The organism is Pseudomonas sp. NFACC42-2, assembly GCF_900116055.1.
Lineage (GTDB): Bacteria > Pseudomonadota > Gammaproteobacteria > Pseudomonadales > Pseudomonadaceae > Aquipseudomonas > Aquipseudomonas marginalis.
In genome coordinates, this window is the sequence record NZ_FOZO01000007.1 from 57,672 (window position 1) to 173,014 (window position 115,343).

The following is a 115,343-nucleotide window of genomic DNA, read 5'->3' on the forward strand; positions in this document are numbered from 1 at the left end:
TTTACCGAGGGCGTCGGCAAACTCTGGAATGTGGCCAAATCCGGCGCGGCCTGGGCGGCGGCCAAGGCCTCGGCGAAATTCGTCGAAAGGTTTGGGATCGAGGAAACAGAAAGCATTGTGCTCCAAGACCTGACTACCACCGGCACCGAGGAGGCGTTCAGCTCCGTGAGCAGAATGCAGGGCGGCCAATATACAAAGCCAATTGGAGAGGCGTTTGTCCCGACTGCGGACATGGCTGATGGCACGGTGAGAAATGGCGATACCTCTGCACTTGTCAAACTCACGGCCATTTTCCAGGACGGCGAGTGGTATGCCTATAACCCCAAGACAATGGCGGCTGATGGGCCTGCGCTAAAAGGGTTCGTGCCTGAAAGTAACCAACGCAACGTCAATGGCCTGTTTGACTTTTTTTCCGATGCCAAACCCGATCCGGATATACCCGCCCGGTTCGAGATCAACCTCATGAACGCGCAGCTAAGAGATGAGCAAGCCTTTAAAGCCGGCTACAACAGCTTGAAACCGGAAACTATACCGGGCTACCGCAACGACATGGGCAAAGACCGAATCAGACAACTGATTGCAGACACCCCGCTAAGCGCCGAACAAGTGGGAAGCCTGGTTCGGCAACGGGAAAGACTCATCATTGCCGATTCCCGCATCAACATTGAGACTTTCAATCGAGAAGTAGAGGGTGCGCGCGGAACCAGTCGTGGAATGTCCCAAGGCTATTATCTTGCCCTGACACAACCAGGCTCCGACGGTGAATGTGCTGCCCTGTCCAATACGATGGCGCTCGCGCTCTCGGAGGGCACCGAAAACACGTTGATCGATAACGTGCATATTGCCATGGCCAACCCGAAGTCCGCTGGTGGTTCAAAATTCATCTCAGAGCTGTCAGCGTTGCAAGCTAACGTAGACAGACAAAGCACCTTTCAAACCGGGACCTCAGGCGTCCTCACGCCCTACAAGGATATTGGCACAACACTGGGTAACGCCGAGACTTCGAAGACCTTGCTGATCGCCACGAAAGATCATGCCATGCTCGCGGGGGTTAGGGTCGACCCCGTCGACGCCAGCAAAAAGAGCTGGTTTTATTACGATCCCAACTATGGGTTGGCGACATTCAATTCAGAAACATCAATGAAAGCCGGGCTGGAAAAAACACTGAACAGTGGCAAAGTCGGCAGAGGACTCAACCATTTTGGCAACGCATTCACCGGACCAAAATATAACGTCGGCGTCTTTGATATCAATGCAATGGCACAGCGCAGATTTGATATTGCCCGGGTTAGAGACCTGACCCGACCGATCAGCCTTGACACAACGCAAGCCGTCACCCAATAACCTGTATAGCCGAATCAGGATGGCGACCCAATGGAAACGGTCAGGCCACTTGATGAAGAAATCCAGAGATTCATCGATACCTGTCTAGTCCTGAAATAGGTTTGCACCTGTTTCATCCTAACGCCCGATGAACAGCATCGGGCGTTTTGTATTTTAAAGACAGGTGCGGTCATTGCTGGTTGTAGATCAAGATTGCCTCCCGCACCGCCTGCTCCGCTTGATGGTTTCAGCTGCTTACCTGACGAGTGCAAAAAAGTATCAGTCCAAGTGCTCCCAAGGATTTGTCACAACCCCATTTGAAGGCTGTAATCAACGCACACTCTTCCTGACTCCCTGTAGGAAGACACAACAACAATAACTGTCCTTCCGTAGCCCCTGGGCGCGGAAATGGAGTGCGCGATGAAGTTCACAGCAAAAGCTCTGCTTGCCTGTACCTGTATGACCCTCAGCGCCGTCAGCCTTGGCGCGCAAACCCTGACCATTGCCACCGTCAACAACAGCGACATGATCCGCATGCAGAAGCTCTCGAAAACCTTCGAGGCCGAGCATCCGGAGATCAAGCTGAACTGGGTGGTGCTGGAAGAAAACGTGCTGCGCCAACGCCTGACCACCGACATCGCCACCCAGGGCGGGCAGTTCGATGTGTTGACCATCGGCATGTACGAAGCCGCACTCTGGGGCGCCAAGGGTTGGCTGGAGCCGATGAAGGACCTGCCGGCGTCCTACGACCTCGACGACGTATTCCCTTCCGTGCGTGACGGTCTTTCCGTCAAGGGTTCGCTGTACGCCCTGCCGTTCTACGCGGAAAGCTCGATCACCTACTACCGCACCGACCTGTTCAAGGACGCCGGGCTGAGCATGCCCGAACATCCGACCTGGAGCCAGATCGGCGAATTCGCGGCCAAACTCACCGACAAGAGCAAAGAGCAATACGGCCTGTGCCTGCGCGGCAAAGCCGGTTGGGGCGAGAACATGGCGCTGATCACCACCCTGGCCAACGGCTACGGTGCGCGCTGGTTCGATGAAAAGTGGCAGCCTGAATTCAACGGCCCCGAGTGGAAGGACGCGCTGAACTTCTACGTCGACAACATGAAGAAATCCGGCCCGCCGGGTGCTTCCAGCAACGGTTTCAACGAAAACCTGGCGCTGTTCAACAGCGGCAAGTGCGCGATCTGGGTCGATGCCAGCGTCGCCGGCTCGTTCGTCACCGACAAGACCCAAAGCAAAGTGGCCGACCATGTGGGCTTCACCTTTGCCCCCCACGAAAAAACCGACAAGGGCACGTCGTGGCTGTACTCCTGGAGCCTGGCGATCCCGACCAGCTCCAAGGCCAAGGATGCCGCCAAGGTGTTCACCAGTTGGGCCACCTCCAAGGAATACGGTGCCTTGGTCGCCAAGACCGACGGCGTTGCCAACGTGCCGCCAGGTACGCGCAAGTCGACCTACAGCGACGAGTACATGAAGGCTGCACCGTTCGCCAAGGTGACCCTGGAATCGCTGAAAGTCGCCGACCCGACCAAGCCGACCCTCAAGCCGGTGCCGTATATCGGTATCCAGCTGGTGACCATTCCCGAGTTCCAGGCGATTGGCACCCAGGTCGGCAAGTTCTTCTCCGGTGCGCTGACCGGTCAGCAGACGGTCGATGCGGCATTGACTGCGGCGCAGACCACCACCGAGCGGGAAATGAAGCGGGCCGGTTACCCCAAGTAACCTGAGCGTCACCACAGTCAAATGTGGGAGGGGGCTTGCCCCCTCCCACACTGACCGCACTCCGATCCTTGCTCCGCACTGGCCTTGATTATCATGAATACATCCGCCAAAAACCGCCTGGCCAACCCCGGCTGGTTCCTCGTCACGCCCTCGGTCGCCCTGCTGCTGCTGTGGATGATCGTGCCGCTGGGCATGACCCTGTACTTTTCACTGATCCGCTACAACCTGCTCTACCCCGGCGAGAACCAATTCGTGGGGCTGGAGAACTTCACCTACTTCATCACTGACTCGGGCTTCCTGCCCGGCGCCACCAATACGTTGTTGCTGGTGGGCAGCGTGCTGCTGATCAGCGTGGTGTTCGGCGTGTTGATCAGTGCGCTGCTGGAGGCCAGTGAGTTCCTCGGGCGTGGCATCGTCCGGGTGCTGTTGATTTCGCCGTTCTTCATCATGCCCACCGTCGGTGCGCTGATCTGGAAGAACCTGATTTTCCACCCGGTGTCGGGGATTCTCGCTGCCGTGTGGAAGTTCTTCGGCGCCGAACCGGTGGACTGGCTGGCGCACTACCCGTTGCTGTCGATCATCATCATTGTGTCGTGGCAATGGCTGCCGTTCGCCATCCTGCTGCTGATGACCGCCATGCAATCCCTCGACCAGGAGCAGAAGGAAGCCGCACGCCTGGACGGTGCCGGCGCCATCGCGATTTTCTGGCACCTGACCCTGCCCCACCTGGCCCGCCCGATTGCCGTGGTGGTGATGATCGAAACCATCTTCCTGCTCTCGGTATTCGCCGAAATCTTCACCACCACCAACGGTGGCCCTGGGTACGCCTCGACCAACCTCGCCTACCTGATCTACAACCAGGCATTGGTGCAGTTCGACGTGGGCATGGCCTCGGCCGGCGGCTTGATCGCCGTGGTCATCGCCAATATCGCGGCGATCATCCTGGTGCGGATGATCGGCAAAAACCTGACTGACAAGCCTTGAGGGCCGCGCCATGACGCTTCAACAATCCCGCCGCCTGCAAAGCCTGTTGCTCGGCACCCTGGCCTGGGCCATCGCGATCCTGATTTTCTTCCCGATCTTCTGGATGGTACTGACCAGCTTCAAGACCGAAATCGACGCGTTCGCCACGCCGCCGCAGTTCATCTTCACGCCGACCCTGGAGAACTACCTGCACATCAACGAGCGCAGCAACTACTTTAGCTATGCCTGGAACTCGGTGCTGATTTCGTTCAGCGCCACCGCCCTGTGCCTGCTGATTTCGGTGCCGGCCGCCTACTCCATGGCGTTCTACGAAACCAAACGCACCAAGAGCACGCTGCTGTGGATGCTCTCCACCAAGATGCTGCCGCCCGTGGGCGTGCTGATGCCGATCTACCTGCTGGCCAAGAGCTTTGGCCTGCTGGACACGCGCATCGCGTTAATCATCATCTACACCCTGATCAACCTGCCGATCGTGGTCTGGATGGTTTACACCTACTTCAAGGACATTCCCAAGGACATCCTCGAAGCCGCGCGCCTGGACGGCGCCACGCTGTGGCAGGAAATGGTCCGGGTGCTGCTGCCGATCGCCAAGGGCGGCCTGGCCTCCACGGTGCTGCTGTCGCTGATCCTGTGCTGGAACGAGGCCTTCTGGTCGCTGAACCTGACCTCGTCCAACGCCGCGCCCTTGACCGCACTGATCGCCTCCTACTCCAGCCCCGAAGGCTTGTTCTGGGCCAAATTGTCTGCCGTCTCGACCCTGGCCTGCGCGCCGATCCTGATCTTTGGCTGGATCAGCCAGAAACAGCTGGTGCGCGGTTTGTCCTTCGGCGCCGTGAAATAACGGTTTCCTATAAAAATTCAAAAGGAGGCCCATCCCATGGCCAACCTGAAAATCAAGAATCTGCAAAAAGGCTTCGAAGGCTTCTCGATCATCAAGGGCATCGACCTGGAAGTGAATGACAAGGAGTTCGTGGTCTTCGTCGGCCCGTCGGGCTGCGGTAAATCCACCCTGCTGCGCCTGATTGCCGGCCTCGAAGAAGTGAGCGAAGGCACCATCGAACTGGATGGCCGCGACATCACCGAAGTCACGCCGGCCAAGCGCGACCTGGCCATGGTGTTCCAGACCTACGCCCTGTACCCCCACATGAGCGTGCGCAAGAACATGTCGTTTGCCCTGGACCTGGCCGGCGTCGACAAGCAGCTGGTGGAGAGCAAGGTCAACGAAGCGGCGCGCATTCTTGAACTGGGCCCGCTGCTGGAGCGCAAGCCCAAGCAACTCTCCGGTGGCCAGCGCCAGCGCGTGGCGATCGGTCGGGCGATTGTGCGCAACCCGAAGATCTTCCTGTTCGACGAACCGCTGTCCAACCTCGACGCCGCCCTGCGCGTACAGATGCGCCTGGAACTGGCGCGCCTGCACAAAGAGCTGCAAGCGACCATGATCTACGTGACCCACGACCAGGTCGAAGCGATGACCCTGGCCGACAAGGTGGTCGTGTTGAACAGCGGGCGTATCGAGCAGGTCGGCTCGCCGCTGGAGCTCTACCACCAGCCGGCCAACCTGTTTGTGGCGGGTTTTCTCGGCACGCCGAAAATGGGCTTCCTCAAGGGCAAGGTCACCCGCGTCGAAGGCCAGGGCTGTGAGGTGCAGCTGGACGCCGGCACCCTGATCAGCCTGCCGCTGAGCGGCGCCAGCTTGAGCGTGGGCAGCGCGGTGACCCTGGGCATTCGTCCGGAGCACCTGGAAATCGCGTCGCCTGGGCAAACCACCCTGACGGTGACGGCCGACGTCGGCGAGCGCCTGGGCAGCGACACCTTCTGCCACGTCATCACCTCGAACGGCGAGCCGCTGACCATGCGGATTCGCGGCGACATGGCCAGCCAGTATGGCGAGACGCTGCACCTGCACCTGGACCCGGCGCACTGCCATCTGTTCGACACCGACGGCGTGGCTGTGGCCCGTCCACTGCGCGCTGCCGCCTGATTTGCGAGATTTGTGATGAAACTGAATAAGCAGAACCTCACCCAGTTGGCGCCGGAAGTCAAACTGCCGGCCTATGCCATTGCGAGTACCTCCCAAGGTATCGCCCATATCGGCGTCGGCGGCTTCCACCGCGCGCACCAGGCGTATTACACCGATGCACTGATGAACACCGGCGAGGGCCTGGACTGGAGCATCTGCGGCGTCGGCCTGCGCAGCGAGGACCGCAAGGCCCGCGATGACCTGGCCGGCCAGGACTACCTGTTCACCCTGTACGAACTGGGCGACACCGACGACACCGAAGTGCGTGTGATCGGCTCGATCAGCGACATGCTGCTGGCCGAAGACGGCGCCCAGGCGTTGATCGACAAACTGGCCAGCCCCGCCATTCGCATCGTCTCGCTGACCATCACCGAAGGCGGCTACTGCATCGACGACAGCAACGGCGAATTCATGGCCCACCTGCCGCAGATCCAGCATGACCTGGCTCATCCGTCGTCGCCAAAAACCGTGTTCGGCTTTATCTGCGCGGCATTGACCCAGCGCCGCGCGGCCGGCATTCCGGCGTTTACCGTGATGTCCTGCGATAACCTGCCCCACAATGGCGCCGTCACGCGCAAGGCACTGCTGGCGTTCGCCGCCCTGCACGATGCCGAGCTGCATGACTGGATCAAGGCCCATGTGAGCTTCCCGAACGCCATGGTCGACCGCATCACGCCGATGACCAGCATCGCCCACCGCCTGCAACTGCACGATGAACACGGCATCGACGATGCCTGGCCGGTGGTCTGCGAACCCTTTGTGCAGTGGGTGCTGGAAGACAGGTTCGTCAACGGCCGCCCGGCGTGGGAAAAGGTCGGCGTGCAGTTCACCGACGATGTGACGCCCTATGAAGAGATGAAGATCGGCCTGCTCAACGGCAGCCACCTGGCCCTGACCTACCTGGGGTTTCTCAAGGGTTATCGGTTTGTGCACGAGACCATGAACGACCCGCTGTTCGTGGCCTACATGCGCGCCTACATGGACCTCGACGTCACGCCAAACCTCGCGCCGGTACCGGGCATCGACCTGACCGACTACAAGCAGACCCTGGTGGACCGCTTCTCCAACCAGGCGATTGCCGACCAGCTGGAGCGGGTGTGTTCGGACGGTTCGTCGAAGTTTCCCAAGTTCACCGTGCCGACCATCAACCGCCTGATAGCCGATGGGCGCGAGACCGAGCGTGCGGCGCTGGTGGTCGCGGCCTGGGCCCTGTATTTGAAGGGCGTGGATGAGAATGGCGTGAGCTACACGATCCCCGATCCGCGCGCCGAGTTCTGCCAGGGTCTGGTGAGTGACGATGCACTGATCAGCCAGCGGTTGCTGGGGGTGGAAGAGATTTTTGGCACGGCTATTCCCAACTCGCCTGAGTTTGTGGCAGCGTTTGAGCGGTGCTATGGGAGCTTGCGTGATAACGGCGTCACCGAAACCCTACAGAACCTCCTGAAGAAACCGGTTTAAATGTGGGAGGGGGCAAGCCCCCTCCCACACTGGACCGGGTTGCCAATCCAAAAAAAATAACACCGCTGAGCACACCCTCATGACCCAGCAAAACCTGTTCCTCGGCATCGACTGCGGCACCCAAGGCACCAAGGCCATCGTCCTCGACGCGTCCAGCGGCAAGGTGCTGGGCCTGGGCGCCGCCGCGCACACCCTGATCAGCGGCGCCAATGGCCGTCGCGAGCAGCACACCCAGGAATGGCTGGACGCCTTTACCGAAGCCACCCACCGCGCCTTGCAACAGGCCGGCGTGGACGGCCAGGACATCCTCGGCATCGGCGTGTCCGGCCAGCAGCACGGCCTGGTGTTGCTGGATGACAGCGGCCAGGTGCTGCGCCCGGCCAAGCTGTGGTGCGACACCGAAACCGCGCCGGAGAACGAGCGCCTGCTGGCCTACCTGGGCGGCGAGAGTGGCTCGCTGGAGCGCCTGGGCGTGGCGATTGCGCCGGGCTACACCGTGTCGAAACTGCTGTGGACCCGCGAGCAGCACCCGGATATGTTCGCGCGCATCGCCCATGTGCTGCTGCCCCACGACTACCTCAACTACTGGCTCACCGGCCGCGCGGTCGCGGAATACGGCGATGCCTCGGGCACCGGCTACTTCAACGTGCGCACCCGCACCTGGGACGTGGCGCTGCTCAAGCACATCGACCCCAGCGGCCGCCTTGAAGCTGCGCTGCCGACATTGATCGAAGCCGATCAAAGCGTAGGCACGATCCTGCCGGCCATCGCCGAACGCCTGGGCATCAACCCCAATGCCAGGGTGTCCAGCGGCGGCGGCGACAACATGATGGGCGCCATCGGTACCGGCAATATCGCCCCCGGCGTGATCACCATGAGCCTGGGCTCATCCGGCACCGTGTATGCCTTCGCCGACCAGCCCAATGTCAGCCCGCAGGCGTCGGTCGCCACCTTCTGCTCGTCCAGCGGCGGCTGGTTGCCGTTGATCTGCACCATGAACCTGACCAACGCCACCGGGGTGATCCGCGAGTTGTTCGAGTTGGACCTCAACGCTTTCACCGCATTGGTCGAGCAAGCCCCGATTGGCGCCGATGGCGTGAGCATGCTGCCGTTCCTCAACGGCGAGCGCGTGCCCGCCCTGCCCCACGCCACCGCCAGTCTGCATGGGCTGACCATGACCAACCTGACCCGTGCCAACCTGTGCCGCGCGGTGGTCGAAGGCACCACCTTCGGCCTGCGCTACGGCCTTGACCTGCTACGCCACACCGGCCTGCAAAGCCAGAGCATCCGCCTGATCGGCGGGGGTTCGAAGAGCCCGGTGTGGCGGCAGATGGTCGCCGATATCATGAATACCGAAGTGATCTGTACCGAACAAAGCGAAGCCGCCGCCCTGGGCGCGGCGATCCAGGCGGCATGGAGCCAGTCCGGCGAGTCCCTGGCCAGCCTGTGCGACAAATGCGTGAGCGTCGACCCCGCCAGCCGTACCCTGCCGGTGGCGGCCAATGTCAGCGCCTACCAACTGGCTTACGAGCGCTATCAACAGCACGTGGCAACCCTTTAAGAGCGAACGACTATGTATCTGGTGTGTGGTGAAGCGCTGTTTGATTTTTTCAGCGAGGAAGATGCCAGCGGGCAGGCCTCCAAGGTCACTTACAAGGCAATTGCCGGTGGTTCACCGTTCAACGTCGCAGTGGGTTTGCGCCGCCTGGGCATCGAGGCCGGGCTGTTCGGCGGCCTGTCCAGCGACTTCCTCGGGCGCCGGCTGTTGCACGTGCTCAGGGATGAAGGCGTCAGCGAGCGGTTCCTGGTGGAGTTCGCCGCGCCGACGACCTTGTCGATGGTTGCCGTGGGCGCCGATGGCTCACCGCAGTACAACTTCCGGGGTGAAGGCTGCGCCGACCGACTGCTGGAAGTGGCCCATTTGCCGGTCCTCGGCGATGAGGTGCGCGGGCTGCATGTCGGCTCGTTCTCCCTGGTGGTGCAGCCGATTGGCGACACCCTGCTGGCACTGGTCAAGCGCGAAAGCGGCAAGCGCCTGATCAGCCTCGACCCCAACGTGCGCCTTAATCCGCAGCCGGATATCCAGCTGTGGCGCGACCGAGTCGCCGAGTTGGCCCGGCATGCCGACCTGATCAAGGTCAGCGACGAAGACCTGCACCTGCTCTACCCCGGCCAGTCACCGGAAAGCGTGCTGCAAGGCTGGCTGCAACACCGTTGCCAACTGGTGTTTCTCACCCGTGGCGGCGATGGCGCCAGTGTGTTCAGCCGTCAGCATGGCACCTGGTCGCAACCGGCACAGCGCGTGGTGATGGCGGATACCGTGGGTGCCGGGGATACCTTCCAGGCCGCGTTGATTGCCTGGCTGACCGAGCACCAGCTGGACTCGGTGCAAGGCCTGCAACAACTCACCCGCGCGCAGATCGACGCCATGCTCGGCTTCGCCATCCGCGCTGCGGCACTGACGTGCGGCAAGACCGGACCGGACTTGCCGTATCGCCAGCAGCTTGGATGAAGGTTTTGTCAGCCAGGGCAAAATTAATCGATGGTTAATCCCGCAAGTCGAGAGTGAAGTTCCACCCACTTGCGGAGCACCACCATGAAACTGCACACCTTAATGCTCGGCGGCGCCCTGGCGCTGGCGGCAGTGTCGGGCCTGGCCCAGGCTGACGATCAACCCCAGGCGGTCAAACCCGTGCCTTACCATTACGGCATGCCGATGAACATTGCCAAGGTCCTGGCCATGAACGAAACCCCGACCAACGACTGCAAAGTCATCAACGCGGATATCAAGTTCCTGGACAAGGCGGGCAAAGTGGAAGACGTGAGCTACCGGAAAATGTCCGAAGCCTGCGACTTCCAGAATTGATGGGCAAATATAAGCAGCATTGGGCCTGGCATTTACCAGGCCCACCGTTCATGACCAACAATCACATGACCAACAATCAGTAGTAACCGCGCCCTCCGGCCCGCTGCTGGACAGGTGCATGGCTGTGCTTGAGGTCTTCACGCAACCCGGTGATCAGGTTGCAAATAGCTCGACTGCTGTCGAGTTTGTCGGCGTTTATACCTTTGACTTCCAAATCCACCCGGTCACGGTCGCGGTCGTCATAGACCTTGATCGTCAGCGAAGCATCTTCGGCTTTGGTGCATTCGCACCGTTTAGGCAGGAAACTTCCTTCAATAATGCTGCGAAGTTCTAATTCCGAAAGCATGGCCAACCTCTCCTTTTTTGAGACTTGCCAATCGATTGTTATAGATCTGCAGGCCCGTGCCTGCCACGTCTCGCCAGCCCTGGAAGACGCTTACCTTTACCAGCCTACTCGGCAAATTCCGTTTTTGTTGTAACTTTTCTTCATAAGCAATGTAGGAATTTATATAGCTTAGATTGTGCCGATTAAATCATCGGCGAACCACTTCGATTAATCGTTTAACCTTACGCTTCGAATTAAACCGCAGCCTGTGCCGCCACTCTTTCAGCAACATATCGCAAACTATCAAAGTTGATATTTGCGCCTGAATTAACCGCGACCAAGGTCTGCCCGCTCACCCCGCGACTGCCCACGTACTTGCGAACCCCCGCCACCGCCAACGCACCGGAAGGTTCGGTAATGGAACGCGTATCGTCATAGATCAACTTCATCGCACTGCACAGTTCGTCATTGCTGACGGTGATCACCTCGTCGACCCAGTCGCGGCAGATCTCAAAGCCATAGGCGCCGATCTGCGCGACCGCGGTGCCATCGGCGAACCCATCGACACTCGGCAACACCACCCGCTCCCCGGCCTGCAGTGCGGCGAGCAGGCAACTGGAGCCTTCGGGTTCGACCCCGATGATACGCACTTCGGGCCGCAGGTATTTGACGTAGGCCGCAATGCCGGCGATCAGGCCGCCGCCGCCCACGGGCACGAAGATCGCGTCCAACGGGCCTTGTTGCTGGCGCAGGATTTCCATGGCCACCGTGCCCTGGCCGGCGATCACCTCCGGGTCATCGAAGGGCGAGACGAAGGTGCAGCCGGACATTTCGGCCAGTTGCAGCGCATGGGCCAGGGCAAACGGGAAGCTCTCGCCGTACAACACCGCTTCGGCGCCCCGGGAACGCACGCCCAGCACCTTCAATTCCGGCGTGCTGCACGGCATCACGATCCGCGCCTGGAGCCCCAGCGTCTTCGCCGCCAGTGCCACCCCTTGCGCATGGTTACCCGCCGACGCCGTCACCACACCGCGCGCTTTCTGCGCGCCGGTAAGCTGCACCAGCTTGTTGTAGGCGCCGCGAATCTTGAAGGAAAAGGTCGGTTGCAGGTCTTCACGCTTGAGCAGCACCTGGTTGCCGAGCATTGCCGAGAGTGCCGGCGCGGCTTGCAGGGGCGTACGCACCGCCAGGTCATAGACCGGCGCGGCAAGGATCTTTTTCACATAGTGTTCAAGCAATGCCGTATCAGCGGTAGGCGGGGCGGGGCACGTGCTCATGGGGTGTCTCCTGGTTTTTAAAGGCCCTGGAGACGGAACAAACAAAACCCGCCTCTAAGGCGGGTTGGGGTGCAGCCGTGTGCTATCCCGCCAAATGAGGAATGGCGGTAATAATGCTTGGCTGGCTGCAAAAGGCTGGGTAGGTCATGCCTGGAAATTAACCGGCCATCCGGATCAAGTCAACATCCTGTTTACCAATAGCATACGAAACATATACGATTCGTATATCAAGCCACTACAGTGAACCTCATGGGCATCGTCAAGATCAGCGACCAACTGCACGAACAACTCCGTCTGGCCAGTGCGGCCATGGACCGTTCCATCAACGCCCAGGCCGAGTTCTGGATCAAGGTCGGCCTGCTCGCCGAACTCAATCCCAGCCTGCCCTACCACGAGCTGATCAACAAACTGTTGCTGGACAAGCCCGACCTGATTCGGGGGCGCAGTTGATGATCAAGACCGCCGCCCAACTGGCTGTAATGCGCGAGTCCGGACGCCTGCTGGCCCAAGTGTTCGACATGCTCGACGGGTTTGTCGCCGCCGGCCGTTCCACCCTGGAACTGGACAGCGCCGTCGAAGCCTTTATCCGCAACGAATTGAAAGCCCGCCCCGCCAGCCTCGGGCAATACGACTACCCCTTCTCCATCAACACCTCGATCAACGAGGTGGTGTGCCATGGCATGCCCAGCGCCAAGGAAATCCTCAAGGACGGCGACATCATCAACATCGACATCACCCTGGAAAAAGGCGGTTTTATCGCCGATTCCAGCAAGATGTACATGATCGGCACCGTCGCGCCCAAGGCGCGGCGCCTGGTGGAGATGACCTTCGAGGCGATGTGGGCCGGGATCCGCCAGGTCAAGCCCGGCGCGCGCCTGGGTGATATCGGCCATGCGATCCAGAGCCATGCACAGGCCAATGGCTACAGCGTGGTGCGTGAATACTGCGGCCACGGCATCGGCAAGCAGATGCATGAAGAACCGCAGGTCCTCCACTTCGGCCGCCCTGGCACCGGGCTGGAACTGCGTGAAGGCATGGTGTTCACCATCGAACCGATGCTCAACCAGGGCGGCGCCAAGGTGCGCAGCCTGAAAGACGGCTGGACGGTGGTGACCAAGGACAACAGCCTGTCGGCGCAGTGGGAGCATACGGTGGCGGTGACGGCGGATGGCTTTGAAGTACTGACCCTGCAAACCCGCCCTTGATTCACCCACCGCCGTAGATACCGCCTTGAACCTCACCAGACCTGGCCCTGGCGTTTCAACTCCAGGCGCCGCACGAACTCTTCCAGCACCAGGCTGTACAGGTCGTCCTGCAAGTAGGCATCTTCGATGCCGGCATCGAGGTTGGGGTTATCGTTGACCTCGATCACCACCACCTTGTCGCCGGACTGCTTGAGGTCCACACCGTAGAGGCCGTCGCCGATCAGGTTGGCGGTCTTCACCGCCAGTTCCACCACCGCCCTGGGCGCTTCATGGACGGCAAGGGTGCGGCATTCGCCGTTGATGGCCTGGCCGATGGCCTTGTGGTTATAGATCTGCCAATGGCCCTTGGACATGAAGTACTGGCAGGCAAAGATCGGTTTGCGGTTGAGTACGCCGATGCGCCAGTCGTACTCGGTGTAGAAGAATTCCTGGGCCAGCAGCAGCACCGAATGCTCGAACAACTCGGCGGTGGCCTTGAGCAAGGCTGCCTGGCTTTCGACCTTGATCACGCCCCGGGAAAAGCATCCATCGGGAATCTTCAACACCAGCGGAAACCCGAGACGCTCGCCGACCCGTTCGAAGTCCTGCGGTCGTTCCTTGTAGAGAATCTCGGTGGCAGGCATACCTAACTGATGGCTGTTGAGCAGGTCGGTAAGGTAGACCTTGTTGGTACAACGCAGGATCGATGCCGGGTCGTCCATCACCACCAGGCCTTCGCTTTCGGCTTTTTTGGCAAAGCGGTAGGTATGGTTGTCGACACTGGTGGTCTCGCGGATCAACAAGGCGTCGTATTCGGCCAGGCGCGCGTAGTCCTTGCGCTCGATCAGTTCCACATCGATGCCCAGACCCTTGCCGACGCGGATGAAATTCTCCAAAGCCTTGGCATTGGACGGCGGCAATTGCTCCTGGGGATCATGGAGGATCGCCAGGTCATAACGGGCCAGGCGCCGTGAACGGGGCTGGCGCCAGATCCTGCGGCTGAAGTTATCGAGGGCGTGGGCGAATTGATCTTCCTGGTCGTCGCGTAACTTGTGCAATACGCCGGACTTGACCCCTACGATATGCCAACCGTTATGTTTTCTGAACTCAACTAACAAGATCGGACATGGGAATGCTTCAAACAACTGGCGGGCTAATTCCTGCAGCGGCTCTATATTGGTCCTGCCGAAGTAAAGTGTCAGGGTAAAGCCTTCGGTATTACTGTAGAGGTGATGACTCAAGGCTTTATCAAGGGTTTTATCCAAGTCATCCAACGCCAGGCCGTAAAGCGACTTTTTAGTCAGCTCACTGATGGTGCGCACCGAAGGAATCACCTTGTGTCCGCGCGCTTCGGCCAGCAACGAGCAGTAGTAGCCGTGCCCCAGGTACTTGTAGCTGCGGCACAGGTTGATCACCTGCACCCGCTTGCCTGACTCGTTCTGCCGGGTTTGCTCCAGGTACTCCTGGGCGGTGACGATGTCTTCGCTGGGAAAGTAGGAGGCCCAATCTTCCTTGCGTTCAACAATGATCACCACTTGACTGTTACTTCGAGGCGGCGCAGAAAAAAAGCCCTTAGATGTTATTGTCGCCGCGACGATTTGCTCGGATACTTCACGCCAATGACCTTGTACCGCCGACATAATATTTGATCCGCTTTAGAGAACTCGACCTTTTCTATTAAGCACGATCTTTTAGGGAAGTCCCGTTTCGTTACGCAACTTTTACGGCGGTTATATGGCTCTTTTCTCTCGCGTTGCAGTACCCGGTGATATATCGGCATTAGTCGCATTGGAACACCAGTGTTTCAGCAGCGACCGGCTCTCATCGCGCAGTTTTCACTGGATGATCAGCCGCGCCCACGGCCAATTGCGGGTGGCGGAACAGGATGGGCAGTTGCTCGGTTATGCGCTGGTGCTGTTTCGTCGTGGCAGCGTGTTCGCGCGCCTGTATTCCATCGCCATTGCCGAGCACGCACGCGGCCTCGGGCTGGGCAAGCAGTTGCTCAGCCATGCCGAGGCCTGCGCGGTGACGCACGGTTGCACCCACCTGCGCCTGGAGGTGCGCACCGACAACCCCGGCGCCCTGGCTCTGTATGAACGCAAGGGCTACCGGCGCTTCGCCGTGGTCAACGGCTACTACGCAGACCACACCCCGGCCCTGCGCCTGGAAAAAACCCTGGTCAGGCCACCTGCCTGATCCCGGCCTTGGCTTCCAGCTCGCGCACCAGCGGCAACACGCGTTTGCCGAAGTACTCCACTTCTTCCTGGAAGTGCAGGAAGCCCGCCAGCACCAGATCCACGCCCACTGCCTTGAGTGCGACGATGCGCTCGGCAATCTGCTGCGGGGTGCCGATCAGGTTGGTCTTGAAGCCATCGTTGTACTGCACCAGGTCTTCAAAGCTGGACTTGGCCCAGTTGCCCTCGCCTTCGGGTGATGCCTTGCCTGCCTGCCTGGCGGCGTCGCCAAAGGCATTCACGGCTTCCGGGTCGGCCTTGTCGATGATCTCCGCGAGCACGGCGCGGGCTTCTTCCTCGGTGTCGCGGGCGATGATGAACGCATTCACACCGACCTTGACCGAATGGTTGTTCGCGGCGGCCTTGGCGCGAATGTCATCGACCTGGGCCTTGATGCCTTCCGGGGTGTTGCCGTTGGTGAAATACCAGTCCGACACACGCGCCGCCATGTCCCGCGCGGCCCGCGAGCTGCCGCCCTGGAACACTTCCGGCTGGCCCAGGGGCTTGGGCTTGAGGGTGTAGTTGTTGAAACGGTAGAAGTCGCCCTTGAAGGTAAAGTCGTCCTGGGTCCAGATGCCTTTGAGGGCGCGGATAAACTCCTCGGAACGGCGATAGCGCTCGTCGTGCTCCAGCCAGTGTTCGCCGATGGCCTGGAACTCGCCCTTGAACCAGCCACTGACGATGTTCACCGCAATGCGGCCATTGGTGAGCTGGTCGATGGTCGCCAGTTGCTTGGCCGCCAGCGCCGGCTGCCACGGGCCGGGCAGGATCGCGGCGATGACCTTGAGTTTGGTGGTCGCGGCCAGCAAGGCATGGCTGAACGCCACGGACTCATGCTGGTTCTCGGCGCCGTAGCCGGCGGTGAAGCGGATCTGGGTCAGGCCGTATTCGAAGCCGGCTTCCTCGGCCAGTTGCGCCAGTTTGCGGTTGTAGTCGATGCCCCAGTGGGTGCGTTGTTCGATCTTGCTGACCACAAGCCCACCGCTGACGTTGGGCACCCAATAGGCAAATTTCACGGCTTGCTGACTCATCGAACGGTACCTCGCACTAAGGAATGTACTGAGGGGTTGAGCAGCAAGCGTGCCAGGCGCGGGCAAACGCCCATGCCACAAGGGTTGCGACACGAATTCGGGGCTGGGAAGCTTGGAATGCCAATGTCAGGGATTGCAACGCTTTGTCGGTTTGCTGTTGCTGGAGCAACAGTAAACAGCGTGCATCCCCCGTAAACATTGGGCCTGGCACCCGGCACGGAGTGTGCAATCACTCCCAGCACCGATCACTGCCCCGGAGCCTTGCTCATGACCGAACACCACGTTATCAACCCGCTGTCTGTCGGCGTCGACTACCCCACGCTGGCGGCGCGCTTTCGTCCGATTTTCCAGCGCATCGCCGCTGGCGCGGTGGAACGCGAACAAACCCGCGCCCTGCCCCATGAGCCGATCCAGTGGCTCAAGGAGGCCGGCTTCGGCGCGGTGCGGGTGCCGGTGGAATATGGCGGTGGCGGTGCTTCGCTGCCGCAGTTGTTCGAACTGCTGATCGAACTGGCCGAGGCCGACTCCAACGTGCCCCAGGCCCTGCGCGGGCATTTCGCCTTTGCCGAAGACCGCCTGAATGCGCCGCCCAGTGCCGGCCGCGACCTGTGGTTCAAGCGCTTTGTCGACGGCGACATCGTCGGCTGCGCCTGGACCGAAATCGGCACCGTGGCCATCGGCGACGTTGTCACCAAGGTCAGCCCGGACGGCGATCGGTGGAAACTCAACGGTGAAAAGTTCTACAGCACCGGCAGTATTTTCTCCGACTGGATCGACGTGTACGCCCAGCGCAGCGACACCGGCGGCGATGTGATCGCCGCCACCCGCGCGCGCCAACCCGGCGTGGAACACAGCGATGACTGGGATGGCTTTGGCCAGCGCACCACCGGCAGCGGCACCTCGCGCTTTACCGATGCGGTGGTGGAGGCGGAAAACGTCATCGACTTTGCGACCCGCTTCAAATACCAGACCGCGTTCTACCAACTTGTCCTGCTGGCCAGCCTCGCCGGTATCGGCCGTGCCGCATTGCGCGATGTGGCCCACCAGGTGCGCAGCCGCAAGCGCATCTACAGCCATGGCAATGCCCAGCACGTCAGCCAGGATGCCCAGATCCAGCAGGTGGTGGGCGAAGTCGCCGCGTTGGTCTACGCCGCCGAAGCCAGCGCGCTTAAAGCCGCCGTGCCGGCGCAGCGGGCGTACCTGGCGCGCTTCGGTGGGGATGAAGTTGCCGAGCGCGAAGCCAACGTCGCGGCCGAAATCGAGTCAGCCACCGCGCAAGTGGTGGTGTCGGAGCTGATCCAGCGCGCCACCAGTGAGTTGTTCAACGCGCTGGGGGCGTCGGATGTGCGCCAGGGCAAGTCCCTCGACCGCCATTGGCGCAATGCGCGGACCGTGTCGTCGCACAACCCGGTGATCTACAAGGCGCGGATCGTGGGGGACTGGGTGATCAATGGCACCGAGCCGCCGTTTGTGTGGCAGATCGGCAATGGCCCGGCGAAAGCCTGAGGCTGGGCGGGTTCAAAAGGCCAATTTGTAGCCGATGGTCATCAACATGATCGCCAGGCACGGGCGCAATACGCCGTCCGGGACTTTGCCGGTCATGTGGCTGCCGAAGTAAATGCCCGGCAGCGACCCCATCAACAGAAAGCCCAGCAGGTGCCAGTCCATATTGCCCATGCCGGCATGGCCCAGGCCCGCCACCAGGGTCAGGGGCACGGCGTGGGCGATCTCGGTGCCGACCAGGCGGCGCGTGGCCAGGAACGGATAGAGGATAAACAACGCGACCGTGCCAAGGGCGCCGGCGCCGATGGAGGTGAGCGCTACCATGGTCCCCAGCACCGCCCCGGTCACCACGGTCAGGGCATTCAGGTTGCGCGGGTTCATATGGTAGTGATCGCCCGCATGGCGCTGGGCGAACGCCAGCAGGCGTTGCTTGAACAGGATCGCCAGGGCGGTGAGCAGCAGCACCACGCCGAGGGCCTGCTTGATCACTGCGTTCATGGCGCTGGGGTCGGTGTGCAGGCTGGCGAGGAACCACAGGGTCAGCAACACCGCAGGCACGCTGCCCAGGGTGAGCCAGCCGGTGATGGTCCAGTCGATGTTCTTGTTCTTGCTGTGGACCAGCACGCCACCGGATTTGGTGATGGCCGCGTACAGCAGGTCAGTGCCTACGGCCGTGGCCGGGTTGATGCCGAACCACAACAGGATTGGGGTCATCAGCGAGCCCCCGCCTACACCGGTCATGCCGACGATAAAACCAACGATCAGGCCAGCAATTACAAAACCAAAGTTACCCACTTCCATCAACGCTACCCGCGGCCTTATAAATTTCTGGCCGCAGGATAGCGATTTTTCTTATAACGACTTATATCAATATGATCTGACTTTATGCCTTTTATGGCAGTCGACGACAGACATACGCCTGGGTCTGATAAGGAAACGCCACCGTGTCGCGGCCCTTCAGGGCCGGATGGCTGGCGATCAAGCCACGCAACTGCTCGCTCACAAGGGCTTTTTCAGCCTCGGGCAACGCAGCAATAAAGCTCACGGAGAGGAAGCGATCCATGATCACTTCCTGGGGGCTGCCGACGTGGCTATAGGGGAAACAGGTCATTTCGGGGTCGGAAAAGTACTTGCCGTCGAAGGCTTCACGCCAGCGTCCGGAGTGAAAACGCGGGGTGTCACCCTCATAGGGCGTAATGATCGCAGTGATCGCCGCCACCCAGTCCACCGACTCATCGCGCACATTCCACACCAGCCCGAGGCGCCCTTCGGGCTTGAGCACGCGGTGGATTTCCGCCAGCGCGGCCTGGGTGGAGAACCAGTGAAAGGCTTGCGCGCAGACCACCGCGTCGGCGCTGGCGGTTTCCAGGGGGATGGCTTCGGCGGTGCCGTTGACCAGGCGCACGTCCGGCAACAGCCGGGTCAACTGCGCGCCCATGGCCTGCACCGGTTCGACGGCGATCAACGTCGGTGCCAGGGTGCTGAGCAGGCGCGTGAACTTGCCGGTGCCGGCGCCCAGGTCGATCACCCGTGAGTGCCCATCGACGCCGAGTACATCCGTGAGCCAGCCCGTGAGTTGCCTGGGATAATTCGGCCGGCCCTGGGCGTAGGTGGCGGCCTGGGTAGAGAAACCTTGTTGAGCAGACGCGTGGACACCAGTCATTGCCAATCTCTCCTCGGGTAAAGCGGGGGCACAGTGTGCGCCTTCCCCGGGAGATTTTCTAATCCGCAGCCGTGGGCAACCACACCCGGAACCGTGCGCCGCCCAACGGCGAGGCCAGTGCGGTCAGGGTGCCGCCTTGGGCCTCGAGGGCTCGCCGGCTGATGGCCAGGCCCAGGCCAAAGCCACCGGTGGAGCGATCGCGGCTGCGGTCGAGACGGTAAAAGGGTTCGAAGATACGCTCGCGCTGGTCCAGCGGAATGCCGATGCCATCGTCATCCACCCAGATCTCACAACCTTTGGCGCAGACCTTGACGCCCACCTGAATGCGCTTGTCGCAGTAACGCGTGGCATTGCGCAGCAGGTTCTGCAAGGCACGGGCGGTGAGGCGCGGGTCGAGGCTGAAGCGTTCCACAGCGCAGTCGAGTGCCACATCGATGACGATCTCGGGGTTTTCCAGCTCGTCATCGACGCTGCCCAACACGCTGTCGATAAATTCATCGAGCACCACCTCCACACGCTCGGGCAATTGCGTCGGGTTTTGCAGGCGACTGTAGGACAGCAACTCCAGCACCAATTCATCCAGCTCGCGAATATGCGCAACCAGGCCATGCAAGCGCTCGCGACTGGCTTCCGGCAAGTCTTCCGACAGCGCCAGGGCCAGGCCGAAATCCAGGCGCGTAAGGGGCGTGCGCAGTTCGTGGGAGACCGCGTTGAGCAGGTCGCGCTGTTGGTTGAGCAGGTGTTCGATGTCGTCGGCCATGGTATCGAACACCGCCGCCAGGCTGCCGATGTTGGAGCTGGCCGGGATGTGTGTGCGCTCGGCCAGGTTGCCCCTGCCCAGTTGCGTGGCGGTGCTTTTCAGGCGTTCGAGATCGCGCCAGTGCGGACGCAGCCAGAACAGCAGGCAGGCCAGCAACGCCGCACCGATCAGCACGTTCATCGACCAGTACAACAGGTTCATGTCCAGCGGGTCTGGCGGAATGGTCAGCTTGACCACGAACTGCTCGTTGAGCGGCGAGCTGATGTCCTCCATCCAGCCAAACTCCCCCAGGTGAATCACGGGGCTGCCCTGCTCCAGCAGTTTGGCTTCCTGCGTGGTGTAGCTGGCGTCCTGGCGCAACAGCAATTGCACTTTGAGGGGCGCGAAGTCACGTCCCAGTTGCTCGGTCACCTGGGACCAGCGCTCCACCGGCGCACGCAGGTACTGCTTGACGATCAGCTTCTGCATGCCCCGGGACTGCTCGACGTTGTAGTCCAGGTAACGGTGCTCGAACAGTTGGATCACCAGCTTGGGAATCAGGAAGATCGCCGCGCTGTAGGTGATGATGGTGATCAGGTAGAGGCGTAGCAGTACACGAAACATCGGTCAGCATTCCCACTCGGAACGGCTGAACAGGTAGCCTTTGCCCCATACGGTCTTGATCTTGCGCGCTTCACCGGCGTGGTCGTCGAACTTGCGCCGCAGCTTGGAAATGGCCACGTCCACCGAGCGGTCGGTGCCGTTGAACTCGATACCGCGCAGGCGTTGCAGGATCTGGTCGCGGCTGAGCACTTCGCCAGCATGCCGGGCCAGCACCACCAGCAGGTTGTATTCGCCGCTGGACAACTCCACCGCCTGTTCGCGCCAGGTCACCGTGCGCTCCGACAGGTCGATGCACAGGTTGCCCATCAGTATCTGGTCATTGGCCACCTGGGGCTCGGACAGGCTGCTGCGCCGCAGCAAGGTGCGCACCCGCGCCAGCAGTACACGCGGCTCGCAGGGTTTGGTCACATAGTCGTCGGCGCCCATTTCCAGGCCCAGCACCTGGTCGTGGCTGTCGTCGCGGGCGGTGAGCATCAGGATCGGCAGGCCCGCCGAGTCGGCGCGCAGCAGGCGGCACACTTGCAGGCCGTCGAGGCCGGGCAGCATCAGGTCGAGGATCACCAGGTCCGGGGGGTTGAGGCGCGCGCGCTCACGGACGTGGTCGCCACGGCTGAGCACACTGACGTGGTAGCCGTTGCGTTCCAGGTAGCTGGCAATCAGCTCGGAGAGTGCGGCGTCGTCTTCCACCAGGAGGATGTTGGGCATGGTGTTTCCAAATAATGCGGTTTGTTGGTGTGTTGCAGGATTGTGCAAGGATATACGCCCTCGGCGCCCCGCGCGCCGCACCTTACATTTCTTCACAGACGACCTACACAGCTTCACAGCACCACGGCGCAGGTGCCTTTAGGATGCGCCAGTCAATATTGGGATAAGAGCATGTCGAAGAATCTGTTTGCGCCATTTTGCCTGTTGGCCCTGACGCTGGCCCTAAGTGCCTGTGACAAATCCGCCGACGAAGCGCCAGAAATGCCCCTGGCCAAAGTGCGCATCGAAACCCTTGAGGCCAAGCCCCTCTCCATCACCAGCGAATTGAGCGGACGCATCGCCGCGCCGCGCATCGCCGAAGTGCGCGCACGGGTCGCTGGTGTGGTGATGCAACGGGTCTTCAAGGAAGGCCATGACGTCAAACAGGGCGACGTGTTGTTTCGCATCGACCCGGCACCGTTCAAGGCTGACCTGGACAGCGCCCAGGCCAACCTGAGCAAGGCCGAGGCCAATGCGTTCCAGGCGCGCCTGCAGGAGCAGCGCTACAGCCAATTGGTGGAAGGCAACGCCATCAGCGGCCAGGACTACGACAACGCCCGCGCCAACCTGCGCCAGACCAACGCCGAAGTCGCCGCCAACAAGGCCGCCGTCGAGCGCGCCAGGTTGAACCTGGGCTACGCCACCGTGACCGCGCCGATTTCCGGCCGCATCGGCCGCGCCCTGGTGACCGAAGGGGCACTGGTAGGCCAGAACGAAGCCACGCCCCTGGCAATCATCCAGCAACTGGACCCGATCCACGCCGACCTCACCCAGTCCACACGCGAGCTCAACGACCTGCGCCGCGCCTTCCGTGCCGGCAGCTTGAAGCAGGTCGGCCAGGACCAGGCCAAGGCCACGTTGATCCAGGACGATGGCAGCCTCTACCCGTTGCCGGGCAAGTTGTTGTTCGCCGAGATCAGCGTCGACCCGGGCACCGGGCAGATCATCCTGCGCAGCGAGTTCCCCAATCCGGACCTCGACCTGCTGCCCGGCAGCTTCGTGCGGGTACGCCTGGAGCAAGCCGTCGACAAACAAGGTATCAGCGTGCCGCAACGCGCCATCACCCGCGACAGCGCCGGCATCCCCATGGTGCTGCTGCTCGACGCCGAGCAGACCGTCAGCCAGCAGCCGGTGGAACTGGGTGCGGTGATCGACGACCGCTGGGTGGTCAGCCATGGCCTCAAGCCCGGCGACCGTATCGTCGTCGAAGGCCTGCAGCACGCGCGCCCCGGTGAAAAAGTCGAGGTCGATGACAGCCCCACACCCGTTGCCCAGGCTTCCGGCCAATAAGGATCTTTGACAATGCCGCAGTTCTTTATTGACCGCCCGATCTTCGCCTGGGTGGTCGCCCTGTTTATCCTGCTGGCCGGCTTGCTGGCCATCCCGCAGTTGCCGGTGGCCCAGTACCCCAACGTCGCGCCGCCGAAGGTGGAAATCTACGCGGTGTACCCAGGCGCCTCGGCCCAAACCCTGGATGAAAGCGTGGTCAGCCTGATCGAGCAGGAGCTCAACGGCGCCGATCACCTGCTGTATTTCGAATCCCAGAGCAGCCTCGGCTCGGCGACGATTACCGCCACGTTCCAGCCCGGCACCAACCCGGAAATGGCCCAGGTCGATGTGCAAAACCGCCTCAAGGCGGTGGAGCCGCGCCTGCCCCAGGCCGTGACCCAGCAGGGTTTGCAGGTGGAGAAAGTTTCCGCCGGCTTCCTGCTGCTGGTGACCCTCACCTCCAACGACGGCAAGCTCGACGACGTGGCGCTCAGCGATTACCTGGCGCGCAACGTGATGAACGAGCTCAAGCGCCTGGACGGGGTCGGCAAAGCCCAGTTGTACGGTGCCGAACGCGCCATGCGCATCTGGATCGACCCGCAGAAACTGATCGGCTTCAACCTCACGCCGGCCGACGTGAATGCGGCGATCAGCGCACAGAACGCCCAGGTTTCGGCCGGCAGTATCGGTGACTTGCCGGGTACCAGGACCCAGGAAATCACCGCCGCGATCCTGGTCAAGGGCCAGCTGTCCACGCCGGCGGAATTCGCCGATATCGTGCTCAAGGCCAACCCGGACGGCTCCACCGTGCGCATCGGCGATGTGGCGCGGGTAGAAGTGGGCAGTCAGGAATACCAGTTCTCCACGCGCCTGAACGGCAAGCCGTCCACCGCCGTCAGCGTGCAACTGGCACCGGGGGCCAATGCACTGAACACCGCGACCCTGGTGCGGGCGAAGATGGACGAACTGTCGCGCTATTTCCCGGCCAACGTGGAATACAAGATCCCGTACGACACCTCGCCGTTCGTCAAGGTCTCGATCACCAAGGTGGTCTATACCCTGCTCGAAGCCATGGCCCTGGTGTTCGCGGTGATGTTCCTGTTCCTGCAGAACGTGCGCTACACCCTGATCCCGACGCTGGTGGTGCCGATCGCGCTGATGGGCACCTTCGCCACCATGCTGTTGCTGGGCTTCTCGATCAACGTGCTGACCATGTTCGGCATGGTGCTGGCCATCGGCATCCTGGTGGACGATGCAATTGTGGTGGTGGAGAACGTCGAGCGGATCATGGTCACCGAGGGGCTGTCGCCCAAGGACGCGACGAAGAAAGCCATGGGGCAGATTACGGGCGCCATCGTCGGCATTACCCTGGTGCTGGTCGCGGTGTTCCTGCCGATGGCGTTCATGGCCGGCTCGGTGGGGGTGATCTACCAACAGTTCTCGCTGTCGATGGCCACCTCGATCCTGTTCTCGGCCTTCCTCGCCCTGACCCTGACCCCAGCCCTGTGCGCCACCCTGCTCAAGCCGATTGCCAAGGGCGAGCACCATGCCAAGGGCGGGTTCTTCGGCTGGTTCAACAAGCGCTTCGAGCAACTCAGCGACCGCTACGAAGGTTGGGTCGCCTATGCGCTCAAGCGCAGCGGCCGTTACCTGCTGATCTACCTGGTGCTGCTGGTGGGCCTGGGGCTGATGTTCAGCCGCCTGCCCTCCTCGTTCCTGCCGGTGGAAGACCAGGGCTACACCATCACCGACATCCAGCTGCCGCCGGGTGCGAGCAAGAACCGCACGGTGCAGGTGGCCGAACAGATCGAGGCGCACAACGCCGGCGAGCCTGGGGTGGGCGACACCACCATGATCATGGGTTTCAGCTTCTCCGGTTCCGGGCAAAACGCGGCGCTGGCATTTACCACGCTCAAGGATTGGTCGCAACGCAGCAGCGATGACTCTGCCGCCTCGATTGCCGACCGCGCCAACATGGCCTTCAGCGAACTCAAGGACGCGATTGCCTATGCGATCCTGCCGCCCCCGGTGGACGGCCTGGGCACCTCCAGCGGTTTCGAGTTCCGCCTGCAGGACCGTGGCGGTGTTGGCCATGCGGCGTTGATGGCGGCACGTACCGAATTGCTCGACGCCGCCGGAAAAAGCCCGATCCTGGCCAACGTGCGCGAAAGCGCCCTGGCCGAGGCGCCGCAAGTGCAGCTGGAAGTCGACCGCAAGCAGGCCAACGCGCTGGGCGTCTCGTTTGCGGATGTGGGCAATGTGCTGTCTTCGGCCATCGGTTCAGCCTATGTCAACGACTTCCCCAACCAGGGCCGCATGCAGCGCGTGGTGGTACAGGCCGAAGGCGACCAGCGCAGCCAGGTGGCGGATTTGATGAAGATCCACGTGCGCAACAAGGCGGGCGCGATGGTGCCGCTGTCGGCGTTTGTCGTCGCCAAATGGACCCAGGGCCCGGCGCAACTGACGCGCTATAACGGCTACCCTGCCATCGCCATTTCCGGCGAGGCCGCACCCGGCCACAGCACCGGCGAGGCGATGGAGGAAATCCAGCGCCTGGTCAGCCAACTGCCGGCAGGCCTGGGCCAGGAGTGGACCGGGTTGTCGCTGCAGGAACGTTTGTCCGGCTCACAGGCGCCCCTACTGTTGGGGCTGTCGCTGCTGATCGTGTTCCTGTGCCTGGCGGCGCTGTATGAAAGCTGGTCGATCCCGACGTCGGTGCTGCTGGTGGTGCCGTTGGGCGTGCTCGGCGCGGTGCTGGCGGTGACTTTGCGGGGCATGCCCAACGATGTGTTTTTCAAGGTCGGCCTGATCACTATCATAGGTTTGTCGGCGAAGAACGCGATCCTGATCATCGAGTTCGCCAAGGACCTGTATGACCAGGGCGAAGACCTGATCGACGCCACCCTGAAAGCCGCGCGGCTCCGGTTGCGCCCGATCATCATGACCTCGCTGGCGTTTATCCTCGGCGTGGTGCCCTTGGCGATTGCAACCGGTGCCAGTTCGGCGAGCCAGCAGGCGATTGGTACCGGGGTAATCGGCGGGATGATCACCGCGACCCTGGCGGTGGTGTTTGTGCCGGTGTTCTTTGTGGTGGTCATGAAGCTGGTACGCAAAAAGCGCTAAGGCTTTTTGGGGGACACTGTAACGGTGGCAAGCCCGCTTGCCACAACAAAAATGCGCTAAGGTGCTCACAGGTAACCATCTGTGAGCTGCCATGCCCTTTCTAGCCCGTACCCACCCTCGCCTCTCCGCCGCCGCTGTGCTGGGCCTTGCCGTCGGCATCCTGGCGCCGGCCGACACCCTCGCCAGCAAAATCCTGATCGGCTGGAACGCCGGGGTCTGGACCTACCTGGTGCTGATGCTGTGGCTGACCAGCCGTGCCAAGGCCGACGATGTAAAGCGCATCGCTGAAATCGAGGACGAAAACGCCGGGCTGGTGCTGTTCACCGTGTGCATCGCCGCCATCGCGAGCCTGGCCACCATCACCTTCGAACTGGTGGGCAGCAAAGACCTGGCCACTTCCGAGCGCCTGTTGCACTACGGGTTTACCGGGCTGACGGTGATCGGTTCATGGCTGTTGATCGGGGTGATTTTCAGCGTGCATTACGCCCGCCTGTATTACACCTGGAATGGCAAGGAACCGGCGTTGCGGTTTGCCGAAGGGCTGTTGACACCGAACTACTGGGACTTCCTGTATTTCTCCTTCACCATCGGCGTGGCGGTGCAAACCTCTGACGTCGGCGTCGCCACCCGCGGCATGCGCAAGGTGGTGCTGGGGCAGTCGCTGATCGGCTTTCTGTTCAATACGGCGATCCTGGGGTTCTCGATCAACATCGCCGCCGGGCTGTTCGGCTAGGCTGCACAAACCTTCTAGACGCCCTGGTGCCGTTGGGCGCTAATACCCCTTACACATTCCGTCCCGGTGTTTCATGGCTGCGCATAATTGGATCGATCTGTCCCAGGACGCCGACACCGGCATCGAGACCCTGCGCGCGCATTTCGAGGGCCACGCCTATGACCCGCACTGGCATGACAGCTACCTGGTCGGCGTCACCGAACAAGGCGTACAGCAGTTCAACTGCCGCCGCGCCCGCCACAACAGCGTGCCCGGCCAGGTGTTCCTGGTGGAGCCCGGTGAATTGCATGACGGCGACGCGCCCACGCCGGACGGCTTTACCTACCACATGCTGTACCTCGACCCGCAGTGGCTGGCGCGAGAAGTGAGTGCGGTGTTCGAAGAGGCGCCCCTCAACAGTCAACTGGGGTTTACCAGCACCTTGACCAGCGACCCGCGCCTGGCCCTGGTCACCAGCCAGGCCTTCCAGACGCTGCACGGCGGCGAACTGCGCATCGTGCGCCAGCGTGCCATGGACCAATTGCTGGAGCGCCTCACCGGCCAACTGTATTGGCGCAACCGTTACCGCGAAGACCCACGCCTGCCGCAGGTGGCGCACAAGGCCCGGGAATACCTGCACGCCCACCTGCATCACGATATCGGCATGGACGAACTGGCCCTGGCCTGTGGCGTCGACCGCTTTCGCCTGACCCGTGCGTTCAAGAGCGCCTTTGGTTTACCGCCCCACGCTTACCTGGTGCAATTGCGCCTGGCCCGCGCCCGGCACGCATTGGCCAGGGGCGAGCAACCGGCCGACGTGGCGATGGCCCTGGGTTTTGCCGATCAAAGTCACCTGGGCCGCTGGTTCGTGCGCGCCTATGGACTGACACCGGCGGCCTACCGCAAGCGCTGCTCAAACCTTCCAGACAGGTAAGCCACAGGCTTGTGAAGATGGACAGCCCTGATCTGTTCATTGGAGTCCGCCTGTATGCCATCCACCTTCCTGCCCTTCCTGTTATTTGCCTTCGTTGCCTCCATCACCCCCGGGCCCACCAATATCCTCGTACTCAGCAACAGCGCGCGGCATGGCCTGCGGGCAGCCGTGCCGATCATCCTCGGGGCGTGCGCCGGTGCGGCGGGGATCGTGCTGGCGGTCGGTTCAGGCATCGGCGAATCACTGGTCCATCTGCCGCAAGTGCAAACCGCCATGCAATGGATCGGTATCGCCTGGTTGAGTTACCTCGCCTGGCAGATATTCAGCGCGCCGGCCCAGGCCATTGACACCGATGCCCCACAGAAACGCCTGGGCCTGCTCGGTGCGGCCAGCCTGCAACTGGTCAATCCGAAGACGTGGATGATGGCGTTGGCGGTGGTCAGTGTGTTTGCCGGGCAGGGAGATGGGCGTGAGGCGCGGGTGTTGGCCTTGTCCCTGGTGTTTTTTGCGGTTTCCCTGCCGTGTCTTGGGATGTGGGCTTTGCTGGGCGCAGGCTCCGCCCGTTTAGTGGGGTCGGCCAAGGCCATGCAACGCTTCAATCGATGCATGGCGATCCTATTGCTGGCGTCTGCCTGGTTGGGGATGTGGCACCCGGCGTAGACAACCGACGAATGGCACGGGGAACCTGTTAGTTCTGACAGTTGTGCGTTCGGCGCAGATGGCGCTGAATTGAGTCGCACACCACAGCAACCCATTTGAAGGGCGCGGGGGTTGATTCATGTCAGAACAACCGATGATCAATAATCTGGTTCTAAATGGCGCCTTCTCCAGGCACGGGACCTCCTGGACCGCCACGGCCACCGCTCCGGGCCGGGTGGATTTTTCACGTCAACACTGCATCATCACTGCCACGGGACGCGCGGAACAGGAAGTGCCTGCTTCCGGCGGCACCTCCTACACCTTCAGTGCCTATACGTTGATTACCTATGAGGGTGCAGGTTCTGCCCGGCTGACATTTCGACCGTCGGATACAAGTGAATCCATCGGGCTGACGGGGAACCACGGCTGGACCCACCGAACGATCACATTCAACACCCCCGCAGGCACGACCGGTATCACCGTACAACTGATCGGTGACGCCGGGGATGTGTGGTTCGATAACGTCAGGCTGGTGGAAGATGAAGGCACCGTCATCCCCATCGAACTGATCCGCAATGGTGATTTCGCCGAAAACCGCACGGGCTGGACAGTCACGGTGCCTGTCGGCTCAAGCGTCACCTTTCATGACAACAGGTGCCAGGCAAACCTGGGTGGATTCATTGAGCAGGTGATTAGCGTCACGCCAGGACAAACCTACGACTTTTCCATTGACGCAATGACCCCCACAGGCGGTCATGGATTCGCGATATTCGAGTTCGCCCCGGACAACGTTCAGCAAATAGAACTTCGCGGCGACGGTGCCTGGGACACTTACACTGACTCGTTGACCATTCCGGAAGGAATACCGGAGTTCACGCTACGGATTCTGGGCCAGACCTTCCTCGTGGTCGACAACCTGTCCCTGAAATTATCCACCGCCTCAGCAAACACACCCAATTAGCGCGCTCATCACACACACGGGTACAACCCATCGCAGGAGAACTCAATCATGACCACTGCAACCGTACGAAAAGCTAAATCCCAAGAAACGACTAAGCAATATTTTCAAGGCGTGATCGGCGATAAGCCTTTCAAGGCAGACTTTATTGAGCATGAATGGAAAAACAGCTTTTGGCTGACTGAAGGCGCCATGAAAATCCCACCGGGTGAAACATCGAGACAAAGGGTGATCTTCAAATACCACAGCGTAGACTTGCCGTCCGGTCGTTATTCAATTCCAGACACCGAATTCCCCTCTCGATACTCGGTGATTCTCTTGACCGTCAACGACACGCCCGTCCCGGCTTATGAGGCACACCAGGGTACCATCGAGTTTTTTCACGACCCAAACGACAGTACTGTCAACGGCGCACTCGACGTTGACCTCCTGGATATCCACGGCAACGAAATAAATATGCAAATCCTGTTCAACACAAAAAATACGTCAGATGAGTCATGACAAAACGCCCCGGATCCGGGGCGTTTTGTTAAACCTGTTTAAAGCGTACCGCCACTGTCGGATTACCAGTTATAGCGCACGCCGACATTCGCCCCCCACGGTTGATCCACATGTTTGCCCTGGCCGTAGTCGAAGTCGGCATGCACCTGCAGGTTCTGGGACAACGAGACCGAGAACCCCGCCCCCACTTCGATGCGGGAACCTGAGAGGTTATTGTCGAATGACTGGTTGTTGACCATGACTTTGTTGTTCTTGACAAATTCATGGGCCACGCCGGCGCGCAAGTACGGCTGAAGCACGCTGCCATCGTCCAGTACGAAGTCACGCCCCACCGTTACGCCCAACTTACCCAGTACCGAGTCGGTGTGATCGTTCTTGGCTTTCAGGCCATTGTCCAGGCGATAACTCTTGCCTTGTACCGTCACCACGGAGGCCTGGGCGAACGGTTCGACAAAGAAGTCATCGTCGAGTTTGATATGACGACCGACCTCCACGGACGCACCCAGCGCATTGGTGCTGTAGTTACCTTTGGTTTGCTTGCCGTCACTCAAACCGACCTTGGCATTGTTGTTCAGGCGGTTGGCCTTGACCACTCCATCCAAGTAATACCCGCTCTCTTCATCCAGCCAGGTGGCATACAGGCCCGCATAGTAACTCTGCACCTTACCCGAGGTGCCCCGGCTGAGATCCAGGTCGGACGTGCTGTGACCGGCCATCACCCCCAGCAACCATTGCCCGTCGCCTACCGGTGTATCGGCACCCAGAGAGAAACCGCGCTGGTTTTGATCGTAGGCTCCGCCGTCCCCACCGCTGATTTCGTACTTATTGCCGTAGGCACGCAGCCAACCGCCGGCTTCGACACCGCTATAGCGAAGGTCTCCCATGCGGCTGCGCAGGGAGGTCATTTCGCCATACCACACGGTCGGCGCAGTATTGAACAACGCCAGTACCGAGCGGGTACCTGGGCTGACGGTACGATTGTTCGGGTCGAGGAACCAATCGTTGCCTTCCTGCTTGAGTCCATAAGACCAGGCCCCAACGTCCACCGCCCCGCCCAGCAACTCGAACTGCGCGTCACCGCCACCGGTATGGACGATATGCACCGCGCCAGGATTGACGGGCTCTGCACCGCTACTGGCGAGCAACAGGCCATGATGACCGGTGGCCTCACCGCTGATATTCAAAAAGTCAGTCAGGCCCCGGGCAAAATCAGTGCCCATCGCAAAGGTGCCCTGGCCCGACAGGCGCTCCAGGTCCAACCGATAAAAAGCGTCATCGTCGCCGAACTTGACCACGCCGTCGGCCAGTCTCAGATCGCCGACCTGACTATGGCCGGTCATGATCCACAGGGACTCATCACCTACTTCCAAGGATGAAACATTCTCCATGCGGCCGATCAATGAGGCCCGATCATTAAGCTTGAGATGAGCCTGGCTGCCGGACTCGACAATGACATCACCTTGAAGCCGGCTGTTCTCGACCCTCATGTTCGCCGTGGAGTTGCCTTTTACTTCCAGCAAATGGCCATTGCCGCCGGTAAGGGTCGAGCCATTGCGTACCACAATATCTGCCACGGCGCCCCGGCCCCTGGCATCCTGTACCAGCAGCGCAGCACCGGTGACGCCCGTCACATGGGTTTGGTCCAGAAGCAGCGTATTGGCCCCCGGCGCATATCGGTCATAAGACATTTCCACACCGTTGCGCCCACCAGTGATGTTGCTTTGATAGGCACGCGCCGTGGCGCTCTGCAGGCTCAACCCGAAACTGTCCGCGTCGGTACCGATTACCTGGCTATTCACGGTTTCCAGCAGGCTACCGCCGGTAACGGCGGCACCACCGGTTGCGCCCACAATGACACTGCCGTTTGCGGTTGCCGTGGACGCCTGGGTTGAGGTGGTAAATTTGCCGACCACCATCCCGTGGTAGTCAGCACTGGAAATCACACTGTCGTTGATCTGTGCTGCGCTGCTGAGCAAAGTGATGCCGGTCTGGAACGCGCCGGAAGCGGTGACGCGACTGGCACCTACATTCACATTCGAGCCGCCCTGGGCGACGACAGTGCCCATGATCAAGCTGTTCTGGCTGACATTCAGGCTCGAAGCATTGGCATAAACGTCCAGTGTCCGTCCGTCTATTACGTTGAGCGTGGCATTTTGCAGCTCAAACGTATCGATATAGGCGTCATGGTCAATGGTTTCAGTGCCATTCTCGATGAGCCTGGCATGGGCCCCAGGTGCCAGAAACAATAACGTTACAACAGACGGCACCTGCATCATTGCAACTAACGGTTTTAACTTAAAAAACGAATTGATATTCACAACACACCACTCATTCAACAGACATTCCGCGACGGAACGGTTCGGCCTATTTCCAGAGGGTTGGAGCCAGGCCACTTAAGGCCGCAAAACTACAGATTGGAATTACCTGCATATGTAGGACTAATCCCAATCTATCTGTATGAATGAATGCTTGCCCCATGAGCGTGTGCACTGGGATATTGGAACCGAGGGGTGCGCAAACACCCCCCGTAGACTTTTTAGGCCACGCCATCCTCTTGGGTGGTAGGGGGTTGATTTTCGCAGAACACGCCATTCAAGTCCGTGAACCGAGTGCGGGTCCACGCTCTCACGGAGGGTTGATCTCCCTCTCCGGGGATGGGAACGAAGTAGTGAAAGTCCGCCGAGTTCCGGACCGCCGGCCGTATGACAGCATAGGGGACAGTTATAGTGAATCCGTTGGCCACCATGTCTGGCGTCAATGGCGGCGAGTGGATCGTCGTGGTCTCGCCCAGCTGGTTATCGCCGGTGATATCGCTGAACACCCGCACCTCACAGCGGATCACCATAAACTCCCTGAAGTAAGTCATATTTCCGGGAACCCTGACAGTGCCCGCAAACGTCGTGCGATGGAGATCGGTACACGACCAGAATGTCGTCGCCTTGGAAAAGGTTGCCTGCTCCAGTACGACCTTATTGGCATTGACAACCACCGGCTGTGGCGCAGAGCGCTGGATGTTGTCGTTGGTCGCCCACTCCAGCGTGTAGAAGACGTTGACTATACCGTTACCGACAGCACGAATTATCGACCAGGGTGCGCTCATTGAAACCGTATCCCCCGGGCCTTCGGTCGTGATCGGCACAACGCCGAATGCATATTCAGAACTGCCCCAATACCCCCTCAGCACCGTGCCTGGCGCCGGGATAGGCGTGTCCCACAGTACGATTTCAACCGTAGCTGCCTTCTCGAAGTCATCTTCGGTCAGCTGGTTTTCCGCGTCTGGATCAGAGCCGTAGACCAGCACGGGATTGAGCAGCGGATTCTCCGGGTCGGTTCCAGGCGTGGGACCTGGCGCGGAAAAATCAATTTTGATGTCATGGGTAGGCGCATCGAATGGACTGCCGTTACGGTCGATAAAATAATCAATCGAGGTATCCAGTTCACCTGTGTTCGTACCGTAATGGGCCAGAAGCGCGGTCCTGCTGACGGGAAGCATTAACGGAAAGGGCAGATAAAAATTAACCGCGAAACGCTGTGGCGGCTGGCTACCGAGCGTCAGTTCGATTACATCGATCATCGGCAGATTGTTGGCATATTCGGGAATAGCGACGTAAACCCCGGTCGGCTCATAAAGGTCCTGCAAATCAAGCAGGCCATCATCAGGCAGAAGCGCCAAAGGTACATACGCTTCCAAGGGCTCTGGTTCAGGGGTCAGATTCAACTTAACGCGCGCAGGGGATGAGTCTTTGCTGATGTTGCCGGCGAGATCGATCAATTGGTAAAACAGGTAGTTGAGTCCCGCGCGGTTGCCGATAATCAACGCCCACGGCACGGTAAAACTCAACGCGGCGGTTATGGGATAGGTGTCAATCGGCTCAGACAATTGTGAAGAGAAGTCGGAAGAAAAATACACGGCGATGCTAACGCCCAACTCGGCACCACCCGGAGCATCCGGAAAGGTGCACACCATACCGTCCGGGTTGTCTTCAATATGTTGCTCAGTGATTTCATCTGTCAAATAGCCCGGAAAACTGGGCGCAGGCGGATAGTTGGGGCGTAGAGGCTCGGTTCGGTCGACCTCCAAGGGCGCCCCCACCATCAGCGGCGTGGGGGATGCGCCTTCATAAAGGATGTAGCCGATCTCATGCTGCCCTTCCGTCAACCGGGAGACAGGCATGTCCCGGATAAAGGGTTCGTCAATAGGCTGGCGATCAGGGAATGTGGGGGTTCGAAACTGCACGCTATACATCGCCGCCCCCCAATTCGTGGAGCCTTTGCCGCGCATATGTATGTCGAGTCGGGTGGTTGCCGGATCAAGATCTTCTTCCTCCGCCAACTCTGAAATATCAAACGTTACAGGAAGCGGTTTTCTCGCATTGATCTCCAAAATCAACCCGTTTTCATTCAGGGAGTCAAAGGTAGGCAGAGGCAGCGCCAAGCCCCCTGCTCTACGCCGGGACAAGAGTTCTTTATTAACCTCGCGCGATTGAATGGCAGCCTTCTGCTTTTTACTTAACGTTGTCATCTGTATTCTCCTTTTGCACTTGAAGTCACTCTTACAGCCGGATAAACCATTGCCTCACATGACACTCATCAAGTCGCACAGCTGCTTCATCGCCACCACCAAACGCCGCAATTTATATCAGCCATCACTTTAAAGTGCCCTACACTACTTGCCCGCCGAATCCTCTCCGTCCGGACCACAGTAACTCCCCCCCGAATACTTCTGATCAATCTTCGCGTAGCGTATTCTTGACGAGCCTATGATTCTTTTCTTACGCCACAAGGTATACATGACGGACACCGAGCTCCCCGGACTGTTGGGGTCCGGTGACCTGATCGGTTTGATTTTTTCTTCATAGTTGGACTGTTCGAACGTATATCCCTGTTCAGCCTGCTCCGCGGTCAAGCGGTGCGTCAGGGTGTCCGCAGTCGAAGTAATGACCTTGCCACCCCCTCCAAACTCTTCATAGCCCTGCCATTTCACCACAAGATCATCATCTTTCCTGAAGGCGCCCTCAGGAAGAATCCGAATGGGAATGTGATCCCACATCGCCGGGCTGGAGCCACAGTTAATAAACATGTTGTCATTGGCGCTGGGGTACTCGACACGCTGAAAGACCAAGGGAGGCACTACATCGACATTGACTTCAGTAAAGTTGGAAAGCTGTTCATTAACGCCATTAAATGTCGTGTAGTACACCTGCATCTTTTCCTCATTGCCGGCACCGACAATAACTTCCCACGGAATATCACTGAACTCCACGCGCACGCCCTCTGCATCACCCTTATCGGTATCGACGACATAACGCGCAATCGGGTTATCCATGTTGGGAAAGTCCCCCCAATACAATTCCAATACTTCGCCGGTGCGCGGGTGGTGATACAGCGGGACACTGGCATACACGCGCTTGCCCTCGTCACGACTATCAATGTGGTTTTCAGTCATGGAGCCTTCACCCCATACCGTTACCCTGGGCAGGTTAAGGTTGAGCAGTGCGGGGGCATCGAGATGGTCCTGCCCCGCGACTCGGAAGTCCCAGCGGATCAATGCCGGCGGGCTGGGCGGGGTGGGCGTGTCGCTACCGGACCGGGTAATGGTGTAAGTGGCCACGCCTTCTGCGAGTCCCAGGCCATCCTCTATCAACCTGGGCCACGGGATGACGACATCGAAAGGCAACTCGGAGACCGGCTCGCGGGTAAGCACGGTTTTCCCCCATCGGACTGTGACCCGGTCACCGGCTTGCCAATTGTCGTATTGCACCTTGGCGACTACGCCGATCCGAGCGTCATGCCGATTGATCAGGCCGCTCGCCATCGCAGGAATGACAAGGGGCTGCAGATCAGACGGAACCGCCGACAACTGGACTTCCACAGGCGACTGCTCAGACCTGGGGCCGCGGTTGCCGGAGCGGTCTTGAAGCCGGATATGAACGTACTGAGTACCGTTGGGGTACAGGCGAAACAAATCCCCAGGCACAGGGAGGACAAGGGGCGTGTCTTCGAAGGGAAACTCTACATAGCCACTCGGCGCAGCGTCCGGTGGCGGGTTTTGGTCCGTAATCCAGTAATAGATCCTGTCCCAGGATCGACGACCGTTGTAGGGCGGCACTACCAGGTCAACGGTCGGATGCGTGGCCAGATAGCCTTCATCAATCAACCCCACCGGAAAAGCCGGGGACGGAGGGGTAACGTTATTGTTGGGTGGGCTCCGATCAAGCACCAGGGTCCGGAACTCCGACGTAGTCGGTAGACCGCCTTCATCAGTGATCCGATAAGCCAAGCGGACTGTGCCGTCGTTCTCCAGATAGTCTCGCGGCACACTGATCGAAAAAGGGAACTCCTTGGTAATCGGGCCATCCCACCGCTCCCTGAACGGCGGGACACCCTCACCGCCACTGCGCGACCAAACGATTTCGACAATATTGAACTCACCGGCTTGCGCAGCATCGTCCCACAGTTCCGGGATCACCACTTCCAGGTCGCTGTCGAGATATTGGTGAGGGATATACCCCTCCACGATCGGAGGGACAACATCGTCCAGAATGGGCACCCGAATATCGGCCAAACGCAAAATGCCGTTATGCAGCCGCCTACTTCCGGGGGTTTTATCAGCACTCATCGGAGCCTCCCGTCATACCCATGTCGCACACCGCCACGGCGCGTCTGGCACTCATTAAACGCTCAATGCCTGGCGTGGAATACTGTCAGAACTAACAGGTGGGTATCGCCACTTGTCGGATATCCAGCGATACCGAGGGCATGAGACGCTTGACGAAATGAGCGAGTTGATGTCTTCTGAAACCGGTTTCAGCCTGCCAAACCACGGCTGGAACCGACTCATCCAATAAGAAAGGCCCGCGACCGTGACTCCTTTTTCCGCCGCCCAGCGCACCCGCGTCACCATGCTCGACGTCGCCCAGCACGCCGGCGTCTCCAAGGCCAGTGTGTCGCGCTTTATCGGCGACGACCGCGCCCTGCTCTCCGATGCCATCGCCCTGCGCATCGAACACGCCATCGAACAGCTCGGCTACCGCCCCAACCAGATGGCCCGCGGATTGAAACGTGGCCGCACGCGCCTGATCGGCATGCTGGTGGCCGATATCCGCAACCCCTACTCCATTGCCGTGATGCACGGCGTCGAAACCGCCTGCCGCCGGCATGGCTACAGCCTGGTGGTGTGCAACACCGACCGCGATGACGAGCAGGAGCGCCAGCATTTGGCGGCGCTGCGCTCGTACAACATCGAAGGGCTGATCGTGAACACCCTCGGCCATCACCTCGACCAATTGCTGGAACTGCAACGGGAAATGCCCCTGGTGCTGGTGGACCGCAAGGTCGAGCCGCTGCACAGCGACCTGGTGGGGCTGGATAACCCGGCGGCGGTGCGCATGGCGGTGGAACACCTGGAACAGCAGGGTTACCGCGATGTATTGCTGGTGAGCGAAGCCTGCGATGGCACCAGTTCACGGCAGGAACGCCTGGACAGCTTCAAGGGCGAAATCGCCCGGCGCCCGGCGCTGACCGGCGCGGTGCTGGCGCTCGATGACGGGCTGGAACAACGCCTGCAAGCCTTTCTTGCCAAATCCGGCCCCAAGGCGGTGTTCTGTGCCAACGGCGTTGCCACACTGGCCTGTACCCGTGCGCTCAAGGCGCTGGACTGCAATCTGTTCGACGACGTGGGGCTGATCGCCCTGGATGACCTGGACTGGTACCCGCTGGTGGGCAACGGCATCACCGCCCTCGCCCAACCCACCGAAGCGATTGGCGCCAGTGCGTTCGACTGCCTGCTCAAGCGCCTGCGCGGTGACACCGAACCGAACCGCACCCTGGACTTTTTGCCCCAGTTGATCATTCGAGGTTCGACCCAGCCTCCTTACACGTAGCAGAGTCGATTCAACCTTTTATAACGTGAAAAAATGAAACCGGTTTCAGAGGTAAACAACAATGCACAAATACCCCGTTTCCATCAGCCTTTCCAGCTACGGCGCCGACCTGGTCCGCCAGCAAGGCCAATTGAGTTTTGTCGAGCTGCTGGCCGCCGCCGGTGCCCAGCGCATCGAATGGCGCGAAGAACTGCTGACCGTTGAGCAACCCGCCGAATTGGCCCAGGCCGCCGCCGCACAGGGCCTGGAGTGCGTGTTCTCATCGCCCCTTGAATTGTGGGTCGCCGGCCGCGCCCAGCCGAATGCCGAACTGAACGCCACCCTCGACCGTGCCCAGGCCTTTGGTGCGCGCTGGCTGAAAGTCTCCCTCGGGTATTTCACCGACACCAACGACCTGGAAAGCCTGCACGCCCTGCTCGCCCGCCACCCGGTCAAGCTCTTGGTGGAAAACGACCAGACCCTGCACGGCGGGCGCATTGAGCCGATGCAGCGCTTCTTCACTGAAGTCGAGCGCCTGGGCCTGCCGGTGAAGATGACCTTCGATATCGGCAACTGGCAGTGGCAGGACCAATCCGCGTTGACCGCCGCACGCCTGCTGGGCCGGCACGTCGACTACCTGCACTGCAAGGCCGTGGCGCGCCGCGCAGACGGCAAGCTGGTAGCGCTGCCGCCCGGCGCCACCGACCTGCATCTGTGGGAACAACTGCTCAAGCACATGACTCAAGGCATTACACGGGCGGTGGAATTCCCGTTGCAGGGCGATGACCTGGTCGACGTCACCGCGCAACAGGTGGCTGCCCTCGCCCTCCTTGGCCAACCCCGTGGGGAGAATGCCCATGTCTGAGATCGATATCCTCTCGTTTGGCGAAACCATGGCGATGTTTGTCGCCGAGCAGACCGGCGACCTGGCCCAGGTGGCGCAGTTTCACAAACGCATTGCCGGCGCCGACAGTAATGTCGCCATCGGCCTGTCGCGCCTGGGTTTCAACGTCGCCTGGCTGAGCCGGGTGGGCGATGATTCCCTCGGGCGCTTTGTGGTCGACACGCTGAAAAAAGAAGGCCTGGATTGCCGGCATGTGGCGGTCGATCCGCTGCACCCCACCGGTTTTCAGCTCAAGTCCCGCGAAGAAGCCGGCGATGACCCGCAGGTGGAGTACTTCCGCAAGGGCTCGGCCGCCAGTCAGTTGTCCGTGGCCGCCATCAGCCCTGCGCTGCTGCAGGCCCGCCATCTGCATGCCACCGGTATTCCGCCGGCCTTGTCCGAGGCCACCCGCGAGCTGTCCCGCGAGTTGATGACCCAGATGCGCAAAGCCGGGCGCAGCGTGTCGTTCGACCCGAACCTGCGCCCCTCGCTGTGGGCCAGCCAGGAACAGATGATCGACGAAATCAACGCCCTCGCCAGCCTCGCCGACTGGGTCTTGCCGGGCCTGGGCGAAGGCCGTCTGCTCACCGGTTTCGACGACCCGGCGGATATTGCCGCGTTCTACCTCGACCAGGGCGCCGAAGCCGTGGCGATCAAGCTCGGCCCGGACGGCGCCTACTTCCGCACCCAGCTGGACCAGGGGTTCGTCGCTGCCGTGCCCGTGGACAAGGTGGTGGACACCGTTGGCGCCGGCGATGGCTTTGCCGTGGGCATGATCAGCGCCCTGCTGGAAAACCTCAGCTTCCCCGAGGCGGTGCAACGCGGCAACTGGATCGGCAGCCGCGCCGTGCAAAGCCGCGGCGATATGGAAGGCTTGCCCACCCGCTCCGAATTACCCACCCGATCCGTCGCTTGACCCACACCCTGTTGCCACAACTACAACAAGCTCAGGAGCAACCTTATGGACACCGTGAAACTCGCCACCCGTCGTTGGTGGTACATCATGCCCATCGTCTTTATCACCTACAGCCTGGCGTACCTGGACCGCGCCAACTACGGCTTTGCCGCCGCCTCCGGGATGGCCGAGGACCTGATGATCACCCCCGGCATGTCGTCATTGCTGGGGGCACTGTTTTTCCTTGGCTACTTCTTCTTCCAGGTGCCAGGCGCCATCTATGCGCAAAAGCGCAGCGTCAAGAAGCTGATTTTCGTCAGCCTGATCCTCTGGGGCGGGTTGGCCACCCTGACCGGCGTGGTGTCCAACGCCTACATGCTGATCGTCATTCGCTTCATGCTCGGCGTGGTCGAGGCCGCCGTGATGCCGGCCATGCTGGTGTACCTGTGCCACTGGTTCACCCGTGCCGAACGCTCGCGGGCCAATACCTTCCTGATCCTCGGCAACCCGGTGACCATGCTGTGGATGTCGGTGGTGTCCGGCTACCTGGTGCAGCATTTCAGCTGGCGCTGGATGTTTATCATCGAAGGCCTGCCGGCGGTGCTGTGGGCGTTTATCTGGTGGAAACTGGCGGATGAAAAACCCGCAGACGCCAAGTGGCTGAGCGAACAGCACAAAAAAGACCTGGAAAGCGCGCTGGCCGCCGAACAGGTCGGTATCAAGGCGGTGAAGAATTACGCCGAAGCGTTCCGTTCGCCCAAGGTGATCATCCTGGCGCTGCAGTTTTTCTGCTGGAGCATCGGCGTGTACGGCTTCGTCTTGTGGCTGCCGTCAATCCTCAAGAAAGGCCTGCAGATGGACATGGTCGAAGCCGGCTGGCTCTCGGCCCTGCCCTATCTCGCTGCCGTGATCGCCATGCTGGCGGTGTCGTGGGGCTCGGACAAACTGCAAAAGCGCAAGCGCTTCGTATGGCCGCCGCTGCTGGTTGCCTCCATCGCGTTCTACGCTTCCTACGCCCTGGGCGCCGAACATTTCTGGTGGTCCTACACCCTGCTGGTGATTGCCGGAGCCTGCATGTATGCGCCGTACGGGCCGTTTTTTGCCATCGTCCCGGAAATCCTCCCCGCCAACGTCGCCGGTGGCGCCATGGCGCTGATCAACAGCATGGGCGCCCTCGGCTCGTTCGGCGGCTCGTACCTGGTGGGTTACCTCAATAGCAGCACCGGCTCGCCCGGCGCCTCGTACCTGCTGATGAGCGGCGCGCTGATGCTGTCGGTGGTGCTGACGATTTTCCTCAAGCCCGGCGCCAGTGACCGTGAGCGCGCGCCCATCTCGACCCTCGAATTGAAGGTGAAAACCCCATGAAAAAGTCTGTGGTTCTGTACAAGAAGCTCTCCGCACCGTTGATGGCGCGCCTGCATGAACAGTGCGACGTCACCCTGATAGACGCACTGGACGAGACCGGCCTGGCCAAGCTGCGCGATGCACTGCCCACCGCCCACGGCCTGCTGGGTGCCAGCCTGCGCCTGGATGCCGGGTTGCTCGACCTCGCGCCGCAACTGGAAGCCGTGGCCAGCGTGTCCGTGGGGGTCGACAACTACGCTATCGACTACCTGACCCGGCGCGGCATCCTGCTCAGCAACACCCCGGACGTGCTCACCGAAACCACCGCCGACACCGGCTTCGCGCTGATCCTGGCCACCGCCCGCCGTGTGGTCGAGCTGGCCGACATGGTGCGTGCCGGCCAGTGGAACAAGAATATCGGCCCGTCACACTTCGGCAGCGACGTGCATGGCAAGACCCTGGGCATCATCGGCATGGGCCGCATCGGCGAAGCCTTGGCCCAGCGCGGGCATTTCGGTTTTGGCATGCCGGTGCTCTACCACAGCCATTCGCCCAAACCCGCGGTGGAACAGCGCTTTGGTGCGCAGTACCGCAGCCTTAACGATTTGCTGCAACAAGCCGATTTTGTCTGCCTGACCCTGCCGCTCACGGCTGAAACCGAGAAGCTGATCGGCGCCGAGCAGTTTGCGCTGATGGGCCCGCAGACGATCTTTATCAATATCTCGCGGGGCAAAGTGGTGGACGAGGCCGCGCTGGTGGAGGCCTTGCAGCAACGCACCATTCGAGCGGCGGGGTTGGATGTGTTCGAAAAGGAACCGCTCGATCACGGCTCACCGTTGCTGCGTCTGAACAACGTGGTGGCGACGCCGCATATCGGCTCGGCGACCCATGAGACGCGGGAGGCGATGGCCAAGTGTGCGGTGGACAATCTGTTGCAGGCGTTGGCGGGTGAAAAACCCAAGAATCTGGTGAACCCAGGGGCCTGGAAGCAATAGCTTCTGACACCACACAGAACACATGTGGGAGGGGGCTTGCCCCCGATAGCGATGGATCAGTTATAGATAAGTTGACTGTCACTCCGCCATCGGGGGCAAGCCCCCTCCCACATTTGATTGCATTGCAAAAAGTGGGTCAGATAACGAACCTGGCCACCATCCCATTCAAATCCACCGCCAGGCGCGACAGCTCGTGGCTGGCGGCACTGGTCTGGTTGGCACCCGCCGCCGACTGGGTCGCCAGGTCGCGGATGTTGACCAGGTTGCGGTCCACTTCGCGGGAGACCTGGGCCTGTTCTTCCGACGCGCTGGCGATCACCAGGTTGCGTTCGTTGATCAGGCTGATGGACTGGGTGATCTGCTCCAGGGCCACACCGGCGGCGCGGGCCATTTCCAGGGTGTCCTGGGTGCGCTGGTTGCTCTGTTGCATCGACTGCACCGCTTCACCGGTGCCGTTCTGGATGCCGGCGACCATCTTCTCGATTTCCTGGGTCGACTGCGCCGTGCGATGGGCCAGGGCCCGCACCTCATCCGCGACCACCGCAAAGCCGCGTCCGGCTTCACCGGCGCGGGCCGCTTCGATGGCGGCGTTGAGCGCCAGCAGGTTGGTCTGCTCGGCAATCGCGCGGATCACGTCCAGCACCTTGCCGATGTCACGGCCCTGGGTGGCCAGGCCTTCGATCATCGCGGCAGTGTTTTGGACGTCCTGGGTCATGGTCTGGATCGCGCCGACGGTCTCCATCACCCGGTCGCGACCCGACCGCGCGGCCTGGTTGGACTGGTTGGAGGCCTCGGAGGTGGACACCGCATTGCGTGCTACTTCTTCCACCGCCGCGGTCATCTCGTTGACCGCCGTGGCGGCCTGGTCGATTTCATTGTTCTGTTGCTGCAGGCCCCGGGACGCTTCCTCGGTCACGGCGCTCAACTCCGTCGCCGCCGAGGCCAACTGCGTGGCCGAGCCGGCGATATGCTGGATGGTCTGGCGCAGGTTGGTTTGCATGGTCGACAAGGCGCTGATCAGACGCGCGGGTTCATCGTTGCCATTATCTTCAATGACCGTGGTCAGGTTGCCACCGGCGATGGTTTCAGCCACCTGAACGGCTTTGCGCAACGGTGTGACAATGCTGCGGGTCAGCAGCCAGGCCAGCAGCACCGTCAGCAGTGCAGCGCTGACCGAGACCACGATAATCCCGGTGATGGCGCTGGTGTAACTGTGCCCTGCCGCGTCGCTGGCTTGCTTGGCGTTGGCGGCATTGATCGCAATCAGCTTGTTCAACTGCTCGCCCATCTGATCGGTGCCTTCCTTGATCCGGGTATTGATCAGGGTGCGCATCTGCTCGACGTCGCCTTGCTTGGACAGCGCCAGCATGTCCGCCTGGGCCTTGAAGTAGTTATCCAGGGTGCTGACAAACGTCTTGTACAACGCAGCTTCCTCCGTACCGGCGGGTAATGCCGCGTAGCCGGCCTGGGCCGTCTTGACCTTGTCGACCAGCACGCCGATACGGGTTTCGGCTTCCTGCAGGCCGGCCGGCTCGCGGTTGACCAGCACCCGAAATGACAGGATACGCATGCGCAGGACGTTCTCCGTCATCTGGCCCAGGTACGTCACGCTGGGCAGCTGGTTACTGCTCATGTCCACCGAGGCCTGGCGGATCAACGTCATGCGGTTGGCCGCAAACCCACCCAACACCACCACTAACAGGGCGATGAAGGCGAAACCGAGGGAAGCGCGAGGGGCGATATTCAGGTGACGGAGCGACATAAGGGCGATCTCGAAATAGAGTGGCGGCGCGCGTCCATGCCACGAAACGATCAGCCAGCGTCAACGCACTGCCTGACACCGGCCATCACTGTTGTTTTTGATAGATGGGCCTATAAGCAGTATCGGCAGGAGTCGGGGTTTACGCAGGGTCTTTATAAATATTTTTTTACACTTCTGGCGCTCGGAGCTTTCTGGCATCCTGCGCCTCCATTTTCTGACCCGAGCCCTCATTTTGTCTGACGCTCAAGCCCCCCGCCCCCGCTATAAATCCGACCTGATCTACGGCCTGGAGGACCGCCCGCATTTCAGTGCGGCGATATTTGCCGCGCTGCAGCATGTGCTGGCCAGTTTCGTCGGCATCATCACCCCGACGCTGATCGTCGGTGGTGTGCTCGGGCTGGAAAGCGAAGTGCCCTACCTGGTGAGCATGGCGCTGTTTGTCTCGGGGCTCGGCACCTTCGTCCAGGCGCGCACGTTCGGCCCCATTGGTTCGGGGCTGCTGTGCCTGCAAGGCACCAGTTTCTCGTTCATCAGCGTGATTCTCAGTGCGGGGTTCATGGTCAAGGCCCGGGGCGGCGGCACCGATGAGATCCTCTCGACGATCTTTGGCATCTGCTTTTTCGCGGCGTTTATCGAAGTGGTGCTCAGCCAGTTCATCGGCAAGCTGCGCAAACTGATCACCCCGGTGGTGACCGGCACCATCATTACCCTGATGGGCCTGTCGCTGATCAAGGTGGCCGTTACCGACATGGCCGGCGGCTTTGGCGCCAGCGACCTGGGCGCGGCGAGCAACATGGGCCTGGCGGCCCTGGTGCTGCTGACCATCGTGGTGCTCAACCGCTTCAATAACCCGTTCCTGCGCCTGGGTTCGATCGTGATCGGCCTGGCCCTGGGCTTTGTGGTGGCCTGGTACCTGGGCCGCGTCGATATGGCGGCATTACCCCAGGTGCCGCTGATCAGCGTGCCGGTGCCGTTCAAGTACGGTTTCTCGTTCGACTGGGTGGCGTTTATCCCGGTGGCGGTGATCTTCCTGATTTCGCCCCTGGAAGCAGCCGGTGACCTGACGGCCAACTCGATGATTTCCCAACAGCCGGTCAAGGGCCCGCTGTACATCAAGCGCATCAAGTCGGGCCTGTTGGCCGACGGCCTCAATTCGGCGATGGCGGCGACCTTCAACAGCCTGCCGATGGTGACGTTCGCCCAGAACAACGGCGTGATCCAGTTGACCGGCGTGGCCAGCCGCTACGTGGCGTACTTCATTGCCGGCCTGCTGGTGCTGCTGGGGCTGTTCCCGATGATCGGCGCGGTGCTGCAACTGATGCCCAAGCCGGTGCTGGGCGGCGCGACCCTGATCATGTTCGGCACCGTCGCCGTGGCCGGCATCAAGATCCTCGCCGAAGCCGGGCTGCACCGCCGCAATGTGCTGATCGTGGCGATCTCCCTGGGCATGGGCCTGGGCGTGGCCGCCGTGCCGGAAGTGTTGCGCGACCTGCCCAAGGCGCTGCACAACATCTTCGAATCGCCGATCACCGTGGGCGCGTTCTGTGCAATCCTGCTGAACATTTTCCTGCCGGAAGCGTTCATAGAGCTGGAAGAAGATGAATTTGATCCGGAGTCCTCTACCCTCAAAGTCATGCAGGACCCGGACGTCACGAAATAGGAGCACCCTTTGCATGCGCAAGCTCATGGTTCTATCGCTGCTACTGCTGAGCTTGAGCGCCTGTGCGCTGTTCCCCAACCGCGACCCGGTGAATATCAATGTAGTGGGCATCGAGCCGCTGCAAAGCCAGGACCTGGAAGTGCGCTTCGCCGTGAAACTGCGGGTGCAGAACCCCAATGAAACGGCGATCGACTACAACGGCGTGGCCCTCGACCTGGAGGTCAATGGTCGGCCGCTGGCGTCGGGAGTGAGTGACCAGCGCGGCAGCATCCCGCGTTTTTCCGAGACCGTGCTGATGGTGCCGGTCAGCGTTTCGGCGTTTTCCGTGCTGCGCCAGACCTTGGGCCTGAGCCAGACCCAGAGCTTGAACAACCTGCCCTACGTGCTGCGGGGCAAATTGGCGGGCGGACTGTTCGGCACGATGCGCTTTGTGGACCGTGGCACGCTGGACTTGCCGAATACCGCGGCCTGGTAATGACACCATGCAACCGACACTTTTTACCGAACGCCTGATCCTGCGCCCGCTGACCCTGGACGATGCCGAAGGGATCCAGCAGCAATTCGCGCATTGGGACGTGGTGCGTTACCTCAATGCCCTGGTGCCGTGGCCCTACCCGGCCGACGGCGCGCGCACCTACCTGGAGCACATCGCCTTACCCGCCATGGCCCGTGGCGAGGAATGGCATTGGTCCCTGCGCCTGAAAAGCGCGCCTGGACAGTTGATTGGTAACGTCAGCTTGATGGACGAGCAGGATAACAACCGCGGGTTCTGGCTGGGGCCGCAATGGCAGGGGCAAGGGTTGATGGCCGAAGCCAGTGCGGCGGTGACCGACTACTGGTTCGGCGTACTCAAGCGCCCTGTGCTGCGGGTGCCCAAGGCCGCACCCAACCTGGGCTCGCGGCGTATTTCCGAGCGTACGGGCATGCGTTTGATCAGGACGGATGAAGGTGAGTTTGTGGCAGGCACTTTCCCACGGGATATCTGGGAAATGACCCGCGAGGAATGGCTGGAAAACCAATCCTCTAAACGCTGAGGGGCCCTGCCACATTTCCACCGTGTCTCAGTCCGTGATATAGCGCACACCTGGCTTGGCGCGCTCATCCACCACCAGCTCGAACACATCCGGGCGGGCGTAATGCCCCACCACGTCATAGTCATACCGTGCGCGTACCAGGTCATCGGTGTCGATCTGCGCCGTCAGCAGCCCGGCCTCCCCCACCAGTGGCCCGGCGAGGATGTCGCCCATGGGGCCGACAATCACGCTGCCGCCGGCGATCAACGGGCGTTCTGCAGGCCAGTTGGCGACCTCGATGCCCAATGCCTGGGGCGAGGCCTGCACCTGGCAGGCACTGACCACAAAGCAGCGCCCTTCATGCGCCACATGGCGCATGCTCACCTGCCACATCTCGCGCTCATCCACCGTCGGCGCGCACCATACCTCGACGCCCTTGGCGTACATCGCGGTGCGCAACAGCGGCATCATGTTTTCCCAGCACACCGCACCGCCGATACGCCCTACCGCCGCGTCGATCACCGGCAAGGTCGAGCCGTCGCCCTTGCCCCAGATCAGCCGCTCGGTGCCGGTAGGCATCAGTTTGCGGTGCTTGGCCACCAGGCCGCCCGTGGGTTCGACATACAGCACGGTGCAATACAAACTGCTGCCACTGCGCTCGATCACACCCAACACCAGGCTGGCGCCGGTACGTGCCGACAGGCCGGCCAGGGCCTCGGTCTCGGCGCCCGGCACATCGATGGCGTTGGCAAAATAGCGGGCAAAGGCTTCGCGACCTTCGGGCAGTCGATAGCCCAACTGGGTGCCGAATCCTTCACCCTTGGGATAGCCGCCGAGCAGCGCTTCGGGCATCACCACCAATTGCGCGCCGCAGCGCAGGATCTCGTCTTCATAGGCGAGGATTTGCGCCAGGGTGTCGGCCTTGCCGCCAGGCAGGGAACCGATTTGCAGGGCCGCCACAGTAGAAACGGGCATCACGATCACTCCAGATAAGGGGGGTTGCCCATTCTCTCGCCAGGCTCGATCATGAATAAAGCCCACCTCAGTGCTGAATGATATGAGCCAGATGAATATCGCCCAGGTCGACCTGAACCTGCTGAAAACCTTCGAAGCCCTGCACGATGAGTCCAGCGCCAGCCGCGCGGCGTTGCGCCTGGGTGTCACGCAGTCGGCCATCAGTGCAGGCCTGCGACGTCTGCGCGACGTCTATGGTGACCAATTGTTCGTGCGCACCGGCCGTGGCCTGGCGCCGACGCTGCGGGCCAACCAATTGAAACCGGTGATCAGTGAGGCGCTGGCGCGCTGTCGGCAAAGCCTGGCGATGGTCAATCCGGACAACCCGAACTATCACGGCCGCTCGGTGGTGGTGGGCCTGTCCGACGACTTCGAGATCGCCTATGGCCGCCGGCTGATGGATGCCATCGCACAGCGCCTGCCACAGTTGCGGGTAATCTTCCGCCAGACCCACAGCCAGATCGTTGCCGGTGCCCTGCTCGACCGCAGCCTGGACCTGGCGATTACCGCAGGCGGCTTTGCGCAAAGCCGGTTGAGTCGGCAGGTACTGGGAGAGGGGGATTATCGTTGCGTCGTGGACCCACGCAGCCTGGCGCCGGGCCAGGAAAGCCTCAGCCTGGATGAATTTGTCACCCGCGAGCATGTGCTGGTGTCGTCAGGCGGGTTCATCGGCATCACCGACGAAGGGCTGGCGGCCCAGGGCCTGAGCCGCCAGGTCTGCGCCTCGACCAGTCATTTTGCCGCACTGCCGTTTCTGCTCAAGGGCAGCCAGGCGGTGGCGACCATTCCCGGGCATGCGGCGCAGGCCATCGCCGAGATGACTGGCCTGCGGGTCCTGCCCTGCCCGCTGGCGCTGCCGCGCTACCCGGTGGAACTGGGTTGGCGCACCCAGGCCCAGCTTGATCCGATGTTGCTCAAAGTACGCGAAGCGATTGCCGCCGGCTTTACTTCGCCGCCGCCATCAGCTTGTTGACTTCACTGCGCACCATGTTGGAAAACTCCGGCGGCGACATGCCGTCGAGTTCGGCGCGGACCCATTCGGACCACTTGCCCTTGCGCTTGGCGCGCTCACCGAACAACCGCGCGGCTTCGCCCTTGGCTTTGCCCAGGTTGGTTTGCCACAGGTCGTAGAGGCGGGACTTTTCATCTTCCAGCTCGGCGCGTTCGGCGAGGGTCTTGTTGGCGAGATTGAAGCTCATGTTGAAATACCTGCTGCACAAATAGGCGACATCTTACACTGTAGGTCGATTTTTCCGGATTCGGATTTTGTCCGGAATTGCGCCCGAGCAAAAAAACTGCAACTTTTGCCGCCGCCCAGCACTCCATTGTTCACTGTCACATTCACTTGCAAGGAGTCACACCCATGGCCCGCAAAACTGCCGCCCAAGCTGTTGAAGATCAAATCAAGGATCAAGCATTCAGTGAACTGACGGCCCTGATCGAAGAATCGGACAAGCTGCTCAAAAGCAGCGCTGCGCTGGTGGGCGAAGAAGGCGAAACCCTGCGCGAACAGGTCGCCATCAAACTCAAGCAGGCACTGGATTCGGTATCCAACGTGCGCGAGCGTAGCAAGCCAGTAGTCGATGCCACCGAGACCTACATCGGTGGCCATCCATGGCAGACCGTCGCCATCTCCGCAGGCTTCGGCCTGGTGGTTGGCCTGTTGTTGGGTCGCCGTAACTGACATCGTCCGTATAGCGCTATGCGTGCGTAGCAGCTGCCGAGCGCAAGCGAGGCTGCGTCAGGCGCACTGCCGATTCAAGCTCGAGGCGCGGCCGACGCAGCCTCGCTTGCGCTCGGCAGCTGCTACGGAATTGCGCGGAGCGGGATAGACAGCCTCTACGTAGCCCAGTCCCGCAGCTGGTTCAACGCTTCCAGATCCACCTCCACCCCTTCCTCCAACGACTTCGCCCGCGTGCGATGACGTCGATCACCCGGCAAGCGCCGCAACCCCGCCGCATGCATCTGCCGCACCAGTTCCTGGCTGCGCTCGGCGAAGCTTTGCCCGGCGGTTTTGCTCGGATCGATCACAATCAGCAGTTGCCCGGTCCAGGGCGTACGGGCGCCGGGGTGGTCGGCCCAGTTGAACTCGAAGGAAAAGTTCCCCCCCGTCAAGGCCGCCGCCAGCAATTCGACCATCATCGACAACGCCGAGCCCTTGTGCCCGCCAAAGGGCAGCAACGCGCCGCCTTCCAGCACAGCCTTGGGGTCGGTGGTAGGCTGGCCGAGGCTGTCGACCCCCATGCCCGGCGGCAAGCGCTCACCCTTGCGCGCGGCAATCTGCACGTCGCCGTGGGCGATGGCGCTGGTGGCCAGGTCGAACACAATCGGCAAGCCGTCGGCTCGCGGCGCGGCAAAGGCAATGGGGTTGGTGCCGAACAGCGGCCGGTCGGCGCCATGGGGCACCACGCAGGTCATGCTGTTGACCACGCTCAGCGCCACCAACCCGTCTTCGGCGAAGGGTTCGACATCCGGCCACAAGGCCGCGAAGTGATGGGAATTGTGGATCGCCAGCAGTGCGATACCGGCACTGCGGGCCTTATCCACCAGCAGCGCGCGCGCCGCTTCAAGGGCCGGCTGGGCAAATCCGTTGCCGGCGTCTACCCGCACAAAGCCGGACGCCACATCGGTGACCACCGGCACCGCCTTGCCATTGACCCAGCCACTGGCCAACGTGCTGAGGTAACCGGGGATGCGGAAAATGCCGTGGCTATGGGCGCCGTCGCGCTCGGCACTGGCGCAATTGCGCGCCAGGATTGCGGCCACTTCCGGCGCGGTGCCGTGCTTCACGAATACCGCGCTGAGCAACCCCACCAGGTCGTTGAAACCGATGAGGGCTGTGGCGTTGTCGACTACCGGGGACTGGGCAGGCATCTGTAGCTCCGATTTTATAATTGGAAGAGACAACAAGAATCCAGGCCGATGATTAAACAACGCCTGCCGTGCCTGCTGTCAACGGGCGCTTGCGATCTGCACCAGTTATCTACCGCCCTCCACGTGATGCCAGCACCTACTTTGGAGCCTCCTACGCGCCATACCGATGGAGAGTGCAGCATGGCAAACGTCACCCCACCCTATTTTTTCGAAGAATTTTTGCGCCCGGACCGACGCAAGGAACCGACGGAACGGGAGCGTGCACTCGGGTTCACCGTCAAGGACCTTGATTGGTTGAACACGCTGTATTACGCCACTGACGCGATACGCATGGCCCCGACGGAAAACGGCTATCCCATGCGGGTGGAAAGGCTGCTGGTGGGCCTTGCCGGCCAACCTCCCATCCCATTGGCCGGTGCCTTCATGATGAGCCCGACACCTGACGAGGCCAAGGCCGTGCTCTATACGCCCTATGGCGGCCTGGAGCTGTTCGCAAGCCACGCCGGGCTGCTCGATGCACTCGGCGACCGCCTGGCCCAACCACAGCACCGAGCCGACCTGCTGAGTTTTCTGTCGATCGACGAGCGGGATGGGCTTGGGGCGGACACACGACTGACAGTCACCACCGCGGCGATCCAGGGCGCAGTGATGGAGGACCAGCAACGCGTCATCCTCGCGGCCCAGCAGAAAAATGTGCTGGCGATGCTCGCCGAGCTGCGCAAACTCCCCAGCCTGCGCGAGATGCTCGACACCTTGCTCGGCATCATGGCCCGCACCTATTTTCCAGGGGTGAACCAGAGCAACACACGGGTGAACTTTTTCCGCCGTGGGGCCACGGCCGAGGACATGCCCTGGGTCGCCTCCGAACCGCTGCGGGATGCGCTGTTGCGCTTCTATGTGCAGCAGGCCTGGCCCACGGACCAGACCCACACGTATTTCAACATCGGACATGACACCCGTGCCTTCAGCGCCGAGAAACTGGCCCAGGAGCAACAGCGCTGGGACAGCGTGGTCGAACAAACCGCCAGCATTCTTTCGAAGTTATTGAACAGCCTGCTGCAGACCTACTGGAACGAAGACTTCAAGGATGGCCAGTCGCGCGTGCGCTTCTTCAGCCGGGTCATGGCTGACAAGTTTCGCGCCGACCTGTTGTTCAAGCACCAGGCAACGATCCTCAGCAGCGCTGAAAGCCTGCGGCTGCGCACGGTATTCCTTCCGGACCAGGCCGCGCGCAAAGCCTTTGACAGCCAGCTGAGCATCGAGAAGGTGCGGGTGCATGCGCCTTTTCAGCATTACGTCGAGCTGGCCAGCACCCTGATGATCAGCAATGCCAACGCGTACCTCTACACCCAATCCCGTGGCTTGCAGGTACTCGCCGACCTCAAGGACCTCAACGACACCCTGTTGGCCATGCTCAAGACCGCGGGGCACGAAGACGAACTGCTCAATTTCCTGTCCATGGATGAGCGCAGCGTGTTCATCGGCATGGATCAAATCCAGGTGACCGGAACACCTGTCGCCGGCGATGTGTTCCAGGAAACAGTCGAGGACATCGTCGCCAAACAGCTCGGCAACCTTGAGCATGCGCTCGGGCTTTATCGGCGCGGTGCAGGCAACGTCGACCTGGCCGCCCTGCTCGACAGCGCCCTGGACATACGCAACATGCTCGACAGTCGGTTGCTGGAGCAGGAAAGCGACGGGCGCTGGTCCGTCCATCCGATTAGCAGCGGCAATGGCCGACCCTCCACCGTCCAGGCGGAAAAAGCCAGGCTGCACCTGCAACGCCTGCAGGCGGTCGAGGCGGCAATGGCACGGGAGCGCAGCCAACTCCCAACCTTACGCACCCTGGCCGCCCATGCCCTGCAGGTGGAGTTGAGCAGACGAAACCTGGACCTGCAGCCCGAAGACGTCTACATCAATACCTACTCCACCCAGGCCCAGGAGCGCGAGGAGCGCTTGCCCCAGGCGTCTTCGAGCATGGTCGACCATTTTATCGCCCGCCTGGCCAGGCAAGCCGATGCCCTGCGCGCGTCCTACCTCACCTGGTTCTACGGCAAGCGCAGCGCCGGTGCCGCCAACAAACTGAACAACCTGACCCTCGCGACCTTCAACGCGATCATCGACCAGGTAGTGAGCACGTTTGCCCGCAATGACCTGCGCACCTTGCCGAATGTGCTGCTGGAGAATAACCAGGCGCACCTGAGCCAGGGCATGCTGCAAGGCCTGAACGGCGAAGCGCAACTGCGGGCGCTGAACAAGAGCCTGTCGCCCGCCGGCCTGGCGTTGCTGGACAGCACGCTCCAGGCCGACAGCATGACCCGCCTCACCCGCCATGGCTTGAACGGCTTTATCCCGGATGCGTTCGGCCTCACTGTCCGCATCGGCTCGGATGCCACGCCCCACGCCCTGGCCAATTGTTTTGTATTGACCGAACGTGGCGGCCTGGACAACGTGCATTCGGGCATGGCGCTGTTGTGGACGCCCCATGGCGGCTATGAAGCCTTTGCATCGATCAAGGCCCTGCGCGATGACCTGGAGCAACGCCTGCAGGATCCCCGGCGGCGACTGCCCCTGATGGAAAACCTGCGCGTCTCCAAGCGCGTGCCCCATCAGGCCTGTCAGCTGGGCCCACTGCAACGTATCGACGATCACCTGCTGCATAACCGGCAACAGACCTACAGCGACTTTACCCGTGACGAGATCGATCATGTGTTCTCGATGGAACTGAAGGCCGCGCGTTTGCAGACCTGCCTGGACAACCTGATCCGCCGCGCGCCACCGAGCAACCTGCCCAGGGCCATCGCCATCGCGCACGCGCTGGTCCGCCAGCAGGCGCTGCCGGTAGGGCTGGGCATGGCGCCACCCCACGAGCAAATCCTCCACGCCGAACTGCTGGAGCAATACCGCATCAGCGCACCGGACGCACGTGACTACCTGCACAGCATCACGCCGATGCGCAATGAAGCCCGGCGTGTGCTTGCGGAACTGCTCAACGCGCGTTTTCCGGGGCAAGTGGTCAATCCGGATAACGTATTGATACCTGGCCGTATCGACCTGAAAGGCAACACCCAGACCCTCACGGACTTTGCCTTGCGGCACTTGCCCGAACTCAGTGGCGACGCCATACGGCCACGTTCGCGTACCGCCACACCGTTGCCGGCGGCATTGGACGGCAACGCCATCGTGCAGTTGGTTCGCCAGTTGGACTTGAAACGCCTCTACCAGGCCCGGCTCTCCCCCCTTCTCAAGGGCCAGACCGAAGAGGCCCGCGAACGTCGTCGATTGTTCTGCCGGCAATTGCCCTGGCAATTGCTGCAATACGCCCATGGGCAAACCCTCGATGAGCGGCTGTCCGCCTCGGCCTGGAGCTTTATCCAGCAAGCCTTCGACATGCCCGATGCGGTGGCGCGGGCCGCCGTGCGTGGCGCGACCGCGATCGTTCGTCCGCTTGAGTTGATCGCCACCGAGGGCGCGGCGCGGATCAAGGCGCTGGGCTGCTACCTGATCGGGCCGGCCGCCGGCGCCCGCGGCCCCCTGGTCCTGTACGCGCCCTACAGTCCCAGGCATCTATTGCGCGAATACGCGGATGAAGCCGCGCTGCTCCATGAATTCACCACCCCGGGCGCACTGCAGGATTGGATAGTCGGGCAGCTGGACGCGCGCCATCAAGCGACGTACCGCAACTTGCTGGGCGAGCGTTGGAGCCAAGGATTGTCCGAGATTCGTCTTGGCGTATCGCCCATCGGCGGCAACCTGCTGAACCAGTTGTTCGACGACAATAGTGAGATGCTGCTGCGGATGCTGGCCCGCCAGTTCGAGCGATTGGGCAGCGCTCAATGGGACGCGGTCACCAGCCTGTTCAGCGAGGAAATCCCCAAGGGCCTGCAATTGCTGGCCGGCAAGCTTGCCTACCCGCTGGTGGTGTGGCGCAGCTATCAATTGTTCAAGGCCTCCGCTGAAGACCTGCAGCAACATCGCTGGCAACACGCGCTCAAGACCTTTGCCGCCGGGGTGGCTGAGCTGGCCTCATTGCGCAGGGACATGGACAACGCCTTTGCGCCGCCCTCACCCGCTAGGCCGGCCGACCTGGAGCACTGGCTGCAGGCTGCGCCGCCTGCCCCAGGCACCTTGACCGACCTGGACCTGACCGCTCCCGGGCGTACCCATTTGCAAGCGTTTGAAAACCATGGGGTGGCCTTGGCTGATTTGAAGCAAACCTCGCCCGACAGCCCTTACCAGGATGAGGCTGGCAGCCGCAATTTTGTGGCGGTGGCGGGCAAGGTCTACCCGGTGAAAAAAGCCGGGCAACGCTGGCGCCTGAGCAACGGCGAGTTGCACGGCCCTTATGTACAACACCATGCCCAGGGCGGCTGGACACTGGACCTGGATCGACATCATCCACGCTACGGAAAAACCTTGAGTCGTTACACAGGCAGGGTGCAAACACGGGCGGCCGAGCGCGATGCGATCAATATCGAAGCGGCGGGCATGCGGGAAATTGCGGCGTTGTCGAGTTGGAAAGCCCAGTGCATCGATGAAGCCCTCAATGTCGCGACGTACTATGCGGTCAACTGCAAGCGCAACCTCCTGCACTTTGCCATGCACCTGGACCCCAACGGCCGCGCGGGGCGGTTTTTCAGTGAGTTGTTCGGCGTGGTCACGCTGACCTCCGACCAAGTGCAAAGAGTCGAGCGGCGCGTCGACGAACTGCTCGATGAGTTGACCAATCACACGCTGATCGGTCCCGACTCACAGCGTTTTGTCGCCGGCACCCATCGCTATAGCCCACACGACACGTTTGCCTTCGTGCTGCCCAATGACACGGAGCAGAAAATCTATTTGCTCGATCGCTTCTTCGACCCGCACATGGATATCTACCAAAACCGTCTGAACACGCCCTTCAACCTCTCTGCCCATGCACGGGCAACGGTGCTGATTCACGAAATCACCCACATCAAATCCTTGACCGAAGACCTGGCCTACCTGGACAGCATGCGGCCGTTCCACGACCTGATTAATGTCAGCATCCGCGGCGCCAGGCCGATGCAGACCGACCTGGCCGACTTGCGTGAGACCGCCTTGTCCACCCTCACGCCCGCCGCCCTGCTGTTCAAGACCTGGGACGATTTTTCCCAGGAATGGGAAGACTTCGGCAGCAACCGCGGGACCACGCCGGCCAAGGACAAGGTGCTGAGCACCACCGGCACCCGCTCCCTCAGTGATGCCCGCGCCATCTTCATGAGCGACGCCGATAAACGTATCGATACCATTCTGGCGAATGCCGACTCGGTGACCTACATGATCAGCCAACTCGGCCGGGAACTGGATGCGGGAGCCTGAACAGGCTCCCGGCGGGTCTATCAGTCTTTCTGGTCACGCAGGATATTGCCCGAAGCGCCATCGATGCGCGCTTCATACACGGTGCCGTCTGACTTGCGGCCCTTGACTTCCCAATAGCCGTTGTCATCGGCTTCGGCCGCATAGACTTCGATGTAGCCGGCCTTGGTCTTGGCCACTTCAATCGCCTTTTCGATGGTGATCCAGCCCGCACCGGGCTTATCGGCCAAGGCGGCGCCAGCACTGAGCAAAGCGGTGGCTGCACACAGGGCGACTAAGGTTTTCTTCAGCATTTTCGTACTCCATTGTGGGAATGTCCTGAATTTTTTAGGTCCTGCCAAATAAGAATAAGTTCCAATTGATGTGCAATCGCCATGACGCCTGTTCTCGCGGTCCACTTCGGGAGGTTAGAATGTGCGAAATCAGGATGAGTTAATGAGCGAAAAGTCCATTTCAGAAGCCGAATATGACGCCATCACCGACGCCGCCGCGCATTGGTGCATGCGCCTGCACGCCAGTGATTGCACTGCGGATGAACGTCAGGCTTTTGCGCAATGGCATGACTCCCATCCACTGCACGCCTTTGAATACGCGGCCATGCTGGAAATCTGGGATGTCGCCGACCACCTGCCCCGCCACGAGATCCCGTCGGTGGTGGTGCCGTTCAAGCCGCGCAGTCGGCTGCGCACCTACGCAGTAGCGGCCGCGATCTGCCTGGTCGCCTTGCCTCTGGCCGCCTTCACTGGCTGGGAAGCCGGCTGGCTGCCGAGTTCCTATGAGCGTTTCCAGGCCGCCAATGGCTTGCGCCAGGTCACCCTGGGCGACGGCAGCCAGGTGGAACTCAACCTGGGTACCGAGCTGGTCTACAGCAACTACAAGGATCAGCGCCGCGTCACGTTGAACAAGGGCGAGGCGTTCTTCAAGGTCAGCCACGACAGCGCGCATCCATTTATCGTGCACGCAGGCGAAGGCCAGGTGCGCGTCACGGGCACCCAGTTCAACGTCTGGAAGTATGAAGACCAGGTGCGCGTGACGTTGCTCGAAGGCTCGGTGCAGATTACCAGCGACCGGATTCACGGCAGCGTGCCCCTGACGCCGGGCATGCAGGCCAGCTACCAACAGGGCGATGCAACGCCGCGCATACAGGCTATTACCGCCAATGACAGCGCCCTGGCCTGGCGCCAGGGCAAGCTGGTGCTCGACAACCTGGCGCTGGTGGATGCGTTGCCGTTGATCAACCGCTACCTGAACAAACCGGTAATGCTGGCAGACGCCAACACCGGGACGATTCGCATCGGCGGCATCTACAACATCACCGAGGTCAATAACCTCATCCCCTCCTTGCCCAAGGTCTTGCCGGTCTATCTGACCCAGAACCAGGATGGCAACCCCGTACTCAATTCCATCCCGCGTAAATCCCCCAAAGGCTGAGCCTGCCCCCCCTGCCGGGGCGTCGTTGCGCCTGAAGTGTCCATTTTTGAAACACTCGACTCCCCCGAACCGCCCGTGTGGTGCGGATTCATCGTTTTGTCATAGGCAGTGTTACAGCGCTGATACAGCTTGGTGAATCGTTTGTGGTACGCCGCTGTGTGTATGCCTGGGCGGCAGGTGTCTCAGCGCTGAAACAGCACTGACATCACTTCGCCCACAAACAACTCCAAGCCATTGAATAACAACGGTAAATAAAAAGCGGCACGGCTTCTGCTCTATCCCTTGCAGCGCTGTTTAGGGTCAGCGCGACGAATAAGGAATGCCGCCGTGGCCACACTCACTCAAGGTTCGATGAACGTGCTGCTGATCAGCTGTGTACTCAGCATCGGCATCAGTGTTCCCAGCTTTGCAGAGGATGGCGTGATCGTGACAGGGCGCAACGTACAGGCTCATATGTACGGCCGCGCCGCCTTCGGTAAAGACCCCTACCCCACCACCGCCAACGCCAACCCCAGCCGGGACATCATTGGTGCCACTGGCGAGCTCAGTGATATGGATATCGGCGGCATCAGCAGCGGCTCAAGCATTGTCCGCGCAGTTCAGACCAACGGCACCTTGACCGGCCTGCACGCCACGCAAAACAGCATGTCCACCCTGGGGGCCGGCTCCGCCGCGGGCCACGGTGCGGGCAGCAGCATGGGCGGGCAGATCAGCGACTCGGTCCAGCGCGGCATGGCGCCGTTGAACAACATCGGCAGCATGCTGGGGGGCAAGTGATGAATCGTTCCCTGCTCGTTCTCGCCCTGTTGGCCAGCGCCCCGGCATTCGCCGACGACACGGCGGTGATCCACAACAGCGGCCAACAATACCAAGGTGTCGTGTCGATCAACCAGGCGGCCGGCAACCAGCAACAAATGTCCAACAGCCGCGCCATCGCGCTCGGTGGCCAGGCCACCAACGTCAACATCCAGCGCCTCGACGGCAGTGTCGACCCGTCCCTGAACGCCAAGGCGGCGATCCAGGGCAGCTCATTTACCAACGGCAACGGTGTACTGGGCATCAACCAGTCCGCCGGGGCCAATAACCAATCCATCAATGCCGTGCGGATCAGCATCAACCCTGGCCCGCAAAGCATCGATGACAGCGTCCTGTTGCAACAGAACACCACGACGCTGGCAACCGACTCAGGGCTCACCCCCACCACTGGCAGCCGCCTTGTCGTTACAAGCGACCAGGCCTTCACAGGCAGCCGAGGAGTGATTCAGGTGAACCAGAGTGCCGGGGTGGGGAACCGAGTGGCTAACACCCTGGGCATCACTATCAAGTAAACGCTTGGTAGCACTCGTTAGACCGTACCAACACTTAACCAACTAATTAGAAGCAAGGAGAAACACCATGAAACCTCAAATGGCTCTGAAACCACTGGTTTTCGCACTGGCCGCACTCATGGCTGCTGCTGCTCAAGCAGGTGGTGGCTGGCACCCTGCACCTCAACCCACCGGTGTGGTTGCCTCTGTCGTGACCGATGTGCAAAACAGCGTGGGCAACAAGTTCGATGACACCAAAACCGAAAACAACGCCTCTGCCGACGGCTCGGTCACCAGCAACAGCGGTAACACCGGGGTCAACGTACAGGCGGGCAGTGGTAACCAGGCCGACAACTCCGGCGCCATCTCCAGTGCCAAAGGTGACTTTGCAACGGTATTCGCTGTCGTCGATGTCAATCAAAACAGCGGGCTCAACAACTTCGTCAACAAAGGCACCCAGAACAACGCCTCGTTGGATAACTCGGCTAACGGGAACTCCGGCAACCTGGGTTACAACGGCCAGGCCGGTCAAGGCAACCAGGGTAAAAACAACCTGGCAATCACCACCGCTGATGGCAAAAACATCGCAGCGGCCGCCAACACCGAGCAAAACTCGCTCGCCAACAGCTACCTGAACACTGCCGCTACCAGCTACGGGTATGGCCATGGCAGCAAAGCCCAATACGTGTCCAACAACTCCAGCCTCGACAACTCGGTTAACCGCAACTCCGGCAATGTGGGTGTGAACCTGCAATCCGGCTCGGGCAACCAAGGCAGCAACAGCCTGTCGATCGGTCAAGGTTGCAGCGTCTGCGCCAGCGGCGTGCGCTTCTGATCCAACGGGGCCTTGGCAACAAGGCCCTTTTTTATTCCAGTGTCCAGCAGGTCACATGATCATGCGCCTCGCGACCCTCACCCTCCTGATGCTGCTCACCGGCCCGACCTGGGCAGGCACCATGGCGATCTCCGCCCTGCCTGGCGGTACAGTGATCTACAAGAAGGTCGAGAGTATTCGTGAACGCCGGTTCGCCAACCTGGTGGAACAGAAAACCGATTTCAGCTGCGGTGCTGCGGCACTCGCTACCATTCTGCGCCAGGGTTATTGGCTGGATGTAGACGAAGATCACGTCATCAAAGGCATGCTGGTCAATGCCGACCAAGACCTGGTGCGTACCCAGGGCTTTTCCATGCTGGACATGAAGCGCTACCTCGAAAGCATCGGCATGCGTGCCCGGGGCTACAAAATCGCGCCAGAAACACTGGTCACCGTAAAGATCCCAGTGGTGGTCCTGCTGGAAATTCGTGGCTACAAGCACTTTGTGGTGATGCAGCGGGCCGACAAGGACTGGGTCTATATCGGCGACCCGGTACTGGGCCATAAGCGCTATTCCCATGATGACTTCGTCAAGGGCTGGAACGGCATCGTGTTCGCCGTGCTGGGTGAAGGTTACGACAAGGCCAATGCCCTGCTCGACCCGCCCACGCCACTGACCGCCAAGAACCAGTTGAATGAGTTCAGGCCCGTAGGCGATGCCGAGCTGATGGATTTCGGTTTTATCCAGAGCGACTTCTTCTAAGAAGCGCAATAAGGGGCAGGACGCTCCAGGAGCAAAAGATGAACACTTCCCGTTGGCTGACGGTCTTGTGTCTGGCAGCCTCAATGCCCGCTTATGCTTCGTCGGGGTTCAAACCCATCGAGCTCAAGGATTCGGAAATGGCCGACCTGCGCGGCCGTTACGTGATGCCAGGGCGGATCATCAGCTTCGGCATTGTCATGAGCAGCACCTGGACCAATGCCGTGGGTGACACCATCACCGGCAAGGCCAGCATGCAGATCGATTCGTCGACCATCACCCCGCAATTCTACGTACAAACCACCGGTTCGACCGGCAACGGCACGAACCCGAACACCGGCACCGGCACGGTAACCGGCGGCGCCGGCCTGGGCAGCGGCCAGGGTGTGACACAAAGCGTACGCACCGCCGGCGATGGCAACACCGCCTACAACAATGTGGGCATCACCGTCGAGAACGGTTTTGCGCCCTCCAACATCGTGCAATCAGGGCAGGTGCTGGTCGCCGGCGGCACCGTTACCGGTGACAGCGCGGCGGGCCGCGTGAGCGTGTCGGCCAACAACGGTGGCTTGCAGATGGCGATCCAGGCCAACCACAACCAGGGCAACAGCCTGCAGCAGATCGGCGGCGGGAATGTGCTGCAAGGCACGGTGCTGACCGGCAACACTAACTTCGTCAACAACATGACCCAACTTAACGTCGTGATGAACAATAACGGTTTGAACAACGGTGCATTGAACTGCAATCTGGATCAACTCAAAGCCCTACGCACGCTCGGTTATTGAACTACGCTGACCGTCGACACTTACGCATTAGAAAAGGACGGCTTATTTCATGCATCGATCGTTATCGCTCCGTGCTGTGATCTGTTTAAGTACGCTCTTGCCCGCATCCGTTCTGTATGCAGCGCCAGACAGCGACATCGAAACCCTCAAACGGGAACTCCTGGAACTCAAGCAGCGGTACGAAGTGCAGCAAAAAGCGCTGGCCGTGCTGGAGCAGCGCGTGCGTCAGGTCGAAGACCAACCGGCCACCCCGGCCCCCAAACGCCTGGCCAAGTCGCCGGCAGACTTTCAAAAAGCCAACGGCACCACCGTCGCGGGCACGGGGGCCGCGGCGGCTTCCGGTGGTGCGGGGGGCGGCGGCAGTTCCTACGGCCAGTCCCTCAAGGATGATTCGGCCCCGGCGCAAAGTGTCAGTAACCTCTATAACGAAGCCAGCGGCTTTTTCGGCAACGGCAAGTTCAGCTTCGAAACCGGCGTTACCTATGCCCGTTACGACGCCCGCCAGTTGACCCTCAACGGGTTCCTGGCGCTGGACTCGATTTTCCTCGGCAATATCAACCTGGACCGTATCAAGTCCGATAACTGGACCCTGGACCTGACCGGGCGCTACAACGTCGATAACCGTTGGCAGTTCGACGTGAACGTGCCGGTGGTGTACCGCGAGTCGACTTACCAGTCTGCCGGTGCCGGCAACAACGGCACCGCGACATCGGAACAGTCGGTGACGCGCGACCCGACCATTGGCGACGTCAACTTCGGCGTGGCCTACAAGTTCCTCGACGAAACCCCCACCCTGCCGGATGCGGTGGTATCGGTGCGGGTCAAGGCGCCCACCGGCAAAGAACCGTTTGGTATCAAGCTGATCAATACACCCGGCAACGACAACCTGTTCGTGCCGGAAAGCCTGCCTACGGGCAATGGCGTGTGGTCGATCACGCCGGGCATTTCCCTGGTCAAGACCTTCGATCCTGCCGTGTTGTTTGGCTCGCTGTCCTACACCCATAACTTCGAAGAATCCTTCGATGACATCAGCAGTGACGTCAACCAGAAGGTCGGCGGCAAGGTCAGCCTGGGCGACAGCTTCCAGTTCGGGGTCGGCGTGGCCTTTGCCCTCAACGAGAAGATGAGCATGTCGTTCTCGGTGTCCGACCTGGTGCAGCGCAAGAGCAGGCTCAAGCCCAACGGCGGCGACTGGCAATCGGTGGTTTCCAGCGATGCCAACGCCGGTTATTTCAACGTGGGGATGACCATTGCCGCGTCGGATAACCTGACCATCGTGCCGAACCTGGCAATCGGCATGACAGACGATGCGCCGGACTTCACGTTCAGCCTGAAATTCCCGTATTACTTCTAACCCGACCGCTACAGAATCCGGCGCACAAGGAAAAGCCCCGCAACGATAAGGGTCGTTGCGGGGCTTTTCGGTTTACCCGCCCTAGCGGATCTGGTGTTTGTGCAGCAACCGGTAGAACGTCGGCCGGGAAATCCCCAGCACACGGGCCGCGACACTCAGGTTGTCGCTGTGCCGGTTGAGCACATCGCACAGCGCCTGGCGTTCAGCACGGTGCTTATAGTCTTCCAGTGTAGCCATGGGTGGCGAAATTGCCTGTTCGCCCAGCAATCCCAGATCGGCGGCTTCGATCTGGCGCCCTTCGGCGAGTACCAGGCCGCGGCGCACGCGGTTGGCCAGTTCGCGCACATTGCCCGGCCACGGGTGTTGCCCCATGGCCACCAGGGCGTCATCGCTGAAGCTGCGGGGGCGGCGGCCGGTTTCCTGGCTGTAGAAGCGTGAAAAGTGGTTGGCCAGCATCGCCACATCACCATGGCGCTCGCGCAAGGGCGCAGTGACCACCTGCAGCACATTGAGCCGGTAGTACAAGTCTTCGCGGAAAGCGCCCTTGGCGACGGCCGCTTCAAGGTCGACGTGGGTGGCCGCCAACACCCGCACGTCCACCGGAATCGGCTGGCTGCCGCCGACCCGCTCGACCTGCTTTTCCTGGAGAAAGCGCAGCAGGTTGGCTTGCAGTTCCATGGGCAAATCGCCGATTTCATCGAGGAACAGGGTGCCGCCATGGGCCGCTTCGATGCGCCCGACCTTGCGCTGATGGGCACCGGTAAACGCGCCCTTCTCATGGCCAAACAGCTCGGATTGGATCAGGTGTTCGGGAATGGCGCCGCAGTTGATCGCGACAAAGGGCCTGGCATGGCGCTGGGATTGGCGGTGCAGGGTCTTGGCCACCAGCTCCTTGCCGGTGCCGCTGTCGCCACGGATCAGCACCGGGGACTCCGTGGGCGCCAGCTTGGACAATAATTTGCGTAACTCACGAATGGGACGGCTTTCCCCCAGCAACTCGTGCCCTTCATCTACCGGGGTGTGACCCTTGCCACGCAGGCGCGCCATGCCAAACGCGCGGCCCAGGGTCACCTGCACCCGCGCCACGTCGAATGGCAGGGTATGAAAGTCGAAAAACCACTCGCAGACGAAGTCCCCCACATTTTGCAGGCGCAGCACATCCTGGCTGAGTACGGCGATCCACTCGGTGCCACTGCGGCTGATCAGTTCCTTGACCGCTTCGGGCCGTTCCAGATGATAGGGCTGCAGACGCAACAGGCCGACATCGCATGAGCGCTCTCCTACCGATCCCAACGTGCAGCTGTCGACATCCCACCCGGCCGTACGCAAACCGGGCAGCAACCCGTGGCAGTCGTCACAGGGGTCAACCACGAGCAAACGACGTTGGACGAGGGGCACACCCATGACTGATCCTTGGCGTCAAAAATCACTAAAGTTATTTAGAAACAACAGTTTGTAATGGTTGCCGATAACCCTAGCAAGATCTTGACAGCGTGCTTGTATCGTTTCGCTATAAGTGCGGACAAAAAGCCACTACTCGTGTTTGCAGGTCAAAAAGTTGCGTCTTCGCAAAACTTTCAATCAGCTTTCAAAACAGCCGCTTACATGACGCCCATCAGGAAAAGTTGAAATTTGTTGCTCTAACATGTGACCCGTACCCCGTCATCGCGCATCAGTACAAGTAACCCGCCGCACGGTCAGCCCAACCGCCGGTACTCACTTGAATGGGCATTTAGAGAGAGACCCACATGAACGCCCCGCTCCGCATCAACGAAGCTCTTTTGATCGCAGACCGTGCTTTCCAGCCCTTTCAATGCGTGGCCTGGCACGATGGCAACGGCGCCCTGAGCCTGAGTGTCATCGACCGCACCAATACCCGTATCGGCAGCAAACAACTGTCGTCGAACACCTATAGCGACCCGGCGCAATTGGAAGACTTGCTGTTGCAAGCCCGCGCCGAGCTCGACAAAGATGGCTACCAGTTGCAGTCCTGGGCCATGCCGAAGTAAATCGCGGCTAACTTGCGATCACTGCAAAACAGTGGTCGCAAGTTGCGCAGTACAACGTTAGAGATTTATCGCGCCGTGAGAATAAACCGCTCGATTGCTTCGGCAGCGCCCTCCTCGACATTACTGCCGGTGACCACGCTGGCCTGGCGCTTGACGGCTTCTTCCGCCTGCCCCATGGCAATCGACAACCCCGCCACCTGAAACATCGCCGGGTCATTGCCCCCATCCCCGATGGCCGCCGTCTGCTCCAACGGCACCCCAAGGTGCGCCGCCAGCGTCTTCAACGCCTCGCCCTTGTTGGCCAGCATGGCCGTCACATCCAAATAAATCGGCTGCGAACGCGACACCTGAGCCAAGCCCTGGACCTTGGGCTGCAATTGCGCTTCCAACGTCACCAGCAATGGGGTGTTGTTGCTCGCGGCGACGATCTTGTCGATACGCTCCAGGTAGGGCTCGAAACTCTCCACCACTACCGGCCCGTACCCCAGGCCATGGGCTTCGCGCGGTTCCACCGGCCCTGGCGGACCACGGCGCAGCCAGTCACCGTCGGCAAACACCCACACTTCCACATCCGGCTCGGCCGAGAACAGCGCCAAGGTCACCAGCGCCGCCTCCGCCGGCAGATGGTGGGCAACCAGGATGCTGCCATCCGGGTTGATCAAGGTGCCACCGTTGAAGCCTGCGACCGGCACATCGATCCCGAATGTCTCGATCAGGTGCAGCATGGCCTTGGGTGGTCGCCCACTGGCCAGGCTGAAAAACACCCCGGCCGCGCGCAGAGCGCTCACCGCATCGGCGGTGCGCTGGCTCAGGCTGTGATCCGGATGCAGCAAGGTGCCGTCCACGTCGCTGAGGATAAAACGGATGGGATGAATCGCTGCATCACTCATCCGAGCGAGTGCCAGGTGCGGCCATCGCGCGCCAGCAATCCGTCAGCCGCTGCGGGCCCGTCTTCACCGGCCTTGTAGGTCTGGATCCCGTCGTCCTCCTTCCACGCATCGAGGAACGGTTGCACTGCACGCCAGCCATTCTCGATGTTGTCGGCGCGCTGGAACAAGGTCTGGTCGCCGGTCATGCAGTCGTAGATCAGGGTTTCGTACCCGGTCGACGGTTGCATCTCGAAGAAGTCCTTGTAGGCAAAGCCCAGCTGGATGTTGGCCATGTCGAGGGTCGGCCCGGGCTTTTTCGCCAGCAGGTCGAACCACATGCCTTCGTTGGGCTGGATCTGGATCTTCAAGTAGGTGGGCTTGACCTCGTCCACCTCGGTGTCACGGAATTGCGCATAGGGTGCCGGCTTGAAGCAGATCACGATCTCGGTGTCGCGCACGCTCATGCGCTTGCCGGTGCGCAGGTAGAACGGCACGCCGACCCAGCGCCAGTTATCGATCATCACCTTGAGGGCGACGAAGGTCTCGGTGCTGCTGTCGGGAGCGACGTTGGCTTCTTCGCGGTAGCCGGGCAGTGGCTTGCCGGCGATTTCGCCCGCGGTGTATTGCCCGCGCACCGAGTTGGCCCGCGCGTCTTCCAGGGACCACGGGCGTACCGCACCGATGACCTTGGCCTTTTCACCGCGCACCGCATCGGCACCAAAGGCGGCCGGGGGCTCCATGGCCACCATCGCCAGCAGCTGGAACAGGTGGTTGGGCACCATGTCGCGCAGGGTGCCGGTTTTTTCGAAGAAATTGCCTCGCGTCTCCACGCCGACGGTTTCGGCGGCGGTGATTTGCACGTGGTCGATGTAATGGTTGTTCCAGAACGCTTCGAACAGCACGTTGGAGAAACGGCTGATGAGAATGTTCTGCACCGTCTCCTTACCCAGGTAATGGTCGATTCGATAGATCTGCTTCTCGCTCATCACCTTGAGCAGGCTGGCGTTCAACGCTTCGGCGGTGGCCAGGTCGGAGCCGAAGGGCTTCTCGATCACCACGCGCCGGAAACTGTCATCGGTTTCCGTCAACAGGCCGGCACTGCCCAGGCGCTGCACCACGTCACTGAAGAAGCGCGGTGCGGTGGCCAGGTAGAACACCGCGTTGCCGGTGCCGCTGCCGGCGATCTTCTTGCCGATGTCGGCGTAGGTGCTGTCATCGAGGAAATCGCCCTCGACGTAGCTGATGCCTTTGGCCAGTTGCGCCCACAATGCCGGATCGAGAGCGTTATCCCCATTACCCTTGACCTTGCTCGCCGCCTCGGTGCGGATAAAGTCCTCGAGTTTCTTGGCGAAGTCGGCATCACTGATGGCGTTGTGATCAACGCCAACGATACGCAGGCCATCGCCCAGCAAGCCATCACGACTGAGGTTGTACAGCGCCGGCATGAGCAGGCGCTTGACCAGGTCGCCATGGGCGCCAAACAGAAACAGGGTGGTGGGTGGAGCAGGTTCGGCCTTGAGTTTCTTGCCGTTGGCGGTCATTTTTTGGAAGTCTCCACGTGGCCGCCAAAGCCAAAGCGCATGGCAGACAGCATCTTGTCACCGTAGGTGCTCTGCTGGCGCGAGCGGAACCGCGCGAACAACGACGTGGACAATACCGGCACAGGCACGGCTTGCTCCATGGCGGCTTCGATGGTCCAGCGGCCTTCGCCACTGTCGGCCACGGAACCGGAGTAACCGTCCAGCTTGGGGTCGGTGGCCAGGGCGTCGGCGGTCAGGTCCAGCAACCAGGACGAGACCACGCTGCCACGGCGCCAGACTTCGGCGATATCGGCAACGTTGAGATCGAAGCGCTGGTCTTCGGGCAGGTTTTCCGAGTTCTTGGTCTTGAGGATGTCAAAACCTTCGGCAAACGCCTGCATCATCCCGTACTCGATGCCGTTGTGGATCATCTTGACGAAATGCCCGGAGCCCGCCGGGCCGGCGTGGATGTAGCCCTGCTCGGCACGCTTGTCAGCCGACGCGGAACGGTCCTTGGTACGCGGGATGTTGCCCAGGCCCGGTGCCAGGCTGGCGAAGATCGGGTCGAGGCGCTGCACCGTCTCGGTGTCGCCGCCGATCATCATGCAGTAGCCACGCTCCAGGCCCCAGACCCCGCCGGAGGTACCGACATCGACATAGTGCAGGCCCTTTTGCGCCAGGGCCTTGCCGCGACGCACGTCATCCTTATAGTTGGTGTTGCCGCCGTCGATGATCACGTCGCCGTCTTCCAGCAGCTCACTGAGTTCATTGATGGTGTTTTCGGTGGGGTCGCCTGCCGGCAACATCACCCAGACGGCACGCGGTTTCTGCAGCCCGGCCACCAGGGCCTTCAAGTCGGCAACGCCGGTGGCGCCTTCTTCGCTCAAACCTTTGACAAATGCTTCGTTACGGTCGTAAACAACGGTGGTATGCCCATTGAGCATCAGGCGCCGTGCAATATTCCCGCCCATGCGGCCTAGTCCGATAATCCCCAGTTGCATGTGCTGATGCTCCCAACTACTGAATAAATGTGTGACATAGTTTATAGCGCAATGACGCTAATGAGGGTTAGTCCAGGGCAGATCCGTGTAGTTTCATGGGAAAAAATTGCCATCGTTTCACCATCACGCCTCCGAAAGTCACACGACCACCAAAAATAAAAAAGTTCCATTGAAGTGAAAAAGAATTCAGAATTGCTTCCGACTGTTGCCGAGAACCTCGACTCAAGCGTTCTGGCACACCGCGACACACCGGCTATTTGCGAGGCAAGCAATGAGCACAGCACAGATGACCCGTCCTCCACAGACCCTCTACGTCACACTCCGTCGCGATGAATTGCGCCAGTTGAAAGACGAACGCGATCAGTTGCAGCTTGAGGTCATGCGCCTGCGTGCTCATATCATTCAAGCCCAGCTGGACCAGCCTTCCGGTGCGCAGCCCGCACTCTGCTGAGCCCGTCATCACTTTGTAAGATAACGGCTACATAAATCTCACAAAGTTTTCACATGCCCTTCCCGATACTCGCGCCCCCAAGGGCCATCCCATGCAAGGGTGGCCTCTGTTGCGTGCAGCCCTGCGCGTCGACTGAAAAATTACCGGGTTGGAGCGCTGGATGGCGATGTTCGAACGCAGCAGCAAGTCTGCGAAAGGCTTTGATTGGGCCGGTCTTGCCTGGCTATTCGTGTTTTTCTGGTACTTCTCCGGCATTACCCAACTGCTGATCCAACTCAGCGGCACTTCCGGCTTCAGTGGTTTTCGCCAAGCCTTCTTCATGAGCGCGATATGGCTCGCGCCCCTGCTGGTATTCCCTCGCCGTACGCGCCTGCTGGCCGCCGTGATCGGCGTGGTGCTGTGGGCCTGTTCCATGGCCAGCCTGGGTTATTTCTTCATCTACCAGCAGGAATTTTCCCAAAGCGTCATCTTCATCATGTTCGAGTCGAACATCTCCGAAGCCGGCGAGTACGCCACACAATACTTCGCCTGGTGGATCGTGCTGGCGTTCATTGCCCACACCGCCGTGGCTATTTTCCTGTGGACCCGGGTACGCCCGGTGTATTTGCCGCGCGGCCAGGCCCTGGTGGCGGCAACGGCGATCCTGGTGGCGATCATCGGTTACCCGCTGGTCAAGCAGATAGCCCGCAGCGACACCCTGGACGACGCCATCGACCGCTTCGAGTCGCGCATCGAACCGGCCGTGCCCTGGCAGATGATCGTTGCCTACCGCCGCTACACCGAACAACTGGACAACATGCAAGGCATGCTCGACAGCGCCAGCCAGATCCCCCCCTTGACCAACCTCAAGGACACCATGGCCGGCCAGCCGTCGACCCTGGTGCTGGTGATCGGCGAGTCCACCAACCGTCAACGCATGAGTCTCTACGGCTATCCGCGCAACACCACGCCGGAACTGGACAAGCTGCGCGACCAACTGGCGGTGTTCGACAATGTCATCACCCCGCGCCCCTATACCATCGAAGCCCTGCAACAGGTACTGACGTTCGCCGACGAGGAGAACCCCGATCTCTACCTCAAGACACCGTCGATCGTCAGCGTGATGAAACAGGCCGGGTACAAGACCTACTGGATCACCAACCAGCAGACCATGACCAAACGCAACACCATGCTCACGACCTTTTCCGAACAGGCCGACGAGCAGGTGTACCTGAACAACAACCGCAACCAGAACGCCCGCCAATACGACGGCGATGTACTGGAGCCATTCTCCAAGGCCCTGGCCGACCCGGCCGAGCGCAAGTTCATCGTGGTGCACCTGCTCGGCACCCACATGAGCTACCAGTACCGCTACCCACCGACCTTCGACAAATTCACCGACCGCCAGGGCGTGCCTGCCGGGATCAGTGACGATCAACTGCCCATCTACAACAGCTACGACAACGCGGTGCTGTACAACGATTTCGTGGTGTCGAGCCTGATCAAGGACTACGCCAAGACCGATCCCAACGGCTTTTTGCTGTACCTGTCGGACCATGGCGAAGACGTATTCGATTCCGCTGGCCACGCCACCCTGGGACGTAACGAAGGCAAACCGACGGCGCCGATGTACACCATTCCGTTCATGGCCTATGCCTCGCCGAAATGGCGCGAAACCCACGACTGGAAGTTTGCCGGCGACTTGCAACGCCCTTACAGCAGCTCGCAATTGATCCACACCTGGGCCGACCTCGCCGGGCTGAGTTTCAACGAACTGGACCGCAGCAAGAGCGTCGTGAGCGACAGCTTCACGCCGCGCCCGCTGATGATCGGCAACCCCTACATGCGCCCGCAAAAGGCCTTGATTGACTTCAGCCTGATCAAGCCCAAGAAGGTTAATCCGACCGATGTGGTCCTCCAGGAAAACTAGGTTCTGCAACAGAAAGATAACAATCATTCTCGTTTAGCCCTAAAGTTCCCCCGCTCCTTTCGTCTTTGAGCCAAGGCCTTCCCTTTCCGGGGTGGCCGCAAAGACGACAAGGAGTCTTCCGCGATGTTCGCGCCTTTTACCCGCTCCATGACCCTCACCCTCGGCCTGTGCGGCGCCGCCCTAAGCCCGGACCTGCTGGCTGAAACCGACCCCGAACACACTCCGCTCGAACTCGGCGCGACCAACATCTCCGCCGAAGGCCTGGGCGCCACCACCGAACACACCGGCGCCTACACCACCGGCTCGATGAGCACCGCCACCCGCCTGAACCTGTCGGTCAAGGAAACCCCACAATCGATCTCGGTGATCACTCGCCAGCAGATGGATGATTTCAATCTCAACACGTTGACCGACGTGCTGCGCCAGACCACCGGGATCAACGTCCAGCACAACGACTCCGACCGCGTGTCCTATTCCTCCCGCGGCTACGGCATCACCAACTTCCAGATTGACGGGATGCTCAATACCTTCGGCTACATGAAGTCCGACGCCGATACCATCATCTATGACCACATCGAGGTGGTACGCGGTGCCACGGGCTTGACCACCGGCGCCGGCGACCCCTCGGCCACCATCAATATGGTGCGCAAGCGCCCGACGGCCCAATGGCAGGCGAAAACCGGCGTCAGCGCCGGCAGCCATGACAACTATTACAGCTACGTGGACGTGGGCGGCCCGCTGGCGTTCGACGGCAAGCTGCGCGGGCGCACGGTGCTGGCCTACCGTGACAGCCAATCGTTCCGCGACAACTATGGCCTGCAGCGGGCGGTCGGCTACGGCATCCTGGAAGGCGATCTTTCCGACGATACCGTGCTGGCCGTAGGTTTCGATTACCAGAACAAGCAGGTCCAGGGCACCTCCTGGGGCACCGTGCCGTACTGGAACAGCGAGGGCGGCAAGGCCGGGCTGTCGCGCTCCACCAATATGGCGGCGCACTGGAGTTCCTGGCCGCTGACGGACAAGACCACCTTCGCGACCCTCGACCATCGGCTGGGCGGCGACTGGCACGTGAAGGCCGCCTACACTCATCGCCAGAGCGATACGGATGGCAAGGTGTACTACGGCGGCGCAGGCTTCCCGAACGATGACCGCAGCGGCATGACCGCCTGGGCCAGCCACATGCGCGGCACATCGAGAATGGAGGCCGTCGACCTCAACCTCGCCGGCAGCTATGCACTGCTGGGCCGCGAACATGCACTGATGATGGGCTATGGCGAGGCCACGCAGCGGGACGTCTCCCCCGTGATGCGCAGCAACATACCCGCCGGCTATTACACCATCGAAGACTGGAAATACATGGGCGGGATCGCCAAGTTCGGCGACACCGTCACCGACCTCAAGGGCGAACACAGCAGCAAGCAACAAAAGGCCGGCTACCTGGCCACGCGACTGAGCCTTACCGACCGCTTGCATGCGGTGCTGGGCAGTCGCTATGGCAGTTGGGAACTGAAAAGCGCCGCCCCGCAATACGATGCCAACGACCAGCTTACCGCCGCCGGCAAAACCAGCCAGACCCACAATGATATGTGGACGCCCTACGCGGGCCTGCTCTACGACCTGACGCCGGAGTACACGGTCTACGCGAGCTATACCGACATTTTCAAACCCCAGAGCCTGCGCGATGCCAACATGAAGTACCTGGAGCCCGTGGTCGGCAGCAACTACGAGGTGGGCCTCAAGGGCAGCGTGCTGGAGGAGCGCCTGAACCTGGCGGCGGCGTATTTCTGGAGCACCCAGGACAACGTCGCCGAGCGGGACGATTCGGTACCACCAAACCCCATCACCGGCGAGGAGTACTACAAGTCCGGCGGCAAAGGTAACAAGGTCAACGGCTTCGAATTGGAAGCTGCCGGGGAAATCATGCCCGATTGGAACCTGACGGCCGGCTACACCTACACCCATTCGGTCAACGGCTCGGGTAAACGCAACAACACCGGGCAGCCGCTGAACCTGCTGAAAGTCTCCAGCGCCTACCGGTTGCCGGGGGCGTGGCGCAACCTCACGGTCGGCGGCGCGGTGAACTGGCAGAGCGACATTTACGATTGGAGCAATCGACCTACAGGGGTACGCGTCGGCAACACACTGGTGACCGAACGGGCGAAGATCACACAACAGGCATACACGGTGGTCAACCTGATGTCCCGCTATCAATTCGACGAGCACGTCTCAGCGTCGCTTAACGTCAACAACCTATTCGATAAAAAGTATTACGAGCGCGTTGGCTTTTATAACGGCGTGTATTGGGGCGACCCACGCGCCATTACGCTGGCCTTGGACTGGAAGCTTTAAAGCCGGCCATCCGAAGTTAACGATATTGTTAACTTCGGATGTTTCTCGCGTTAATTCCCACTTAATAAGATCGCACCAGAATCGCCCCACGATTCTGATCAAGGACAGAGCAGATAACCGATCACACTTAATGAGTAAACACAGATGAAACTCTCGACCTTGATGCTTGCCAGCTTGATGACCCTGGGCTCCGCCGCCGCGTTTGCCGAAGGCGGCTCGGAGCGCTCGAAGGAGTTCTACAACAACTTCACCTTCACGCAACAGACGCTTCACGGCACGACTGAACAAACGGCGTCCGCCGACGGCAAGACACCGAACACCAACACGACCGAACAGGAACAGCCCAAGAGTTAAGTTAATCGTTAGTTAATCCGCAACACCCTCGGCCATACCGCTCCGTTGGCAAAGGTTTATTGGGCGCCCTCTGCTGGCGCCCTTTTTTTCGCCGATTATTTATTAAAGCGGCTTGTTCCAGAACAACATACGCCCATGGGCCGGATCAAACTTCGCATCATCAAAACCAAACTTGCGATACGCCGACTGGGCGACGGCATTACCTTCCAGCACCTCCAGGGTGATCTTGCAGCAACCACGCTGGCGGGCGATGTCCTCGACCTTCAGCAGCATTTTCTGGCTCAGCCCCAAGCCGCGAAACTCATTCATCACCACCACGTCGTGAACGTTGACCAAGGGGCGGCAGGCAAAGGTGGAAAACCCTTCAAAGCAATTCACCAGCCCCGCCGGCTCACCGCCGACAAACGCCAGCACACTGAACGCATGGGGGCGCTTGGCCAACTCGGCCGGCAGTTGCTCCAGCAGGTCGGCGGGCAGGCTATGGCCGCCGCCCATGGGGTCTTCGGCGTAATGGTTAAGCACCTTGGCAATGGCTTCGGCATGTACAGGATTGGTGTAGCTGGCTTGCAGCACCAGGATATCTGGGGTGTCCATTTCCGTCCTCGATCACGACTACAAGGGAACCGGTTCCCTTTGAGGGGCACGATTGTAAGCGTGGAGTCAGCACCAGATGAAGGAGATTAACTACAAATGTGCGCCCGAAAGCGCGAAGGCTTTGGCATTAAAAAACCCCAAAGTGCCCATTCAGGGCTTTTTTCGTACAGGCCTCAGCCGAAGCGCTGCAGCTGCATTTCTTGCAAGCGGCTCAAGGTGCGACGGAAAGGAAACGCCAGGTAACCCTCGGTATACAGGCGCTCCAGCGGCACTTGGGCGTCGATGAACAACGGCACCTTACGGTCGTAGCACTCGTCCACCAGGGCGACGAAGCGACGCACACTGTCGTCGTGCACCGACAACTGCGGTAACTCGCGATCACCGGCCACCACGCGCTCGACCCCATCCTCGGTGCCGCGGGCAATCCGGCCTGGGCGCTGTTGCGCACTCAGGTTGGGCACCTCCCCCAGCAGGATCGCCTTGAAGCGGTCGCACAGCAGGATGAAATCCATTGCCGCCAGGGGTTGTTCGCAGAGGTCGGCATAGCGGCACCACAGCACGCTGTCACTGGCCTGCACGCACACGATGGAACGATGGCCGACGGTGACCGGACCACGACTCACCGCCTGGCCTTCGGCCAATTGTGCGAACACGTTCGCCAGCGCTTCAGGCTGGTTCACCCAATAGCGCTGCCGGCCCACACCTGGATGCAAGCGATGATCCTCGCCACCGTCGACCGCCACCACGTGCATATGCAGCTCAATCGCCGCAATGCCCGGCAGGAAGCGCTCCCGATTGAAGCCATCGGCATACAGCTGGGCCGGTGGTTGATTGGAGGTGCAGACCATCACCACACCTTCCTCGAACATGACCTGGAACAGCCGGCCGAGGATGATCGCGTCACCGATGTCATTGACGAACAGCTCGTCGAAACACAACACCCGCACCTCCCGGCTCAGCTCCCGCGCCAGGGCCTGCAACGGGTCATGGGTGCCGGTGAGCTGGAACAGACGCTGATGCACCCAGCCCATGAAGTGGTGAAAATGCTGACGCCGTGCGGGCACCCGCAGGCTTTGGTAGAACTGATCCATCAACCAGGTCTTGCCGCGGCCCACCGGCCCCCACAGGTAAACGCCAGTCACGGGAGACCGGCCTTGATGCAAGGCCGCATGGCAGGCTTGCAGGGCATCCACCGCCCGGCGCTGGGCATCGTCGGCAACGAAACCCTGTTGGGTAATGGCGTGTTGGTAAGCAGCGAGGGGCGAGTCGAAAGTCATGCCCGCGATTATGACCTACAGGGAGATGTCCAGCCGTGAAATCTTGCCCTGCGCGTCCAGGCGAAAGGTGTAGCGCAACTCCAGCGGGCTGCCGGGAAAATTGCCGGAGACCACATTGCTGACCAGCACCTTGCCGGTACGGTGCTGCACCTTGAGCACCTCGACACGCGGCTGGTAGCGGCGCCCGGTGTCTTCCATCCAGCGTGCAATGGCGGCAGTGCCCACCTGATGCTGGCCTTCATCGAACACATTGGCATCGTCGGCAAAACACTGGGCAATGACCGAGGTGTCGCGGGTATTGGTCGCCGCGATATAGGCGGCGATGGCGGGGGCCAATTCAGGCTGGGACATGGCAAAGCTCCTTTTCAGGTGGTTGTAGCAGCATGCTAAGCCAGGGGTGTGTCAGTTTTTGTCAGGAGTGAAGGGCCCGGATTCATTCTGCTCCATCAGTTTGCGCCAGGCCCGCAGCCAGTCGCTGCGCCGCCCCGGATAACGTTCGCCGACGACCTCGGCACTCGCCACGCGGTCGGTGCGAAAGGTGCGATAGGCGCCGCGCAGCTCACACCACGCCACGATCACCCGCACTTCATTGAGAAACCCCAGGGCCAGGGGCCAGATCAGGCGTTGACTCTGGGTCTGGCTGGCATCGGCGTAGTCGATATGCAGCTTGTCCTGATGCCGAATCGCTTCGCGAAATACATCCAGCGGCACGCGGTTTTCCGGGTAGCCAAACCCTGGCGGGCCGGGCAGCAACGTCGGGTTGCGCAGGGCTTCCTGCGCCGCCGGGTCGAGCACATCGGCGATTTTCGCCAAGGCGTTGGCGGCGGCACGGCTGAGCACGTCATCGCCGCGCTGGTCCACATAACGCAAGCCCAGCACGATCGCTTCGGTTTCTTCGGCGTTGAGCATCAAGGGCGGCAAAAACAGGCCGCTGCGCAGCACGTACCCTACCCCGGCCTCGCCGAAAATCGGCGCGCCCAGGGCGGTCAACTCGGCAATGTCGCGGTACAGCGTACGCTCGGACACCTCCAATTGCGCCGCCAGCACGGCGGCGGTCACCGGGCGCTTCTTGCCTCGCAGGGCCTGCAACAACGTCAGTAAACGAGTGGTACGCGACACGTTGATCCCACCGAATAAGGAAAAGTGCCGCAGCTTAGCAGAGCCTTCTGCCAGGAAACGTCAGCAGCAAAAAAGCGCTCCTTGAACGAAGCTCCGAGGCAAAAAAACGGCCTGAACAGGCCGTTTTTTTTACCGAAGCGGTTTATTTAAGCAAGACTCTTGCTCACCACCTCGAACACATCGCTGGACAACTCACCCGACCCACGAATGCGCTCAAGTTCCGCCTTCATCAACGCCTGGCGCGCGCTGTCGTATTTACGCCAGCGGGTCAGCGGCGCCAGCTGGCGCGAAGCGATCTGCGGGTTGAACGCATTCAACTGGATCACCAGGTCCGCCAGGAAGCGATAGCCCGAACCGTCGGCGGCGTGGAAGTTGATCAGGTTCTGCCCGGCAAACGCGCCGATCAGTGCACGCACCTTGTTCGGGTTCTTGAGCGTGAACGCCGGGTGCTCCATCAACGCCTTGACCCGCTCCAGCCCGCCCGGCAACGGGCTGCCGGCCTGCACGCTGAACCACTGGTCCATGACCAACGGGTTGTCCTTGAAGTTCTCGGCAAATACCGCCAGCGCCTGGGCCTTCTCCGCTTCGAACGGCGAGTTCACCAGCACCGCCAACGCGGTAAGGCGCTCGGTCATATTGTCGCTGGTGTCGAACTGCTCAAGGGTCGCCGCCAGCACTTCGGGCTTGCCGCTGAGCATCAGGTACGACAGCGCGATGTTCTGCAAGGCACGCCGGGCGAAGTGCTCGGCCGCCGCCACATAAGGCGTCTGCTTGGACAGTTCGCGGTTGGCCTGGTAACGCAACCACAGCGGTTCATGCAGGTTGTCAGCCAGTTGCCTGCGCGCAAACTCACGCGCGGCGTGGATGGCATCCACGTCCGCGACGTCGCTGATTTCCGTCAGGTAGGCTTCGCCCGGCAACGACAGCATTTCCGCAACCATGGCCTGGTCCAGGCTTTCGTCGCTCAACACACTGCGCAAGGCCGTGATCAGGCGCTGGTCCATCTGCAACGCCTGGCCCTGCTGATGCTGGCCGATCAGTTCCTGCAACACCTGCACCGACAGCTGCTGGCCCGCATCCCAGCGGTTGAAGCCGTCGCTGTCATGCTGCATCAGGAACATCAGTTGGTCGCGGTTGTACGGGAAGCTCAGTTTCACCGGTGCCGAGAAACCACGCAGCAGCGACGGCAACGGCTGTTCGGCGATGTCGACGAAGGTGAAGGTTTGCTCGGCTTCGGTCACCGAGATCACACGGGACGTGGCGCCGGCCGTGGCTTCACCGGCCAGGCGCAAGGCAATGCCCGCGCCCTGCCCGTCCAGCAGGCCCAGTTCGACCGGGATCACGAACGGCAGTTTCTCGACCTTATCCGGGGTTTCCGGGCAGCTCTGGCGGAAGGTCAGGCTGTAGGTCTTGGCCGCAGCGTCGTAGGACTCGCTCACCGCCAGACGTGGCGTGCCGGCCTGGCTGTACCAGCGTTTGAACTGGCTGAGGTCGGCGCCGTTGGCGTCTTCCATGGCCTTGATAAAGTCGTCGCAGGTCACGGCCTGGCCGTCATGGCGTTCGAAGTACAGGTCACTGCCTTTACGGAAGCCTTCGGCACCGAGCAAGGTATGGATCATGCCGACCACTTCCGAGCCTTTTTCGTACACGGTCAAGGTGTAGAAGTTGGAGATCTCGATAAAGCTGTCGGGGCGCACCGCATGGGCCATGGGGCCGGCGTCTTCGGCGAACTGGTGGGTACGCAGGTAGGCCACGTCCTGGATGCGCTTGACCGTGGCGGAGTTCATGTCGGCGGAGAAGCCCGAATCACGGAAGACGGTAAAGCCTTCCTTCAGCGACAGCTGGAACCAGTCGCGGCAGGTCACGCGATTGCCCGACCAGTTGTGGAAGTATTCATGGGCGACGATCGCCTCGACCCGCTGGTGCGCGGCGTCGGTGGCGGTTTCGGCGCGGGCCAGCACGGCGCTGGAGTTGAAGATATTGAGGCCCTTGTTCTCCATGGCGCCCATGTTGAAATCGTTGACCGCCACGATCATGAAGATGTCGAGGTCATACTCGCGGCCGTAGGTTTCTTCGTCCCAGCGCATGGATTTTTTCAGGCTGGTCATGGCGTGCTGGCACTTGTCGATATTTTCCGGCTCGACGTAGATGCGCAGTGCCACTTCACGCTGGGTCATGGTGGTGAAACTGTCTTCGACACACCACAGGTCACCGGCCACCAGCGCGAACAGGTAGGCGGGTTTCTTGAACGGGTCTTCCCAGGTCGCCCAGTGGCGGCCGTCTTCGCCGGGGCCGCTGGCAATCGGGTTGCCGTTGGAGAGCAGCACCGGGTAGCGGTGTTGCTCGGCGATCACCGTGGTGGTGAAGGTGCTCATCACGTCCGGGCGGTCGAGGTAATAGGTAATCTTGCGGAAGCCCTCGGCCTCGCACTGGGTGCAGAACATGCTGCCGGATTTGTACAGGCCTTCCAGAGCGGTGTTGGTTTCCGGGTGGATGCGCACGCTGGTGTCGACCGTGAAGGTCTCGCGGGTCGGATGCAGGGTCAGGTGGCTGTCCGTCAGCTGGTAGTCAGCCTCGCTCAGTTCCTGGTCGCCGAGGTTGACGGTCAGCAACTCCAGTTGCTGGCCGTCGAGTACCAGCGGCGGCAGGCCGGCGCCACGCTCAGGGTTACGGCGCATCACCAGCTGCGCGTGGACCAGGCTGTGGTCCTCGAACAACTCGAAGGTCAGGTGCGTCTCTTCGATCAGGTAGTCCGGCGCCTGATAGTCCTTCAGGTAAATCATCTTCGGTTGTTCGGTGCGCATGGGTGGCATCCTTCTACTGATGCACGGCGAGCTGGTAGGCCGTGTACTTACGAATATTGATCACGCCGGTGTCGAAGATCAGGTATTGGCCCTTGATCCCCAGCAGCGTGCCTTCGGCAATCGGGTTCTTGTCCAGGTTGAAGCTGACGATCTTGGCTGGATACTGCTCCACCGGGTAGCGGATTTCCAACGGTTCGAGGTCGGTTACCGGTTGGATAGCCTGCAGGCCAAAGCGTTCCTGCAATTGCAGCAGGCCATCGGCGCAGGAGGCGAACAACTCGTCGCGCACCTGCTTGAGGTCCACCGCCGCCGCGTCGCCCTTGAGCAACGCACGCCAGTTGGTTTTGTCCGCCACCTGGCTGCGCAATACATCCTCGACAAACCCGGATTGCTGGCGCGTCGCCACGCGCATGATCGGCAGCGCCTGGCTGGCGCCCTGGTCCAGCCAACGCGTCGGCAATTGGGTGGCACGGGTGATGCCGACCTTGATGCCCGACGAGTTGGCCAGGTACACCACGTGGTCGGTCATGCAGAAAGTCTCGCCCCAGCCCGGATCGCGGCAGGTGCCGGCGTCGTAATGGCAGCGCTCGGGGCTCATGATGCACAGGTCACACTGGGCCAGCTTGGTCATGCACGGGTAGCAATAGCCCTGGCTGAAGCTGGTCTTGGTCTTGCGGCCGCAATGGCTGCAATGAATGGCGCCGAGGTATTCCAGGCGAACATGGGTGCCGATCAGGGGGTTGACCGGCACCTCGGTATCGCCCAGGCGAAACGCGTATTGAACGGTCGGCTCACCAAGTTGCGCCGACATTTTGCTGACTGCACCGCGACCAATTTCAATCAATGGATCGCATCCGACTTGAACAGGATGTTCGGCACGGTGGTCGATTTCGACTGGCATTCCTGCGTGCCCATGTAGCCGGTGCGCTGGTCTTCCGGCAGGTTCTGGATCTCCCAGGCGATCATGGCCTGCAGGGACAGTTCGCGCTGCTCGGCACTGAGCTTGCGGCCATCGGACCACTTGCCGATTTCCACGGCGAGCTTGAGGCTCGCGTAGATGTCCGGGGTGATGTTTTCGATCATTTCAGCAAAAGACGACATGTGAACAACCTCTGATAACGGTCGCTGGTTCAGCGAGTACATGGGTGACAGGGCCTGGCCCGTCAGAATTCCTTGGAGAGCTTGACCTGTACCAGCTCCTTGTCGAGCAAGCGCCGGAAGATCTGCGGCGCGGCAAAGGTGTAGGCGGCAAACGCCAGCCACACCCAGTTGACCATCTCGGCCACTTGCGGATAGCCCTGGGCCGTCAGGGTAATGACCACTACACGGTAGACCACAAACATGAACAAAAGCAGGATGATGGCGCGGGTAGCGCTGCGCTCGTTCATCCAACTGTTGAAGCGCCACCAGGTGCCGAGGAACACATTGCTGCGAGCCTTGACGGCCGTGAGCAAATGCAGCGCCGCGACGTTTGTGGCGTTTTCCTGCAGGGCCCAGATCGCGTGGTCGCGGGCGCCGTTGATGTCACCTTCGCGCAGCAACAGGTGACCAAGCACCACCACCGCGGCCGCGTTCGAAGGGTCGGCCTGCAAAGCCTGGCGGGCGAATTGATACGCCTGGTCCCAATGGCTGCTGGCGCGATGGAACTGCGCCATGGCCACCAGGTTGGCCGGATCGTCCGGCCCCAGTTCCAGGGCTTTTTCCAACGGCTCGCGGCTCTGTGCCAAACGGCCGGTCAACTGATACAGGTCGGCCAGGCAACGATAGTTCACCGGGTTGAGCGGCTCCATATCCAGCAGTTGGGTCACATGGTCCTGCGCCAGCTTGAACTTGCGTAAGGCGATGGCGACTTGCGCGGCCGCGTAATGGGCCAACGGCAGTTGTGCATCGGCGGCCAGGGCCAGTTGCACTTCACGCTTGGCGGCATGCACCCGGCGCATGTTCATCAGGCAGATCGCCAGCAAGGCGTGGGCTTCGGCCGAATGCGGGTCGCTGGCGAGCAATTGGCGCAGCGCGTCGATTGCGCCGTCGTTATGGTCGGCCTGCAGGCGTTGGTAGGCCAGTTGCAGCAGATAGTCGGTATTCATCAGCTCACCACCAGATACCACAGGGTGTACGGCAGCCATTTGACGACCATGCCTTTCAGCACGAAGCCACCAATCAACGCCAAGGGAAAACCAAAGCGGCTCAACTCGCCGCCGTAATACTGGTAAATCTCGATGGTCGCGTTTTGCTGCATGTACAGCAGGTAGCCAATGGTGAGTTTCCACACCACCAGCACCAGCAAGGCGTATTGAATTTCCGCCTGGGTCTGGAGATAACCGGCGCCCACCAGTTGCAGCAGTACAAACCCGATCACCAGGCTGCCCAGCAGCGCCACACCCGCAAGTATCCACTCGCGCACGCGCGTCGGACTGCCGACGGCAATCGAGTTGAACACAAACCACGGCAAGCCCAGCCAGGCCCCCCCAAGCATCAAGCCTAACAGCGGCCAGAACGGCGAAACCGCCCACTTGGCCAAGGCCCCCGGACGCGGTTCATCTTCGATGCGGTAACCACCGTACTGCGCCATCAGCGGCCCTTCCCGTGTTTGTCGAGGAAGGCCAGGACTTCGTCGTACTGGTTGCCTTCATTGGCGTACCGCGCGTAGTTACGCGCCGTGGTCAGCCATTCCAGGGTCGTGGCGCGCACTTCTTTCAACGCCGCCTTGAAATGCCGATCACAGATGGACTGCTCGGTGCCACTGTCGATCGAGGCCTCAATCGCTTCGTCAGCCGCAGTCTCCACCAGCTCGCTGAGGTCGGCGCCGGAGAACCCCGAGGTGTTCTTGGCCAGGAAGGCAAAGTCGATGTCGTCAGCCATGGGGCGGCCTTTCATCATCGACTTGAGCATGCTTTCCCGCGCCGGACGGTCCGGTGGCGGCACAAACAACACCCGGTCAAAACGGCCAGGGCGACGGAACGCCGAATCCACCGACCATGGCACGTTGGTCGCCGCGAGAATCAGCACGCCATGGTTGTCATTGGTGAAGCCATCCATTTCGGAGAGGAACTGGCTCACCAGCTTGGACGACGTCGACTCACGGGTATTGGCACGCTTGCCACCCAGCGCCTCGACCTCGTCAAAAAACATCACCGCCGGCGCCTGGGCCCGCGCCTGTTCGAACAACGCGTGCAACTTGCGCTCGGACTCGCCGATGTACATGTCCAGTACATCGGAAATTGCCACGTTGAAGAAGGTTGCCTTGCACTCCCCCGCCGTAGCGCGGGCCAGCATGGTCTTGCCGCAACCCGGCGGACCGTACAACAGCACACCGCCGCCGACTTTCTTGCGAAAGCGCTGGAACAGGCCCGGCTTCTGGTACGGCAGGATGATCTTTTTATGGATGGTCTTTTTCAGCTCATCCAGGCCACCGATATCGTCGAAGGTCAGGGTTTCCTTTTCCGGCACCAGCAGGCGCACCACTTCGCTCTGGTCGGTGTCGTCATTGGAGATCACGCGCAAGCGCGGGCGGCCCTCGGCACCTGGGAAGTCCACCACCGACACGTTCAAGCGGCGCCACAACGCCATATCTTCCAGGGCCGGGTTGGCATCCACCGCTGCGCGATATTCCACCTGGGCCTCTTTAAGGCGCTCCAGCGCTGCCAGGGTACGGGCCTTGAGCAGGCGCGCGGCGGGGTCTTCACCTTCGATCAAAGGCAATGCCTTGTGCGCCTGGCCGGCGGCCAGCAGTAGTTGGGCGGCCGCCAGCTTCAACGCCGGGGCGTCAGGCCACTGCTCAAGGTCGGCGGGCAACAGCTTCAGCCCGCGCTCATGCTCGCCACGCTCAAGACTGGCACCGAGCAGCAGGGTCAGCAGCGCGACGTTACCGGGAGCAGCGGACAGTGCGGCCTCCAGTTGGTCGAACGTCGAATCATCCATGGAGTTTCCTCAAAAGTGCGTTTGCAGCACGCAGGAGCTCATGTGAGCACCTCCGGCCGCTCGACATCGACCCATACGAACTTACGCGGGTCGAGGCGGGTTTCCTGGTCCAGCCGATACGCCACCAGCTTGCCGTACAGCACTGCGCTGTAGTCCAGGCACGCCAGGTTCGGGCGGATCGGCGCCGGTTTGCCGCTGCGCCAGTAATGACCGACGAACAGCAAGGGTTCGTCGGCGCCGTAGCGCAGCAGGGAGTTTTTTTCATGGGGCGACAATGGCGTGCGCGCCACCGGCTCAGGCAGTGCGTCGGGCTGGAATACGATGTCGCCGTAGGTCTTAGGGTCGTCTTCCCAGAACTTGGTGCGGAAGAACGAGCGTGTCAGGCCATCGCCACCGGTCAGCGTCAGGCCGTCCGGCAAGCGCATATCGGTGCCGCGCAGCAGGCGGTCGAAGGCGTTGCAGGCAAAACTGCCGGGCACGGCGGCGGCCTGCAGGAAGTGCTGGTCGATGCAGCCATCCGGGAACGTCGCGCGCAGCGGCTGGATAAAGCCGTCGTCCCAGCATGCATGCACCACGCGGAAGCGCCCGGCATCGACAAACAGCGGCATGTCGTAGAACCAGCCGAGGAAGTCGTGCCAGTCGGCCGGGTGCTGCTCGAACTGGGTCAGGGTCTCGTGGATCAGCCGCTCATGCCGTGGGGTGTGCTCGCGCACGAACTGCCTGCCACTGCCCGGCGGCGCCGGTGTGGCCCAACCCAGGGCATTGAACTCGTGGTTGCCCATGATGCACAGCGCCTGGCCGGCCTCGGCCATGTCGTGGACGATATGCAGCGCCTCGCGAATGCGTGGGCCACGGTCGATGATATCGCCGAGGAACACCGCCATGCGCGAAGGATGGCGCCAGGTGCCGCCCTGCTTGTGGTAACCCATCTGGTCGAGCAAGTGCTCAAGGGTATGAGCGCAACCGTGCACGTCACCAATCAGGTCGTAGCTACGCGCGGGATCGAGCATCAGTCGCCTCCACCCCCCAAGCGGCTGCCCCAGCCTAACTTGGTGCGGCACACTTCGTAGTAGTTGTGATCCAGCGGGTGGATCAAGCGCAACTTCTGTGCCTTCTTGCTCACGGTGATGGTGTCACCGGGGGCGCAGGTGAAATGGTTCTGCCCGTCGCAGGAGACTTGCGGGTAGATCTGCATGTCTTTGGACACCACGATTTTCAGCTCACTGTTGCCATCGACCACAATCGGCCGGCTGGACAACATATGGGGGTACATCGGCACGATCACAATGGCATCGAGCTTGGGGTGCATGATCGGGCCACCGGCCGACAGCGCGTAGGCGGTGGAGCCGGTGGGCGTGGCGACGATCAGGCCGTCGGCCTTCTGGCTGCACACGAACTGGCCGTCGATATACAGCTCGAATTCGATCATCCGCGTGGACTTGCCCGGGTGCAGCACCACGTCATTGAGCGCATCGCCCTGGCCGATGGCTTCGCCGTGGCGGCGCACTTCGGCCTGCAGCAGGAAGCGGTTTTCCACCAGGTAATGGCCGTCGAGCACCTTGGCCACTTCGACTTCCAGCTCATCGGGGCGGATATCGGTGAGAAACCCCAGGCTGCCACGGTTGATCCCCAGCACCGGCACGTTATGCCGCGCCAGGGCCCGGGCCGCGCCGAGCAGGCTGCCATCGCCGCCGACCACGATGACCATGTCGCAGACTTCGCCGAGCATCTTGCGCGACGAGGTTTGCAGGCCGTGGCCGGGAAGGATTTCGGCGATGGTGTCTTCGAGGATCACATGCAGGTGGCGTTCCAGCAGGAATTTTTTCAGCCGGCGGACGGTGTCCAACACCTGGGTACTGCCCAGGCGACCGATAATGCCGATATTGCGAAATTGCTCCATGGGGCTCCTGCGGGATTGGGGGTGGGGCAAAAAAGAAACGATTATGGGCGAAAGGCTGGCTCAGGCAAAATCCTTTGTCGCCGTGAAGCCTTGATGACAACGGTTCTCAGCCCCCTGCGCAACGGTTAAAAGGCTATGCTCGGACCATGACTGTGTTCCCTGATTTGCACAACCTGCCCCGCCAGCTGCGCCACCCCGAGGTGCGCGACCTGGCGTGGGTGATGCTTGCCCCACCGATGCTCGCGCAGACACCGTGGCCACAGCGCCACCCGCTGGCGGGCAGTGACTGGGTGCAGGCGCCCGACCGTCTTGAACACTGGCTACGCGCACTCGACCAGGACAGCCGTGCCTTGCAGCACTGGTTGAGCCTGTCACGCACCCGGCGCCTGGGCCTGTACTACGAACGCCTGTGGCAGTTCGCCGTGCAGCATGCGCCGGGGGTGGAGTTGCTCGCCGCCAACCTGCCGATCCGCCGCGCCGGGCACACCCTGGGCGAGCTGGACATGCTGCTGCGCGACCGCGATGGCGTGCACCATCTGGAATTGGCGATCAAACTCTACCTGGGCCCGCAGGACGGCAACGGCCAGGACACCGCGCAGTGGCTGGGCCCAGGCTGCCATGATCGGCTGGACCGCAAGCTGGCGCACTTGGCCCAGCATCAACTGCCGATCTCGGCGCGGGCAGAAAGCCGCGAGGTGTTGGCGGCCCTGGATATTCAGCAGTTTGATGCGCACCTGTGGCTCGGCGGGTATTTGCTCTATCCCTGGCCTGGACTGGCCGAACCGCCCCAAGGCGCACACCCGCAGCATCTGCGCGGGCGCTGGTTGCATCAGCGGGACTGGCGGGATTTTGTCAGCGCCAGTGCGCCAGGCCGCTGGCAACCATTGCCCCGGCATGCGTGGCTGGCGCCGGCGCATTACCCGGCGGATGAGGTGTGGAGCGAAGAACAGATGCAGGCCTGGCTGGCAGACCTTGATCCGATGGCGCCTGCGCAGCTGCTGGTGCGCATGGTGCAGAACGGCGAGGATTGGGAGGAAGCCGAGCGGCTGTTCCTGGTGGCGGATCTTTGGCCGAATGTGCCGGGGGCTGGCTGATAGAGTGTGTGGTGTATGTGAGGGCCTCATCGTGGGCAAGCCCCCTCCCACACTGACCGCATTCCAAATGGGTGTACTCGATCAAATGTGGGAGGGGGCTTGCCCACGATGGCGGTGGTACCGCCACTACAACTCATCGATATGCCGATAATCCAACTGCAACCCCGCCGCCAGCTCCTGGGCCCGCCCCAGCCTGATCGGCCCGCGCTCGATATCCACCAGCAACCCCGCACACGTCAATAACGGCAACCCGGCGATGTCCTTGAGGCGCCCATCCGTGATCACCAGCACACGCTGCTGCTCGGCCGGATAACGCTTGCGCCGCGCCACCAGCCAATGCGCGGCCTCGGTCAGCGCTGCCAGCAACGGCGTGCCACCGCCGGCGCCCAGCTGATCCAGCCAGCCCGCCAGGCCTTTCGCTGCTTTCAACCCCTGTACCTGCCACTTCGGTGCCTGGCCGCTGGCGGTCAACAACGCCATGCGCGCCCGTTGCCGGTAGGCGTCGTCAAACAGCTGGGCGAGCAAGCCCTTAGCATCGGTTAATGCACGATGCCGCCGCGTGGAGGCCGACGCATCCACGATCACCAGCCACAACTCATGGGCCGAGCGGCTGCGCAGGTGGTAGCGCAGGTCTCCACGGGAGTGCGGCCGGCCGCCGAGCAAGGTGCCCGGCCAGTTGATCGAACCCTGCTGTGCGCTGCGTGCCTTGCCCTGCCTGCCGTTGTCCAGTCGCCCCGCCTTGGGCCGGGCATCCTCCCCCGCGTCAGGTCGGGGGCGAATGCCTAGGGCTTTTTTGGCCAGGCAGGCACGTCTCGGCGAGCGCCAGTGGGCAGTGCCGGTGCGGGCATATCGCCCCATTGGCCTTGGCCGGGCGAGGTGTCCGAGGGTGTCGGCGCCTGCCCTTGATTGGGTGGGCTGGCCGGTGGGGATTGCACCTGGCGACGGTGGCGCAAGGCAAATTCCGCCACTGCTTCGATGTCTTCTTCGGCAATGGTATCCGCGCCCCGCCACGCCGCGTGGGCCCGGGCGCCGCGCAGCCAGACCAGGTCGGCGCGCAAGCCGTCGACACCGGCAGCAAAGCAACGCTCGGTGATCTGCGCCAGGGCCTGATCATCCAGCTCGATACTGTCCAGCCGCGCCCGCGCCTGGGTACAGCGCTGGCGCAGCGCCGCCTGTTGCCCGGCCCACTGGGTGCAGAACGCGGCGGGGTCGCTGTCGAAATCCAGGCGCCGCCGGATGATCTGCCCGCGCTCGGCCGGCAGCGTCTGCCCGCTCAGCGCCACGTTGAAACCGAAGCGGTCCAGCAGCTGCGGGCGCAACTCGCCCTCCTCCGGGTTCATGGTGCCGATCAGCACAAAGCGCGCCGAGTGGCGATGGGAAATGCCGTCGCGTTCGATCAGGTTGGTGCCGCTGGCGGCGACGTCGAGCAACAGGTCCACCAGGTGATCGGGCAGCAGGTTGACTTCATCCACATACAACACGCCGCCGTCGGCCTTGGCCAGCACCCCAGGGGAAAACTGCGCACGGCCTTCGCCCAGCGCGGCATCCAGATCCAGGGTACCCACCAGGCGCTCTTCGGTGGCGCCCAACGGCAAGGTGACGAATTGGCCGCTGGCCAGCAGATCCGCCAGGCCACGGGCCAGGGTGGATTTGGCCATGCCACGCGGGCCTTCGATCAGCACGCCGCCGATCTTCGGGTCGATGGCGGTCAGGCACAGCGCCAGTTTCAGGTCGTCGGCAGCGACCACGGCGGACAGCGGGAAATGCGGAGTATCAGTCATCAGCTGTCTTCTTCTATATCCAGCAACAGGTTTTCCAACGCCTCGCGGTACGCCCCCGGTTCCTGCCACAAACCCCGCTGCTGGGCTTCGAGCATGCGCTCGGTCATATCACGCAGCGCTGCGGGGTTGTGCTGCTGCACAAAGGCCCGGGTGTCAGGGTCCAGCAGGTAGGCGTCGGCGAGCAACGCATATTGATGATCGTCGATCAGCGCCGTGGTGGCGTCGAAGGCGAACAGATTGTCCACGGTCGCGGCCATTTCAAACGCACCTTTATAGCCATGGCGCTTCACGCCGTCGATCCACTTGGGGTTGGCGGCGCGGGAACGGATCACCCGGTTCAGCTCTTCCTTCAAGGTGCGAATCCTCGGCAGGTCCGGCTGGCTATGGTCGCCGTGATAGCTGGCGGCCTTGTCGCCGCTCAGGGTTTCCACGGCGGCGAGCATGCCGCCTTGGAACTGGTAGTAGTCGTTGGAGTCGAGCAGGTCGTGCTCGCGGTTATCCTGGTTCTGCAACACCGCCTGCACCTGGCTCAGGCGCTGGGCAAACTGCGTACGGGCGGCGGTGCCTTCGTCGGAGCCGCCATAGGCGTAGCCGCCCCAGTTCAGGTAGACCTCGGCCAGGTCCTCGCGGCTTTGCCACAGGCGCCCGTCAATGGCGCCCTGCACGCCCGCGCCATAGGCACCGGGCTTGGCCCCGAAGATACGCCAGCCGGCCTGTTTCGCCGCGGCCTCCGCATCCAGGCCGGAGGCCAGCAATGCCGCGCGCTCACTGCGCACCTTGGCGGCCAGCGGGTTCATGTCGTCCGGCTCATCCAGGGCCGCCACGGCTTGTACCGCCGCGTCGAACAGGCGGATCAGGTTGGCGAAGGCATCGCGGAAAAACCCGGACACGCGCAAGGTGACGTCCACGCGCGGGCGGTCCAACAGGCTGATGGGCAGGATTTCAAAATCATCCACCCGTTGACTGCCGGTGGCCCACACCGGCCGCACGCCCATCAGCGCCATGGCCTGGGCGATGTCGTCGCCACCGGTGCGCATGGTGGCCGTGCCCCACACCGACAGGCCGAGCTGGCGCAGGTGATCGCCGTGGTCCTGCAGGTGCCGCTCAAGTATCAGGTTGGCGGACTGGAAGCCGATGCGCCACGCGGTGGTGGTGGGCAGGTTGCGCACGTCAACGGTGAAGAAATTGCGCCCGGTCGGCAGCACATCCAGACGCCCCCGGCTCGGTGCGCCGCTCGGGCCGGCCGGGACAAAGCGCCCGCCGAGGGCCTCCAGCAAGCCGCGCATTTCCGCCGGGCCGCAGGCGTCCAGGCGTGGCGCCACGACGATGCGCAGGCTTTCGATCACCGCCTTCACCTCTTCCCAGCCAGGCTCTTCCAACTGTTCCAGCGGCCCTTCCAACGCCTGCTCGATCATTCGCGCCGCATACAACTCCAAGCGCTCGCGGGTATCCCCGGCGGTGCGCCACTGCTGCCCATCGATCTTCTGCAACACCGCCGGGCGTCGCCCGGTCCAGGGCTCGGCCAGGGCACAGTCCAGCGGGTCAAAACCCAGCGCGAACGCCTTGGCCAACACGCGCAGCAGGCTCGATTGCGGGCCACGGCCGTCGCCACGCGGGATGCGCAGCAAGGCCAGCAAGGTGTCGATGCGCAAGCGGCCCACGGGGGATTCGCCAAAGATGTGCAGGCCGTCGCGGATCTGCGACTCCTTCAAGTCGCACAGGTAGGTGTCGAGGCGCGGCAGCCAGATAGCAGCATCGGCGTCGCCATCCAGCTCAAGCTCCTGGTCGATGCGAGTTTCGCGCACCAGCTTGAGGATGTCTTTTTGCAGCTCGCGGGCCCGGCGCGGGTCGAGCAGTTGGGCTTCGTAGTATTCGTCTGCCAACAGCTCAAGGTCCCGCAGCGGCCCGTAGGTTTCGGCGCGGGTCAGCGGCGGCATCAGGTGGTCGATGATCACCGCCTGGGTACGCCGCTTGGCCTGGGCGCCCTCGCCCGGGTCGTTGACGATAAACGGGTAGATATTCGGCAGCGGCCCCAGCAACGCATCCGGCCAGCAGTTTTCCGAGAGCCCCACGCCCTTGCCCGGCAGCCATTCGAGGTTGCCGTGCTTGCCCACATGGATCACGCCATGAGCGCCGTAGGTGTGGCGCAACCAGAAGTAGAACGCCAGGTAGCCATGGGGCGGCACCAGGTCCGGGTCGTGGTACACCGCGCTGGCATCCACCTGGTAACCCCGGGCCGGCTGGATGCCGACGAAGGTCTGGCCCAGGCGCAGGCCGGCGATCATCAAGCGGCCGCCGCGGAACATTGGATCGTTGTGCGGGGCGCCCCATCGCTCCAGCACCGCCTGGCGGTTGGATTCAGGCAAGCGCTTGAACATCGCCTCGTAGTCGTCCAGGCCCAGGCTTTGATGACAGGGGCGCAGGTCGAGGCTGTCGAGGTCGTTGGTGACGCCGCCGAGCAGCTCATGGATCAGCGCGGTACCGCTTTCGGGCAGTTGCTCCGGCACCGGATAACCTTCGGCCTGCAGGGCGCGCAGGATATTCAGCGCGGCGGCCGGGGTGTCCAGGCCCACGCCATTGCCGATGCGGCCGTCGCGGGTCGGGTAGTTGGCGAGGATCAGGGCGATGCGTTTATCCCCATTCGGAACCCGTGCCAGCTCGACCCAACGCCGCGCCAGCTCGGCGACGAAATCCATGCGTTCGGGCGCTGCGCGGTAGCACACCACGTCCGACTGGCTGCGCTCGCTGCGCCAGGCCAGATCCTTGAAGCTGATCGGCCGGCTGATAATGCGCCCGTCCAGCTCCGGCAAGGCAATGTGCATCGCCAGGTCGCGCGGGCCCAGGCCTTGCTCGCTGGCCTGCCAGCCCGGCTGGTTATCCTGGGCGCAGATCGCCTGGATCACAGGGATATTGCGGCGAAATGGCCGCAGATGCGGGGCTTCGGGGCTGGATTGGGCAAAACCGGTGGTGTTCAGGATCACCGCCGCGCCGACCTCATCCAGCAGGTCCTCGACCACCGCCAGGCAGCCGGGCTCTTTCAAACTGGCCACCGCCATCGGCAACGGGTTAAGGCCCGCCGCCTGCAAACGCTGGCAGAACACATCGATAAAACCGGTATTGGCCGCCTGCAAGTGGGAGCGGTAGAACAGCACCGCCGCCACGGGCCAATCCGCGTGCCAATCGGTCTGCCAGTCATTGAGGCGAGGGTTGGCTTTGTGCGGGTGATAGATCGCGGTACGCGGCAAGGTCTGCGGCTCGGCCCACGGGTAATCGCGGTCCAAGTAGCCGCTGGCCAGGCAGCGGAAAAAATCCAGCGCGTTAGCGAGCCCGCCCTGGCGCAGGAAGTGCCACAGGCGGTCGCGCTGTTCGGCACTCACCGTGCTCAGGCCGCTGAGTTCCGGGTCCGGGCGGTCATCCCCCGGCACCAGGATCAGCGTAACGCCACGCTCGGCCAGCTCCACCAGACGCTCGATACCGTAGCGCCAGTAACCGATGCCGCCGTGCAGGGAAATCAGGATGACCTTGGCGTGGCGCAGCACCTCATCGACATACAAATCGACCGAGGCGTGGTTCTGCACCTGCATCGGGTTGGCCAGGCGCAGGCTGGGGTAATCCTCGGGCAACTGCTGGGCCGCTTCGGCCAACAGCGCCAGGCTGGAATCGCCGCTGCACAGGATCACCAGTTCGGCGGGGGTTTGGCCAAGGTCGGCAATATTGTCGTCCGCGACGAAACCACCGGGCTGAGTCCTGAGCAGGTGCATGGGTTAAACGCTGAGGGCAGCGCGCAGTTGCGCTTCGAGGCCCACGGCGTCCAGCTCCTGGCCGATCAGCACCAGCCGCGTGATGCGCGCTTCGTCGGCGCCCCAGGCACGGTCGAAGTGCTTGTCGAAACGCGTACCCACACCCTGGATCAGCAGGCGCATCGGCTTGTTCGGGATGGCGGCGAAGCCCTTGACCCGCAGGATGCCGTGCTGAACCACCAATTGGTTCAGGGCGTCGAGCAGCAGCGCTTCGTCGGCTTGGGGCAGGTCGATGGAGATGGAATCGAAGGCGTCGTGATCATGCTCGTCTTCACCTTCGTGGTGATGATCGTGGTGGCTATGGCGAGCGTCGATATGTTCTTCGGACCCCGCGCCCAGGCCGATCAACACGTCCAACGGCAGGCGACCGCTGCTGGCTTCGATGATCTTCACCGCCGGCGGCAGCTCTTCGGCGACTTCCAGGCGCACACGGGCCAGGTCTTCGGCGCTGATCAGGTCGGATTTATTGAGGATCACCAGGTCGGCGCTGGCCAACTGGTCGGCAAACAGCTCGTGCAGCGGCGACTCATGGTCCAGGTTAGGGTCGAGCTTGCGCTGGGCGTCGACCTGATCCGGGAACGCGGCAAAGGTGCCGGCGGCCACGGCCGGGCTGTCGACCACGGTGATGACCGCATCAACCGTGCAGGCGCTGCGGATTTCCGGCCACTGGAAGGCCTGTACCAAGGGTTTTGGCAGGGCCAGGCCCGAGGTTTCGATAAGGATATGGTCGAGGTCGCCGCGACGGGCGACGAGTTCGCGCATTACCGGAAAGAACTCCTCCTGCACCGTGCAGCACAGGCAGCCGTTGGCCAGCTCGTACACGCGGCCGTTGGCCTCTTCTTCGGTGCAACCGATGGCGCACTGCTTGAGGATCTCACCGTCGATGCCCAACTCGCCGAACTCGTTGACGATTACCGCAATGCGACGGCCCTGGGCGTTGTCGAGCATATGGCGCAGCAAGGTGGTCTTGCCCGAGCCGAGGAAGCCGGTAACGATGGTGACGGGGAGTTTGGCCAGTGTTTTCATCGGATGCCCTTTGGGGCGGGCATACGGGACGATAGACCCTGCGGCGGCGCGCAGAAGCGGATTTCGTCACCGGATCACCCCGCCCGGTTGAATTGGAAAATCGGTGGCGAGGCAGGTCTCCTGGCTTGGGGCTTGCGGGTCTTGCGACCGGCGCCGACTGCGCCTTCCCGCCGCAGTGGCAGTGGCGTGGCAGTCAGATAAACCCTTCACAGTTGCGGGGGCAGCCGCGGCTTGGACCGCGTTCCCTTCTTAGCTTCGGCCTGGGCCGAAGAACCTCGAGGGTGCAAGGCTACAGGGGCTCGCCGCATTTGACTACCGTCCCCGGCCCATGCTCTCCTACACATCTTGTTTCGGGTGCCCTTCACAGGGTGAAACGGGAAACCGGTGAGTCATGGCGTCATGACGAGTCCGGTGCTGCCCCCGCAACGGTAAGCGAGTGAAGCGTCAGATCCACTGTGCCTGTACGGCATGGGAAGGCGACGCTTTATAGACCCAGTGTCCCTCGCAAGCCCGGAGACCGGCCCGAATAACATCAAATAACAAACCCGCGGTGGGCGGGCGCTGTTAAAACCCTGCGTGCCTGGCTCGCGGGGTTTACATGCGCTCGTGTCACCCTGACACCTGAAAGGGACGCGCCATGTCGATCGTCAGCAGCACCTCGCACACCGCCAGCAGCTCCGCCACCCTCAGCCAACGCCTGACCGCCGCCATCGGTGCGTCGATCCTCGGCGCGTGCCTGGTGTATTTCGCCGGTTTCTCCCATATCGAGGCGGTGCACAACGCGGCCCACGATACCCGCCACAGCGCCGCGTTCCCGTGCCACTGAGGCCTGCCGACATGATCAAGCGTATTGCGCAAACCGCAGGATTCACCGGCTTGCTGGCCGCCCTGCTGCTGACCCTGCTGCAAAGCTTCTGGGTCGCTCCGCTGATTCTGCAGGCGGAAACCTTTGAAAAGGCCCCGGCCGCGACTGAAGTGGCTCATGAGCATGCTGCTGGCGCCGCCGCACACACCCACGACGCCGAAGCCTGGGAGCCCGAAGACGGCTGGCAGCGTGTGCTGTCGACCACCGGCGGCAACCTGGTGGTCGCCGTCGGCTTCGCCTTGATGCTCGCCGGCCTCTATACCCTGCGCGCCCCTACCCGCACGGCCCAAGGCTTGCTGTGGGGCCTGGCCGGCTACGCGACCTTTGTGCTGGCGCCCACCCTGGGCCTGCCACCGGAGCTGCCGGGCACTGCCGCCGCCGACCTGGCGCAACGGCAGATCTGGTGGATCGGCACCGCCGCGTCCACGGCGGCCGGGATTGCGCTGATCGTGTTTGGTCGCAACTGGCTGCTGAAAGTCCTGGGGGTGGCGATCCTGGTGGTGCCGCATGTGATCGGTGCCCCCCAGCCGGAAACCCATTCGATGCTGGCGCCGGAAGCCCTCGAAGCGCAGTTCAAGATCGCTTCGCAGTTGACCAACGTGGCGTTCTGGCTGGCCCTTGGCCTGATCAGTGCCTGGTTGTTCCGCCGTAACCGCGATGATCAATACTCGGCATGACCCTGGTGGTCGGCCTGGGTTGCCAGCGGGATTGTGATGTCGACACCCTGCTGGCGCTGTTCGAGAGCGCCCTCACCGCAGGCGGGGTCGAGCGCCAGCGTGTCACGGCACTGGCCAGCATCGACCGTAAACAGGACGAGCCAGGGTTACTCGCCCTGGCCCGACTGCTCGACCTGCCCTTGCAGTGCTTCAACGCCAGGCAACTGGCCGTTTACGAAGACCGGCTGAGCCACAAATCGGCGGTCGCGTTTGCCCATACCGGCTGTTACGGCGTCGCCGAAAGCGCGGCCCTGGCCCTGGCCGAACAGCTCTGCGGCGGCGCTGCCCACTTGCTGATCACCCGCCAGAAAAACGCCCAGGCCACCTTTGCATTGGCCTGCGCCGGCTAAAATCCCGATAATCGCCCGTCCCGATCATGAGCAATCTTCATGCTCGCCCGTTTTTCCACAGGAATTCTCCATGACCGTCTACTTCATCGGCGCCGGCCCCGGCGATCCGGAATTGATCACTGTCAAAGGCCAGCGCCTGATCCGCAGTTGCCCGGTGATCATCTATGCCGGCTCGCTGGTGCCGGCGGCGGTGCTGGAGGGTCATCAGGCGCAACAGGTGGTCAACAGCGCCGAACTGCACCTGGAACAGATTATCGAACTGATCAAGACCGCCCACGCTAATGGCCAAGACGTGGCACGGGTGCACTCCGGCGATCCGAGCCTGTATGGCGCGATTGGCGAGCAGATCCGTTATTTGCGTGAGTTGGGCATCCCCTTTCAGATCATTCCCGGCGTCACGGCGGTGGCCGCCTGCGCAGCCTTGCTGGAGACCGAACTGACCCTGCCGGACATCGCCCAAAGCGTGATCCTGACCCGCTACGCCGATAAAACCAGCATGCCGGCCGGCGAAGACTTCGACAGCCTGGCCCGCCATGGCACCACCATGGCGATTCACCTGGGGGTCAACCATCTCGGGAAGATCGTCGCCGAGCTGCTGCCGCACTATGGCGCAGACTGCCCGATTGCTGTGGTACACCGGGCGACATGGCCGGATCAGGATTGGGCCGTGGGCACCCTCAGCGATATTGCCGACAAAGTCGCCGCCAAGGGCTTTCGGCGTACGGCGTTGATTGTGGTAGGTCGGGTACTGGCGAGTGATAGCTTCAGTGAGTCGTCGCTGTATCGGGCGGGGCATGCGCACCTTTATCGACCTTGATGATTTACTTGAAAAAATCAAAGCAATAAATTGATTTAAATGACTAAATACAAAAAATGTGGGAGGGGCTTGCCCCCTCCCACATTTGACCTTCCTTGTCAGGGAGATAGAGTCAACATTCGAATTTGATTTCTTAATTCGCAAATCATCAACAACACGCTGATTTAACTGAATAAATGCAAAAAAATGTGGGAGGGGGCTTGCCCCCGATGGCGGTGTGTCAGCTTCCTCATGACACGACTGAGGCACCGCTATCGGGAGCAAGCCACCTCCCACACTTAATCCTACTTATTAGATAGATGGAATAACTGTTTGAATTTTAATAAAAAAACGACGCTCACGGGCGCCGTTTTTTTGTTCGCAGTGAACGCCTTACTCAGTAGTAGGCGTTTTCTTTCTGCGTGTGGTCTGTCACGTCACGGACGCCCTTGAGCTCCGGAATACGCTCGAGCAGGGTCCGCTCGATGCCCTCGCGCAGGGTCACGTCTGCCTGGCCGCAGCCCTGGCAGCCGCCGCCGAACTTCAATACGGCAATGCCGTCATCGACGACGTCGATCAGGCTGACCTGACCGCCGTGGCTCGCGAGCCCCGGGTTGATCTCGGTTTGCAGGTAGTAGTTGATGCGCTCGTTGACCGGGCTGTCGGCATTGACATTAGGCACCTTGGCGTTGGGCGCCTTGATGGTCAATTGGCCGCCCATGCGATCGGTGGCGTAGTCGACCACGGCATCGTCCAGGAAGGCTTCGCTGAAGTTGTCGATATACGCGGTGAAGCTTTTCAGCCCCAGGGCGGTGTCTTCAGGTTTCTCTTCACCGGGCTTGCAGTAGGCGATGCACGTCTCGGCGTACTGGGTGCCAGGCTGGGTGATAAAGACGCGGATGCCGATACCCGGGGTGTTCTGCTTGGACAGCAGGTCAGCCAGGTAATCGTGGGCGGCGTCGGTAATGGTTATGGCAGTCATGGAAACTCCTCACAGGCTTGCCGGCAGTTTACGCCAAAATATTACGCAGGTACAAAGTCCGAGTAATTTTGTCGGAAAAGACGCTCATCTCTGTCAGAGGTTTTCATAACGGTTCATATCCAGCACCCCTTCTTCCACCGGCGTCGTCTCGCGGATGTACTGGGACAAATCGTGGAAATACTGCCAGAACAGCGGGTGGCTGCGGCGCACGCCCCAGCGATCGACAATTTTCTCAAAGCGATTGGCGTCCTTGACCCGCTCCATTTCGGCCACGAATTCAGGCACTTCCTGGGCAGGGATGTTGAACATGAAGTTCGGGTAACTGCTGAGCACTCCAGGGTAAAGGGTCAGTGTGTCCAGGCCCGGCTGATAGCGGTAAGCCTCACCCAGCAGAAATGCCACGTTACTGTGAGCGCGATTGCGCAGCAGGCTGTAGACCACACGCTTGCCGCTGGCGGTTTCGACGCGCAGCATCGTCGCCTCGGGTAACTGGTCAATCACCTTGAGCCCCGCCGCCGGGCGTGAAGTCAGGCGGCTGAGCGCCTGTTCGGCGTCCTGCAGCGCCGGGTCGATACCGTCGCGCGAACAAAACGCGCCCCCGCAACGGTTGATCGGATCCGGGCTGGCATTCAGGTCACCGTAGCGGGCAAGCAACTGGTTGGCGAAGTCGCGCTTGGGGTCCTTTTTATCCAGGTGCAAGGCGGTAGGCGTGTCGTCGTCGATGGCTTCGTAATCCAGCCACAGCTTGATCTTGCCGCTGTTCTGGTACCAATCATCCATAAAGGCATCGCGGCTATCGGCCGGCATCAGGCGCAGGAAGTTCTGCTCGGCACCGTTGCGGATCAGGTCGAAGTACAGCCGGGTCTGGGCCTGGTGCGATACGTTGCCGAACACATCGAAATTGACCACCAGTTGGTAGTAGGTGCGTTCGAGCAACGGATAGTCGAACAACCACAGTGTCTGCGGGACTTCACCGATCAGGCCCTTATTGACCGAGGCGCTGTCGAAGTGGCGGAAGATGCTTAACAGGGCATTGTCGTTGCCGGCCCACAGGGTCGACCAACTGGGCGCCGGCAGCTCGGCATAGCTGTCTCGCCGCAGCGCTTCGTACTGGTTGCGCTTATCGCGGTATTCGAGCCACAGGCTGAGCACACTGCCCACATCGTCATTCTGCCCTGGCATCGCCAGCAACGGCGTGGCCTGGCCGCGATAGCGGGCATCGGTGATGTACAGGTCGTGGTCGGGCGCCTGGAACAACGCCCAGAAATTGTCGCGGATCACGTCCGTGGCAATTTGCCCGCGGCACACCGGCCCGCGAATAAACGTGCGCACAAAGTATTCGGCGTTATCCAGCATGAACTGATAACGCGCCTGGGCCGGAATCGCCTCGAAAGTCTCGAAAGGGTTGGCCCGCCGGCCAGGGCCGTAGCCGGGCAAGGCGCTGACCTGCCAGTCGCCGCTGTAGAACAGGGCTTTGACCCGCGCCATTTTTTCCGCGCTGAGGGGGTAGGTGATATGGGTCTTGTGGACGATCACCCCTTCCACGGGCCACAGGCGGTAGTACACACGGGTGCCGGGATCGTCATTGGGGCGGCGGGTATTGATCAGGTCAATCGGCTGGCCGCTGGGGGTACGCGAGCGCACCCACTGGAAGAAATGCCCAGGCTCACCGTCTTCGAAATACAGATGCGCAATGAACAGATGCTCGAACAACCAGCGGGCCACCAGGCTTTCCCGCGCGCCGGGGGCGTTGAGCAGGTTCTCCCATTGCAGCACCTGTGCGGCTTCCCGGGCGCTGGGGGCCGCGCCTTGCTGGTCAATCGGTGCACCAGAGGCCAGCCAGCGTTGCAGGGTCTGGTACTGCTGGTCACTCAGGCCGGTGACCGCCAACGGCATGCCCTCCTTGGGATGGGCACCGGCATAGGCGTTGAACTCGCCGGGTGTGGCGCACATGTTTTCGCGGTTCAGGCCCAATACGATCTCTTCGGGCAGCCTGGCATTGGGCTTCAGCGCTGCGGTATGCCCCAGCTCCAGCATGCGCGCCATCAACGCGGCCTGGCTGCCCTGGGCGTCGAGTACCGAATAAAAACCCTTCTGCTGCCACGCCTGCTTGCCGAAGGCGTCATAGAACAAGCGCGTGGTGGGTGTGGCCTGGCTGCGCTCGCCGTCGTAGACCGGCACTTTGGTCGCACCGCGCGCCGCACCCTCGGCACTGCCCAGGTTGAGCTGGCACGCGGAGTCATAGCACGCATGGCAGGCCACGCATTTCTCGGTGAAGATCGGCTGGATGTCGCGGGTATACGAGATCGCCGGAGCGGGACCTTCTGCCAGAGCGCTACTGGCTATCAATGCCAGGACGGCGCTGACGATAAGACGAAGTGACATGTATCCGGTCCCGATTCAATGCGTGCGGTTTAAAGTGGCGGTGATTCTACCGGGCCATGCACCCGCTCAACATGAGCGATATTCATGCAAAACCCCGGCATGCCGCAAATCCGCACAGGTTTGTTATGATCCACGCCCTCCGTAATGCCTGACCAGAGTAGTCCCATGTCCGATCGTAGCGCTCGTCTGCAAGCCCTTTACCACGCCCTCAAGGAACGCATCCTGATCCTCGACGGCGGCATGGGCACGATGATCCAGAGCTATAAACTGGAAGAACACGACTACCGCGGCAAACGCTTCGCCGACTGGCCGAGCGACGTCAAGGGCAACAACGACCTGCTGGTGCTCACCCGCCCGGACGTGATCGGCGGGATCGAGAAGGCCTACCTGGATGCCGGTGCCGACATCCTCGAAACCAACACCTTCAACGCCACCCGCATCTCCATGGCCGACTACGGCATGGAAGAACTGGCCTATGAACTGAACGTCGAAGGCGCACGCCTGGCGCGCAGGATCGCCGATGCCAAGACCGCCGAGAACCCGGCCAAGCCGCGTTTCGTCGCCGGCGTCCTCGGCCCGACCAGCCGCACCTGCTCGCTGTCGCCCGATGTGAACAACCCCGGCTACCGCAACGTCACCTTCGATGAACTGGTGGAGAACTACACCGAGGCCACCCAAGGCCTGATCGAAGGCGGCGCCGACCTGATCCTGATCGAGACCATCTTCGACACCCTCAACGCCAAGGCCGCGATCTTCGCCGTGCAGGGTGTGTTCGAAGCCCTCGGTATCGAATTGCCGATCATGATCTCCGGCACCATCACCGACGCCTCCGGCCGCACCCTGTCGGGCCAGACCACCGAAGCCTTCTGGAACTCGGTGGCCCACGCCAAGCCGATTTCCGTGGGTCTGAACTGCGCCCTCGGCGCCAGCGAGCTGCGCCCGTACCTGGAAGAGCTGTCCAACAAAGCCAATACCCATGTGTCCGCGCACCCCAACGCCGGGCTGCCCAATGAATTCGGCGAGTACGACGAACTGCCGTCGGAAACCGCCAAGGTCATCGAAGAATTCGCCCAGAGCGGCTTCCTCAATATCGTCGGCGGCTGCTGCGGCACCACCCCGGGCCATATCGAAGCCATCGCCAAGGCCGTGGCCGGCTACGCGCCGCGCACCATCCCGGACATCCCCAAGGCCTGTCGCCTGTCCGGCCTGGAGCCGTTCACCATTGATCGCAGCTCGTTGTTCGTCAACGTCGGCGAGCGCACCAACATCACCGGTTCTGCGCGTTTCGCCCGCCTGATCCGCGAGGACAACTACACCGAAGCCCTGGAAGTCGCCCTGCAACAGGTGGAAGCCGGCGCCCAGGTGATCGACATCAACATGGACGAGGGCATGCTCGATTCGAAGAAGGCCATGGTGACCTTCCTCAATCTGATTGCCGGCGAGCCGGACATCTCCCGCGTACCGATCATGATCGACTCCTCCAAGTGGGAAGTGATCGAAGCCGGCCTCAAGTGCATCCAGGGCAAGGGCATCGTCAACTCCATCAGCATGAAGGAAGGCGTCGAGCAGTTCATTCACCACGCCAAGCTGTGCAAGCGCTACGGCGCCGCCGTGGTGGTGATGGCCTTCGACGAGGCCGGCCAGGCCGACACCGAAGCGCGCAAGAAGGAAATCTGCAAGCGTTCCTACGACATTCTGGTGGATGAAGTCGGCTTCCCACCCGAAGACATCATCTTCGACCCGAACATCTTCGCGGTCGCCACCGGCATCGAAGAGCACAACAACTACGCCGTCGATTTCATCAACGCCTGCGCCTATATCCGCGACGAGCTGCCGTATGCGCTGACCTCCGGTGGCGTGTCCAACGTGTCGTTCTCGTTCCGCGGCAACAACCCGGTGCGTGAGGCGATCCACTCGGTGTTCCTGCTGTATGCGATCCGCAACGGCCTGACCATGGGTATCGTCAACGCCGGCCAGCTGGAGATCTATGACCAGATCCCGGCCGAGCTGCGCGATGCCGTGGAAGACGTGGTGCTCAACCGCACCCCGGAAGGCACCGACGCCCTCCTCGCCATCGCCGACAAGTACAAGGGCGACGGCAGCGTAAAAGAAGCCGAAACCGAAGAGTGGCGTGGCTGGCCGGTCAACAAGCGCCTGGAACACGCGCTGGTCAAGGGCATCACCACCCACATCGTCGAAGACACCGAAGAATCGCGGCTGTCGTTCGCCCGCCCTATCGAGGTGATCGAAGGCCCGCTGATGTCCGGCATGAACATCGTTGGCGACCTGTTCGGCGCCGGCAAGATGTTCCTGCCCCAGGTGGTGAAATCCGCCCGCGTGATGAAGCAGGCCGTGGCCCACTTGATCCCGTTCATCGAGCTGGAAAAAGGCGACAAGCCGGAAGCCAAGGGCAAGATCCTGATGGCCACGGTAAAGGGCGACGTGCATGACATCGGCAAGAACATCGTCGGCGTGGTACTCGGCTGCAACGGCTATGACATCGTCGACCTCGGCGTGATGGTGCCGGCGGAGAAGATCCTGCAGGTGGCCAAGGAGCAGAAGTGCGACATTATCGGGCTGTCCGGCCTGATCACGCCGTCCCTGGACGAGATGGTGCATGTGGCCCGCGAGATGCAGCGCCAGGACTTCCACCTGCCGCTGATGATCGGCGGTGCGACCACCTCCAAGGCGCACACGGCGGTGAAGATCGAGCCCAAGTACAGCAACGACGCGGTGATCTACGTCACCGACGCCTCCCGTGCGGTGGGCGTGGCCACGCAGCTGCTGTCCAAGGAATTGAAGGCCGGCTTCGTCGAGAAGACCCGCCTGGAATATATCGACGTGCGTGAGCGCACCTCCAACCGCAGTGCGCGCACCGAGCGCCTGAGCTATCCGGCGGCCATCGCCAAGAAGCCGCAGTTCGACTGGAGCACCTACACGCCGGTCAAGCCAACCTTCACCGGTTCCAGGGTGCTGGACAATATCGACCTCAACGTTTTGGCCGAGTACATCGACTGGACCCCGTTCTTTATCTCCTGGGACCTGGCCGGCAAGTTCCCGCGCATCCTGACCGATGAAGTGGTGGGTGAAGCCGCCACCGCGCTGTACGCCGACGCCCAGGAAATGCTCAGGAAGCTGATCGACGAAAAACTCATCAGCGCCCGCGCGGTATTCGGTTTCTGGCCGACCAACCAGGTGCAGGACGATGACCTGGAAGTCTACGGTGAAGACGGCCAGCCGATTGCCAAACTGCATCACCTGCGCCAGCAGATCATCAAGACCGACGGCAAGCCGAACTTCTCCCTGGCCGACTTCGTCGCGCCCAAGGACAGCGGCGTGACCGACTACATCGGTGGCTTCATCACCACCGCCGGCATCGGCGCCGAGGAAGTGGCCAAGGCCTACCAGGACGCGGGCGACGACTACAACTCGATCATGGTCAAGGCCCTGGCCGACCGCCTGGCCGAGGCCTGTGCCGAGTGGCTGCACCAGCAGGTGCGCAAGGAACACTGGGGCTACGCCAAGGACGAGCAACTGGACAACGAAGCGCTGATCAAGGAGCAGTACAGCGGTATCCGCCCTGCCCCCGGCTACCCGGCGTGCCCGGACCACACCGAGAAAGCCCAGTTGTTCCAACTGCTCGACCCCGAGGCCCGCGAAATGCACGCTGGGCGCAGCGGCGTGTTCCTCACCGAGCACTACGCGATGTTCCCGGCGGCGGCGGTCAGCGGCTGGTACTTCGCCCACCCGCAGGCGCAGTACTTTGCCGTGGGCAAGGTCGACAAAGACCAGGTGACCAGCTACACCGCGCGCAAGGGCCAGGACCTGGCCGTGACCGAGCGCTGGCTGGCGCCGAACCTGGGATACGACAACTAAGCCGGCCTGGATTGTCTATGCTGTCCCTCACACACCTTGTGTCGAGGGATGTATGGACGATCCAGTCAACAACAAGCCGCCGACCTTCTGGCAGATGCTCCACAGCGTCATGGCCGCCGCCTTTGGCGTGCAGAGCGGCAAGAATCGCGCGCGCGACTTCACCCACGGCAAGCCCAGCCACTTCGTGATCCTGGGCATTCTGTTCACAGCAGTATTCGCCTTGACGCTGTTCGGCATCGTCAAGCTGGTGCTGCACCTCGCCGGCGTCTAGCGCAGCAGTAGGTGCAGGCTGAACGGGTAACGATAGGACACGGGCTTGTCCTGGGCGGACAACGCGCGGAAATCCACCGAGGGTGTCGGCCCCAGCAAGCGCCGCGCCTGGCCGGCATCGATCAATTGGAATAGCGCCAACTGCCGGTCGCGTCCGCCATAGGCGCCAATGTCCAGGCCCTTGGCATCGTCATGGACCAACACCATGGCCCAGCCGCCCACGGTGAAATGCCCGGCGACCAGGGACGACAAGCGTCCATCCAGGCGCGCCTGCAGGATCTCCGGCGAGCTGTTGAGCGCGCTGAACAGCACGTCCCTGCCCGGTAACCGCCCACTGCCCTGCAGCGCCTGCATGGCGCCCAGCGCCATCTGATCGTTGGCCGACCACACCAGCGCCGTCTGCGGGTAGCGCTTGAACAGTTGCGTCGCTTGTTCGAAGGCGCGTTCGCGGTTCCATTCGCCGTAGACCAACTGACGCAGGCGCACCTCGGGATGCTCGGCCAGCGCCCGACGCATGCCGCGCTCACGCAATTGCGCCCCCGGGGTGGACTTGGTCCCGGAAAACGCCAACAGGTCGAGGGGCGCGCCCGGCGCAACCGGACCGTGCTGGCGCAACAGATCACGGAGCATCAGGTAGCCAGCCTGTTCATCGTCAGCCACCAGGCTGCCGATCAAACGGATGCCACGGCGGGTTCCCAGCAATTGCGCCTGATCGGATGTCAGCGCGCTGTTCACCAGCAGCAGCTTGACGCCACTGCCCTCGGCCATGCGCAGGATCTGCGGTGCAACGTACTGCTCATTCACCAGCACCAGGTAATCGGGCCGCTGGCTGCCTTGCAGCACCTCACGCGCCTGAGCCAGCGTGTTGCCGGCATCACGCTCGCCATAACGCACGCGCAAGTCCAGGCCGAGGTCCTTGGCGGCGGCCTGCATGAATTGCGCGTAGCTGACCCAGAAGGTTTCCGTCGCCATGCCCGGGTTGAGAAACACCACCGACGTTGCATGAGCCATCGCCCCACACGTCGATCCCAGCAACCAGACACACGTAATCAACACCTTCAACATGGATGCTTGAGCCTCGAAAATAGGCCGCCATGATAGTGGCAATGCCTGAACCAATCGAGGCTCAATCAACGTCCTTTATTGGTGGCTGACCCAGAAAACGGCCGTTCCCACCACCAGAATGATCAAAAACAGAATGGCCCAGGCATCAACGGTACTGTCAGGTTTACGGGCTTTGGTCGGATTGCTCATTGCATCGCCTCTTGTCGGTTTTATAGGTGATTGCACTCAAACACGATCACAGTAAAGTTCACGATTGCCCGCATGACAAATGTGGGTATCGCAATAACCTTTCTCATTAGTCATTTTGGTTATGTGCATATACTCAAACATCACTTTTGCGCATAAACGCAAACTGGTATCGTGCGCCGGCTCCGTTGGGAGTGCGCGGCCGTGCGCGCAGATTTGCCGAGAACAGGACCTATATGTACGTATACGACGAATACGATCAGCGCATCATCGAGGACCGCGTCAAGCAGTTCCGTGATCAGACCCGACGCTACCTAGCAGGTGAACTGAGCGAAGAAGAGTTCCGCCCTCTGCGCCTGCAAAATGGCCTTTATGTCCAGCGCTTTGCGCCGATGCTGCGGGTGGCCGTGCCTTATGGCCAACTGACTTCGCGCCAGACCCGCATGATGGCCAGGATTGCCCGCGACTTCGACAAAGGCTATGCCCACATCAGTACCCGCCAGAACGTGCAGTTCAACTGGCCGGCCCTGGAAGATGTGCCAGATATCCTGGCTGAACTGGCCACCGTGCAGATGCACGCCATTCAGACCAGCGGTAACTGCCTGCGCAACGTGACCACCGACCAATTCGCCGGGGTTGCCGCCGACGAGCTGATCGACCCACGCCCGTGGTGTGAAATCGTCCGTCAATGGACCACCTTCCACCCGGAATTCGCCTACCTGCCGCGCAAGTTCAAGATCGCCATCAATGGCTCGACCTCGGACCGTGCCGCCATCGAAGTACACGATATCGGCCTGGAGCCGGTGTACAACGCGGCCGGCGAGCTGGGTTTCCGTGTCCTGGTGGGTGGCGGCCTGGGCCGTACCCCGGTGGTCGGTGCGTTCATCAACGAGTTCCTGCCGTGGCAGGACCTGCTGAGCTACCTCGACGCCATCCTGCGGGTCTACAACCGCTACGGCCGTCGTGACAACAAATACAAGGCGCGGATCAAGATCCTCGTCAAGGCGCTGACCCCTGAGGTGTTCGCCCAGAAAGTCGAAGCCGAGATGGAGCACCTGCGCGGCGGCCAGACCACCCTGACCGAAGCCGAAGTGCACCGTGTGGCCAAGCACTTCGTCGATCCTGAGTACAAGGCCCTGGGCAACCAGGATGCCGAGCTCGCAGCGCTCGACCAGCAGCACCCGGGCTTCGCCCGCTGGCGCACCCGCAACACCCTGGCGCACAAAAAGCCGGGCTATGTGGCGGTAACCCTGTCGCTGAAACCGACCGGTGTGGCACCGGGCGACATCACCGACAAGCAGCTGGACGCCGTCGCCGACCTGGCCGAGCGCTACAGCTTCGGCCAGCTGCGCACCTCCCACGAGCAGAACATCATCCTCGCGGACGTTGAGCAGAGCCAACTGTTCACCCTGTGGGGCGAACTGCGCGAAGGCGGTTTCGCCACGCCGAACATCGGCCTGTTGACCGACATCATCTGCTGCCCGGGCGGCGACTTCTGCTCCCTGGCCAACGCCAAGTCGATCCCGATCGCCGAATCGATCCAGCGCCGTTTCGACGACCTGGACTACCTGTTCGACATCGGCGAGCTGGACCTGAACATCTCCGGTTGCATGAACGCCTGTGGTCACCACCACGTCGGCCATATCGGCATCCTGGGCGTGGACAAGAAAGGCGAAGAATTCTACCAAGTGTCCCTGGGTGGCAGCGCCAGCCGCGATGCGAGCCTGGGCAAGATCCTCGGCCCGTCCTTCGCCCAGGAAGCCATGCCCGAGGTGATCGGCAAGCTGATCGACGTGTACATCGAACAGCGCACCGAAGATGAGCGTTTCATCGACACCTACCAGCGCATCGGCATTGACCTGTTCAAGGAGCGCGTCTATGCAGCGAATCATTAAGAACAACGAAGTCCTCGACGAAACCTGGCACCTGCTGCCCAAGGATGCGAGCTTCGACGGCATTTCCAACTGCGACGACCTGATCGTGCCGCTGGCGCTGTGGCGCGAACATGGCCACGCCCTCAAGGCTCGCGACGGCGGCCTGGGTGTGTGGCTGGACGCCGATGAAGAAGCCGAAGAGATCGGCGCTGACGTGGAGCACTTCCAGGTCATCGCCCTGAACTTCCCGGCCTTCACCGACGGGCGCAACTATTCCAACGCACGCCTGCTGCGTGACCGCTACGGTTACAAAGGCGAGCTGCGGGCCATTGGCGACGTGTTGCGCGACCAGCTGTTCTACCTGCGCCGTTGCGGGTTCGATGCCTTCGCCTTGCGCGCCGACAAAGACCCGTACGAAGCGCTGGAAAGCCTCAAGGACTTCTCGGTGACGTACCAGGCCGCTACGGATGAGCCGCTGCCGCTGTTCCGTCGTCGCTGAGTCTGCACAAATGAAAAAGCCCTGGCATGCCAGGGCTTTTTTATGAGTTGAGTTTGATCGACGCCAGCACCTGCTTCTGCCCCATCGAACACGGCACACCTTCCGGTTGCGCGCGTACCGCGTCGATCACCCCGACTAACTGCGCCTTGCTGTGCGCCAGTTGCGCCTGCATCGCTTCAATCTGCTCGACCTTGCGCTCGAGCGCCTCGATCAGCTCGTCGCGCTTGTGCTCGCCGGGGGCCGGCATCAGCGCCTTGAGTTCCTGCAAGGTGAAACCGGCCTGCTGCGCGCTCTGAATCAAGCGCAGCGTCTGCAAGGCCTCCGGTGCATAGCGGCGATAGCCATTGGCCTGGCGCCCCACCTGACTGATCAGCCCTTCGGCTTCATAGAAACGGATACGCGACGCGGCCAGCCCGCTCTGTTTTGCCAGCTCTCCAATATTCATCAAAACGCCCGCTTGACATTAAAGTTAACTTTAAGCTTAGCCTGAGGCCTCCCCTGCTCAGGAGTCAACCCATGTCACCCTTTGAACCCTTGCAACTGCCCAATGGCCAGGTCCTCGCCAACCGCATCGCCAAGGCGGCGATGGAAGAGAATATGGCAGACGCCGATCAAGCCCCTTCCCGTGAACTGAAGCAGCTGTACACCGCCTGGGCCAACGGCGAGCCCGGCCTGCTGCTGACCGGCAATGTAATGATCGACCGCCGCGCCATGACCGGCCCCGGCGGCGTTGCCCTCGAAGACGAACAGCACCTGGACAGCTTTCGCGAGTGGGCCGCCGTGGCCCGCGACAAGGGCGTGCACTTTTGGGTACAGCTCAGCCATCCGGGGCGCCAGACCATGGCCAACCTCGGCCAGCAGGCCCTGGCGCCCTCCGCGATTGCATTGGACCTCGGCAGCTTTTCGAAGATGTTCGCCAAGCCCAGGGCCATGACCGAAGACGACATTCAAGACGTGATCAAACGCTTCGCCACCAGCGCACGCCTGGCCGAGAAAGCCGGGTTCACCGGGGTGCAGATCCACGGCGCGCACGGCTACCTGCTCAGCCAGTTTCTCTCCCCACTCAGCAACCAACGCACTGACCGCTGGGGCGGCCCCCTGGAAAACCGCGCACGCCTGCTGCTGGAAGTGATCCACGCCGTGCGTGCCAGCGTCAGTCCTTCATTCTGTGTGGCGGTCAAACTCAATTCGGCCGACTTCCAGCGCGGCGGCTTCGACGCCAACGACGCGCGCGCCGTGGTCGAGCTACTCAACCCGCTGCCCATCGACCTGCTGGAATTATCCGGTGGCAGCTACGAAGCCCCGGCCATGCAAGGCGAAGCGCGGGACGGCCGCACCCTGGCCCGCGAAGCGTATTTCCTGGAGTTCGCCAAGGAACTGGCGACCATCGCCAAGATGCCGCTGATGGTCACCGGCGGCATTCGCCGTCTGCCCATCGTGCAACAAGTGCTGGACAGCGGCATCGCCATGGCCGGCATCGCTACCGCCCTGACCCTGGAACCGCAACTGATCAAGCACTGGCACGAGGGTCGCGACCTCAACCCGCAACTCAAGCCGATCAGTTGGAAGCGCAAACCCTTGGCCGCCCTCGCCACCCTGGCCGTGGTGCGGGACCAGATGCGCCGCCTGAGTCGCGGTCGCCTGCCTAAACCCAATGTCGTGCCATGGCTGGCACTGGCGTGTGACCAATGGTTTATCGCTCGGCGCACCCGGCAATACCGCGCGGCCATGACGCAATCTTCACATTAAAAGCGGAGCATTCGCCGTGATCGAACTGTCCCCTATTGATCAGCAGCTTTTAACCTCACTGACGATTGGAGTTCTTCATGGCGAAAATCAACCTGGCCCAGCAATTGGCGACCACCCTTGAACAGGCGGGCATCAAGCGCATCTGGGGCCTGACCGGCGACAGCCTCAACGGTCTCACCGACGCCCTGCGCACCATGGACAGCATCGAGTGGATGCACGTGCGCCACGAAGAAGTCGCCGCCTTCGCCGCCGGTGCCGAAGCGGCGGCCACGGGTGAACTGACGGTGTGCGCCGGCAGTTGCGGGCCGGGCAACCTGCACTTGATCAATGGCCTGTTCGATTGCCATCGCAACCATGTGCCGGTGCTGGCGATCGCAGCACAAATCCCCTCCTCCGAGATCGGCCTGAATTACTTCCAGGAGACCCATCCCCAGGAACTGTTCAAGGAGTGCAGCCACTTTATCGAGCTGGTCACCAACCCCGAGCAGATGCCGCACGTGCTGCACCGTGCCATGCGTTCGGCGATCCTCAACCGCGGCGTGGCGGTGGTGGTGATTCCGGGGGACGTATCGTTGCTGGAAGTCGAAGACAAGCTCAAGCCCTGGCCGGCCCTGCACGCACCGCGCACCCTGCCGGCGGAACAGGACCTGCTGCGCCTGACCGAGATACTTGAAAGCAGCGAGAAAGTCACCCTGCTGTGCGGCAGTGGCTGCGCCGGTGCCCACGATCAAGTGGTGGCCCTGGCCGACACGCTGGGGGCTCCGGTGGTGCACGCCCTGCGCGGCAAGGAGCATGTGGAATGGGACAACCCGTTCGACGTGGGCATGACCGGCCTGATCGGCTTCAGCTCGGGCTACCACGCCATGCTCGACTGCGACACGCTGATCATGCTCGGCACTGACTTTCCGTACCGCCAGTTCTACCCCACCGATGCCAAAATCATCCAGGTCGACCGCAACCCGCAGGCCCTGGGCCGTCGCGCCACGCTGGACCTGGGCATCGCTGCCGATGTGAGCGAGACCCTCGACGCGCTGCTGCCGCGCCTGACCCGCAAGAGCGACCGCAACTTCCTCGAGACCTCGCTGAAGCACTACGAAAAAGCCCGCCAAGGCCTGGACGACCTGGCGCAACCGTCAAAGGCCAACCGGCCGATCCACCCGCAGCACGTGGCGCGTTTGCTCAGCGAACTGGCGGACGACGATGCAATCTTCACCGCCGACGTGGGCTCGCCGACCGTGTGGGCCGCGCGCTACCTGAAAATGAATGGCAAGCGCCGCCTGATCGGCTCGTTCAACCACGGCTCCATGGCCAATGCCATGCCCCAGGCGATCGGTGCGCAGGCGGCCTTCCCTGGGCGCCAGGTGATCTCGATGTCCGGCGACGGCGGGTTTGCCATGCTGATGGGGGATTTCATTTCACTGGCGCAGTTGAACCTGCCCGTCAAAGTCATCGTGTTCGATAACTCGTCCCTGGGCTTTGTCGCCATGGAAATGAAGGCTGCGGGCTACCTGGATGCCGGCACCGAGCTGAAAAACCCGGACTTCGCCGCCATGTCCAACGCCATGGGCATCCTCGGCATTCGCGTGGAGCAATCCGAAGACCTGGAACCGGCCCTGCGCCGCGCCCTGGCCCATGATGGCCCGGTGCTGGTGGATGTGGTGACGGCCACCCAGGAACTGGTGATGCCGCCGAGCATCAAGCTGGAACAGGCCAAGGGCTTCAGCCTGTACATGCTCAAGGCGGTGATGAGTGGGCGTGGAGATGAAGTGATCGAGTTGGCGCGGACTAACTGGTTGCGCTGATCCAACACTGAGGGAGGGGGCTTGCCCTAACGCCGATCAGTTAAGAGATAGAACGGGCAAACAGTAACCTGTAGTGAGCGGGCTTGCCCCGCGCTGGGCTGCGCAGCAGCCCTAAAACACAGCCCCGGACCTGCCTGGCACACTGCAGCGCTCTTATGGGGGCTGCTGCGCAGCCCAGCGCGGGGCAAGCCCGCTCACCACAGTTACAGTGTTCATCCTTAACTGACTGGCATTAGGGCTTGCCCTCTCCCTCAGTGGACAATGGGCGCCGATTCAAGCTGTCTGTTTTTCTACCCATTTGCCGTAGGCATCAATAAATGCCTGCAGGAACGGCCTGGTCTTTTCCGACACCTTGCCGGCGTCATCGAACACGCTGCCCGCTCCGCCCAGGTAGGCTTCCGGCTGCTGCATGCATGGCACATCGAGGAACACCAGGGACTGGCGCAGATGGTGGTTGGCGCCAAAACCGCCAACGGCGCCCGGCGATACGCTGATGATCGCCCCGGGCTTGCCGCTCCAGGCGCTTTGGCCATAAGGGCGGGAGCCGACGTCAATCGCATTCTTCAATGGCGCGGGTACGGAGCGGTTGTACTCCGGCGTCACAAACAACACCGCGTCGGATGAACGTACCTGCTGACGGAAAGTACTGTAGGCTGCGGGCGGTGATGCCCCGTCGATGTCCTCGTTGTAGAGCGGCAAATCGCCAATTTCCACAATGTTCAACTTCAGGTTGGCGGGGGCCAGTTCGGCCAGTGCCAGGGCGACCTTGCGGTTGATCGAGTCTTTTCTCAGGCTGCCAACCAGGACGGCAATCGTGTAGACCTTGCTCATTGGGTTTCTCGACGTCTGACTAAGGGAGCTTGTAGTTATAAAGGCTTCGCAGTGCGTTCACCAGAAGGTTTTGATAATCCTCCAGACGTTGGGCCCGCGATTTGATGTGTAGGAACAGTCTGAAAATGTCAGCGGATAGTATTTTTTTTCAATAGGTAAACTCCCTCTCTTTATGACGGTCTACAGCACCGCGAATTGAGTGTTTATCTCCAGAGGTTCTAAACAGATGGCAGCAGTACTAGTCGGACAGTTTCATGCCAGAGACGCAGAGGGACGCGTGTATTCGGTGCATGAGTTCCAGGAATCCAACCCGGCGCAAGGCGACCTGGCTGGCTCGGCACCCACCACCACCTACAAGCTGGCCATTGGCGACCGGGTAGAAAAACTCGAAGGCGATGAGTTCAAGCTGATCCAGTCGGGGACCATTATCGTCCGCGAATCGCAAACCGTACTCGCCTCATAAGCTTGATCGCCCAGGCGTACCTGCTCAGTCCCGGCCATTGACGGCATCGACTGGGCCGGGCGGTCACGGGCTGCGAATTTCTGTTACTTCAAGCCCCGACTCACCGTCCATTTGCTTGAGCGTCACCATCAACCGGCCCCGCTCGCCTTCCACCGCGTACATCACCCGCCTGTAGCCCGGCGAGTTGTACCCCGGATACGCCACCACCTGCTTGACCTGTGTCATGCCCAGCACCGTGCCGACCTGCGCGGCGACTTGCTCCTGGGCACGGATAAATGCCTCAAGCGTGAGGTTTTCCGGGGCAGATTCTTCGTGATTGCTGAAGAGATAAGCAGCCACGCACCCTACGGTCACCAGGACCAGCAGTTGCTTGACCGTTACCCCTAGAACTGTCGAGGGCAGAGGCATATGAGACCAGACCTGTTTTTGTTGTATGTGCCGGTAATCGGCATTGGTCGTTGATGATCAGACTCGCCATTCTAGTGAGGTCCTGGCTGAACGCCAGCGATGTACACGACCCACACCGTCTTTTTTGCGCACGACGGCATGCACCATTGAATCCCCACCGCGCTGCACATAGACTCCGGCCATGCGTTTACGTCATCTCGAAGTGATTCAGGCCATCCTGCAGACCGGACACCTCGGCACCGCCGCCGAATGGTTGCAACTTCCCGTGGGCGATGTAGACGCGGCACTCAAGGAGGCCGAGCAGCAATTGGGCTTCATGCTGTTTGCCAGTGTGCGCGGGCGTTTGCAGGCGACACGGGAAACCCTGGAGTTGCAGGCAGAAATAGCCCATGTGTACGAAGCCCTGGAACCGGTGCAACGCTTGGCCAGCCGCTTGAAACACCATCACGCCCCCACCCTGCGCGCCTTGTGCACGCCGCCCCTGGCCAATCAACTGCTGCCCCAGAGCATCGCGCTGCTGCGCCGACGCTTCCAGGACACGCCGTGCAACCTGTCGAGCCAGCCAACCCGGGGAATCGTGCGCAGCCTGTTGCTGCACGAGGCCGAGGTGGGCCTGAGCCTGCATGACCCGGAACACCCGCAAATCCACAGCACGGTGCTGGCCCAAGGCAAATTGCAATTGCTGGCGCCCCACGGCTGGCTCAAGCCCAAGCAGAAGTACATTGCGCTGCAGGACCTGGCCGGGCAAGCGATGATCGGGCTCGAAGGACACGACCCGCTCAGCCGCCTGCTGGACGCCAAGCTGCAAGCCTTGCGCCCGCTGCCGGTGGTGCAGACGCGGGTGCAGACCTACCAGATGATGCGCAGCATGGTGGAAGCCGGAGAAGGCCTGGCGATTGTCGACCCGTTCACCGCCTTTGGCGCACGCGAGGCGGGCCTGGATACATGCCCGGTGTCGCCGCCGATCCTGGTCAGCCTGTATGCGCTGACACTCAAGGATGGCGTGACCTCGCCTGCGCTGAATGCGTTGCTGGAGATCGTCACGCAAAAGGCCCAGGGCCTGCTGGAAAGTTAACGCCGCTCGGCGTCGGTCTTGAACAACCGATACCAGAAAATCGCCACTTCACGGGTTTGGGGGTCGATGCCGCGATAGCGCAGGTGGTCGATCCCGCCCATCACGTAGCCGCAACGCTCATACAGTCGGCAGGCGCCCAGGTTGTTGTTCTGGGTTTCCAGCATCATGCCCGGCAGGTTTTTCTTGCGGCTCCAGAACTGCGCCACATCCAGCAGCGCCTTGGCCACCCCGTGCCGACGGGCAGGCAAGGCCACCGCCAGTTCGTCAACGTGGGCAAAGCCGTTCCAATTGGTGCTGACCACGATATGCCCGACCGCACGATCATCCAGGTAGGCCATGAAGATCGCACTGTCCGGCGCATCGCGGAAACTGGCGAACTCTTCCGGGTCGATGCCATAGCACTTGCGGTACGGCACGATGCGCTCCACGGGCCATTGATCGACCCGCCTGCCCATCTCCGGCACGCCATAGGCGTTGACCTCAAAGCTGAAATCATTGCCCCACACGTAGGCATCAAAGCCTTCGTCGGCGACCCGCACACTGAGCCCTGGATACTTCGGGTTCATTACAGCTTGCATAAACATCCTTAACCCTTGATGCAATCGACGGTGTAACAACGACCACTGCCGTCATCTTCGTGTTGTAACCCGTGAACATCGGCAACAAAACCGGGAAAACTGCTATCGAACGTCCGGGCAAACGCCAGGTAGTCAATGATCGACCGGGTCGACTCGGTAAAGCGCTCGCCCGGCATGATCAACGGAATGCCCGGCGGATAAGGCACCAGCATCACGGCTGCAATGCGTCCTGGCAAGGCATCAATGGAGACGGCCTCCACTTCGCCCCTTACCAACTGGTCATAGGCGTCGGCCGGTTTCATCGCGATGTCCGGCAACACCGTGTACATGCGCTTGAGGTGTTTGGCGGTGGCGTTGTTGCGGTAGCAGCTGTGCAATTGGTCGCACAAGTCGCGCAAACCCAAGCCTTGATAACGCGCCGGGCCCTGGGCAAACACCGATGGCAAACAACTGGCGAGGCTGACATTCGCGTCGTAACTGCGCTTGAACTCGAGCAACTCGGTGAGCAAGGTACTCCATTTGCCCTTGGTAATGCCCATGGAAAACAACACGAGGAACGAATACAGCCCGGTCTTTTCCACCACCAGCCCACGCTCCCAGAGGAATTTGCTGACCACCGCGGCGGGAATCCCGCAATCGCTCAAGGCGCCGCCGGCGGTGAGGCCGGGCATGACCAGGGTCACTTTGATCGGGTCCAGCAGCACGTAGTCTTCGGCCACGTCACCAAAGCCGTGCCAGTCATCCTGCGGCTGCAACAGCCAATCCGCGGTGGCGACGCGGTCGATGCCCGCCACCGACGGCGGCTGCCAGATGGAGAACCACCAATCTTCGGCGGCAATATGCTGGCGCAGGTTGGCCAGGGCGCGGCGAAAACTCAGGGCCTCGTCGAACATTTCCTGCAACAGCGAGCGCCCGGCCGGGCCTTCCATCATCGCCGAGGCGACGTCCAGGGAGGCGATGATGCTGTACTGCGGCGACGTGGAGATGTGCATCATGAAGGCTTCATTGAAACGGTCGCGGTCCAGTTGGCGCGCGCCGCCGTCCTGCACATGAATCATCGAGGCCTGGCTGAACGCCGCCAGCAGCTTGTGGGTGGAGTGGGTGGTGAACACCAGCGGGCTGTCCGGGGTACGCGAGGTGCCCATGCCGTAGCGCCCGGCAAAGAACTCGTGGAACGCCGCGTAGGCGTACCAGGCTTCATCGAAGTGCAGCACCTCGACACTGTTGCCCAATTGCTGCTTGATCAGCTCGGCGTTGTAGCACAGCCCGTCGTAGGTGGAGTTGGTGACCACGGCCAGCTTCACCTTGGGGGGCCGGCCGCGGGTCAAGGGGCTGGCGTCGATCTTGGCGCGGATCGATTCCGGGCTGAACTCGCTCAGGGGAATCGGACCGATGATGCCCAGTTCGTTGCGCTCCGGGCACAGGTACAGCGGGATGGCACCGGTCATGATGATGGAATGCAACACCGACTTGTGGCAGTTGCGGTCCACCAGCACCAGGTCATCGCGCCCGACCATGGAGTGCCAGACGATCTTGTTGGCGGTGGACGTGCCGTTGATCACGAAAAAGGTATGGTCGGCGCCGAAGTTGCGCGCAGCGCGGGCTTCGGCTTCGGCCAGGGGCCCGGTGTGATCGAGCAGCGAGCCCAGTTCGGGCACCGAGACCGACAAGTCAGAGCGCAGGGTGTTTTCCCCGAAGAACTGATGAAACGCCTGCCCCACCGGACTTTTGCGATAGGCCACGCCACCGCCGTGTCCGGGGGTGTGCCAGGAATAGTTGGAGTCTGCCGTATGTTGCACGAGGGCCTTGAAGAATGGCGGCAGCAGGCCATCCAGATAAGTGCGGGCAGCACGGGCCACTTGGCGGGCGAGAAACGGCACGGTGTCTTCGAACAGGTAGAGAATGCCACGCAGTTGGTTGAGTTCACTCATGGCATCGGCCGGGGCGTTTTCCAGGGTGACCTGCTCGCCCAGGGCAAAGATCGGCAGGTTCGGCGCCCGCAGGCGAGCCAGGCGGATCAGCTCGACCATATTTTGCAGCAGGTGGGTATTCTCACCGGCGCCTTCGGCCGCGATCAGCATGCACGCCAGGCCGTGATGGGTCGACGCCACCAGCCGGCCTTCGGCGTAGTCCACGGCGGAAAAGATACTGAAGCCCTCTTGTTCCAACTCCCGGGCGATGCCCCGAACCCGGTCGCCGGCAACGGTGTCGGCCTTGATGTCGCGGTGCACGATAAGCACGGGGAACTTCAGGTCTTTGTACATGAGGGCTTGTAGTCCTGAGGGCTATGCACTCAAGGGTAGAAGCTCGGGGACGATGACGCGAATGAAGATTCTGAAAGCAATGGAGCTCAACCCTGGGAGGGGCTTGCTCCCGATGACGGTATGCCAGCTCATATTTGATTGGCTGATACACCGCTATCGGGGGCAAGCCCCTCCCACATTTTGATCATACCTACGCAGGGCTATTGTTGTGTTAGCTGGGTCCACAACGCCGGCGCACCCGCCGACTTGGCAATCGCCTCCAACCGAGCCGCATGCTCGGCCAGATCCTGCTCGCTGGCGCGAATGATGGTGGTGGGCTTGCGATCGACCGGCAGGCGGCGGATTTCCGAAGGGCGGTTGCCCGAGCCTTCCGCCGAGCCACTGCCGTCGGAGGCATTGCCGGCCAGGGACAGGCTGGTCTGCCCGCCGGTCATGGTCAGGTAAACGTCGGCGAGAATCTCGGAGTCGAGCAAGGCGCCGTGGAGTTCACGGCCGGAGTTGTCGACGCCATAACGCTTGCACAAGGCATCGAGGCTGTTGCGCTGGCCCGGGTGACGCTCACGGGCCATCATCAAGGTGTCGAGGATCGAGCAGTGCTG

The 115,343-nt window shown here is 61.6% G+C and carries 100 protein-coding genes, 1 pseudogene and 2 riboswitches (2 of these 103 cut by a window edge); of the genes and pseudogenes, 56 read left to right on the plus strand and 45 right to left on the minus strand.

All coding sequences use genetic code 11. From position 1 onward, the window contains the following. The 9 genes from BM416_RS15315 to BM416_RS15355 all read left to right on the plus strand — a co-directional run. Positions 1–1,344: the end of a hypothetical protein gene (locus BM416_RS15315; RefSeq protein ID WP_092488605.1), read on the plus strand. 4,404 nt of this gene lie to the left of the window's left edge; the window shows 1,344 of its 5,748 coding nt (coding positions 4,405–5,748); its start codon lies beyond the left edge, outside the window; it ends in the stop codon at positions 1,342–1,344. A gap of 399 nt (positions 1,345–1,743) precedes the next feature. Further along, positions 1,744–3,054, plus strand: a complete 1,311-nt coding sequence (locus tag BM416_RS15320; RefSeq protein WP_027606401.1) for an ABC transporter substrate-binding protein — start codon at positions 1,744–1,746, stop codon at positions 3,052–3,054. 93 nt (positions 3,055–3,147) lie between these two features. Continuing rightward, a complete protein-coding gene (locus BM416_RS15325) occupies positions 3,148–4,038 on the plus strand; it encodes a carbohydrate ABC transporter permease (protein ID WP_051429369.1) in 891 nt (296 codons plus the stop codon). Positions 4,039–4,048: 10 nt separating this feature from the next. Continuing rightward, the gene (locus BM416_RS15330; protein ID WP_027606403.1) at positions 4,049–4,879 is read left to right on the plus strand and encodes a carbohydrate ABC transporter permease; all 831 of its coding nucleotides are present in this window, start codon (positions 4,049–4,051) and stop codon (positions 4,877–4,879) included. Positions 4,880–4,915: 36 nt separating this feature from the next. Beyond that, a complete protein-coding gene (locus tag BM416_RS15335; protein WP_092488606.1) occupies positions 4,916–6,019 on the plus strand; it encodes an ABC transporter ATP-binding protein in 1,104 nt (367 codons plus the stop codon). Between the two features lie 15 nt (positions 6,020–6,034). Next, the gene (locus BM416_RS15340) at positions 6,035–7,516 is read left to right on the plus strand and encodes a mannitol dehydrogenase family protein (RefSeq protein WP_092488607.1); all 1,482 of its coding nucleotides are present in this window, start codon (positions 6,035–6,037) and stop codon (positions 7,514–7,516) included. Between the two features lie 79 nt (positions 7,517–7,595). Next, a complete protein-coding gene (gene xylB, locus BM416_RS15345; RefSeq protein ID WP_092488608.1) occupies positions 7,596–9,077 on the plus strand; it encodes a xylulokinase in 1,482 nt (493 codons plus the stop codon). 12 nt (positions 9,078–9,089) lie between these two features. Beyond that, positions 9,090–10,028 (plus strand): carbohydrate kinase family protein, encoded by a 939-nt coding sequence (locus tag BM416_RS15350; protein ID WP_092488609.1) that lies wholly within the window; start codon positions 9,090–9,092, stop codon positions 10,026–10,028. Between the two features lie 84 nt (positions 10,029–10,112). Further along, a complete protein-coding gene (locus BM416_RS15355; RefSeq protein ID WP_092488610.1) occupies positions 10,113–10,382 on the plus strand; it encodes a DUF2790 domain-containing protein in 270 nt (89 codons plus the stop codon). A 76-nt stretch (positions 10,383–10,458) separates the two neighbouring features. Here the strand turns inward: BM416_RS15355 and BM416_RS15360 are convergent, their stop codons facing one another. Beyond that, positions 10,459–10,728, minus strand: coding sequence for a DUF1652 domain-containing protein (locus tag BM416_RS15360; protein WP_027606409.1), 270 nt, complete (start codon positions 10,726–10,728; stop codon positions 10,459–10,461). 233 nt (positions 10,729–10,961) lie between these two features. After that, positions 10,962–11,984: a threonine ammonia-lyase, biosynthetic gene (gene ilvA / locus BM416_RS15365; RefSeq protein ID WP_092488611.1), complete on the minus strand. Its 1,023-nt coding sequence runs from the start codon at positions 11,982–11,984 to the stop codon at positions 10,962–10,964. Positions 11,985–12,233: 249 nt separating this feature from the next. On the opposite strand from ilvA, the gene BM416_RS15370 reads away from it, so the two are divergent. Together BM416_RS15370 and map are read left to right on the plus strand one after the other, a co-directional pair. Next, positions 12,234–12,434, plus strand: coding sequence for a ParD-like family protein (locus BM416_RS15370; RefSeq protein WP_027606410.1), 201 nt, complete (start codon positions 12,234–12,236; stop codon positions 12,432–12,434). After that, a complete protein-coding gene (gene map, locus BM416_RS15375) occupies positions 12,434–13,189 on the plus strand; it encodes a type I methionyl aminopeptidase (protein WP_092488612.1) in 756 nt (251 codons plus the stop codon). The genes BM416_RS15370 and map overlap by 1 nt, the downstream gene beginning before the upstream one ends. Positions 13,190–13,221: 32 nt before the next feature. Here the strand turns inward: map and BM416_RS15380 are convergent, their stop codons facing one another. Beyond that, on the minus strand, positions 13,222–14,808 hold the full coding sequence (locus BM416_RS15380; RefSeq protein ID WP_092488613.1) for a RimK family protein: 1,587 nt from the start codon (positions 14,806–14,808) through the stop codon (positions 13,222–13,224). A 94-nt stretch (positions 14,809–14,902) separates the two neighbouring features. Here BM416_RS15380 and BM416_RS15385 point away from each other — a divergent pair. Beyond that, positions 14,903–15,352: pseudogene (locus tag BM416_RS15385) on the plus strand (GNAT family N-acetyltransferase); the annotation flags it as partial. Here BM416_RS15385 and sfnG read toward each other — a convergent pair. Beyond that, positions 15,348–16,433, minus strand: coding sequence for a dimethylsulfone monooxygenase SfnG (sfnG, locus tag BM416_RS15390; protein ID WP_092488615.1), 1,086 nt, complete (start codon positions 16,431–16,433; stop codon positions 15,348–15,350). The pseudogene BM416_RS15385 and the gene sfnG overlap by 5 nt on opposite strands. 267 nt (positions 16,434–16,700) lie before the next feature. Between sfnG and BM416_RS15395 the strand changes: the two genes are divergently transcribed. Further along, positions 16,701–17,939 (plus strand): acyl-CoA dehydrogenase family protein, encoded by a 1,239-nt coding sequence (locus BM416_RS15395; protein ID WP_065941259.1) that lies wholly within the window; start codon positions 16,701–16,703, stop codon positions 17,937–17,939. Between the two features lie 12 nt (positions 17,940–17,951). Here BM416_RS15395 and BM416_RS15400 read toward each other — a convergent pair whose 3' ends face one another. From BM416_RS15400 to BM416_RS15415, 4 genes are all read right to left on the minus strand, one after another. Then, positions 17,952–18,737 carry a sulfite exporter TauE/SafE family protein gene (locus tag BM416_RS15400; RefSeq protein ID WP_027606416.1) on the minus strand — a complete coding sequence of 262 codons (786 nt, stop codon included), beginning with the start codon at positions 18,735–18,737 and terminating at the stop codon, positions 17,952–17,954. A gap of 91 nt (positions 18,738–18,828) precedes the next feature. Continuing rightward, positions 18,829–19,599, minus strand: a complete 771-nt coding sequence (locus tag BM416_RS15405; protein ID WP_065941258.1) for a class I SAM-dependent methyltransferase — start codon at positions 19,597–19,599, stop codon at positions 18,829–18,831. Positions 19,600–19,657: 58 nt separating this feature from the next. After that, positions 19,658–20,962, minus strand: coding sequence for an ATP-binding protein (locus BM416_RS15410; RefSeq protein WP_092488616.1), 1,305 nt, complete (start codon positions 20,960–20,962; stop codon positions 19,658–19,660). A 3-nt stretch (positions 20,963–20,965) separates the two neighbouring features. Next, complete coding sequence (locus BM416_RS15415) at positions 20,966–21,667, minus strand: response regulator (RefSeq protein ID WP_065906561.1); 702 nt, start codon at positions 21,665–21,667, stop codon at positions 20,966–20,968. A 171-nt stretch (positions 21,668–21,838) separates the two neighbouring features. Between BM416_RS15415 and BM416_RS15420 the strand changes: the two genes are divergently transcribed. The 7 genes from BM416_RS15420 to BM416_RS15450 all read left to right on the plus strand — a co-directional run bounded on the left by BM416_RS15420 (position 21,839) and on the right by BM416_RS15450 (position 29,842). Further along, positions 21,839–22,996, plus strand: coding sequence for an efflux RND transporter periplasmic adaptor subunit (locus tag BM416_RS15420; RefSeq protein ID WP_092488617.1), 1,158 nt, complete (start codon positions 21,839–21,841; stop codon positions 22,994–22,996). A 12-nt stretch (positions 22,997–23,008) separates the two neighbouring features. Next, positions 23,009–26,098: an efflux RND transporter permease subunit gene (locus tag BM416_RS15425; protein ID WP_092488618.1), complete on the plus strand. Its 3,090-nt coding sequence runs from the start codon at positions 23,009–23,011 to the stop codon at positions 26,096–26,098. 91 nt (positions 26,099–26,189) lie between these two features. After that, positions 26,190–26,831, plus strand: coding sequence for a DUF1345 domain-containing protein (locus BM416_RS15430; protein ID WP_092488619.1), 642 nt, complete (start codon positions 26,190–26,192; stop codon positions 26,829–26,831). A gap of 73 nt (positions 26,832–26,904) precedes the next feature. Next, a complete protein-coding gene (locus BM416_RS15435; RefSeq protein ID WP_092488620.1) occupies positions 26,905–27,744 on the plus strand; it encodes an AraC family transcriptional regulator in 840 nt (279 codons plus the stop codon). Between the two features lie 54 nt (positions 27,745–27,798). After that, the gene (locus BM416_RS15440) at positions 27,799–28,404 is read left to right on the plus strand and encodes a LysE family translocator (protein WP_092488621.1); all 606 of its coding nucleotides are present in this window, start codon (positions 27,799–27,801) and stop codon (positions 28,402–28,404) included. A gap of 118 nt (positions 28,405–28,522) precedes the next feature. Further along, a complete protein-coding gene (locus tag BM416_RS15445; protein ID WP_139237750.1) occupies positions 28,523–29,344 on the plus strand; it encodes a hypothetical protein in 822 nt (273 codons plus the stop codon). 48 nt (positions 29,345–29,392) lie between these two features. Continuing rightward, a complete protein-coding gene (locus tag BM416_RS15450) occupies positions 29,393–29,842 on the plus strand; it encodes a hypothetical protein (RefSeq protein ID WP_092488623.1) in 450 nt (149 codons plus the stop codon). Positions 29,843–29,904: 62 nt separating this feature from the next. Here the strand turns inward: BM416_RS15450 and BM416_RS15455 are convergent, their stop codons facing one another. The 3 genes from BM416_RS15455 to BM416_RS15465 all read right to left on the minus strand — a co-directional run bounded on the left by BM416_RS15455 (position 29,905) and on the right by BM416_RS15465 (position 36,461). Beyond that, a complete protein-coding gene (locus BM416_RS15455; RefSeq protein ID WP_092488719.1) occupies positions 29,905–32,115 on the minus strand; it encodes an autotransporter outer membrane beta-barrel domain-containing protein in 2,211 nt (736 codons plus the stop codon). 263 nt (positions 32,116–32,378) lie between these two features. Then, positions 32,379–34,364: a hypothetical protein gene (locus BM416_RS15460; RefSeq protein ID WP_092488624.1), complete on the minus strand. Its 1,986-nt coding sequence runs from the start codon at positions 34,362–34,364 to the stop codon at positions 32,379–32,381. 144 nt (positions 34,365–34,508) lie between these two features. Then, positions 34,509–36,461, minus strand: a complete 1,953-nt coding sequence (locus BM416_RS15465; RefSeq protein WP_092488625.1) for a hypothetical protein — start codon at positions 36,459–36,461, stop codon at positions 34,509–34,511. 244 nt (positions 36,462–36,705) lie between these two features. On the opposite strand from BM416_RS15465, the gene BM416_RS15470 reads away from it, so the two are divergent. From BM416_RS15470 to BM416_RS15490, 5 genes are all read left to right on the plus strand, one after another. Further along, positions 36,706–37,725 (plus strand): LacI family DNA-binding transcriptional regulator, encoded by a 1,020-nt coding sequence (locus BM416_RS15470; RefSeq protein ID WP_092488626.1) that lies wholly within the window; start codon positions 36,706–36,708, stop codon positions 37,723–37,725. 61 nt (positions 37,726–37,786) lie between these two features. Further along, positions 37,787–38,569 (plus strand): sugar phosphate isomerase/epimerase family protein, encoded by a 783-nt coding sequence (locus tag BM416_RS15475; protein ID WP_092488627.1) that lies wholly within the window; start codon positions 37,787–37,789, stop codon positions 38,567–38,569. Next, on the plus strand, positions 38,562–39,503 hold the full coding sequence (locus BM416_RS15480) for a sugar kinase (RefSeq protein ID WP_092488628.1): 942 nt from the start codon (positions 38,562–38,564) through the stop codon (positions 39,501–39,503). Before BM416_RS15475 ends, BM416_RS15480 begins: the two co-directional genes overlap by 8 nt. 45 nt (positions 39,504–39,548) lie before the next feature. Further along, positions 39,549–40,847 (plus strand): MFS transporter, encoded by a 1,299-nt coding sequence (locus BM416_RS15485; protein WP_065927874.1) that lies wholly within the window; start codon positions 39,549–39,551, stop codon positions 40,845–40,847. Next, positions 40,844–41,821, plus strand: a complete 978-nt coding sequence (locus BM416_RS15490) for a 2-hydroxyacid dehydrogenase (RefSeq protein WP_092488629.1) — start codon at positions 40,844–40,846, stop codon at positions 41,819–41,821. The genes BM416_RS15485 and BM416_RS15490 overlap by 4 nt, the downstream gene beginning before the upstream one ends. Positions 41,822–41,957: 136 nt before the next feature. Here BM416_RS15490 and BM416_RS15495 read toward each other — a convergent pair whose 3' ends face one another. Continuing rightward, positions 41,958–43,583, minus strand: coding sequence for a methyl-accepting chemotaxis protein (locus tag BM416_RS15495; protein ID WP_092488630.1), 1,626 nt, complete (start codon positions 43,581–43,583; stop codon positions 41,958–41,960). Between the two features lie 232 nt (positions 43,584–43,815). On the opposite strand from BM416_RS15495, the gene BM416_RS15500 reads away from it, so the two are divergent. From BM416_RS15500 to BM416_RS15510, 3 genes are read left to right on the plus strand one after another with little or no spacing between them, the layout of a single operon-like run. Beyond that, positions 43,816–45,243 carry a nucleobase:cation symporter-2 family protein gene (locus BM416_RS15500; protein ID WP_027606435.1) on the plus strand — a complete coding sequence of 476 codons (1,428 nt, stop codon included), beginning with the start codon at positions 43,816–43,818 and terminating at the stop codon, positions 45,241–45,243. A gap of 13 nt (positions 45,244–45,256) precedes the next feature. Further along, a complete protein-coding gene (locus BM416_RS15505) occupies positions 45,257–45,718 on the plus strand; it encodes an LEA/WHy family protein (RefSeq protein WP_092488631.1) in 462 nt (153 codons plus the stop codon). Positions 45,719–45,725: 7 nt separating this feature from the next. Next, positions 45,726–46,277, plus strand: a complete 552-nt coding sequence (locus BM416_RS15510; protein ID WP_092488632.1) for a GNAT family N-acetyltransferase — start codon at positions 45,726–45,728, stop codon at positions 46,275–46,277. 27 nt (positions 46,278–46,304) lie between these two features. Here BM416_RS15510 and BM416_RS15515 read toward each other — a convergent pair whose 3' ends face one another. Continuing rightward, positions 46,305–47,231, minus strand: coding sequence for a carbon-nitrogen hydrolase family protein (locus tag BM416_RS15515; protein ID WP_092488633.1), 927 nt, complete (start codon positions 47,229–47,231; stop codon positions 46,305–46,307). Positions 47,232–47,322: 91 nt separating this feature from the next. On the opposite strand from BM416_RS15515, the gene BM416_RS15520 reads away from it, so the two are divergent. Beyond that, a complete protein-coding gene (locus BM416_RS15520) occupies positions 47,323–48,243 on the plus strand; it encodes a LysR family transcriptional regulator (RefSeq protein ID WP_092488720.1) in 921 nt (306 codons plus the stop codon). On the opposite strand, the gene BM416_RS15525 is transcribed toward BM416_RS15520, so the two are convergent. After that, positions 48,215–48,469, minus strand: coding sequence for a hypothetical protein (locus tag BM416_RS15525; RefSeq protein ID WP_053135090.1), 255 nt, complete (start codon positions 48,467–48,469; stop codon positions 48,215–48,217). The two genes, BM416_RS15520 and BM416_RS15525, sit on opposite strands and share 29 nt — an antisense overlap. A gap of 164 nt (positions 48,470–48,633) precedes the next feature. Between BM416_RS15525 and BM416_RS15530 the strand changes: the two genes are divergently transcribed. After that, positions 48,634–48,954, plus strand: a complete 321-nt coding sequence (locus BM416_RS15530; RefSeq protein WP_032887039.1) for an ElaB/YgaM/YqjD family protein — start codon at positions 48,634–48,636, stop codon at positions 48,952–48,954. A 155-nt stretch (positions 48,955–49,109) separates the two neighbouring features. On the opposite strand, the gene BM416_RS15535 is transcribed toward BM416_RS15530, so the two are convergent. Beyond that, on the minus strand, positions 49,110–50,144 hold the full coding sequence (locus BM416_RS15535) for an Ldh family oxidoreductase (protein ID WP_092488634.1): 1,035 nt from the start codon (positions 50,142–50,144) through the stop codon (positions 49,110–49,112). 180 nt (positions 50,145–50,324) lie between these two features. Between BM416_RS15535 and BM416_RS15540 the strand changes: the two genes are divergently transcribed. Further along, the gene (locus BM416_RS15540) at positions 50,325–55,484 is read left to right on the plus strand and encodes a dermonecrotic toxin domain-containing protein (protein WP_092488635.1); all 5,160 of its coding nucleotides are present in this window, start codon (positions 50,325–50,327) and stop codon (positions 55,482–55,484) included. Between the two features lie 20 nt (positions 55,485–55,504). On the opposite strand, the gene BM416_RS15545 is transcribed toward BM416_RS15540, so the two are convergent. Then, on the minus strand, positions 55,505–55,774 hold the full coding sequence (locus BM416_RS15545) for a PepSY domain-containing protein (RefSeq protein WP_092488636.1): 270 nt from the start codon (positions 55,772–55,774) through the stop codon (positions 55,505–55,507). A 142-nt stretch (positions 55,775–55,916) separates the two neighbouring features. Here BM416_RS15545 and BM416_RS15550 point away from each other — a divergent pair, with 142 nt between their 5' ends. The 7 genes from BM416_RS15550 to BM416_RS15580 all read left to right on the plus strand — a co-directional run bounded on the left by BM416_RS15550 (position 55,917) and on the right by BM416_RS15580 (position 61,932). Further along, the gene (locus BM416_RS15550; RefSeq protein WP_092488637.1) at positions 55,917–56,912 is read left to right on the plus strand and encodes a FecR family protein; all 996 of its coding nucleotides are present in this window, start codon (positions 55,917–55,919) and stop codon (positions 56,910–56,912) included. Positions 56,913–57,239: 327 nt separating this feature from the next. Beyond that, entirely contained in the window at positions 57,240–57,689 is a 450-nt protein-coding gene (locus BM416_RS15555) for a hypothetical protein (protein ID WP_092488638.1), read from the plus strand. Further along, positions 57,689–58,240 (plus strand): adhesin, encoded by a 552-nt coding sequence (locus BM416_RS15560; protein WP_092488639.1) that lies wholly within the window; start codon positions 57,689–57,691, stop codon positions 58,238–58,240. The genes BM416_RS15555 and BM416_RS15560 overlap by 1 nt, the downstream gene beginning before the upstream one ends. Positions 58,241–58,307: 67 nt before the next feature. Then, on the plus strand, positions 58,308–59,054 hold the full coding sequence (locus tag BM416_RS15565) for a hypothetical protein (RefSeq protein WP_027606447.1): 747 nt from the start codon (positions 58,308–58,310) through the stop codon (positions 59,052–59,054). A 61-nt stretch (positions 59,055–59,115) separates the two neighbouring features. After that, positions 59,116–59,796: a C39 family peptidase gene (locus BM416_RS15570; RefSeq protein ID WP_092488721.1), complete on the plus strand. Its 681-nt coding sequence runs from the start codon at positions 59,116–59,118 to the stop codon at positions 59,794–59,796. A 38-nt stretch (positions 59,797–59,834) separates the two neighbouring features. Beyond that, a complete protein-coding gene (locus BM416_RS15575) occupies positions 59,835–60,578 on the plus strand; it encodes a hypothetical protein (RefSeq protein ID WP_027606449.1) in 744 nt (247 codons plus the stop codon). Between the two features lie 49 nt (positions 60,579–60,627). Next, on the plus strand, positions 60,628–61,932 hold the full coding sequence (locus tag BM416_RS15580) for a hypothetical protein (RefSeq protein ID WP_027606450.1): 1,305 nt from the start codon (positions 60,628–60,630) through the stop codon (positions 61,930–61,932). Between the two features lie 81 nt (positions 61,933–62,013). Here BM416_RS15580 and BM416_RS15585 read toward each other — a convergent pair whose 3' ends face one another. After that, on the minus strand, positions 62,014–63,336 hold the full coding sequence (locus BM416_RS15585; RefSeq protein WP_092488640.1) for a sigma-54 dependent transcriptional regulator: 1,323 nt from the start codon (positions 63,334–63,336) through the stop codon (positions 62,014–62,016). A gap of 344 nt (positions 63,337–63,680) precedes the next feature. Between BM416_RS15585 and BM416_RS15590 the strand changes: the two genes are divergently transcribed. Next, entirely contained in the window at positions 63,681–63,941 is a 261-nt protein-coding gene (locus BM416_RS15590) for a hypothetical protein (protein ID WP_032887053.1), read from the plus strand. A 65-nt stretch (positions 63,942–64,006) separates the two neighbouring features. Here BM416_RS15590 and BM416_RS15595 read toward each other — a convergent pair whose 3' ends face one another. Genes BM416_RS15595 through gnd form a run of 3 tightly spaced genes read right to left on the minus strand, consistent with a single transcriptional unit; the run spans position 64,007 to position 67,376 of the window. Then, the gene (locus tag BM416_RS15595) at positions 64,007–64,831 is read right to left on the minus strand and encodes an HAD family hydrolase (RefSeq protein WP_092488641.1); all 825 of its coding nucleotides are present in this window, start codon (positions 64,829–64,831) and stop codon (positions 64,007–64,009) included. Then, positions 64,828–66,351 (minus strand): glucose-6-phosphate dehydrogenase, encoded by a 1,524-nt coding sequence (zwf, locus tag BM416_RS15600; RefSeq protein WP_027606454.1) that lies wholly within the window; start codon positions 66,349–66,351, stop codon positions 64,828–64,830. The genes BM416_RS15595 and zwf overlap by 4 nt, the downstream gene beginning before the upstream one ends. After that, the gene (gene gnd, locus BM416_RS15605) at positions 66,348–67,376 is read right to left on the minus strand and encodes a phosphogluconate dehydrogenase (NAD(+)-dependent, decarboxylating) (protein WP_223841635.1); all 1,029 of its coding nucleotides are present in this window, start codon (positions 67,374–67,376) and stop codon (positions 66,348–66,350) included. Before gnd ends, zwf begins: the two co-directional genes overlap by 4 nt. A 226-nt stretch (positions 67,377–67,602) precedes the next feature. On the opposite strand from gnd, the gene BM416_RS30575 reads away from it, so the two are divergent. The 4 genes from BM416_RS30575 to BM416_RS15620 all read left to right on the plus strand — a co-directional run bounded on the left by BM416_RS30575 (position 67,603) and on the right by BM416_RS15620 (position 72,394). After that, positions 67,603–67,782 (plus strand): DUF6026 family protein, encoded by a 180-nt coding sequence (locus BM416_RS30575; RefSeq protein ID WP_256097793.1) that lies wholly within the window; start codon positions 67,603–67,605, stop codon positions 67,780–67,782. Between the two features lie 160 nt (positions 67,783–67,942). After that, complete coding sequence (locus tag BM416_RS15610; protein ID WP_092488642.1) at positions 67,943–69,691, plus strand: phosphoethanolamine transferase CptA; 1,749 nt, start codon at positions 67,943–67,945, stop codon at positions 69,689–69,691. Positions 69,692–69,814: 123 nt separating this feature from the next. After that, positions 69,815–72,040, plus strand: coding sequence for a TonB-dependent siderophore receptor (locus BM416_RS15615; protein ID WP_092488643.1), 2,226 nt, complete (start codon positions 69,815–69,817; stop codon positions 72,038–72,040). A 144-nt stretch (positions 72,041–72,184) separates the two neighbouring features. After that, entirely contained in the window at positions 72,185–72,394 is a 210-nt protein-coding gene (locus tag BM416_RS15620) for a hypothetical protein (RefSeq protein WP_092488644.1), read from the plus strand. A gap of 102 nt (positions 72,395–72,496) precedes the next feature. Here the strand turns inward: BM416_RS15620 and BM416_RS15625 are convergent, their stop codons facing one another. From BM416_RS15625 to BM416_RS15680, 12 genes are all read right to left on the minus strand, one after another. Beyond that, positions 72,497–72,988, minus strand: coding sequence for a GNAT family N-acetyltransferase (locus tag BM416_RS15625; protein WP_027606459.1), 492 nt, complete (start codon positions 72,986–72,988; stop codon positions 72,497–72,499). 173 nt (positions 72,989–73,161) lie between these two features. Next, the gene (gene zapE / locus BM416_RS15630) at positions 73,162–74,265 is read right to left on the minus strand and encodes a cell division protein ZapE (RefSeq protein WP_092488645.1); all 1,104 of its coding nucleotides are present in this window, start codon (positions 74,263–74,265) and stop codon (positions 73,162–73,164) included. A gap of 15 nt (positions 74,266–74,280) precedes the next feature. Continuing rightward, positions 74,281–74,616, minus strand: a complete 336-nt coding sequence (locus BM416_RS15635) for a nuclear transport factor 2 family protein (RefSeq protein WP_065927894.1) — start codon at positions 74,614–74,616, stop codon at positions 74,281–74,283. A 51-nt stretch (positions 74,617–74,667) separates the two neighbouring features. After that, a complete protein-coding gene (locus BM416_RS15640) occupies positions 74,668–75,384 on the minus strand; it encodes a helix-turn-helix transcriptional regulator (protein ID WP_065927895.1) in 717 nt (238 codons plus the stop codon). 146 nt (positions 75,385–75,530) lie between these two features. Then, complete coding sequence (pepN, locus tag BM416_RS15645; protein ID WP_092488646.1) at positions 75,531–78,188, minus strand: aminopeptidase N; 2,658 nt, start codon at positions 78,186–78,188, stop codon at positions 75,531–75,533. Between the two features lie 13 nt (positions 78,189–78,201). Further along, complete coding sequence (locus tag BM416_RS15650) at positions 78,202–79,032, minus strand: DUF2797 domain-containing protein (protein WP_065941225.1); 831 nt, start codon at positions 79,030–79,032, stop codon at positions 78,202–78,204. Next, a complete protein-coding gene (locus BM416_RS15655; protein WP_092488647.1) occupies positions 79,029–79,289 on the minus strand; it encodes a YeaC family protein in 261 nt (86 codons plus the stop codon). The genes BM416_RS15650 and BM416_RS15655 overlap by 4 nt, the downstream gene beginning before the upstream one ends. A gap of 62 nt (positions 79,290–79,351) precedes the next feature. Then, complete coding sequence (locus BM416_RS15660) at positions 79,352–80,275, minus strand: tetratricopeptide repeat protein (protein ID WP_027606466.1); 924 nt, start codon at positions 80,273–80,275, stop codon at positions 79,352–79,354. Further along, a complete protein-coding gene (locus BM416_RS15665) occupies positions 80,275–80,760 on the minus strand; it encodes a hypothetical protein (protein ID WP_092357813.1) in 486 nt (161 codons plus the stop codon). The genes BM416_RS15660 and BM416_RS15665 overlap by 1 nt, the downstream gene beginning before the upstream one ends. Then, a complete protein-coding gene (locus tag BM416_RS15670) occupies positions 80,760–82,109 on the minus strand; it encodes an ATP-binding protein (RefSeq protein WP_027606468.1) in 1,350 nt (449 codons plus the stop codon). The genes BM416_RS15665 and BM416_RS15670 overlap by 1 nt, the downstream gene beginning before the upstream one ends. Positions 82,110–82,147: 38 nt before the next feature. Continuing rightward, complete coding sequence (locus BM416_RS15675; protein WP_175539072.1) at positions 82,148–83,122, minus strand: metallophosphoesterase; 975 nt, start codon at positions 83,120–83,122, stop codon at positions 82,148–82,150. Further along, on the minus strand, positions 83,119–84,009 hold the full coding sequence (locus BM416_RS15680; RefSeq protein ID WP_003217892.1) for an NAD(+) kinase: 891 nt from the start codon (positions 84,007–84,009) through the stop codon (positions 83,119–83,121). The genes BM416_RS15675 and BM416_RS15680 overlap by 4 nt, the downstream gene beginning before the upstream one ends. 146 nt (positions 84,010–84,155) lie before the next feature. On the opposite strand from BM416_RS15680, the gene BM416_RS15685 reads away from it, so the two are divergent. After that, positions 84,156–85,103, plus strand: coding sequence for a DUF1853 family protein (locus tag BM416_RS15685; protein WP_092488649.1), 948 nt, complete (start codon positions 84,156–84,158; stop codon positions 85,101–85,103). Positions 85,104–85,229: 126 nt separating this feature from the next. Here BM416_RS15685 and BM416_RS15690 read toward each other — a convergent pair whose 3' ends face one another. From BM416_RS15690 to cobW, 4 genes are read right to left on the minus strand one after another with little or no spacing between them, the layout of a single operon-like run. Continuing rightward, positions 85,230–85,832, minus strand: a complete 603-nt coding sequence (locus BM416_RS15690; protein WP_092488722.1) for a vWA domain-containing protein — start codon at positions 85,830–85,832, stop codon at positions 85,230–85,232. A gap of 53 nt (positions 85,833–85,885) precedes the next feature. Beyond that, entirely contained in the window at positions 85,886–86,884 is a 999-nt protein-coding gene (locus BM416_RS15695; RefSeq protein WP_092488650.1) for a magnesium chelatase ATPase subunit I, read from the minus strand. After that, positions 86,884–90,645: a cobaltochelatase subunit CobN gene (gene cobN, locus BM416_RS15700; protein ID WP_092488651.1), complete on the minus strand. Its 3,762-nt coding sequence runs from the start codon at positions 90,643–90,645 to the stop codon at positions 86,884–86,886. Before cobN ends, BM416_RS15695 begins: the two co-directional genes overlap by 1 nt. Positions 90,646–90,648: 3 nt before the next feature. After that, the gene (cobW, locus tag BM416_RS15705; RefSeq protein ID WP_092488652.1) at positions 90,649–91,710 is read right to left on the minus strand and encodes a cobalamin biosynthesis protein CobW; all 1,062 of its coding nucleotides are present in this window, start codon (positions 91,708–91,710) and stop codon (positions 90,649–90,651) included. Between the two features lie 92 nt (positions 91,711–91,802). Next, positions 91,803–92,003: riboswitch (cobalamin riboswitch) on the minus strand. Between the two features lie 42 nt (positions 92,004–92,045). Further along, a riboswitch (cobalamin riboswitch) is annotated at positions 92,046–92,251 on the plus strand. A 96-nt stretch (positions 92,252–92,347) separates the two neighbouring features. Between cobW and BM416_RS15710 the strand changes: the two genes are divergently transcribed. From BM416_RS15710 to cobM, 4 genes are all read left to right on the plus strand, one after another. After that, positions 92,348–92,536, plus strand: a complete 189-nt coding sequence (locus BM416_RS15710) for a CbtB domain-containing protein (protein WP_065941218.1) — start codon at positions 92,348–92,350, stop codon at positions 92,534–92,536. Positions 92,537–92,547: 11 nt separating this feature from the next. Continuing rightward, the gene (locus BM416_RS15715; RefSeq protein ID WP_092488653.1) at positions 92,548–93,252 is read left to right on the plus strand and encodes a CbtA family protein; all 705 of its coding nucleotides are present in this window, start codon (positions 92,548–92,550) and stop codon (positions 93,250–93,252) included. Beyond that, on the plus strand, positions 93,249–93,641 hold the full coding sequence (locus BM416_RS15720) for a cobalamin biosynthesis protein (protein WP_092488654.1): 393 nt from the start codon (positions 93,249–93,251) through the stop codon (positions 93,639–93,641). The genes BM416_RS15715 and BM416_RS15720 overlap by 4 nt, the downstream gene beginning before the upstream one ends. Positions 93,642–93,711: 70 nt before the next feature. Beyond that, positions 93,712–94,458, plus strand: coding sequence for a precorrin-4 C(11)-methyltransferase (gene cobM / locus BM416_RS15725; protein WP_092488655.1), 747 nt, complete (start codon positions 93,712–93,714; stop codon positions 94,456–94,458). A gap of 376 nt (positions 94,459–94,834) precedes the next feature. On the opposite strand, the gene nfuA is transcribed toward cobM, so the two are convergent. Together nfuA and BM416_RS15735 are read right to left on the minus strand one after the other, a co-directional pair. Beyond that, on the minus strand, positions 94,835–95,419 hold the full coding sequence (gene nfuA, locus BM416_RS15730; protein ID WP_027606479.1) for a Fe-S biogenesis protein NfuA: 585 nt from the start codon (positions 95,417–95,419) through the stop codon (positions 94,835–94,837). A gap of 93 nt (positions 95,420–95,512) precedes the next feature. Continuing rightward, positions 95,513–97,804, minus strand: a complete 2,292-nt coding sequence (locus BM416_RS15735) for a fatty acid cis/trans isomerase (RefSeq protein WP_092488656.1) — start codon at positions 97,802–97,804, stop codon at positions 95,513–95,515. Between the two features lie 165 nt (positions 97,805–97,969). On the opposite strand from BM416_RS15735, the gene metH reads away from it, so the two are divergent. Next, the gene (metH, locus tag BM416_RS15740; RefSeq protein WP_092488657.1) at positions 97,970–101,680 is read left to right on the plus strand and encodes a methionine synthase; all 3,711 of its coding nucleotides are present in this window, start codon (positions 97,970–97,972) and stop codon (positions 101,678–101,680) included. Between the two features lie 52 nt (positions 101,681–101,732). Beyond that, positions 101,733–101,951: a DUF2970 domain-containing protein gene (locus BM416_RS15745; protein ID WP_027606482.1), complete on the plus strand. Its 219-nt coding sequence runs from the start codon at positions 101,733–101,735 to the stop codon at positions 101,949–101,951. Here the strand turns inward: BM416_RS15745 and BM416_RS15750 are convergent. Then, complete coding sequence (locus tag BM416_RS15750) at positions 101,948–103,015, minus strand: ABC transporter substrate-binding protein (protein WP_092488658.1); 1,068 nt, start codon at positions 103,013–103,015, stop codon at positions 101,948–101,950. The two genes, BM416_RS15745 and BM416_RS15750, sit on opposite strands and share 4 nt — an antisense overlap. A 422-nt stretch (positions 103,016–103,437) precedes the next feature. Here BM416_RS15750 and BM416_RS15755 point away from each other — a divergent pair, with 422 nt between their 5' ends. Beyond that, positions 103,438–105,096 carry a nitrite/sulfite reductase gene (locus BM416_RS15755; RefSeq protein ID WP_092488659.1) on the plus strand — a complete coding sequence of 553 codons (1,659 nt, stop codon included), beginning with the start codon at positions 103,438–103,440 and terminating at the stop codon, positions 105,094–105,096. Further along, positions 105,080–105,574, plus strand: a complete 495-nt coding sequence (locus BM416_RS15760) for a DUF934 domain-containing protein (RefSeq protein WP_003235539.1) — start codon at positions 105,080–105,082, stop codon at positions 105,572–105,574. The genes BM416_RS15755 and BM416_RS15760 overlap by 17 nt, the downstream gene beginning before the upstream one ends. Before the next feature lie 40 nt (positions 105,575–105,614). Here the strand turns inward: BM416_RS15760 and BM416_RS15765 are convergent, their stop codons facing one another. Next, on the minus strand, positions 105,615–106,019 hold the full coding sequence (locus tag BM416_RS15765; protein WP_092488660.1) for a MerR family transcriptional regulator: 405 nt from the start codon (positions 106,017–106,019) through the stop codon (positions 105,615–105,617). 71 nt (positions 106,020–106,090) lie between these two features. On the opposite strand from BM416_RS15765, the gene BM416_RS15770 reads away from it, so the two are divergent. Both BM416_RS15770 and poxB read left to right on the plus strand, forming a co-directional pair. Beyond that, a complete protein-coding gene (locus tag BM416_RS15770; protein WP_092488661.1) occupies positions 106,091–107,323 on the plus strand; it encodes an NADH:flavin oxidoreductase/NADH oxidase family protein in 1,233 nt (410 codons plus the stop codon). 77 nt (positions 107,324–107,400) lie between these two features. Then, on the plus strand, positions 107,401–109,125 hold the full coding sequence (poxB, locus tag BM416_RS15775) for a ubiquinone-dependent pyruvate dehydrogenase (protein ID WP_092488662.1): 1,725 nt from the start codon (positions 107,401–107,403) through the stop codon (positions 109,123–109,125). A 273-nt stretch (positions 109,126–109,398) separates the two neighbouring features. Here poxB and BM416_RS15780 read toward each other — a convergent pair whose 3' ends face one another. Continuing rightward, positions 109,399–109,956, minus strand: coding sequence for an NADPH-dependent FMN reductase (locus BM416_RS15780; protein ID WP_092488663.1), 558 nt, complete (start codon positions 109,954–109,956; stop codon positions 109,399–109,401). Between the two features lie 226 nt (positions 109,957–110,182). On the opposite strand from BM416_RS15780, the gene BM416_RS15785 reads away from it, so the two are divergent. After that, positions 110,183–110,419 carry a hypothetical protein gene (locus BM416_RS15785; protein ID WP_065927911.1) on the plus strand — a complete coding sequence of 79 codons (237 nt, stop codon included), beginning with the start codon at positions 110,183–110,185 and terminating at the stop codon, positions 110,417–110,419. 63 nt (positions 110,420–110,482) lie between these two features. On the opposite strand, the gene BM416_RS15790 is transcribed toward BM416_RS15785, so the two are convergent. Next, positions 110,483–110,827 carry a hypothetical protein gene (locus tag BM416_RS15790; protein WP_092488664.1) on the minus strand — a complete coding sequence of 115 codons (345 nt, stop codon included), beginning with the start codon at positions 110,825–110,827 and terminating at the stop codon, positions 110,483–110,485. Between the two features lie 181 nt (positions 110,828–111,008). Between BM416_RS15790 and BM416_RS15795 the strand changes: the two genes are divergently transcribed. After that, a complete protein-coding gene (locus BM416_RS15795) occupies positions 111,009–111,902 on the plus strand; it encodes a LysR substrate-binding domain-containing protein (protein WP_092488665.1) in 894 nt (297 codons plus the stop codon). Here the strand turns inward: BM416_RS15795 and BM416_RS15800 are convergent. The 3 genes from BM416_RS15800 to dnaQ form a co-directional block, all read right to left on the minus strand. Continuing rightward, positions 111,899–112,480 (minus strand): GNAT family N-acetyltransferase, encoded by a 582-nt coding sequence (locus tag BM416_RS15800; protein ID WP_092488666.1) that lies wholly within the window; start codon positions 112,478–112,480, stop codon positions 111,899–111,901. The two genes, BM416_RS15795 and BM416_RS15800, sit on opposite strands and share 4 nt — an antisense overlap. Before the next feature lie 8 nt (positions 112,481–112,488). Beyond that, the gene (locus tag BM416_RS15805) at positions 112,489–114,744 is read right to left on the minus strand and encodes an Orn/Lys/Arg family decarboxylase (RefSeq protein ID WP_092488667.1); all 2,256 of its coding nucleotides are present in this window, start codon (positions 114,742–114,744) and stop codon (positions 112,489–112,491) included. 200 nt (positions 114,745–114,944) lie between these two features. After that, positions 114,945–115,343, minus strand: the 3' portion of a protein-coding gene (dnaQ, locus tag BM416_RS15810) for a DNA polymerase III subunit epsilon (RefSeq protein WP_175539075.1). Its footprint extends 342 nt past the window's final position; only the last 399 of its 741 coding nucleotides appear in the window; its start codon lies off the right edge, out of view — the gene reads right to left on this strand; its stop codon occupies positions 114,945–114,947.

What these genes read in the sequence shown, in the direction of transcription:
- BM416_RS15465 (WP_092488625.1), bottom strand. Translation starts at nt 36,461, where the DNA reads ATGAGTGCTGATAAAACCCCCGGAAGTAGGCGGCTGCATAACGGCATT.
- BM416_RS15340 (WP_092488607.1), top strand. Translation starts at nt 6,035, where the DNA reads ATGAAACTGAATAAGCAGAACCTCACCCAGTTGGCGCCGGAAGTCAAA.
- BM416_RS15325 (WP_051429369.1), top strand. Translation starts at nt 3,148, where the DNA reads ATGAATACATCCGCCAAAAACCGCCTGGCCAACCCCGGCTGGTTCCTC.
- BM416_RS15680 (WP_003217892.1), bottom strand. Translation starts at nt 84,009, where the DNA reads ATGGAGCAATTTCGCAATATCGGCATTATCGGTCGCCTGGGCAGTACC.
- BM416_RS15625 (WP_027606459.1), bottom strand. Translation starts at nt 72,988, where the DNA reads ATGGACACCCCAGATATCCTGGTGCTGCAAGCCAGCTACACCAATCCT.
- BM416_RS15430 (WP_092488619.1), top strand. Translation starts at nt 26,190, where the DNA reads ATGCCCTTTCTAGCCCGTACCCACCCTCGCCTCTCCGCCGCCGCTGTG.
- BM416_RS15400 (WP_027606416.1), bottom strand. Translation starts at nt 18,737, where the DNA reads ATGGAAGTGGGTAACTTTGGTTTTGTAATTGCTGGCCTGATCGTTGGT.
- nfuA (WP_027606479.1), bottom strand. Translation starts at nt 95,419, where the DNA reads ATGACTGCCATAACCATTACCGACGCCGCCCACGATTACCTGGCTGAC.
- cobW (WP_092488652.1), bottom strand. Translation starts at nt 91,710, where the DNA reads ATGAAAACACTGGCCAAACTCCCCGTCACCATCGTTACCGGCTTCCTC.
- sfnG (WP_092488615.1), bottom strand. Translation starts at nt 16,433, where the DNA reads ATGAGTCAGCAAGCCGTGAAATTTGCCTATTGGGTGCCCAACGTCAGC.
- metH (WP_092488657.1), top strand. Translation starts at nt 97,970, where the DNA reads ATGTCCGATCGTAGCGCTCGTCTGCAAGCCCTTTACCACGCCCTCAAG.
- BM416_RS15575 (WP_027606449.1), top strand. Translation starts at nt 59,835, where the DNA reads ATGAACACTTCCCGTTGGCTGACGGTCTTGTGTCTGGCAGCCTCAATG.
- BM416_RS15635 (WP_065927894.1), bottom strand. Translation starts at nt 74,616, where the DNA reads ATGTCCCAGCCTGAATTGGCCCCCGCCATCGCCGCCTATATCGCGGCG.
- BM416_RS15785 (WP_065927911.1), top strand. Translation starts at nt 110,183, where the DNA reads ATGGCAGCAGTACTAGTCGGACAGTTTCATGCCAGAGACGCAGAGGGA.
- BM416_RS15445 (WP_139237750.1), top strand. Translation starts at nt 28,523, where the DNA reads ATGTCAGAACAACCGATGATCAATAATCTGGTTCTAAATGGCGCCTTC.
- BM416_RS15435 (WP_092488620.1), top strand. Translation starts at nt 26,905, where the DNA reads ATGGCTGCGCATAATTGGATCGATCTGTCCCAGGACGCCGACACCGGC.
- BM416_RS15580 (WP_027606450.1), top strand. Translation starts at nt 60,628, where the DNA reads ATGCATCGATCGTTATCGCTCCGTGCTGTGATCTGTTTAAGTACGCTC.
- BM416_RS15380 (WP_092488613.1), bottom strand. Translation starts at nt 14,808, where the DNA reads ATGTCGGCGGTACAAGGTCATTGGCGTGAAGTATCCGAGCAAATCGTC.
- BM416_RS15360 (WP_027606409.1), bottom strand. Translation starts at nt 10,728, where the DNA reads ATGCTTTCGGAATTAGAACTTCGCAGCATTATTGAAGGAAGTTTCCTG.
- BM416_RS15545 (WP_092488636.1), bottom strand. Translation starts at nt 55,774, where the DNA reads ATGCTGAAGAAAACCTTAGTCGCCCTGTGTGCAGCCACCGCTTTGCTC.
- BM416_RS15535 (WP_092488634.1), bottom strand. Translation starts at nt 50,144, where the DNA reads ATGCCTGCCCAGTCCCCGGTAGTCGACAACGCCACAGCCCTCATCGGT.
- BM416_RS15750 (WP_092488658.1), bottom strand. Translation starts at nt 103,015, where the DNA reads ATGTTGAAGGTGTTGATTACGTGTGTCTGGTTGCTGGGATCGACGTGT.
- BM416_RS15405 (WP_065941258.1), bottom strand. Translation starts at nt 19,599, where the DNA reads ATGACTGGTGTCCACGCGTCTGCTCAACAAGGTTTCTCTACCCAGGCC.
- BM416_RS15755 (WP_092488659.1), top strand. Translation starts at nt 103,438, where the DNA reads ATGTACGTATACGACGAATACGATCAGCGCATCATCGAGGACCGCGTC.
- BM416_RS15615 (WP_092488643.1), top strand. Translation starts at nt 69,815, where the DNA reads ATGTTCGCGCCTTTTACCCGCTCCATGACCCTCACCCTCGGCCTGTGC.
- BM416_RS15520 (WP_092488720.1), top strand. Translation starts at nt 47,323, where the DNA reads ATGAATATCGCCCAGGTCGACCTGAACCTGCTGAAAACCTTCGAAGCC.
- BM416_RS15460 (WP_092488624.1), bottom strand. Translation starts at nt 34,364, where the DNA reads ATGACAACGTTAAGTAAAAAGCAGAAGGCTGCCATTCAATCGCGCGAG.
- BM416_RS15565 (WP_027606447.1), top strand. Translation starts at nt 58,308, where the DNA reads ATGAAACCTCAAATGGCTCTGAAACCACTGGTTTTCGCACTGGCCGCA.
- cobN (WP_092488651.1), bottom strand. Translation starts at nt 90,645, where the DNA reads ATGCACCTGCTCAGGACTCAGCCCGGTGGTTTCGTCGCGGACGACAAT.
- BM416_RS15685 (WP_092488649.1), top strand. Translation starts at nt 84,156, where the DNA reads ATGACTGTGTTCCCTGATTTGCACAACCTGCCCCGCCAGCTGCGCCAC.
- BM416_RS15665 (WP_092357813.1), bottom strand. Translation starts at nt 80,760, where the DNA reads ATGGCGCAGTACGGTGGTTACCGCATCGAAGATGAACCGCGTCCGGGG.
- BM416_RS15525 (WP_053135090.1), bottom strand. Translation starts at nt 48,469, where the DNA reads ATGAGCTTCAATCTCGCCAACAAGACCCTCGCCGAACGCGCCGAGCTG.
- BM416_RS15595 (WP_092488641.1), bottom strand. Translation starts at nt 64,831, where the DNA reads ATGAGTGATGCAGCGATTCATCCCATCCGTTTTATCCTCAGCGACGTG.
- BM416_RS15795 (WP_092488665.1), top strand. Translation starts at nt 111,009, where the DNA reads ATGCGTTTACGTCATCTCGAAGTGATTCAGGCCATCCTGCAGACCGGA.
- BM416_RS15585 (WP_092488640.1), bottom strand. Translation starts at nt 63,336, where the DNA reads ATGGGTGTGCCCCTCGTCCAACGTCGTTTGCTCGTGGTTGACCCCTGT.
- BM416_RS15540 (WP_092488635.1), top strand. Translation starts at nt 50,325, where the DNA reads ATGGCAAACGTCACCCCACCCTATTTTTTCGAAGAATTTTTGCGCCCG.
- poxB (WP_092488662.1), top strand. Translation starts at nt 107,401, where the DNA reads ATGGCGAAAATCAACCTGGCCCAGCAATTGGCGACCACCCTTGAACAG.
- zwf (WP_027606454.1), bottom strand. Translation starts at nt 66,351, where the DNA reads ATGACCGCCAACGGCAAGAAACTCAAGGCCGAACCTGCTCCACCCACC.
- BM416_RS15735 (WP_092488656.1), bottom strand. Translation starts at nt 97,804, where the DNA reads ATGTCACTTCGTCTTATCGTCAGCGCCGTCCTGGCATTGATAGCCAGT.
- BM416_RS15655 (WP_092488647.1), bottom strand. Translation starts at nt 79,289, where the DNA reads ATGTCGTCTTTTGCTGAAATGATCGAAAACATCACCCCGGACATCTAC.
- BM416_RS15490 (WP_092488629.1), top strand. Translation starts at nt 40,844, where the DNA reads ATGAAAAAGTCTGTGGTTCTGTACAAGAAGCTCTCCGCACCGTTGATG.
- BM416_RS15710 (WP_065941218.1), top strand. Translation starts at nt 92,348, where the DNA reads ATGTCGATCGTCAGCAGCACCTCGCACACCGCCAGCAGCTCCGCCACC.
- xylB (WP_092488608.1), top strand. Translation starts at nt 7,596, where the DNA reads ATGACCCAGCAAAACCTGTTCCTCGGCATCGACTGCGGCACCCAAGGC.
- map (WP_092488612.1), top strand. Translation starts at nt 12,434, where the DNA reads ATGATCAAGACCGCCGCCCAACTGGCTGTAATGCGCGAGTCCGGACGC.
- BM416_RS15335 (WP_092488606.1), top strand. Translation starts at nt 4,916, where the DNA reads ATGGCCAACCTGAAAATCAAGAATCTGCAAAAAGGCTTCGAAGGCTTC.
- BM416_RS15670 (WP_027606468.1), bottom strand. Translation starts at nt 82,109, where the DNA reads ATGGATGATTCGACGTTCGACCAACTGGAGGCCGCACTGTCCGCTGCT.
- ilvA (WP_092488611.1), bottom strand. Translation starts at nt 11,984, where the DNA reads ATGAGCACGTGCCCCGCCCCGCCTACCGCTGATACGGCATTGCTTGAA.
- BM416_RS15695 (WP_092488650.1), bottom strand. Translation starts at nt 86,884, where the DNA reads ATGACTGATACTCCGCATTTCCCGCTGTCCGCCGTGGTCGCTGCCGAC.
- BM416_RS15720 (WP_092488654.1), top strand. Translation starts at nt 93,249, where the DNA reads ATGACCCTGGTGGTCGGCCTGGGTTGCCAGCGGGATTGTGATGTCGAC.
- BM416_RS15765 (WP_092488660.1), bottom strand. Translation starts at nt 106,019, where the DNA reads ATGAATATTGGAGAGCTGGCAAAACAGAGCGGGCTGGCCGCGTCGCGT.
- BM416_RS15415 (WP_065906561.1), bottom strand. Translation starts at nt 21,667, where the DNA reads ATGCCCAACATCCTCCTGGTGGAAGACGACGCCGCACTCTCCGAGCTG.
- BM416_RS15530 (WP_032887039.1), top strand. Translation starts at nt 48,634, where the DNA reads ATGGCCCGCAAAACTGCCGCCCAAGCTGTTGAAGATCAAATCAAGGAT.
- BM416_RS15510 (WP_092488632.1), top strand. Translation starts at nt 45,726, where the DNA reads ATGCAACCGACACTTTTTACCGAACGCCTGATCCTGCGCCCGCTGACC.
- BM416_RS15800 (WP_092488666.1), bottom strand. Translation starts at nt 112,480, where the DNA reads ATGCAAGCTGTAATGAACCCGAAGTATCCAGGGCTCAGTGTGCGGGTC.
- BM416_RS15610 (WP_092488642.1), top strand. Translation starts at nt 67,943, where the DNA reads ATGGCGATGTTCGAACGCAGCAGCAAGTCTGCGAAAGGCTTTGATTGG.
- BM416_RS15330 (WP_027606403.1), top strand. Translation starts at nt 4,049, where the DNA reads ATGACGCTTCAACAATCCCGCCGCCTGCAAAGCCTGTTGCTCGGCACC.
- BM416_RS15395 (WP_065941259.1), top strand. Translation starts at nt 16,701, where the DNA reads ATGACCGAACACCACGTTATCAACCCGCTGTCTGTCGGCGTCGACTAC.
- BM416_RS15450 (WP_092488623.1), top strand. Translation starts at nt 29,393, where the DNA reads ATGACCACTGCAACCGTACGAAAAGCTAAATCCCAAGAAACGACTAAG.
- BM416_RS15455 (WP_092488719.1), bottom strand. Translation starts at nt 32,115, where the DNA reads ATGCAGGTGCCGTCTGTTGTAACGTTATTGTTTCTGGCACCTGGGGCC.
- BM416_RS15715 (WP_092488653.1), top strand. Translation starts at nt 92,548, where the DNA reads ATGATCAAGCGTATTGCGCAAACCGCAGGATTCACCGGCTTGCTGGCC.
- BM416_RS15570 (WP_092488721.1), top strand. Translation starts at nt 59,116, where the DNA reads ATGCGCCTCGCGACCCTCACCCTCCTGATGCTGCTCACCGGCCCGACC.
- BM416_RS15320 (WP_027606401.1), top strand. Translation starts at nt 1,744, where the DNA reads ATGAAGTTCACAGCAAAAGCTCTGCTTGCCTGTACCTGTATGACCCTC.
- BM416_RS15485 (WP_065927874.1), top strand. Translation starts at nt 39,549, where the DNA reads ATGGACACCGTGAAACTCGCCACCCGTCGTTGGTGGTACATCATGCCC.
- BM416_RS15790 (WP_092488664.1), bottom strand. Translation starts at nt 110,827, where the DNA reads ATGCCTCTGCCCTCGACAGTTCTAGGGGTAACGGTCAAGCAACTGCTG.
- BM416_RS15560 (WP_092488639.1), top strand. Translation starts at nt 57,689, where the DNA reads ATGAATCGTTCCCTGCTCGTTCTCGCCCTGTTGGCCAGCGCCCCGGCA.
- BM416_RS15480 (WP_092488628.1), top strand. Translation starts at nt 38,562, where the DNA reads ATGTCTGAGATCGATATCCTCTCGTTTGGCGAAACCATGGCGATGTTT.
- BM416_RS15410 (WP_092488616.1), bottom strand. Translation starts at nt 20,962, where the DNA reads ATGTTTCGTGTACTGCTACGCCTCTACCTGATCACCATCATCACCTAC.
- BM416_RS15745 (WP_027606482.1), top strand. Translation starts at nt 101,733, where the DNA reads ATGGACGATCCAGTCAACAACAAGCCGCCGACCTTCTGGCAGATGCTC.
- BM416_RS15355 (WP_092488610.1), top strand. Translation starts at nt 10,113, where the DNA reads ATGAAACTGCACACCTTAATGCTCGGCGGCGCCCTGGCGCTGGCGGCA.
- BM416_RS15370 (WP_027606410.1), top strand. Translation starts at nt 12,234, where the DNA reads ATGGGCATCGTCAAGATCAGCGACCAACTGCACGAACAACTCCGTCTG.
- BM416_RS15495 (WP_092488630.1), bottom strand. Translation starts at nt 43,583, where the DNA reads ATGTCGCTCCGTCACCTGAATATCGCCCCTCGCGCTTCCCTCGGTTTC.
- BM416_RS15425 (WP_092488618.1), top strand. Translation starts at nt 23,009, where the DNA reads ATGCCGCAGTTCTTTATTGACCGCCCGATCTTCGCCTGGGTGGTCGCC.
- BM416_RS15515 (WP_092488633.1), bottom strand. Translation starts at nt 47,231, where the DNA reads ATGCCCGTTTCTACTGTGGCGGCCCTGCAAATCGGTTCCCTGCCTGGC.
- BM416_RS15805 (WP_092488667.1), bottom strand. Translation starts at nt 114,744, where the DNA reads ATGTACAAAGACCTGAAGTTCCCCGTGCTTATCGTGCACCGCGACATC.
- BM416_RS30575 (WP_256097793.1), top strand. Translation starts at nt 67,603, where the DNA reads ATGAGCACAGCACAGATGACCCGTCCTCCACAGACCCTCTACGTCACA.
- BM416_RS15350 (WP_092488609.1), top strand. Translation starts at nt 9,090, where the DNA reads ATGTATCTGGTGTGTGGTGAAGCGCTGTTTGATTTTTTCAGCGAGGAA.
- BM416_RS15780 (WP_092488663.1), bottom strand. Translation starts at nt 109,956, where the DNA reads ATGAGCAAGGTCTACACGATTGCCGTCCTGGTTGGCAGCCTGAGAAAA.
- BM416_RS15590 (WP_032887053.1), top strand. Translation starts at nt 63,681, where the DNA reads ATGAACGCCCCGCTCCGCATCAACGAAGCTCTTTTGATCGCAGACCGT.
- pepN (WP_092488646.1), bottom strand. Translation starts at nt 78,188, where the DNA reads ATGCGCACCGAACAACCGAAGATGATTTACCTGAAGGACTATCAGGCG.
- BM416_RS15440 (WP_092488621.1), top strand. Translation starts at nt 27,799, where the DNA reads ATGCCATCCACCTTCCTGCCCTTCCTGTTATTTGCCTTCGTTGCCTCC.
- BM416_RS15505 (WP_092488631.1), top strand. Translation starts at nt 45,257, where the DNA reads ATGCGCAAGCTCATGGTTCTATCGCTGCTACTGCTGAGCTTGAGCGCC.
- BM416_RS15770 (WP_092488661.1), top strand. Translation starts at nt 106,091, where the DNA reads ATGTCACCCTTTGAACCCTTGCAACTGCCCAATGGCCAGGTCCTCGCC.
- BM416_RS15620 (WP_092488644.1), top strand. Translation starts at nt 72,185, where the DNA reads ATGAAACTCTCGACCTTGATGCTTGCCAGCTTGATGACCCTGGGCTCC.
- BM416_RS15420 (WP_092488617.1), top strand. Translation starts at nt 21,839, where the DNA reads ATGTCGAAGAATCTGTTTGCGCCATTTTGCCTGTTGGCCCTGACGCTG.
- BM416_RS15475 (WP_092488627.1), top strand. Translation starts at nt 37,787, where the DNA reads ATGCACAAATACCCCGTTTCCATCAGCCTTTCCAGCTACGGCGCCGAC.
- BM416_RS15550 (WP_092488637.1), top strand. Translation starts at nt 55,917, where the DNA reads ATGAGCGAAAAGTCCATTTCAGAAGCCGAATATGACGCCATCACCGAC.
- cobM (WP_092488655.1), top strand. Translation starts at nt 93,712, where the DNA reads ATGACCGTCTACTTCATCGGCGCCGGCCCCGGCGATCCGGAATTGATC.
- zapE (WP_092488645.1), bottom strand. Translation starts at nt 74,265, where the DNA reads ATGACTTTCGACTCGCCCCTCGCTGCTTACCAACACGCCATTACCCAA.
- BM416_RS15660 (WP_027606466.1), bottom strand. Translation starts at nt 80,275, where the DNA reads ATGAATACCGACTATCTGCTGCAACTGGCCTACCAACGCCTGCAGGCC.
- BM416_RS15760 (WP_003235539.1), top strand. Translation starts at nt 105,080, where the DNA reads ATGCAGCGAATCATTAAGAACAACGAAGTCCTCGACGAAACCTGGCAC.